The sequence below is a fragment of the Tardiphaga sp. 42S5 genome (genome assembly GCF_034044155.1).
Taxonomy (GTDB): Bacteria; Pseudomonadota; Alphaproteobacteria; order Rhizobiales; family Xanthobacteraceae; genus Tardiphaga; species Tardiphaga robiniae.
In genome coordinates this window covers 5,416,267-5,530,989 of record NZ_CP139027.1, presented here as the reverse complement: position 1 = coordinate 5,530,989, position 114,723 = coordinate 5,416,267, and the positions used below count along the sequence as shown (strand labels likewise).

Sequence of the window (114,723 nt, the reverse complement as noted above, 5' to 3'; positions counted from 1 at the left end):
GCGCCAGCACCGAGCCGGTCATGGTGTTGCGGGTGGTATCGTTACCGCCGACGATCAGCAGGATGATATTGCCCATCAGTGTGTCGGGATCCATGAAGCGCGTCGCGTCGCTATGCGCCATCATGGAAATCAGGTCATTCCGCGGGTCGGAATTCGCGCGCTCGTTCCAGAGCTTCTGGAAATAGGCGGCGCATTCGTCCATCTCGCGGCGGCGCTCTTCCTCCGACGACACGATGCCACTTTTTGGCAGCGCGGTGGACACGTCCGACCAGCGCGTCAGCTTGCGGCGCTCCTCCCATGGGAAATCGAACAGGGTCGCCAGCATCTGCGTGGTGAGTTCGACCGAGACGCGTTCGACCCAGTCAAAGGTCTCGCCGCGCGGCAATCCGTCGAGCACCTTGCAGACGCGCCCACGGATCAGCACTGCCATCTCGTCGAGATGATCAGGCGTGAACATCGGCGTCACGGTCTTGCGCTGGGCGCTGTGCTTCGGCTCATCCATGGCGATGAAGCTCGGCCAGTCATAGCCTTCCGGCACGTCGCGGATCGCGATGCCGCCATGCTTCACGTCGGACGAGAAGATGCCGTGATTGGTGTCGACATGCATGATGTCGTGATACTTGGTCACCGACCAATAGGGTTCGATCGGCGCATTGGTGCAGTAATGCACGGGCTCTTCCGCGCGCAGCCGCTCGAAGAACGGCCACAGCGTGTCGGTGGCGAACAATTTCGGCGCGCCGGGATGGAAGTCCTTCAGCGGCGTCGAATAGGCGATCTCGCGCGCGACGCGCTGGATCTCGGCTTTGTCAGGATTGATCCTGGCTTGGATATTCATGGCGTCTGCTCTCCAAAAATCGATCCTGAGCTGTTGAGGTCGCTGGTTCAGCCAGCGATCCGCACAGGCAGTGTTTCATAACCCTTCACGAAGCTCGAAAAGACGCGGCGCGGCTCGCCGACGACTTCGATCCTGTCGAAGCGCTTGATGATCTCTTCCCACACAATCTTCAATTGAAGTTCGGCAAGTCTGAGGCCGACGCAGCGGTGGATGCCGAAGCCGAATGACAGATGGCGGTTCGGGCGTACGCGATCGATGATGAATTCGTTGGGGTTTTCGATAACCTCGTCATCGCGGTTGCCCGAGACGTACCACATCACGACCTTGTCACCCTTCCTGATCTGCTTGCCGCCGAGCTCGGTGTCCTGCACCGCCGTGCGCCGCATATGTGCGAGCGGCGTCTGCCAGCGGATGATCTCCGGCACCATGCTCTCGATCAGCGCGGGATTGGCGCGCAGCTTGTCATATTCACCAGGGAATTGATTGAGTGCGTAGACGCCGCCGGACATCGAATTGCGCGTTGTGTCGTTGCCGCCGACGATCAGCAGAATGATGTTGCCGAGAAAACTCTCCGGATCGAGATGCCGCGTGGCCTCGCTATGCGCCATCATCGATATCAGATCGCTCTTTGGTGGCGCGTTGAGCCGTTCCTGAAACAGTCGGCCGAAATACTCGCCGCATTCGCCGAGTTCCTTCTGGCGCTGCGCTTCGGCTTCCTCTGTCGGCGGCAGCATGGTGGCGACGTCGGACCAATGGGTGAGCTTGCGGCGATCCTCCCAAGGAAAGTCGAACAGGGTCGCCAGCATCTGTGTGGTGAGTTCAATCGAGACGCGGTCGACCCAATCGAAGGTTTCGTTGCGGGGCAGGGAGTCCAGCACCTGCGCGGTGCGCTCGCGGATCAGCCCCGAAAGTTCGTCCATATGGTTCGGTGCGAACATCGGCGCCACCGTCTTGCGCTGGGCGCTGTGATGCGGCGGATCGGTGGCAATGAACATTGGCCGGCGAAACTTTACGCCGGCGTCGCGGATGGTGATGCCGCCGAATGCCGCGGCAGAGGAGTAGGTGGCGTGATTGGTCTCGACCTGCATGATGTCGTTGTACTTGGTCACCGACCAGTACGGTCCGAACATGCTGTCCTTGCAGTAATGGACGGGATCCTCGCGGCGCAACCGTTCGAAATAGGGCCAGAACGTATCGGTGCGGAACAGTTCGGGGTTGCCAGGATCGAACTCATCCAGCGGCATCCTGTAAGCTTGGGCGTGAGCGGCCGCTTGGGCGGATTCGTTGCTGTCGGAATCCTGGACGCGATCGAGCATCGGTTCTCTCCCTGGCATGCCTTCCGTGGTTGGTTCCGGATGGCTTATTTGGGTGAATTACAACCCGTTGCGCGGCCAAGAGCAAGGACCACTTTATGCCTCTTCTCAGCCCGTTCGGCCCGTGACATGGTGATTTCAATCAACAAAGCCGGCGCGCTTGCGCTCCGTTCTGACCGGAGGCGACCCTGTGATTTCGAACGCTCAACGGATGTTCAATTTTGATCTCGGCGAGACCGCGGATGCGATTCGCGAGACCGTGCGTGACTTCTCCCAGAACGAGATCGCGCCGCGCGCCGAAGCCATCGACAAGACCAACCAGTTTCCGCTCGATCTCTGGCCCAAGATTGGCGCGCTAGGCCTGCACGGTATCACGGTGGAGGAAGAGTTCGGCGGCGCCGGGCTCGGCTATCTCGAACACGTCATCGCGGTGGAAGAGATTTCGCGCGCCTCGGCGTCGGTGGGCCTGTCCTATGGCGCGCATTCGAACCTCTGCGTCAATCAGTTGCGTCGCAATGGCAACGAGGCGCAGAAGCGCAAATATCTGCCGAAGCTGATCTCGGGCGAACATGTGGGATCCCTCGCGATGTCCGAGCCGGGTTCCGGCTCGGACGTGGTGTCGATGAAGACCCGCGCCGACAAGAAGGGCGACCGCTACGTTCTCAACGGCAACAAGATGTGGATCACCAATGGCCCGGTGGCGCAGACGCTGGTGGTCTATGCCAAGACCGATCCGGCTGCCGGCCCGCGCGGTATCACCGCCTTCATCATCGAAAAGGGCATGAAGGGTTTTTCGACGGCGCAGAAGCTCGACAAGCTGGGCATGCGCGGCTCGGATACGTGCGAACTCGTCTTCGAGGATTGCGAAGTGCCCGAAGAGAACGTGCTCGCCGAGGTCGGTCGCGGCGTCAATGTGCTGATGTCCGGCCTCGATTACGAGCGCGCGGTGCTCGCGGCAGGCCCGCTCGGCATCATGCAGGCCTGTCTCGATGTCGCGCAGCCTTATGTGCACGAGCGCAAACAGTTCGGCGAGCCGATCGGCAATTTCCAGTTGGTGCAGGGCAAGATCGCCGACATGTATGTCGCGCTGAGTTCGGCGCGCGCTTATGTCTATGCGGTGGCGAAAGCCTGCGATCGCGGCGAGACCACCCGCGAGGATGCCGCCGGCGCCATCCTCTATGCGTCGGAACGCGCCACGCAATGCGCACTCGACGCGATCCAGCTGCTCGGCGGCAATGGCTACATCAACGACTATCCAACCGGCCGCCTGCTGCGCGACGCGAAGCTCTACGAAATCGGCGCCGGCACCAGCGAAATCCGCCGCATGCTGATCGGCCGGGAGTTGTTTGCAAAGAACGGGTGAGGGGCGATCCCTTGTATCCGAAGCGCTGACCTCTCCACTGTCATTCCGGGGCGTCCGCCTGGGTTCGTCATTCCGGGGCGCGCGTCGCCGGCGAAGCCGGCAGAGCGCGAACCCGGAATCCCGACGTGTTTCGCGCTGTCTGGAGATTCACATGCTGAGATTCCGGGTTCGCGTCCGGCAAGTGCCGGCCGCGCCGGAATGACAGTTTGGGGCGGCAAGACAGTGCCTAAACATTTTTTCCTACCCCCGTTGACAACATCCCTATATTGATTATATTCCCCTTTGTCCTGCCCCGCCGAGAGGGGCGATCGCGATCGTCACGTTCGCGGGGTGGGATGCGGTGGACGCCGGAGATGCGGCGTCACGCGGTTTGGGGGTGACGTCTGTCTTCGGGCAGGACGGATCTGCGCCAGCACTGCCACTGGCAAGGAGACGGCCGGCCTTCGGATCGACAAACCCCTGGACAGTGTGACGGACGACCAAGTCAAAACGCGTTCGGCTTACTCGCTTGAGGCACCCTGTCCCTCCGCCCTGGGACTGTAATTTTGGTGATGGGATCGTCGCCATGGCGAAGCGCAAGCAACCGAAAAAACACCGCAGGCGGAACGTCGGGCACTTGCCTGACGCCTCCGAAAGTCCTGATGCACTCTAAATTGCGGAAGACCGCATTCGCATCAGGCCCAAGGGTGCAACGGGCACCTGGCGTTCCGCACGCCCTCTCGCAGGAGGGTGGGAATGCAAAGGACGACGGCGCCCCCGCGCCGCAAATAATGGGGGCGATGACGCATGTCTGGAGAGCAGTGGCTGTTTGACAAATTGAATCAAGAGCGACGCAGCAGCGCAGCGGTTTGTCAGCCACTTCAGAGGAATTCCAAAGGCATCGCCGCTTGATCCACCTCAATCCTGTCACGGCAAAATGCGCAGATGATTGGCCTATCGCGTCGATCGACGCACCGTCGCAAGCAGGAGCAGGATCATGCCGAAAATGAAGGCTGCGATATTTGTCGAACCGGGTCGTATCGTGCTGGAGGACAAGCCGATCCCCGATGTCGGCCCGCTCGATGCGCTGATGCGCATCACGACCACCACGATCTGCGGCACCGATGTGCATATCCTCAAGGGTGAATATCCGGTCGCGAAAGGGCTGACCATCGGACACGAGCCGGTTGGTATCATCGAGAAGCTCGGCAGTGCCGTCACCGGCTATCGCGAGGGCCAGCGCGTTATCGCCGGCGCCATCACGCCAAGCGGCCACAGTTACGCCTGTCTCTGCGGCTGCTCATCGCAGGATGGCGCTGGGACGAAGCACGGCTTCAAGGCGGCCGGCGGCTGGCGGTTCGGCAATACGATCGATGGCGCGCAGGCCGAGTATGTGCTGGTCCCCGATGCCATGGTCAATCTCAGTCCGGTACCCGATGCGTTGACGGATGAGCAGGTGCTGATGTGTCCCGACATCATGTCGACGGGATTTGCCGGCGCCGAGCGCGGCGGCATCACGATCGGCGACACGGTGGTGGTGTTCGCCCTGGGACCGATCGGACTCTGCGCCATCGCCGGCGCGAAGCTGATGGGCGCGACCACGATCATCGGTGTCGATACGGTGCCCGCGCGTATCGAGGTCGCCAAACGGCTCGGCGCCGATATGGTCGTCGACTTCAAGAAGGGAGATCCGGTCAAGCAGATCATGGACCTGACCGACGGCCGCGGCGTCGATGTGGCCATCGAAGCGCTCGGTACGCAAGGCACCTTTGAGTCGGCGTTGCGCGCACTGCGGCCGGGCGGCACTCTGAGCAGCCTTGGCGTCTATTCGACGGATCTGCAGATTCCCCTGAGCGCCTTTTCGGCGGGCCTCGGCGATAACACGATCGTCACCAGCCTGTGTCCCGGTGGCAAGGAGCGGATGCGACGGCTGATGAACGTCGTCGCCTCCGGCCGCGTCGACCTGACGTCACTGGTCACCCATCATTACAGACTGGACGATATCGAAAAAGCCTACGATCTGTTCTCGCACCAACGCGATGGCGTGCTGAAGGTCGCAATCACGCCGTGAGGCGGACGGGCGCCAGCACAAAGGGCTGTGCTGGCTGCCTTTAACGCGCTCACATCGCCAGGAAGCTGCGATTCCAGGTCGGGCTGATCAGCACCTCATTGATACAGACATGCGGTGGCATGCTGGCGATGAAGGCGATGGTCTTGCCGAGATCGTCCGGCTGCAGCATCCGCGCCATCACCTCGTCACTCGGCGGCACCGGACGGTTCTTCATGATGTCAGTGGCGACCTCGCCGGGCGAGAGACAGCAGGCGCGCAAGCCGTTGACGCATTCGTCCATGTTGAAGGAATGGGTCAGCGCCAGCACGGCGTGCTTGGTGGCCGTATAGGCCGGCCCCGTCATCTTGGAGACGATGCGCCCGGCCCACGAGGCGACATTGATGATGCAGCCGTCCTTCTGCGCGCGCATCGCAGGCAGCACTGCGCGCATGCAATACATCACGCCATTGAGATTGATGTCGACGATCTGGTCCCAGCCGTCCTGCGTCACGTCTTCCCAGCTTCGCTTCGGCAGGTTGACGCCGGCGCTGTTCACCAGAAGGTCGATACGGCCATGTTTGGCGAGGATGGCCTGCGCCACCTTGTTGACGTCGTCGGCATTGCTGACGTCCAGCGCCATGGCTTCGACCGGCTTGCCGCCGGCGCCGAGTTCATCGGCGACGCCCTTCAGCACATCGGCGCGGCGGCCGGAAATGACCACCGTCCAGCCATCCGCCAGCAGCGCCTGCGCTCCCGCCTTGCCGATTCCGGTGCCGCCGCCGGTCACCCATGCGATCCTGGTCTTGCTGCTCACGATTTTCTCCCTGATCGTTTCTTGCTTCGCGATGTCCATCGTCTTGCTTCACGATGGCCAAAGTGTTCAACAATAATCGTGCCGGCGCCAGTGCCGCCAACTCATGAGCCTCATGCCGATCATGCCGACCGAGACCAAGCCGCCCATCGATCAGAACCGCCTCTGGGACGACCATATGGCGCTTGCCGCCATCACCGATCCCGACAAGCCATGGACGCGGCGATCGTTCTCGCAGCGCTTTCTCGATGGGCGCGCCTGGCTGCGCGAGCAATTCATTGCCGCTGGCATGGCGGTGCGCATGGATGCCGGCGCCAACATGATCGCCCGGCTGGAAGGCAGCGTTGCAGGTCTGCCGCCGATCATGCTCGGCTCGCATTCCGACACGGTGCCATCCGGCGGCCGCTTCGACGGCATCTCCGGTATCCTGACTGCGCTGGAGGCCGTTCGGGCACTGCAGGCCTCCGGTTACAAATCGCGGCACCCGATCGAGATCGTGGACTTCCTCGCCGAGGAGCCCAGCGAATACGGCCTGTCCTGCGTCGGCAGCCGTGCCATGGTCGGCGAGCTCGATGCCAGGATGCTGACCTACACCAATGCGGCCGGTGAAACGCTGGCCGACGCCATCAGGCGCGTCGGCGGCGATCCAGCCGCCATCGCTGCGATGCAGAAGCCGGAATTCGTCGGCTATCTCGAATTGCATATCGAGCAGGGCGTCGTGCTGGAAAGCAAGAAGCTCGATCTTGGCCTCGTCACCGGGATCGCCGGCATCACCCGCGTCGAGATCGTGCTGCAAGGTGCCGCCGATCACGCTGGCTCGACGCTGATGGAATATCGCAGGGATGCGAGCCTTCCCGCCGCCGAACTCGTGCTGCTAGTCGCTCAGCAGGCGAATGCCTTTGCTGCGCGAAAACAGGGTCACTTCGTGGCCACCACAGGGATCCTCGAGATCAGCCCGAACGCCGCGAATGTCGTGCCCGGCGGCGCGCGGATGATCCTCGACATTCGTGCCGAGAAAGCCGCGCTGGTCGATGAATTCGTGGCGTTGCTCGATCGTGAGAGCCTCGCCATCGCAGGGCGAGCCAAGGTCGAGCGTGAACGCTTCGCGTTGATTTCGCAAAATCCTCCCGCGCCTTGCGACGATCATCTGCTTGATGTTCTCGGGCGTAGCGCTGCAAAGCTCGGCTATTCCACGACGCGGCTGGCGTCGGGGGCCGGTCACGATGCCGCTTTCATGTCGCATATCGGCCGCAGCGCGATGCTGTTCATCCCGTCAAAGGACGGTAAGAGCCATTGCCCGGAGGAATGGTCGGAGCCGGAGCAACTGGCCGTCGGGGCGGCAACGCTGTTCGAGGCGGTGCGGCTGCTCGACGGACAGAACGACTAGCTGGCAGTGCGCTCGGCCAGCAGGCCGTGTTGAACAGAGGCGAGATAATCCCCGACCTGCTCAATGCTCATGGGCTTGGCGAAGAAATAGCCCTGCATGAATCGGCAATGCTCCCTGTGCAGGAAGTCGACCTGTTCGCCGCTCTCGACGCCCTCGACGATGCAGTCGTGACCAAGGCCGTTGCACAGTCCGAGCATGGTGCGCAGGATCAGGCGCGCGGCAGAATCCGTCTCGATCTTGCTGATGAAGCTGCGATCGATCTTGACCTTGTCGAGTGGCAATTCACGAATACAGCTCAGGCTCGAATAGCCCGTGCCGAAATCGTCCAGCGAGATACGGGCCCCCAGAGTCTTCAGGGCATTCAGTGCTTCCGTCGCCTGTGCGAGATTGCCCATCACGGCCGTTTCGGTGATCTCGAAATCGATGCGGCTGGCCTTCACCTTGCTTTGCTGGACAACGGCAATGATCTTGAGGATCGACAGGGGAGAGGCGACGTCAACCGCAGAGAGGTTGAACGAAATCCGGACATGCTCCGGCCATGTCGCTGCGCCTTCCAGAGCCTTGCGAAGCAGCAACGGGGTCAACTGGCCGATCATGCCGGAACGCTCGGCGGCGACAATGAAGCTCATTGGCGGAACATTGCCGAGCTCCGGACTCTTCCAGCGTGCCAGGGCTTCGAAGCTTGCGGGCTGCAGTGTTTCTGCGTCGATAATCGGCTGGTAGGCGATCCACAATTCCCGCTCGAGGTCGGCTCCGGCCAAGGCCCGGCTCACAGAGGAGGCCTCGCGGATGTCGGCTTCATGTTCTGCAGAAAACCGGACGGCCTTGCCACGCTTGTGCTGCTTGGCAAAGAACAGCGCGTAGTCGGCGCGCTCGAACAAATCCTGCGCAGTCTTGGCTGTGTCCGGAAATTCCGCATATCCGATCGAGCAGCTGATGCGAACTGTGATGTCATCAATCTCGAATGGGACGTCGAACAGGTTCTCGATGCTCTCTTCGGTTTCAACAATTGCATCCGGGTCGAGTAATTGGTCGCTGAACATGACGAATTCGTCACCGCCCAGTCTGCCCAGAAACACGTGAGGAGCGAGATGCGCGCGCAGTCTGTCTGCGACTTCGACCAGCAGGCGATCACCCATGTGGTGCCCATGGATGTCGTTGATCGGCTTGAAGCCATCGAGATCCAGGATGCCGAGCAACAGGCCGCCGCCGGTGTGTGCGGTGGTGACAATGCCGCGCTCAAGCTCGGCAAAGAAGTTCCGGCGATTGGGGAGATCGGTGAGGCTGTCGATATTCGAATTCCGAAAATTCTTGTCGCTCAGCACCTGTAGTTCAGCCTGCTTGATACGCAGCGCCTTCTCCGAGTTCACCCGCTTCTCGAAATCGGAGTAATTGCCGAGCAGCATAAAGAGAACGGCCCCGATGACCACGACGAAGTTGAAGGCGATGGAGACGAAGACCACATTGTCGCTGGAGCCGAAAAAGAACGCGAAAGGCACGACAACCAGCGCCATCACGATCAGCGCTGCCGCGCGCAGATGCATGAGGCAGAAACCGCAGCCGATCGATGTGACGGCCATAAAGAACGCAACGTGGCTTTTGCTATAGGCGTCGCCATAGGGAAACAGGCTGAGGCTCCAGGCAGTGAACGCGACGCCGAGAATGCCGGCAAAGATGATCGAGCCGGTGAGCTTCTCTACGGCCTGGTTGAGCGACAGTGTGGTGTTACGTGCTCTCAACCAGCTCAGTATCCGGATCACACAGATTGCATCAAATGCAGCAGGGAGATAGACGGTAAGCAGATGTGGCGCAGTACCATAAAAGGTGATCGCAAGTGCCGTCGTGTTGACGACCACCAGCGCATACATCATCGGCACCTGACGGGTGAAGGCAGCGAGTTTCGCTTCCACCAGTTCGGGGTTTTCGCGCGGCACCCGGAAGATCGTTCCGATTTGTGATGCCGCCAATTCGAAGTAGTTCAGCATCGTACCGTCCTGGACTCTGCACTCGTGAGTTAGATACCTATCGCAACTTCTTTAAGATTGGCCTGCCTCGGCTGCTGAAAGCTCGAGATGGTAACCGATTGTTCTGATTGGCGTATTTTCATCGGATTACGATGGTGCAAGTGCGAAAAGGTCGAGGGTGGTATTAAGAAACCGACCTTGCATCATCGACATCGCAGCGGCATGAGGTTGAAGAAGGTCCATTCGCCGTGGGTGAGAGGAAGGACATGACAGCAGCTAGCAGGGTGTTCGAATGATCTATGTGAGCTCGCTTGGAGGCCTTGCTGCCGTGGCAGAATCGCTGCCGTCCTTCGATCTGCTGACCCTTCTGTCGCCCGCCGCGAGCGAGCGCGACTGGAGCGGGTTGGCGCGTGAGCGGCATGTGGAGCTAACCTTTCACGATATCGTCGAAGCAACGCCAGACCTGATCGCGCCCGATGCCGACGTCGTGGATGCCATTCTTCAGTTCGGCCGCGGCAGCATCGCTGATCGCCCGATGCTCATTCACTGCTGGGCCGGTATCAGCCGTTCCAGCGCCGCCGCTTATGCCATCGCCTGCGATCGCAATCCCGGCTACGAGGCGGCGATTGCAGATGAACTACGCAAACGTTCGCCTTATGTGACTCCGAACAAATTGATGGTGCAATTGGCCGACGAACAGCTTGGCCGCGATGGACGTATGATCGAAGCCATTGCGCGCATCGGTCGCGGCGCGGATGCCTTTGAAGGTGAGCCTTATCGATTGCCGTTGAACTGGCCTATTTGATCAGGGCTGCGACGCCGAGCAGAAAACCGATCTCGAAGAGCTGCTCGACCGCACCGAGCACGTCGCCGGTGTAACCACCGATCAGACGACGCGACCAGAGTGCGAGCAGTGCGGCGAGCGCTGCGCCGAGCAGAAGACCCGCAAAAAGCGATGCGACCGAGACGAGCGCAAGCGGGATTGCTGCAAGCACAACCACACCAAGTGCAAACAACGATTCCTCAAATCGCACGGGCGCCTCGGCGTAAGTGACCTTCATCGCACTGGTATCGCCGCTATAGGGCAGGCGGTTCATCACGAAGGCCGGCATGGCGCGTGCGGCGGCATGGACAGCGAGGAGTGATGCCGCACCTGCCCACATCGGGAATATGGCGAGCGCCGCGATGCGCAGCGCTACGCCGAGGCCGAGTGCCAGCGCCCCGTAAGTGCCGATGCGGCTGTCCTTCATGATCGCGAGGCGCTTTTCGATCGTCCAGCCTCCGCCGAAACTGTCGGCCGTATCGGCAAGGCCGTCCTCATGTAGCGCGCTGGTGATAACGATGCTTGTTGTAATCGCCAGCAAAGCCGCGATCAGCGGTGACCAGAATTCGCTGGCAACGAGAAACACAACCGCGGAGGCGGCGCCAATGCCGACACCGACGATCGGAAAATACTTCATCGCACGCGCGAGCCAGTCAGTATCCTGCGCGTCGCCATTTGCCGGTACCGGCACCACCGTCAGGAAACGGATCGCATTCAAAAGATGCGGATCCAGTCTCATCTAGATCTTTCCGGCCAGCACGTCGTCGAGGCTGGCGACGTCGGTCAGCATGAGCGCGGCAGCACGGACCAGCGGCACCGCAAGCAGCGCGCCGGTGCCTTCACCGAGCCGCAAGCCGAGATCGAGTAGCGGCTTGGCATCGAGCGCATCGAGTACGATGTCATGGCCGCGTTCGGCCGAACGGTGTGCGAAGACGCAATAGTCGCGTGCAGCCGGGCACAGGCGAACGGCAAGCAATGCCGCGGCGCTGGAGATGAAGCCGTCGATGATCACCGGCCGCCGTTGCGACGCCGCGCCGAGGATCGCTCCGGCCATGCCTGCGATTTCCAGCCCGCCGAATTGGGCCAGCACATCCAGCGGCGCAGTTGCATCGCTGCGCGTCGCCGCCGTCGTGATCGCTGCGCGCTTGCGCGCCATGCCGGCGTCATCCTGCCCGGCGCCAACGCCGATACAGTCATCCAGTGGTGCCGGCGCGAGACGATGAACCACCAATGCCGAGGACGCCGTATTGCCGATTCCCATCTCGCCGAGCGCGATGATGTCTGCGCCGGCCTTGATCTCACCGACGGCGATCCGGTAGCCGCGCGATAGTGCATCCGCCGCTTGCTCTGCCGTCATCGCAGGTTCGCGCGCAGCGTTGGCTGTGCCCATGCGGACCTTGGCGTCGATCAGCTTCGGATGGACAGGCAGTTCCGCAGCGACCCCGATGTCGATCACGCGGACGTCGATATTGTTGGCCGCGGCGAAGGCATTGGCCGTGGCGCGGCCCGCCAGATAGGTCATCACCATCGCAACCGTGACCGCCGACGGATATTGCGACACGCCTTCGGCCACGAGTCCGTGATCCCCCGCAAATACCAGCAGAACAGCATTGTCGCCGCGGGGTTCGCCGGGATGCCGGATCATACCGAGCTGCAGCGCAAGGTCCTCGATTCTCCCCAGCGATCCCGGCGGCTTGGCCTTGCCGTCGATGACGGCACGGATGCCTGCCGCGATCTGCGGGTCAACAGGCGCAATGGCGGGCGGCTGCCACAAGGGCTGGGAATGGGCGGACATAGGGTTCCTTTCGCGGCCTAACTGACGCAAGACGACCTGCAAGGTCAACAGGTTCGGGCGACAGTCCGTCGGCGCGGTTGACCCCAGCGCACCCGGCAGATAGCGTCTTTTGTGATGGTCCTTCCGCGTGGAAGGTGAATAGGGAAGCCGGTTTGAGGCCGGCGCTGCCCCCGCAACTGTAAGCGACGAGCCCGCGCCGGTGCCACTGGGAATTCTTCAGAATTCTTGGGAAGGCGGCAACAGGCTATGACTCGCAAGCCAGGAGACCTGCCATCACGAACTGTGCTTTGGAGGCGTCGTCGGGGCGGGGTGCACCGGACGGGAGCGAACTGACGGCCATGCTGTCGGCGCGATCCAACAAAGCTCGTAGGCCCGCGAGGGCATGAACTGAGCATGTAATGGATCACGACAACGCCGATATCTCTGGCGAACAAATTTCGGTCGAACCGCCGCGCCCCGTGCCGGCTGGTCCCGTTGTCGTGAGTGTGTGCATTAGCTGCAAGGCCGCCGAAACCGGCACGATCGTCGGGCCGGACATGTTCGATGCGGTGAAGGCCGCGCTCGGCGATGGCGATGCCGCGGTGATGGTGCGTCCGGTGCAATGCCTTAGCGTCTGCAAGCGGCCAGCAACCGTCGCGGTGACGAGCCCTGATGGCTACACGTTCTTGTTCGGCGATCTGCAGACCGATAGCGGCAGCGCGGCGCTGGTGTCTTTCGTGGAGTCCTATCAGAAGGCCGACTACGGCCTGGTGCCATGGCGCGAGCGCGCCGAGGTGCTGCGCAAGGGCATGGTCGCGCGCGTGCCGCCGATGCGTTGGTCGCCTGAAGATGGGCGTGCGCCGAAATGACCGCGGTCTCCACCACGTTGGCGCTGGGCGGTGCGCGGTCCGGCAAGTCAACTTTCGCCGAGAGGCTGGTCGATGGCATCGGCCTGACCAAAGTCTATCTTGCGACTGCAACGGCCGGTGACGACGAGATGCATGCCCGCATCGCGCAGCATCGCAAGCAGCGCGGCGAAGGCTGGATCACCGTGGAAGAGCCGCTGGCGCTGGTCGATGCGCTGACGCGTGAGGCCACGGTCGGGCGCGTTGTGCTGGTGGATTGCCTGACACTGTGGCTGTCGAACCTGATGTTTGCCGAGCGCGATCCGGAAATCGAAGCCAAGCGCCTGGTGCGCTTCCTCGATGTCTCGCGCTATCCAATCGTGTTCGTGTCCAACGAGGTCGGCCTCGGTCTCGTGCCGGAGACGCCACTCGGACGCGCTTTTCGCGATGCGCAGGGCCGCCTCAACCAGATCATCGCGGCCGCCGTGCCGAATGTTGCTTTCATCGCAGCCGGACTTCCGCTCTGGCTCAAGCGTTCCCAGGAGAATTGAATGTCCCGCGTTCCCGTCACCGTCCTCACCGGATTTCTCGGCGCCGGTAAGACCACGCTGCTGCGCTCGCTGCTGACCCAGGCTGACGGTCGCCGCATCGCCGTGATCGTCAATGAGTTCGGCGATGCCGGTTTCGATGGCGGTCTGGTCGAGGAATGCGCGGCAAAGGCCTGTGCGCCCGGCGATATCGTCGAGCTTACCAATGGCTGCATCTGCTGCACCGTCGCCGACGACTTCGTGCCGACCATGGATAAGCTGCTGTCGCGCGAGCGTCCACTCGATGCCATCGTCATCGAGACCTCCGGCCTCGCGCTGCCGCAGCCGCTGTTGAAGGCCTTTGCCTGGCCAGCGGTGAAGACTCGCGCCACTGTCGATGGCGTCGTCACTGTCGTCGACGCACTGGCGCTCTCTGAAGGCCGTGTCACGCTGGACGAAGACGCTGTTGCCGAACAGCGCGCCAAGGACGGAGGCATCGAACACGACGACCCCATCGAGGAAGTGTTCGAGGACCAGCTCGCTTGCGCTGATCTGGTGGTTTTGTCGAAAAGCGATCTCGTCGCTCCAGAAAAGCTCGCCGAGATCGAAGCCAAGCTGAAAGCCGTGTTGCGCCCCGGTGTCAGCATCGTGCGCTCCAAGGGCGATCTCGCGCCATCGGTGCTGATCGGCCTCAATGCCGCAGCCGAAGATGACATGGCCGCTCGTGTCGGCCATCACGGCGAGGAAGAAGAACACGACCATGACGACTTCGACAGCATCGTCGTCAAACCCACCGCTGCTGCGAGCATCGACGCGATGCGTGCGCGCATCAGCGACGCGCTTGGCCTCGACGGCGTCCTCCGTGTGAAGGGCCATGCCCGCATCGCCGATAAATCTGCTCCGATCGTCGTGCAGGCCGTCGGTGCCCGCGTTGAACTCGCCTTCGCCCGGCCGGACGTGATGCAGGCCGAGCATCTGGTGGTCATCGGCCTCAAGGGATTCGACGGCGACGCCGTGCGAAAGGCACTCGCCGGGTAACGCAGGTTCACCCGTATGCATCTGAAGCTCGATACCTCCGGCAGCATTGACGACGGCGACGTCGCCCGCGATCTCGGGCAGGACACCGCCGATATCGTCGTGCTGTCGGCGGCTGACAGCGATCTGGCGGCGTTCAATGCGGCGCATGCGACACTGCCGGGCGATTTCCCCAGCGTGCGGTTCACCAACATGCTGGCGCTCGGCCATCCCGCGTCGGTCGATCTCTATGTCGAGCGAACGCTGGCCAGGGCGAAGATCGTGGTGCTGCGCATGCTCGGCGGTATCAGCTATTGGCCCCATGGCGTCGAGAGCCTGCGCAGCGACGCATTGAGCCGCGGCGCCAAGTTTGCTTGCCTGCCCGGCGAGATGGACTGGAATGCCGAACTGGCCGCCCGCGGCACGGTCAGCAGCGACGAAACCCATGCGTTGTGGCGCTATTGCAGCGAGGGCGGCGTCGACAACGCGCAGCTGGCACTGCGCTATGCCGCGCATCTGATCGGTCACGGAGAGGAGCCGCCTGTTGCGCGGCCGATGCCTTCGGCCGGCTTCTGGCCGGGTGAACCCGCGGGGGATAACCGGCCGAATGCGATTGTGATTTTCTACCGCGCGCTGGTGGCCGGCGGCGATACTGCGGCAATCGATGCATTGCGTCGGTCGCTCGACGCGCGCGGCCTCAACGCGGCCTGTCTCTACGTCACGAGCCTGAAGGATGAGCGCTCCGCGGCTTTCCTGCGCGCCGCGCTTGCGGCCTATCCGCCCGATATCATCATTAACGCGACGGCCTTCGCCACTGCGACCGCGCATGACGATGCCGGCGTGTTGTCGGCGTCAGGCTGTCCGATTCTGCAGGTCGCGCAGGCCGGCATCTCGCGCGCCAGCTGGGAAGCCTCTACTCGCGGCCTGACGCCGCGCGATCTGGCGATGCATGTGGTGTTGCCGGAAGTCGATGGCCGCATCTTCGCCAATGCCATCGCCTTCAAGGAACGTGGCGCCAGCGACGGCGGCTTTGCGCCGACAACATTGCAGCCGGTGCAGGATCGGATTGATGCGACCGCTGATCTGGCGCGCGCCTGGGTGCGCTTGCGCCGCGCTGGGGCGTGCGAACGACGCGTCGCGCTGATTCTGGCCAATTATCCCAATCGCGATGGACGCCTTGCCAATGGCGTCGGCCTCGATACGCCGCAGAGCCTGATCGATGTGATCGCCGCGATGCGCGAAGCCGGCTACGGCACTGGTGACGCGCCTGACACGACGGCCGCCATGATGCAGCTATTGCAACAGGGGCCAACGAATGCGCTTGCCGGTCGCGCGGAGCGAAGCGGTGGCGTGACGTGGCCGCTGGCTGACTATCACGCGGCCTTTGCGACGCTGCCGACCAATGTGCGGCTGGCTATTGAGTCACGCTGGGGCAAAGCTGAGAACGATCCGCATGTGGTCGACGGTGCATTCCGTCTCGGCCTGCATCGTTTCGGTAATATCACTGTCGGTGTGCAGCCGGCACGCGGTTACAATATCGATCCCAAGAGCACCTATCACGATCCCGATCTGGTGCCGCCGCATCACTATCTCGCCTTTTATCTCTGGCTGCGCCGCAGCTTTGACACCCATGCAGTGGTGCATCTCGGCAAACACGGCAATCTCGAATGGTTGCCGGGGAAAAGCGCAGGCCTGTCGGCCGATTGTCTGCCCGATGCCGTACTCGGTCCGCTGCCGCATCTCTATCCGTTCATCGTCAACGATCCCGGCGAGGGCATTCAGGCAAAGCGCCGTACCTCCGCCGTGATCATCGATCACCTGACACCACCGATGACGCGGGCCGAATTGCACGACGATCTGGCGCGGCTGGAGAATTTGGTCGACGAATATGCCATGGCGACCGATCTCGATCCCAAGCGCGCTGCCGTGATCGCCGAAGACATCCTGTCGCTCGCCCGCGCGCAGCAGATTGATGCCGACGTCAATGTCACCCGCGACACGCCGACGGGCGAGGCGCTGCGCGCGCTCGACGCCCATCTCTGTGATCTCAAGGAAATGCAGATCCGCGACGGACTGCACATCTTTGGCCGCGTGCCCGAGGACGCGCAGCGCAATGATCTCCTGGTGTCCATCGCGCGCCTGCCGCGTTCGGAGATCAAGCCGCAGGATGCGTCACTGCATCGCGCACTAGCTGCCGATCTCGGGCTTGGTGCGTTCGATCCGCTCACCCGCGATATGGCCAATGATTATCTCGGCCCGCGCCCCGGCGTTCTTGCCGAGGTCAGCGATGCAGTGTGGCGCACCACAGGGGACACCGTCGAACGGATCGAAGGGCTGGCGCTGCAATTGGTCTCCGGCAAGCTGCCCTGCGATCCCACCTGGACGCGCGCCACCGATGTACTTCACTGGATCAATGCGAAACTGCGACCCGCCATCGATGCTTGCGGCGGCGCGGAGACGGCCGCATTCCTCAAAGGCCTCGACGGTCAGTTCATTCGCCCCGGTCCATCTGGCGCGCCGACGCGTGGACGCCCCGATGTGCTGCCGACCGGGCGTAATTTTTTCGCCGTCGACGTTCGCGCCGTGCCAACGCCATCCGCCTGGCGCATCGGGCAACTGGCGGCCGAACGGCTGGTCGAGAGCTATTGGCAGGAGGCCGGCGAATGGCCGCGCGCAATTGCGCTGTCGGCCTGGGGCACCGCGAATATGCGCACCGGCGGCGACGATGTCGCGCAGGCGCTGGCGCTGATCGGCGCACGGCCGTTGTGGGAGGAAACCTCGGGCCGCGTCACGGGCTTTGCGATCACTCCGCTGTCGGAACTGAAACGCCCGCGTGTGGATGTGACCTTCCGTGTCTCCGGCCTGTTCCGCGATGCGTTCCCGACCCAGATGGACATCATCGGCTCTGCTGTGAGCGCGGTGGCCGAGCTCGATGAGCCCGATGAGGCCAATCCCATCGCGGCCAATGTCCGCGCCCGCACCCGCACGCTCGAAGCCGGCGGCATGACCTGCGAGATTGCGCGCCGACAGGCCACGCGCCGTGTGTTCGGCTCCAAGCCCGGCGCCTATGGCGCGGGGCTGCAGGCGCTGATGGATGAAGGTGGCTGGAGCAACCGCGCCGACATTTCCGACGTCTATCTCGATTGGGGCGGCTATGCCTATGGCAGCGGAACCGACGGCGAGGACGCGCGGGGCGAATTCGCCGAGCGGCTGAAGGGCGTCGATCTCGTCGTGCAGACGCAGGACAATCGTGAGCACGACATTCTGGATTCCGACGACTATTACCAGTTCATCGGCGGCCTCGCGGCGACGGTGCAGACGCTGCGTGGCTCGGCGCCGCGCATCGCCCATATCGATACGTCGCGCCCCGAAGCGCCGATTGCCCGGCCGCTGGCGCATGAGATCTCGCGCGTGGTGCGCGGCCGCGGCGCCAATCCGAAATGGATCGCCGGCGTGATGCGCCATGGCTACAAAGGTGCGTTCGAGATCGCGGCCACGGTTGATTATCTGTTCGGTTTCGCGGCCTCCACCAATGCGGTCGCCAATCACCATTTCGATCAGCTGTTCGCCTCCTATTTGGAAAATGACGAAGTTCGCGGCTTTATGGCATCTGCCAATCCCGCGGCACTGCGTGAGACGGCGGCGCGCTTTGCCGAAGCCATTCGCCGGGATCTGTGGACACCGCGTTCCAATCGCGCTGCCGATCTGATTGCCGAACTTCTGCCGCAGGTACACAAAGAGATCGCAAAGGAAATCGCATGACCGGGACCGCCCACGACGAAGCCGCCGAGAACGCGCGCCACAAGGAGAAGGCCGCCAAGCACAAGGCGGCGAAGGACAAGATCATGGCGACTAAGGTCGGCGAGAAGGGCCTCTTGATCGTTCACACCGGTACCGGCAAGGGCAAGACTTCTGCAGCGCTCGGCATGGTGTTCCGCCATATCGGTCACGGCTATCCGGTGGGCATCGTGCAGTTCACCAAATCGCCGGAATGGGACACGGGCGAAGCGCGTCTGCTGAAAACCTTTCCCGATCTGGTCACGCTGCACATCATGGGCGAGGGCTTCACCTGGATTACCCAGGACCGCGAGCGCGACATCGCTGCCGCGACCGCGGGCTGGGAACGCGCCAAGGAGATGATCCGCGATGATCGTCACCGCCTTGTGCTGCTCGACGAGCTCAATATCGTGCTGCGCTACGACTATCTCGATCTCAATGAAGTCCTGACCTTCCTGCGCGACGAGAAGCCGGCCGACAAACACGTGGTGATCACTGGCCGGAACGCCAAGCCCGAGCTGATCGAGATGGCCGATCTGGTTACCGAAATGACGCTGATCAAGCATCCGTTCCGGGCTGGTATCAAGGGTCAGAAGGGTATCGAGTTCTGATGAACCTGAATACGCCTGCGCTGATGATCCAGGCGACCGGCTCTAATGCCGGGAAGTCGACGATCGTCGCTGGCCTCGCGCGGGCACTGGTGCGGCGTGGCATGAAGGTGGCACCGTTCAAGCCGCAGAACATGTCGAACAATGCTGCTGTCGCGGTCGATGGCGGCGAGATCGGCCGCGCGCAGGCGGTGCAGGCACGGGCCGCCAGGCTGCCGCCGAGCGTGCACATGAACCCGGTGTTGCTGAAGCCCGAGACCGATACCGGCGCGCAGGTCATCGTGCAGGGCCAGCGCTGGGGCACGCTGCGTGCAAAGAACTATCTTGAAAAGAAGGCCGCATTGCTCCCCGCTGTGTTGGAGAGTTTCTCGCTGCTGGCCGATCAGGCGGACATCGTTCTGGTAGAAGGCGCCGGCAGCCCAGCGGAAATCAACCTGCGCGCCGGTGACATCGCCAATATGGGGTTTGCTGCTGCAGCCAACATTCCCGTTGTGCTCGCCGGCGATATCGATCGCGGCGGCGTCATTGCGAGCCTGGCCGGCACGCATCTGGTGCTTGAGGCGGAGGAGCGTGCGCGCATCCACGGCTTCATCGTCAACAAGTTTCGTGGCGATCCCAGCCTGTTCGACAATGGCCTCACCGCGATCACGCGGCTGACCGGCTGGCCATCCATCGGCGTGTTGCCATGGCTGCCGCAGGTTGCGTTCCTGCCGGCCGAAGACGCCGTCGATCTCGACCGCACTCACGCCTCGTCATCGACGCGTATCATCGCGGTGCCGGTGCTGGCGCGGATCGCCAATTTCGACGATCTCGATCCGCTTGGCATGGAGCCCGGCGTGAAGCTGGTCTTCGTGCGGCCGGGCGAGGCCATTCCCGGTAATGCCGATGTGGTCATCCTGCCGGGCAGCAAATCGACCATCGGCGATCTCGCTTTCCTGCGTGTGCAGGGCTGGGACATCGACATCAAGGCGCATGTGCGCCGCGGCGGTCACGTGCTTGGCCTGTGCGGAGGCTACCAGATGCTGGGTAAGACGATCGCCGATCCCGATGGCATCGATGGTTCGCCCGGGTCGGTCGATGGCCTCGGCCTGCTCGATATCGCGACGCTGATGAGCGCCGACAAATCCACCACGCTTATCGCCGGAACGCATTGCGCGACTGGTGCCGCAATCGAAGGCTACGAAATTCATCTCGGTCGCAGCGAGGGTGGCGACTGCGCGCGGCCGCTGCTGATGATCGATGGACGACCTGATGGTGCTGCGTCAGTCGATGGACGGGTGCAAGGCACCTATGTCCACGGGTTGTTCACCGGCGATACCTTCCGCAAGGCGTGGCTGGCCAATCTCGGCATTGCCTCGTCTCTGGCCTATGACGCGCAGATCGAAGCCGCGCTCGATGCGCTCGCCGATCATTGCGAAAAGCATCTCGATATCGATCGGCTGATCGAGATTGCCCGCAGCCGTCACAGCAGCAGCGCCAGCGCAGCATAGATTGCGGCTTGCAAGACGCAGGCTGCGACGAACACGCGAAGTGCCCGGCCGATGTCGTTAGACGCTGCGGTTCGGCCTTCGGCATTGAGATAGGGATCGTTGACGGCGCCCTCGGCATAGACGCGCGGTCCAGCGATCGCGATTCCGAGCGCGCCAGCCATGGCGCTTTCCGGCCAGCCGGCATTGGGCGAGCGATGCTTTCCGGCGTCGCGCAACATGATCTTCAATGACGATATGATTGATCCGCGTGCGACCGGCGCAGCGAGCGCGACCAATACTCCCGACAAGCGCGCCGGGATCAGATTGACGAGATCGTCGAGTCGGGCGGCCGCCCAGCCGAAATCCTGATACCGCACGCTGCGATGACCGATCATGGAGTCGGCCGTGTTGATGGCCTTGTAGGCGATCAGGCCGGGCAATCCGAGCAATGCCAGCCAGAACGCCGGCGCGACGATGCCGTCGGAAAAATTTTCTGCGGTGGATTCGATCGCCGCGCGCGCCACACCGGCTTCGTCGAGTTGTTCAGGATCGCGGCCGACGATCATCGCAACGGCCTGTCGCGCCGCCGGCAATCCAGCCTCAGTGAAAGCGCGACGCGCGCGGGCCACATGCTGATACAGGCTGCGCTGCGCAATCAGTGTCGATGCAATCAGGGCTTCGATTGCAAAGCCGATCCAGTTGTCGTTGAGAAGATCGGCGAGCAGTCCGCCGACAAGCATTGCGACACTAACCAGCGCGATGACGGTGACGACACCGGCGAGCTTGCGTTGCCGACGCGACCAGCTCTCGAGGTTGAGCCGGTGTTCCAGCCAGCCGATGCCGTTGCCGATCCAGACCACGGGATGCGGTGCGCGCCGCCACAGCCAGTCGGGATCGCCGATCACGGCATCGAGCAGCAGCGCCGCGACCACCGGCAGGAGCGCGTTGCCATGCACCAGCATCAGGGTGCCACGCGGTTGATTTCGGCGGTCAATCGGTCGAGTGCTTCCACCATGGTCGGACCGCCGCAGGCGGTGAGGCGCTCGGGCAGCACCAGTCGCTTCGACGCCGGATAGAATTTCTCCAGTGCGGGATGCAGCAGGAAGGCGCGGCCTTCGTCTTCGGCGAAGTCGGTATTGTCGGTGACCAGCAGCAGATCGGGCCTCAGCGTGACGATCGCCTCCAAGGAGGCGAAGCCGCCAGCCTTGAGTCCGAGCTCGCCGCCGGCATTGCGCAGCCCGACTGCCGATAGCAACGACGTGGTCAGATTTTCGCCGCCGGACACCCAGCCGCGCCGCGACACCGCCAGCACGCGCAATGGCTTGCGCTGTACGGCGGCATGGGCCTGCGCGATAGCAGTATCGAGCTTCACGATCTCGGCTTCAGCACGCTCCGGATGCTTGACCAACGCGCCCATCTGGCGGAGCTGTTTCTTGACATCGTCGAGCGAGCGGGCGGGATCGAATTCGGTGACCTTCAGTCCCTTGTCCTTCAGGAGTTCGCGGGTCGCGCGCTTGGTGAAGCGGCCTGCGACGACGACATCCGGCTTCAGCGCCAGCACGTCCTCGGCCTCGCCGGACAGCAGGCGGAACGCCTTTGCCTTGTCCTTGTCCCAGGAGCGGAACGGATCGCGTGCATAGGGGCTGAGGCCCAAAATCTGCTCGGGATCGGCGAGGGTGACGAGCAGTTGATCGGTGCAGAGGTTGATCGAGGCAATGCGCGGCAGATCGGCCGCACTGGCCTGCAGCGGCGCCCATGCGAGCAGCGCGAGTGTCGTAGCCGCGAGCGGCCAAAGCCTCTCGCGCTGCGCCCGATATGATGGCATGACACAGGCATGAAACATGGTGGCGATCTCACGCAGGCGATGGCCGAATTCGGCGGTGCGCCGGACCAATGGCTCGATCTCTCGACCGGGATCAATCCATGGCCGTGGCCCATTCCTGCCAATCTGCCGAGCCATCTTTGGGAACGCTTGCCGACGCGCGCCCACGAACAGTCGCTGCTGTCTGCTGCGCGCAACGCCTACCATGTGCCTGACGGCGTCGATATCGTTGCCGCTGCCGGTACGCAGGCTCTGATCCAGTGGCTGCCGCATCTCGCAGCGCCTGGCGCCGTTGCCATTGTCGGGCCGACCTATAACGAACATGTCGCGGCCTGGCGCGCGGGCGGACACGAGGTCGGTGTGATCGGCAGCCTCGGCGCGCTGCCGGATCATGCCAAGCATGTGGTGATCGTCAATCCCAACAATCCTGACGGGCGCGTCGCCACGCGCGATGAACTCGCCGATGTTGCGGAAACCCTGCAGCGACGCGGTGGCTGGCTTGTTATCGATGAGGCCTTCGCCGATGTGGATCCCGCGATCAGCGCGGCCGATCTCTGCGCGAAGTTGCCGGTGGTGATCCTGCGCTCGTTCGGGAAGTTCTATGGCCTTGCAGGTCTGCGTCTCGGCTTCGCGCTCGCGGCGCCGCTGATCGCGCAGCGTATCGCGACCGCCATCGGCCCATGGGCCTGTTCCGGACCGGCGCAAGTCATCGGCGCGGCCGCCTTGCGTGACGAGCGCTGGGCCACACAGACCCGCGTCGCGCTGGTCGCCCAGGGTATCAAGCTCGACAATGTGTTGGCCGATGCCGGTTTCGAGATTGTCGGCGGCACGTCGCTGTACAGGCTGGCGCGACATGCCGACGCGTTGAAATGGCATGCCGCATTGGCCCGACAGCAGATCTGGTGTCGCCACTTCGACTGGAGCCATGAGTTGCTGCGCTTCGGCTTGCCGCCCGATGCGGCTACTCTGAGCCGGCTTGCTGCTGCGCTGGCGAAATAGCCGCCACATCGCTCAGACTCCCGCCCAAGGCAGGATAATCGTTTCGTTCCGGTGTTCGGCGCGATAGGCGCTGATGCGAAAGACATTGGCCACGATGTCATCGGACAGCGCCTGTTGGGGCGCGCCCTGTGCTGCGAGACGTCCGTCGGACATCACCAGCACTGTATCGGCAAAGCGCGCCGCGAGGCCGAGATCGTGCGTTACCACGATCACCAACACGCCGCTGTCGGCGACATCGCGGAGGTTTTTCATGACATCGATCTGGTAGCGGGGATCAAGCGATGCGGTCGGCTCATCCGCCAGCACGATCGGCGCCTCGACAGCGAGGACGCGGGCGAGCGCGACGCGGCTACGCTCGCCGCCGGAGAGTTCGGTCACACGCCGATCGGCAAAGGCGACGATGTCGGTGGCCCGCATCGCGCGTTCGACCGCAACCTTGTCCGATGATGTCAGCCGCGCCGGATCGGTTGCGCCATGCGGATAGCGGCCAAGGGCGACGACGTCCTTCACGTCGAGGGGCCAGTGTACGACATGGCCTTGCGGCAGATAGCCGAAGCGCTTTGCGCGCTCGCGCAGCGACAAGGACGCCAGTGTATCGCCGGCGACATGGATCGCGCCGGTGGACGACTGCAATCCTGCCAGTGCGCGCAGCAGCGTCGTCTTGCCGGCGCCGTTCGGACCGACCAGAGCGACGAGATGCCGTCGGTGTAGCGAGAGCGAGACGTCGTGCAGCACCTCGCGCCCGGAGAGCGTGACGCTCAGATTGCTCGCGGTCAGCAGCGCCTGATCGTTCATGCGACGCCTCCGCCCAGAGCGCGCCGCTCGCGCATGATGAGATAGAGGAAGAATGGCACGCCGATGATCGAGGTCAACACGCCGACCTTGATGTCGGTGGTCGACGGAATAAGGCGCACGGCGATATCCGCGGCCAGCAACAGCGCCGAGCCGGTCAGTGCGCTCGGGATCAGCAGGCGCGCGGGATCATGGCCGATGATCGGGCGCATCAGATGCGGTGCGATGAGGCCGATGAAGCCGATCGTGCCGGTGACAGCAACAGCGCCGCCAACACCGAGCGCGACACCGAGGATCACCAGCAGGCGAAGGCGGCTCACATTGACGCCGAGGCTCTGTGCGGTTTCTTCGCCGAGGCTCAATGCACGGAAGGCCGAGCGCTGGCTCGTCAAAATGATCGCGCCGGCGACAATGAACGGAAGCGCCAGCGTGACGTGGCGGAAGCTGCGATCTTCCAGCGAGCCGAGCAGCCAAAAAGCTATTTCGAGTGCGGCGAAAGGATTGGGCGACAGGTTCATCACCAGAGCCGTTGCGGCACCCGCGAGACTGGAGATCGCGAGACCGGCAAGGATCAGCAACAACAGACCGGCATTGCGGCCGGCGATGCCGAGCAGCACGAAGACCGACAGGAACGCCATCGTGATGCCGGCAACAGGTAGCGCCCATGAGCGGACATCGGCCAAACCGAGCGAGATCATCAGCACCGCGCCGAAGGCTGCCGATTGCGGTGCGCCGAACAGCGACGGCGAGGCGAGGGGATTGCGTAGCAATCCCTGCAACGCCGCACCGGACAGGCCGAGAATCGCGCCGATGGCCAGTGCGAGGATCGCGCGCGGCAGGCGGATTTCGCGCACGATGATCTGCTGCACGTCGCTGCCGCCGCCGAACAATGCATCGAGCACCGTCAGCGGCGAGAGTTTGACAGGTCCGGTGCCGAGCGAGCCGAGGGCCAGCAGCGTGACAAGACCGACGAGCGCTATGGTCGCAATCGTCCGGCGTCGTGCTGCTGGCGCTATGCTCACCATGTGGCGTTGAAGCCTGCGTAAACCGCAGGTCCCGTGGTGCCGAAGTTCAGCACTTCCTGGTAATGCTCATTCAGGATGTTCTCACCGCGGGCGAAAACCTTCCAGTTCGCATCGATCTTGTACTCGGTATAGAGATCGACGCGGGTATAGGCATCCACCTGACCGACTTGATTGGCACTGCTGAAGCGCTTCGACACCGTGGTAACGCGCGGCTCGATCATCCACTTGTCAGTCGGCGTGATCGTGAGTGCAAAGCGGGCGAAGTTCTTCGGCCGCCGTGCCAGCACGGTGTCGGTGCCGAGATCTTGGGCGTGCAGATAGGTGTAGGCTACGTTGAATTTCACCCAGCCCGGAATGACATCGACATTGCCGCCGACTTCGAGACCACTGGTTTCGGCGCGCGCGACGTTGACGTAATAGCCGAGCGGACGGGACGCATCGGAGACAAAGTTGATCAGATTGCTGTAATCGGTGGAAAAGCCTGTGACCGACAGTACGACGCGGCCGTTGAATAGGCTCTGGTCGATACCGGCGTCATAGCCGAAGTTGGTTTCCGGCGTGAGGTTTCTGCTGCCATAGGTCGTGTCGTAAAGCTGAAACAGCGTCGGCGCTTTTGCGCCGGTGCCGGCGCTGGCACGGAACTTGGTGCCGGTTTCTGTAATGTTGTAGGCAGCCGTAGCGCGCCATGTCTCGAAACGGGCAACGTCGACGACGTCATCCACCCGGCCGCCGAGCGTGACGTTGAGCCGTTCGCCGATCGGCACAGACCACAAAGCGAAGATCGAGTTGGTGTCCTGCTGTTTGGCTAGCAGCGGCGTCAATGGGCCGGCAACAGGCGAGATATTCGTGCTGTAGGTCTGCGCGGTCTCGGTCTGTGTCTTGGCACCATATACGAGGGAACCGAATGCGCCGAGCTTCAGGGTTGCCTGATATTCGGCGCCGAGACTGTTGCCGACATAATCGGAGATTTTCTCGGTGGTGTTTGCTGGCAACCTGTTGGTGCGATAGCTGACGTCGTCAAACATCCGCTCGGTGTGCGTATTCGACACGGTGACATTGTGAGTCAGAATGCCGCCGAAGGAATCGATGCCGACGCGGCCATAGACGGTCTGTAGCAGGCGCGTCGCCGCCGATGGCGTATCCGGGAGCGTTCCGGTTGCCGCGTCATAGGCCGAGCGCGTGAACGAATGGACGATGCCTGACTCAAGCCGGATGCCTTCGCCTGCATCGTAGCCGATGCGCGCAGAGCCGCCGACGCGATCGAAGCTGTCGTTTTCGAGATTCGGAAAACGTGCTTCGAGGGCAGGGATGCGATAGCCGTAACGCGAGAAGCCGTTGCTGTGCTGACCGCCGCCGGTGAAGGCATAGGACCACGGGCCGTTGGAGCCGGTCAGCGATCCCTGCGTGACGACAGTGCCATAGCTGCCGGCTTCCGTGCGTACATTGACCTGCGCAGGACCGGAACCCTTCTTGGTGATGATGTTGACCACGCCACTCATGGCGTCTGAGCCATAGAGCGCGCTCTGCGGCCCCTTCAGGACTTCGATGCGCTCGATGGCCGAGGGCGTGAACATGGCGAATTCGAAGTCGCCCGATGCAGCCGTGGGATCGTTGACGCGGATGCCGTCGATCATCACCAGCGTCTGGCCGGTATTGCCGCCGCGCAGGCGCACATTCGCGGTGCCGCCGGGGCCACCGTTTTCACTGATGTCGAGACCAGGCACGGTGCGCAGCGCATCGACCAGCGAGCCGGGATTGCTGGTCGCAATGGTCTCGCCTGAGACGACGCTGATCGAACTGCCCGTGCGATTGAGTTGTTCGGGCGCTCTGTCCGCCGTCACCACGATTTCGGAGAGTTGCTCGGCACTGGACTGCGCATGCGCAGCACTGTGAGAGCAAGACAGAACAACAACGGCCGCAGTGCCTGCGGCCAAATTCCGGATAGACATTTAACCCCTTCCGTCGACCCACCGTCGAACGAGTGTGAAACTCGTTACCGGCCGGTCTCCTGGCTCGCGGTGGTCTCCCGGTCCGCCTTCCCGAATCTGCGATGCAAATTCAGTGGCTTTGTGGACCCGGAATGGCCGCTTACAGTTGCGGGGGCAGCCGCGGCATAGGGGATATTTCCCCGCACCGCATTCCCGTTTCACCTCCTTGCGGAGGCACCGATAACACCGGACAGGAAGCACAGCGCGCCGCGCGGTGCAACAGTCATCGAAGACTTCTAGACTCTATTGCTCGTGCTGTAGCGCGGCGAGCACGTCGTCGGGACGTTCGATCATCATCATGTGGCCCGTACCCGGCAGAATCACCGTGCGGGCGTTTTTCAATGCGGCGGCCAGGGTCTTGCCGGCCTTGGCGGGAGTCATCATGTCCCGCTCGCCGAGGATGAGCGTGACCGGGATGTCGAGCTGGGCCGCAGCAGTCAGCGCATTCTGGTATGTATTGCAGGCGTTGAGATCGGCGAACAGCACGCCCGGCTTTGTGGCTTCGAGCACGCGCTGCGCGCCGCTATGCATCCACAACCCCGGTGCGAGACTGCCGCCGAGTTCGGCGCGAAAGCCGAGCCCCCAGATCGACACCATGTCGATGGCGGAATGCTGATTGGCTTCGGCATCCTTCAACAGATCCGGGCCGACAGTCATCGTTCCTGCCGTGCCCATCAGATCGAGGCGCGTGATTTTTCCGGGATGCCGCGCTGCGGTTTCCAGTGCGATCAGCGAGCCCATGGAATGACCGATCAGCCGCGCCGTCCTTGCGCCCGATGCGTCGATCAGGGCGGCGGTCCAGTCGACGAGATCGGCGATGGTCGCGAGCGCGTCGCCTTGCGAGCGACCATGGCCGGGCAGATCCGGCGCCAGCACGGCGAAGCCGTGATGTGCGAACCAGCGCGTATGCAGCGCCCAGGTCGAATGATCGAAGCCAGCGCCGTGGATCATTACGACTACGGGCAGGGAGGGATCGAACGTGCGGCCGCCATTGGCGATATAGGTCTCGTGACCGTTGACGGTGAGTTGCATCGCTCAGCCCTTCTGCGAGATGCGCAGCGCCTGCGCGAGGTCATCGATGATGTCATCGGCGGCTTCGATGCCGACGGAGAGGCGGATCAGCTCCTCGCCGATGCCGGCGGCCTTGAGTTGCTCGGCGTCCATCTGCTGATGCGTGGTGCTTCCGGGATGAATGACCAGCGTCTTGGCGTCGCCCACATTGGCGAGATGGCTGGTCAGCTTCAGCGCCTCGATGAATTTGCGACCGGCAGTGCGGCCACCCTTGATACCAAAGGAGACGATGGAGCCGGCGCCGCGCGGCAGCAGGCGTTTCGCGAGTTCGTAATCCGGATGGTTCTCCAGCGACGGATGCAGCACCCAGTCGACCGCCTTGTTGGCCGTGAGCGCCGCCAGCACCGCATGCGTATTGGCCATATGGCGCTCCATGCGAATGCCCAGCGTCTCGACGCCTTGCAGCAGCTGGAACGCATTGGTCGGCGAGAGGCAGGCGCCGAAATCGCGCAGGCCTTCGGTGCGGGCGCGCATGATGAAGGCGGCAGTGCCGAACTGTTCGTCGAAGACGATGCCGTGATAGCCGGCATAGGGTTCGGTCAGCTGCGGAAATTTGCCGGAGGCGTGCCAGTCGAAGCGGCCGCCATCGACGATGACGCCGCCGATAGCGATGCCGTGGCCGCCGATCCATTTGGTGGCGGAGTTCATCACGATGTCCGCGCCGAGCTCGATCGGCCGCGACAGGAACGGCGTCGCGAAAGTATTGTCGATCAGCAGCGGAATCTTCGCGGCATGGGCGATGTCGGCAACGGCGGGAATGTCGAGCACTTCGAGGCCGGGATTGCCGATGGTCTCGCCGATCACCAGTTTCGTGTTCGGCTTGATCGCCGCCCTGAAGGCGTCGAGATCGCGCGGCTTGACGAATGTCGTGGTGATGCCGAAGCGCGGCAGCGTGTGCGCCAGCAGGTTGATGGTGCCGCCATAGAGCGAGGACGACGCCACAATATGATGGCCGGCATTGAGCAGCGTGGCAATTGCGAGATGCAGTGCGGCCATGCCGGATGCGGTGCACACCGCACCGACACCGTTTTCGAGAGCGGCGAGGCGCTCTTCCAGCACCGCCGTCGTCGGATTTGAAATGCGCGTATAGATGTGGCCGGCGCGTTCAAGGTTGAACAATGCAGCGGCGTGATCCGAGTCCTGGAACACATAGGATGTGGTCTGGTAGATCGGCACGGCCCGCGCGCCGGTGATCGCGTCCGGATGCTGGCCGGCATGCAGACTCAGCGTTTCGAAAGCAGGCGGTTTGGGTGCTGGCATGGTCGTTTTGTCCCTGGGCACGATTTTCGACATCTATGGCACGAATCGGATGCGAGTGTGAGTCGGCGATATTTCCACGCATGGAACGAAATGCGGAGTGGCGACTTGTATGACGTCAATCATGCGGGGAATTCGTCGTGAAGAAATTGCTGCTTTGCACTGCGATTGCGGGTCTCGCGTTTTCATCGGTTGCGGCCGAGGCGAAAGGCTGTATCAAAGGCGCGATCATTGGCGGAATCGCCGGCCACTATGCAGGACATGGCAAGGTCGGCGTCGTTGCGGGGTGCGTGATCGGACGCCACGAGGCCAACAAGGCCGATGCGGAACGGGCGCAGCATCCACAGCCGCCGAACGAGAATGGTCGCATCTAGATCGGCGTTGTTCTCAACGCTGGACGATGTTGCTAAAATTTGATGGACTAGACCGGTTCAGTAGAACCTCACCCTCGTCAGGTTGGGGTTCTTTTCGTCTCTGTACGATACCGGACGAGATTGGGCGTAGACGTGGTGCTGCATCGGGATGTGTTTTGGCTCGGCAAACAATGGGCCGTTACCGGTTATGGAATTCAGGCTGTCAGCCAGAAACACAACATGAAGTTCGATATCGAAGTGTCGCAGATCTGGAACGAGGATCTGGATGCGTTGATGCGCGATGAGCCGTGGTTCGATGCGCAGGATTTTGCACAGGCCGTCGATCGCGCGAGGCAGCGTGCGATGGAATCACCGCTGACGTTCAAGCCACCGCTGAGTGATGAGCGGTAGCGGCAGCGCATCATTGCAGGATTCAAATTTCAAACAGCCACTGTCCTGAAAACATGCGTTCGCATTCTCGCGGCGCTTGCGCGTCCGAGCTATGAGCATTCCTTCGACCCTCTTCGAAAAGAGGGCGTGCGGAACGCCGGGTGCCCGATGCACCCTTGGGCCTGATGCGAATGCGGTCTTCCGCATGGGGTAATGCATCAGGACTTTCGGAAGCACGAGCGATTGCCCAGCGTTCCGCATGCGGTGTTTTTTCGGTTGCTTGCACTTTGCCTCAGCGAACGATCCGATCACCGAATTAAAGTCCCAAGGCGATGGGAAGGGAGCCTCAAGCGACTGGGCCGAACGCGTTTCGATTTGGTCGTCCGTCACACTGTCCAGGGGTCTGTCCATCCCAAGGTCGGCCGTCTCCTTGCCAGTGGCAGTGCTGGCGCAGATCCGTCCTGCCCGAAGACAGACGTCATCCATAAACCGCGTAACGCCGCATCTCCGGCGTTCACCGCATCCAGCCCCGCGAACGTGACGATCGCGCTCGCCCCTCTCATCGGGGCCGGACGGAAGAGATAATAATCCTTATAGGTATTTTGTCAACTGGAGACAGGAAAAAATGTTTGACGTCCTGCCCCCACACACACTCGTCATTCCGGGGCGCGACCCCCGGAATCCCAGCATGTTCAGCAAAACACCTCAAGATTCCGGGTTCGCACTACGCGGCTGCGCCGCTTCGTGCGCCCCGGAATGACGAGCAAGGAGGCCCCGGAATGACAGTGTTGGAGAGGGAACGCAGTCTACAGGCAACGCCGCCGAAAACTGCGGCTTGCTTCTTTCGCCCTCTGCTGCAATCTGGATGGATCACTGTCAGTCACTCCAATTACGAGATTCCACGGATGAGCCAGCTCAAAGTCCATGTCGGCGACTTCACCTTCGATGCGAAATTCGAGGAGAAGGACGCCCCCAAGACCGTCGCCGCCTTCAAGAAGGCGATGCCGTTTGTCAGTCAGGCGATCCATGTGCGCTGGAGCGGCGAGGGCGTCTGGATGCCGCTTGGCGATCTCGATTTCGGCGTGCCCTATGAGAACCACACCAGCTTTCCGGCGCCGGGCCACATCATCCTGTATCCGGGCGGCATCAGCGAGACCGAGATCCTGCTGGCCTATAGCGGCGTGCATTTCGCCAGCAAGATGGGTCAGCTCGCCGGCAATCATTTCATTACGCTGACCTCGAACCTCGAAAATCTGAAAGAGATGGGCAAGACCGTGCTCTGGAAGGGTGCCCAACCCGTTCGTTTCGAGATGGTCTGATGGCCGGGAGCGACTATCCCCGCGACCTCCGCGGCTATGGCCGCAATCCGCCCGATCCGAAATGGCCGGACGGCGCGCGCGTGGCGGTGCAGTTCGTCGTCAATTTCGAAGAGGGCGGCGAGAACAACATCCTGCATGGCGATCGTGCATCGGAAGCGTTTCTCTCGGACGTGCTGGGTGCGCAGCCCTGGCCGGGCCAGCGCCATGCCAATATCGAATCCATGTTCGAATATGGCTCGCGCGCCGGCTTCTGGCGGCTGTGGCGGATGTTCACCGAGCGCAACATGCCGAGCACGGTGTTCGGCGTGGCCACGGCGCTGCAGCGCAATCCCGAAATCGTCGCCGCTATGCAGGAGGCGAAGTGGGACATCGCCAGCCACAGTCTGAAGTGGATCGAGCACAAGGATATGTCGGAGCCCGAGGAGCGCTTCGAGATTGCCGAGGCGATCCGCGTGCATACCGAGGCGACCGGCGCGCGCCCGACCGGCTGGTACACCGGCCGCAGTTCGATCAACACCATTCGCCTGCTGATGGAAGCCGGTGGTTTCAAGTATCTGTGCGATAGTTATGCCGACGATCTGCCATACTGGATCAAGGGACCTAGCGAACCGCAGCTCATCATTCCCTATACGCTCGATGCCAATGACATGCGTTTCGTCAATCCGCAGGGTTTTGGTGGCGGCGACGAGTTCTTCACCTACCTGAAGGATTCGTTCGATGTGCTGTATGCGGAAGGCGCGACGTCGCCGAAGATGATGACCGTGGGCCTGCATTGCCGCGTCGTCGGGCGGCCCGGACGTGCGGCGTCGCTGATGCGGTTCCTCGATTACATCGCGAGCCACGAGCGCGTCTGGGTGCCGACGCGTCTTGATATCGCCGAGCACTGGCACGCCAATCTGAAACATCTCGCCGCCGACGCCCGTGCCATCGGATAGACCAGGATTGGGATAAGCCCTGTCATGACAGAGAAGACGCTCGACGAACTCAACACCTGCAGCAAAGCGGATTTCGTCGCAGCGCTGGCGAATATCTTCGAATATTCGCCGTGGATCGCGGAGAAGGCCGCGGACAGCCGGCCCTTCGCGGGCGTGAAGCAGTTGTTCGCCGCGATGCGCAAGGTGGTGGAGGAGGCGGCTGCAGGCCAGCGGCTGGCGCTGATCAAAGCGCATCCGGACCTTGCCGATAAAACGCAGCGCGGCGATCTCCTGACGGCGGAATCCAATGCCGAGCAGAACAGCGCCGGGCTCGACCGGCTCTCTGAAGCCGAATATGCCGCCTTCGATCGCGTCAACAATGCCTATCGTGCCAAGTTCGGCTTCCCCTATATCGTCTGCGTTCGCCGCCACACCAAGGATTCCATCCTGGCGGATTTCGAGAAGCGGTTGCCCAACGACCCGGCCGCCGAGGTCACCGCATCGGTCGCCGAAATCTGCAAGATCGCGGCATTGCGCACCGATCTGCTGGTCGACGGGCCGGATCGCCTGCAGGTGCATGGCCGGCTCTCGACCCATGTGCTCGATACCCATAGCGGCAGACCTGCGGCCGCGATTTCGGTCGAGCTTGTCGAATTGTCGAAGCTTGGCGTCAGCCGCGTGATTGCGCGCACGCTGACCAATCACGACGGCCGCACCGATGTGCCGCTGATCGGCGGCCGGCCGGTGCCGATCGGGCGCTATGAACTGACTTTCAAGGTCGGCAGCTACTTTGCCGAACGGAATGTGCCGATGTCCGATCCGCCGTTCCTCGACGAGATCCCGCTGCGCTTTTCGGTCTATGAACCCGAAGGCCATCTCCACGTGCCGCTGCTGGTGACGCCGTGGAGTTATGGGACGTATCGCGGGAGCTGAGATTCCTTCCCCCGCTTGCGGGGAGAAGGTAGCGTCGCGAAGCGACGACGGATGAGGGGGAGCCAGCGAGTAAAACACTGGCTCCCCCTCACCCGACTTCCACGCGCTTCGCGCGGTCCAGTCGACCTCTCCCCGCAAGCGGGGAGAGAATAAGAAAAAGACGTCAAGCGGGAGAGACACCATGCGCCACATCATTCGTTCGCTGCTCGTGCTCGGCTGCGCCGTCGCCTCGACGCCCAGCGCTTTCGCCTCCGAAGTCCATGTGATGATCTCCGGCGGCTTCACGGCAGCCTACAAGGAATTGGTGCCGCAATTCGAGAAGGCAACGGGCAATACGGTCGTCACGGCCTATGGGCCGTCGATGGGCGAGACGCCGCAGGCGATCCCGATGCGGCTGGCGCGCGGCGAGCCGGCCGATGTGCTGATCATGGTGGGCTATGCGCTGGGCGATCTCGTCAGCAAGGGCAAGGTGGTCGCCGACAGCCGCGTCGATCTCGCGGATTCGCCCATTGGCGTTGCCGTGAAGGAGGGCGCGCCGAAGCCGGACCTGTCCTCGGCGGATACGCTGAAGGTTGCGCTGCTCAAGACCAGGACTGTGGCCTATTCGGATAGCGCCAGCGGTGTGTATGTCAGCAAGGAGATGTTCGAGAAGCTCGGCATTGCCGACGCCATGAAGGACAAGGCGCGCAAGATCCCGGCGACGCCGGTGGGCGAGATCGTCGCCCGGAGCGAGGCGGAGATCGGTTTTCAGCAGATCAGCGAATTGAAGCCGGTCAAGGGCATCGAGATCGTCGGCCCGCTGCCGGCGGAGCTGCAGAAGATCACGGTGTTCTCGGCGGGGCTCGCGAGCAATGCGCCGCAGCCTGATGCGGGCAAGGCGCTGATCGCGTTTCTGTCCTCGAAACAGGCCGCGCCGGTGATCGTGGCCAGCGGACTCGAGCCCAAGGTGAAGTAGACGCTCTCACTCCGTCCCTCATGGTGAGGAGCGTGCCTCTTGGCGCGCGTCTCGAACCATGAGTTGGTGGCCATCCTTCGAGACGCCGTGCAAGATGCGCGGCTCCTCAGGATGAGGGCGGAGTGTTTGGCGCTGATCTTTTCAATGCGTCGCAGCCGCAGCCACGCCCGCCGCTTCCGCCTTTGCGGTCTCCGCGCTGCTGACCCCATTGAAGAACGCGTTCAGGATCACCGCCACCAGCGCGCAAAGCAGGATGCCCGACTCCAGCAGCGGGTGCAGGTCGTGCGGCAGTGCCTTGAAGAAGTTCGGTGACACCAGCGGGATCATGCCGAAGCCGACGGAGATGGCGACCACGAACAGGTTGCGCTGGTTGGTCTTGAAATCGACTGCGGTGAGGATGCGCGCGCCGGTCGCGGCGACCATGCCGAACATCACGAGGCCGGCGCCGCCGAGCACCACCTGCGGCACGGATTCCACTAGCGCGGCCATCTTCGGCAGCAGGCCGAGCACCAGCATGATGCCGCCGCCGGCAATGGTGACCCAGCGCGAGCGCACGCCGGTGACGCCGACAAGGCCGACATTCTGCGAGAACGAGGTATAGGGGAAGGTGTTGAAGATGCCGCCGAGGAAGGTGCCGACGCCATCGGCGCGCAGGCCCTTGGTCAGCGCGTCCCTGTCGACCTTCTTGTCGGTCATCTCGCCGAGAGCCAGGAACATGCCGAGCGACTCGATCATCACCACGATCATCACGATGCACATGGTGACGATGGGCACGAGATGGAATTGCGGCATGCCGAAACGGAATGGCAGCACGATGTCGACCCAGCCGGCAGTGCCGACCTTGTCGAAATGCATTACGCCGAGCACGCTGGCAAGGATCGCGCCCGCGATGATGCCGAGCAGCACTGAGACGTTGGACAGAAAGCCGGTGCCCCATTTGATCAAAGCAAGGATCACGACCAGCACGAACAGCGCGATGCCGAGCCCCTGCAACTGGCCGTAAGCCGGATTGGGGAACGTGTGCGGAACGCCATCGATCATCTTTGTGAACATGGGTAGTCCGCCACCAGCCCAGTTGATACCAACGCGCATCAGGGAGATGCCGATCACCATGATGATGGTGCCGGTGACCACCGGTGGAAACAGCGGCAGCAGCCGGCTGATGAAAGGCGCGACAATGATGCCGAAGATTCCGGCAGCGATGACCGAGCCATAGATGCCGAGCAGGCCGATCTCCGGGGCGGTGGCCATCGACAGCATCGGGCCGACCGAGGCGAAAGTGACGCCCATCATGACAGGCAGGCGGATGCCGACGCCGGGAAAGCCGATACACTGGACCAGCGTGGCGAGGCCGCAGGCGAACAGGTCGGCGGAGATCAGGAAGGCGACGTCCTGCGGCGGCAGCTTCAGGGCGCGGCCGATAATGAGCGGCACCGCCACGGCGCCGGCATACATGACCAGAACGTGCTGCAGGCCTAGCGCGAGCAGGCGCGGCGTCGGTAGCATCTCGTCGACGGGATGGACGCTCACTGTCATTGATCTAGCCCCTTGCTTAGGTGATGAAATATCGTGGCATTATGATCGTCAGATACAAACCTCGTGCCAGACGCCGCTGAAAGCCGTTTCGCCTCGGTGGTGTGGCGACCGGTGGCACGAAGGTTGCTCGAGGCGAGCATTGCTCAATATATTGCCCGGCGACCGGGTTCCCTGGTCGCCAACACGGACTGGAGATCGCGCGTGCCGCTCATCAAGAACAGATATGGAAAAGGCCGTGTCCGCATCATGCGGATCCATCGCGACGGCGACAAGCAGGACGTCAGCCAGCTCAGCATCAAGGCGATGCTGGAAGGCGATTTCGGCCGGGCCTATACCGACGCCGACAACTCCACCTCGACCTCCACGGACACCATCAAGAACATCGTCAATGTGGTGGCGCGCGAGAATACCGCGCTGTCGACCGAGGAGTTCTGCCGGGTATTGGCGAAACGCTATCTCGACCTGTATCCGCAGGCCAGTTCCGTCAGCATCACTGCGCATGAAACCAAATGGGCGCGCCTCGCCGTCGATGGTGAGTTGCATCCGCATGCGTTCCTGCTCGACAGCAACGGCAAGCCCACTGTCGAGATTGTCGCGACGCGCGATGGCATGACCATGAGCTCGGGCCTTGACGGTTTCACCTTCATGAAGTCGACCCAGTCGGGCTGGGAGAACTACTACACGGATAAATATTCCACGATCCAGCCGACCAATGACCGCATCTGTGCGACGTCGATGGTGGCGTCGTGGACATGGTCCGGCAAGCCGGCGAGCTATCCGGCGACCAACAAGAAAATTCTCGACACGCTGTTGAAGGAATTCGCGACGACCTATAGTCCGAGCGTGCAGAACAGCCTGTATCGCATGGGTGAGAAGGTGCTGGCCGCCGTCCCGGAAATTTCCGAGATCAGCATGGCCTGTCCCAACATCCACTACATCCTGATGAATCTCGCGGCCTTTGGTCTCGATAACAACAACGATGTGTTCCTGCCGACGGACGAGCCGCATGGGCAGATCGAATGCACGGTGGGGCGGGGGTAGTTCGCGGCGAAGACAAGAGCGCCGAGCGTTCTTCACCTTGTAACTTGCCTCCCGCCGTTTCTGCTAAGCTATGCGGAGCGGTGGCAGGCGGGAGACCGAGTAACCTGAGGGACACCAAGCCCGTGGGAGAGCGCGGGTCCTTGCTTGCCGTTCCATCGAACCCGAACAGTCGCTTGGGCCGCTCAGCAAGCCCGGTTGCGCAAGGATGGGATCAGATGGACGCGATTTATGTTGGCATCGATGTGTCGAAAGATCGGTTGGACGTGGCGATGCGTCCGGGCGGTGAGAGTTTTGCGGTTGCCCGCAATGGTGCGGGGATCGATGATCTGATCGCGCGGCTGAAAGCGCGACCGCCACTGGTGGTGGCGATCGAGGCGACCGGCGGCTTCGAGACGGTGGTCGCCGCAGGATTGGCCGGCGCCGATCTGCCTGTGGTGGTGGTCAATCCGGCACAGGTGCGCGCCTTTGCCAACGCCCTCGGCAAGCGCGCCAAGACCGATCCGATCGATGCCATGGTGATCGCGCATTTTACCGAGGCGACCAAACCGCAACTGCGGCCGCTTCCCGATGCCACGACGCGGCTGCTAGCCGATCTGGTGGCGCGTCGGCGCCAGATCGTTGAGATGATGGCCGCGGAAGGCCAGCGTGCGCGGCGCGTCAGCAATCCGCGCCTGAAGAAGAGCATCGCCCGGCTCCACAAGGCACTGGAGAAGGAGTTGTCCGAACTGGACGACGACATCGGCGATCACGTGCGGGGATCGCCGGCCTGGGCCGAGAAAGAAGACTTGCTGGCGTCGGTGCCCGGCATCGGTCCGACCATCGCGCGCAGCCTGATTGCCGAACTGCCGGAGCTCGGCACACTCGATCGTCGTCAGATTGCGGCTCTCGCCGGTTTGGCGCCATGGACCCGGCAATCCGGCCAGTGGCGCGGCAAGAGCTTCATCGGCGGCGGCCGGGCCAATGTACGCCGCGTGTTGTTCATGGGAGCGATGGTGGCCGCCCGCTTCAATCCGCAGCTCAAACTGTTCCGCGACAAGCTCGTCGCCGCCGGCAAGCCCAAGCTCGTCGCTATCATCGCCGTCGCCCGCAAGCTGCTCACCATCCTCAACGCCATCCTGCGAGACAAGACCCCATGGCAGCATCAAAACGCTTGACCAAAAAGACAGTCGCTCTCCCCGCTCGCGGGGAGAGGTCGGGCGGCGAAGCTGACCGGGTGAGGGGCGGGGCACTGCCGTCTCAGGTGTCATCCCCGCGAAGGCGGGGATCCATAAACACCAGGGATCTGTTTAAAGCGATGTGGTCGTGGCTCTGCCGCTCTTACCTTGATGATCGTGGCTATGGGTCCCCGCCTTCGCGGGGACGACACCTCTACTGACGTCGGCTACTTCCCAAACTTCTTCTGCAACTCCGGAAAAATCCGATCCGGTTTGAACGGCACCTGCGTGAACCGGATGCCGGTGGCGTCGAATAGCGCGTTGCCCATGGCGGCCGCAACGGGATTGTAGGGGCTTTCGCTCATCGACTTCGCGCCCAATGGCCCGATCGCATCATAGGTGTCGGCGAAATACACGTCGGTGCGCGGCACATCCGCGAATGACGGCAGATGATAGTCGCGGAATTTCGGATTGACGACGCGGCCGCGGTCGTCGATCACCATCTCCTCATAGAGCGTCGCCCCCAGCGATTGCGCGACGCCGCCTTCGATCTGGCCGCGGAGCTGCATCGGATTGGCGACGGCGCCAGCGTCCGCAGCCTGCACGCTCTTGAGAACCTTGATCGCGCCGGTCCCCTTGTTCACCGCGACGCGAAATCCCTGGACGTTGAAGGCGACCGAACGCGGGGTGCCGCCCGAAGTGCCGGTGGCGCTGCGTACGCTGCTGTCCGCCTGCATCGCCGCCACCAGCTTCTGCGCGGCGTCATGGGTGGCTTTGCCAGCGACGAATGTGCCGGCGCTGCCATAGGCGCCGGTGTCGTGGCCGCCGTTCCTCGTATCGGACTGGCGCAGATGAATCTGCTCGACAGTGCAACCAAGTATCGTGGCCGCGATCTGCCGATGCACCGTCGCGGTGCCATTGCCGAATTCGGCGGTGCCGACCGTGAGATCGTAACCGCCGTCATCGCGTTTGGCGATGACGACTTCGGCGATGTGGCCCTGCGGCGGCACTGTGTCGATCATGGTGAGCGCGATGCCGTCGCCGATCAGCCAGTCGTCATCGAGATCGTGTTTGGTCTCTATCTCCATCGCGCGCTCGACGAGGTCGAGGCACTGGTCAAGGCCGTAGCTGCCGATGGTCACGTCGTCATAATGCGTGCCGGCGGGTGACAGCATGGGGTCGCCAGGCTTGATGACGTTGTGCCGGCGGAAATCATACGGGCTGATGCCGAGCTGTTTCGCAAGGTCGTCGATGGCGGCCTCCACCGCGAACAGCGTTTGCGGCAGGCCGTAGCCGCGAAACGCACCGGCCGGCACCGTGTTGGTATAGGCAACGACGGCATCAACCTTCTTGTTGGCGCAGTTATAGACGCCGAGCGATTCACCGCAGGCGTGAAACAACACCGGGCCTGCGTGATTGCCATAGGCGCCGGTGTTGGAGAGCACGTCGAGCTGCAGCGCGGTGAGCTTGCCGTGCTTGTCGGCGCCGGCCTTGACCGTGACGCGCATCGGATGCCGCGTCGATGTGGCGATGAATTGTTCCTCGCGGGTCAGTTCCCATTTCACCGGGCGGCCGGTCTTGAGTGCGGCCAGCGCCAGAATATCCTCGACGAACATTTCCTGCTTGCCGCCGAACCCGCCGCCGACGCGTTCGCAGAACACGCGGACCTTGTCGGAGGGAAGGTCATAGAGTTGAGCCAGCGCGCGGCGCGTCAGGAATGGCGTCTGCGTGCTGGAGCGAATATTGAGGGTGCCGTCTGCATCCAGCCAAGCCATGCCGCCATGGGTCTCGAGATGGCCGTGCTGCACGCGTTGCGTCGTGAAGGTGCCCTCATAGGTAACGGCCGATGAGGCCAGCGCCGTCGCGACATCGCCGAATTCGCCGTGCGTTTCGGCGACGATGTTTCTGATAGCATTGCTGACGCGATGGATCGGCGTCTTGTCGGGGTGAATGACCGGTGCGCCCGGCGCGATGGCGGCTGCGGGATCGAACACCGCGGGCAGGATGTCATAGACGACGTCGATGCGGCGGCAAGCTTCCTCCGCGATCGCTTCGCTGTCCGCGACCACGGCGGCGACTTTCTGGCCGATGAAGCGCACGGTGTCGTCAAGGATCCGTGTATCCTCGGGATCCATTGCATCGATCTCGTGGCGCGCGGTCGAGAACAGCGTGGCCGGCGCATCCGCATGCGTCAGGACCGCATACACGCCTGGCATCGCCCGTGCTGCTGATGAATCAATCGATATGATGCGGGCATGCGGATGCGGCGAGCGCAGCATCTTGATATGCAGCAAGCCGTCCATGGCGACGTCAAATGTGTAGCGCGCCTTGCCCGTCACCACCTGGGGACCAGCGGGCGCGGGCAGGCTGCGGCCGAAGGCGGTGCCGGGCTCGGCGTCTTCCACATTGGACTTGCCGTCGAGTGCGTCCTCGATTGTGCGATAGCCTGTGCAGCGACACAGATTTCCCTTCAGCGACGCTCCGAGATCGGCGCGCTGTGCCTGATTGAGCGAGGCGCAGGTCACGATCATGCCGGAGGTACAGAAGCCGCACTGGAATCCCTGTGCGTCCAGGAACGCCTGCTGCATCGGATGGATGCCGCCGTCGGACGCGAGACCTTCGATCGTTGTGACGGCATGGCTTTCGGCACGAAAGGCCGGAATGATGCAGCTATGCACCGGCTCGCCATCGAGCAGCACCGTGCAGGCGCCGCAGTCGCCGGCATCGCAGCCTTTCTTGACGCCGAAATGGCCGAGCTCGCGCAGGAAGGTGCGTAGGCACTGGCCGGCTTGCGGCTGCTTCGAAAAGCTGTGGCCGTTGATCTCGAAACTCATGGTCCGAAGCCCCGCAGCTCGGCGCGGATCTCTTCTGCGAGCCGCAGCGTCATCTGCTTGCGCCAGGCCGGTTTGCCGTGAACGTCGTCGTGATAGAGGTTGTCCGGAATCCGGTCGAGGATTGCTTCTTTGAGCGTATCGGCATCGGGAAGTGTTGGGAGCGCGATACGAACAGGACGCTTCGTCGATGCCGTAATCGTCAGCCGCCAGCCATCCTCATCAAGACTTCCTATCAACAGCGCAGCAGATCGCCCGACCGGCGTCAGCGAGATCTGCCTGAATGCAGAGCGTCGTTTGAAGGCTGCAAGCGGAATGGCAATGCTGCGCAGGAGATCGCCTGAGTGCAGCACATTACTTTGATCGCCGGTGACGAAGTCCACGACGTCGATCGTGTCTACGCTGCCATCCGCCTTCCAGATCGTGCAGACCCCATCGAGCGCGGCGGTGAGCGCGATCATCGGGCCCGCCGGCAGCGACATGCAGAGATTACCGCCAACCGTTGCGGTCTTCCATATCTTGAAGGAAGCGAGAAAGGCGCGGCAACATTGATTGATAAGCGGCGACGCGATCCAGTCAGGAGGGCAGGGCAGCGCGTCGAGCTGTGCGACTGTGCAGGTCGCAGCGATCTGTAATTCGTTGTCGGTGACGGTGAGGGCTGGCCATTTGAGATCGGTGAGGTCGATCAGCCGCGTCAGGTGGGTCTGTGGTTCGGAGAAAAGCCAGGTGCCCCCGGCGAGCCATGCATCCCCGGCACTCCATGTCGGTAGCTGTTCCCGCGTCGTGGGGCGGGCAACGGACGTGACCGTATTCAAATCCATAGGGCGGTTATGCTTTCACTCGGCAATGACCCCTTGAAGTATCATTGTGAACCTTGCAAGACCGACGCCAAGTCGCCGACAATTGCAAAACAAATTGAAGTATTCGTGGCTGGTCCCCGAATTGCAAGGTCGGGTCCATGACCGAAGGAGATGAGCCATGACAGAAACGCAGGCCACATGGATCAAGGATCCGCTCGGCATTTTCGCCGAGGGGGCCGAGCGCGGCATTGTCGTCAGGAATGGCCGGATTGTCGAACTGGTGCCGGCCGGCGGCCAGCCGGCAACAGCGGATATCGCGACCTATGATGCCAGCGCCCATGTGGTGCTGCCGGGGCTGATCAATACGCACCATCATTTCTATCAGACGCTCACGCGCGCCTTGCCGGCAGCGCTGGATCGCGAGCTGTTTCCCTGGCTGCAGGCGCTCTATCCGGTCTGGGCGCGGCTGACGCCCGAGAATCTCCATCTCGGCGTCAGCGTGGCGATGGCGGAATTGCTGCTGTCGGGCTGCACGACGACCACCGATCACCACTATGTGTTTCCGGCCGGCCTCGAACAGTCGGTCGATATCGAAGTGGCGGTGGCGCAGCGGCTCGGCATGCGCGTGCTGCTGACGCGGGGATCGATGAACCGCTCGCAGCGCGACGGCGGTCTGCCGCCGGACAGCGTGGTGCAGGACGAGGACACGATCCTGGCTGATAGCGAGCGCGTGGTGGCGACATTCCATCAGCGCGGCGAGGACGCGATGGTGCAGATCGCATTGGCGCCGTGTTCGCCATTCTCGGTGACGACCTCCCTGATGGCCTCGACTGCGGCGCTTGCGGACAAGCTCGATGTGCGGCTGCATACGCATCTCGGCGAGACCGAGGACGAAAACCGCTATTGCGAGGAGATCTATGGCTGCCGTCCGCTGGATTATCTGGCGCAGACCGGCTGGCTGAACAAACGCACATGGCTGGCGCATGGCATCCACTTCAACGGGGCGGAAATGCTGCGGCTCGGCAAGGCCGGGACCACCATCAGTCATTGCTCTTGCAGCAATCAGCTATTGGCCTCTGGCTGCTGCCCGGTCTGCGAGATGGAAGACGCGGGCGTCGGTATCGGCCTCGGCGTCGATGGTTCGGCGTCGAATGACGGATCGAATTTGATGCAGGAAGTACGCGCGGCGTTTCTGCTGCAGCGGGCGCGTTACGGCGTCGGGCGTGTCAGCCACAAGGATGCGCTGCGCTGGGCGACGGAGGGCTCGGCGGCGTGCGTGGGGCGGCCGGAGCTCGGTGAGATCGCGGTCGGCAAGATGGCTGATCTCGCGCTGTTCAAGCTCGACGAGCTGCGCTTCTCCGGCCATGGCGATCCCCTGGCGGCGCTGGTGCTGTGCGGCGCGCATCGTGCGGACCGCGTGATGGTGGGCGGTGCGTGGCGCGTGATCGACGGTGCGATTCCGGGGCTGGACGTCGGCGATCTGATCCGCCGGCATAGCGCGGCGGCGAAGAAGATGCAGGCGGGGTAGGGGCTTGCTTACTTCCCCTCTCCCACGCGCGAAGCGAAGCTTCGCGAGGCGGGAGAGGGTGGATCGAACATGCAAAGCATGTTCGAGACGGGAGAGGGGGCGCCACAAGCGCCGCACCTTGCGGCTCCCCCTCTCCCGCCTTCGCTTCGCTCAGGCACCCTCTCCCACCTAGCGAAGCTTCGCTTCGCCGGGGGAGAGGGGACTATAGCGCGTGCCTCACTTCCCCGGGATCTTGTCGTCGATACCCTTCACATAGAAGTTCATGCCGAGCACTTGGCCGGGGTCCAGCGCGTCGCCGCCCTTGCATTCCACTTCCTTGCCGTCCTGTCCCATGATCGGGCATTTGAACGGCTTCAGCGTGCCGGCGATGATGGCGGCCTCGGTGTCCATCGCCATCTTCTTCACGTCATCCGGCATGTTGGTATAGGGCGCCATCACGACCATCTTCTCTTTCAGGCCGGCCCAGGTGTCTTCCGACTTCCAGGTGCCATCGAGGGCCGCCTTGACACGTTCGACGTAATACGGACCCCAGTTGTTGGTGACGGCCGTAAGCTGCGTCTTCGGGCCGAACTTGATCATGTCGGAGTCCTGGCCGAAGGCGAGGGCGCCGCGCTCAGAAGCGACCTGCATCGCAGCCGGGCTGTCGGTATGCTGCATGATCACGTCGGCGCCCTGATCGAGCAGCGCCTTGGCGGCATCGGCTTCCTTGCCGGGATCGAACCAGGTGTTGACCCAGATGATCTTGATCTTGATGTCCGGATTGATCTTCTGCGCGGCGAGCATGGTCGCATTGATGCCGGAGATCACTTCCGGAATCGGGAACGAGCCGATATAGCCGAGCACGCCCTTCTTCGACATCTTGGCGGCGATCAGGCCCTGGATGTAGCGGCCTTCGAAGAAGCGGCCGGAATAGCTCGACATGTTCTTGTCGCGCTTGAAGCCGGTGGCGTGTTCGAACATCACCTTGGGATTGCGCTTAGCGACTTTCAGCGTCGGATCCATATAGCCGAACGACGTGGTGAAGATGAGCTGATTGCCGGCACGCGCGAGCTGTTCGATGGAGCGCTCGGAGTCCGGGCCTTCGCTGACGTTTTCGAGATAGGTGGTCTCGATCTTGTCGCCAAATTCCTTGACGATCATCTGGCGGCCGACTTCGTGCTGATAGGTCCAGCCGAAGTCGCCGACCGGGCCGATATAGACGAAGCCGACTTTCAGCTTGTCGGCGGCGACGGCTGCACCCAATCCGAGGCCGGTGGCCAGCAGTAGGGCGGCGGCTGCAAGTGCTTTCCTGTTCATACGCGTCTCCTGTTTGCGAGATAGTCTTGCGAGAATGTCTTTAGCGGTCGGGCACGAATACCGTGCCCAATGCGGCCGGCGCCGTGGAGCCGCCGCTGCGGGTGCGCGAGATCAGCACCAGCACGACGACCGTTGCGAGATAGGGCAGTGCGGACATCAGTTGTGAGGGCACGCCGACGCCCCAGCCTTGTGCGTGCAGTTGCAAGATCGAGACCGCGCCGAATAGATAGGCGCCGATCACGAGTCGCCCCGGCAGCCATGAGGCGAATACCACCAGCGCCAGCGCGATCCAGCCGCGGCCGGCGGTCATGCCGGGGACGAAGAAGGGCGTGTAGGCCAGCGGCAGATAGGCGCCGGCCAGACCCGCGCAGCCGCCGCCAAACATCACGGCGAACATGCGGATCTTGAGCACGGGATAACCGAGCGCATGGGCGGAGACGTGATTGTCGCCGATGGCGCGGAGGACCAGCCCCGCCCGGGTGCGATAGAGGAAGTACCAAATCGCGACGACCAGCGCGATCGAGACATAGACGAAGGCGTCTTCGCCGAACAGGATCTTGCCGACGAAGGGGAGCGTGGTCAGGCCGGGAATGTACAGCCGCGGCGCGGTGGCGATACGCTCACCGACGAAGCCGGCGCCGATCAGGCCGGAGACGCCGATGCCCAGGATTGTGAGCGCGAGACCTGTGGCGACCTGATTGACGGCGAGGCCGAGCGTCATCAGTGCAAACACCAGCGATAGCGCGACGCCGGCGAGAATGCCGCACAGCGCTCCGATGAATGTCGAGCCGGTGGCCCAGGCGCCGGCAAAGCCGCAGGCGGCACCGACGATCATCATGCCTTCGACGCCGAGATTGAGCACGCCGGCGCGCTCCACCAGTAGCTCGCCGGAGGCGGCGAGCAGCAGCGGTGTCGACGCCGCGAGTACGGCAAGGATGATGGCTTCAAGCAGCTCCATCGGCGACCTTTCGCTGCGGCATGATGAGCTTGATCCGGTACAGGATCAGGCTGTCGCAGGCGAGCACATAGAACAGCAGGATGCCCTGAAACACCTTGGTGATATCGAGTGGGATCTTCATGGCGATCTGCGCTTGCTCCCCGCCGATAAATGTCAGCGCCAGGAAAAGCCCTGCAATTAATATTCCAACCGGGTTGAGCCGTCCGAGAAATGCAACGATGATCGCCGTGAAGCCATAGCCGGGCGAGATGCCGGGCTGCAGATGACCGACGGGGCCGGCGACTTCGATGATCCCCGCGAGGCCGGCCAGCGCGCCGGATATCGCGAAAGTCAGCAGCACGAGCTGGTTGGAGGAGAAGCCGCCGAAGCGCGCCGCGCGCGGCGCTGCGCCAACCACACGAATTTCAAAACCCTTGATAGTGCGGCCGAGCAGGACGGCAGCGGCAATAACGATCACCAGTGCGATGACCGCACCGAGATGCAGCCGTCCACCCTCGAACAGCAGGGGCACGGTGGCGACCGGATCGAATTCGGCTGTCGTCGGGAAGTTGAAGCCGGCGGGATCGCGCCATGGGCCGCGGACGAGATAGTCGAGCAGCAGGTCGGCCACATAGACCAGCATCAGGCTGACTAGAATTTCGCTGGCGCCGAAGCGCACCTTGCAGAAGGCCGGGATCAACGCATAGAGCGCGCCCGCGATGGCGCCGAGCAGCATCATTGCCGGCAAGACCCAGACGCCCGCATCGGTGCCATGGGTCTTCACCGCAAGCCAACTGCCCGCCACGGCACCGACGAGGAACTGTCCCTCCGCGCCGATATTCCAGACATTAGCGAGATAGCAAAGCGACAGACCGATGGCGATCATCACCAAAGGCGCTGCTTTCACCGCGAGCTCCTGCAGCGAATAGGCGTCGGTCAGCGGCGTGATGAAATAGACGTTGAGCGCCGCGATCGGATTCTTGCCGATGATCACGAACAGGATGCTCATGGTCACGATGGTCAGCCCGATGGCGATAACAGGCGATACCAGCGCGATGATGGTCGATCGCTCCGCGCGCTTCTCAAGCACCAACTGCATCGGGCACGTCCTTTGGCGTGAGTGCGCTGCCGCCCATCAGCAGGCCCAGCGTTTCCCTGTCGGCATCCGCCGTCATTAACGGCTCGGACAGACGACCGTGGAACATCACAGCGATGCGGTCGGCGATATCAGCGAGTTCGTCAAGGTCCTGGCTGGTGACGAGGATGGCAGCGCCCGCAGCGGCAAGATCGAGCAGCGCCTGACGGATGACGGCGGCTGCACCCGCATCGACGCCCCATGTCGGCTGGCTGACCACGAGCACGATGGGATTACGCAGAATCTCGCGGCCGACGATGAATTTCTGCAGGTTGCCGCCGGAAAGGCTGGCAGCTTCCGGATCGCGCTTGGCCTTGCGCACGTCGAAACTCGCGGTGGCGCGGTCGACGGTCGCGAGCGTCGCCGCCGTATTGATGAAACCGTTGTGCACCATGCCGGATGCGGCGTGGCCGGTGAGCAGCGCGTTCTCCGACAATCTCATGCGCGGCGCGGTGCCGTGGCCGAGCCGTTCTTCGGGCACGAAGGCCGCGCCAAGCTTGCGGCGCGCGGTGATCGACAGATGTCCGGCGGCGTGGCCGTCGATGACAATGGTGCCGGGATCTTTGGCGAGACGCTCGCCGGAGAGCGCCGCGAAGAACTCGTCCTGGCCGTTGCCCGCGACGCCGGCGATCCCCAGAATCTCGCCGCCCTTCAGTTCCAGCGAGATGTTCTTCAGATGCACGCCATGTGGTTCGTCGGGCGCGAGGCTGAGATCGTTGACCACGAGCCGCGGCACAGTGGTTTGCCGATTGGTGGCGGCTTTCACCTGCTTGATCTCGGTGCCGACCATCATGCGCGCCAGTGATGCCGCAGTTTCTTCGCGCGGCAGGCAGGTCGAGATCTTCTTGCCGCCGCGCAGGATGGTGGCGGTGTCGCAGAGCCGCTTCACCTCGTCGAGCTTGTGGCTGATGTAAAGGATCGCGCGTCCTTCCGACTTCAGGCGTTCCAGCACGACGAAGAGCTGATCGGCTTCCTGCGGCGTCAGCACGGCGGTGGGCTCGTCGAGGATCAGGAATTTCGGATTCTGCATCAGCACACGCACGATCTCGATGCGCTGACGTTCGCCGACGGAGAGTTGCCAGACCTCGCGCTTTGGATCGAGCGGCAAGCCATATTGCTGTGACACCTGTTCGAGCCGCGCCGACATCGCCTTGAAGGATTCCTTGCCGTCGAGGCCAAGGGCAACGTTCTCGGCGACGGTCAGATTGTCGAACAGCGAGAAGTGTTGGAACACCATGCCGATGCCGCGCGCGCGCGCATCATGCGGGCCGGCAAGCACCATCTTTTCGCCCTGCCAGAGCATCTCGCCTTCGCTCGGCTGGATCAGGCCGTAGATGGTTTTGACGAGCGTGGATTTGCCGGCGCCGTTCTCGCCGAGCAGCGCGTGGATTTCCTGCGGACGGATCGCGATGTCGATGGCGTCATTGGCGAGGAAACTGCCATAGCGCTTGGTCAGACCAATGGTCTGCAGAAGCACCGTCCCCGAACGCGCGTGTCCCGATCCCGAATCCAGCATTCGCTACTCACGCGTGAAAAGGAGGTTTGCGGCAAGTGTGTGCCGGATTGGAATGCAGCGTAAATCTCGAATAAGCGCCAGCGTCTGCCTTATTTTTGGACTGGATCGCTTTCTTGGGCGATTCCTGTCGACGCAGTCGCGTGAGGCTCGGTCTTTTCATTGATTGAATGACGTTTATTCGACTTTCGCATTGTATACTTGGTCTGAAGTGTTGCAGTTCTGGTACATGTGCAACGAATTCGAGATCCGGATTTTCTCGTGTGTTGAGAAGTTGGGCAGTGATTTTCTTGCGGTGCAAACACGGAATCACGGTGTGAATTCACCATCTGAGCTTCGTTCGGAAACCTGCGACAGAACGTCGCAAAATACCAATCTTTACAGTCTCTAAGCGCGTGTCTTACACGCGCTCGCATGGTGTCATTTCACCATCCCGAAAACACGATGCTTCAAGCATAAAATACTGATTTCACTGGGCATCCCTGATGAAATCCGTGGCAACTATTGGAAAAAGTTGAGGCTTCTCACCCGGACTGATTGCAACAACTCTCTCGCGAGAGGCACGCAATCATTGTCAACAGGTGGGGGTAATTCCAATGGCCAATCGTTTCCGCGCAATCGCAGCCGCGACGTTGCTGTCGCTAACAGCCATGGTGCCGACAGGCTCGGCTGGCGCCGCCGACATGGCGACCATGCCGGTCAAGGCAAAGCCGATCCCGGATCTGCCGTTCTTCCTGCTGATCGATAACCGCTTCACCTATGCCTATCAGTGGGGGGCGGTCGATCCCGGCGTGACCAACAAGACCACCAAACAGGTCTTCGCCTTCACCCACTTCGACGTCTGGACCTACGGCACCAACTTCTTCAACATCGGCCTCGAGAAGGCGGGCAAGAGCAGCCCGGCTAATCCGTGCGCCGATCCGCTGCGTCCGATCACGGGCTGCGAAGGCGCAACAGAAATCTACGGCCTCATCCGCAGCACGATCGGCTTCAACGAGGTCTTCAACACCAAGGCCTTCTCGATGGGGCCGCTGCGCAACGTGTCGTTCGTCATCGGTGCGGATGGCAGCACTGAAAACCGGTTCTTCTCCGCATCCAAGCGCGACGTCGTAACCGGTCTGCAATTTGCTTTCGACCTGCCTTACAAGGGCTTTTTCAACGTCAACCCGCTATTCTACTACGAATTCGCCAACCGCAGCACCTTTACGCAGTGCGGTTACGCCGGCGCTCCCGGTCAAATCCCGGGCGTCTCGTGCAACATCGATGGCAACCGCCAGTTCAACCCGACCTGGGCCGTTGAACTCAATTACTACATGGATCTCGGCTTCCTGCCCCCGAGCATGGACTATTTCGCGATCAGCGGCCGGGCAGGCTTCTACGGGCCGAAAGGTTCGGAGAACGGCCAGATCATCGGCACGGCAACCAAGATGGAGATCAACGCCGAACCGATCCGTCTGACCTTCGACGCCAGCAAGGCGATCTGGGGACCGAAATACACTCACAATGTCGACGTGTGGGTGGCCTATCGGCTCTGGCGGAACAAGTTCGGCTTGGATGAGAATGCCAGCCTGCCGTGCACCACGTTTGCGCCGGGATCGTGCCGCGAGGACTCGCTCTATTCCGGCGTCACCGTCAAGTTCTGATCTGAGCTGACTTTCCGGACTAGTCCTCCAAGGCTGATGACCAGTCTCCAAGCAGATGGCGCCGCGATGTTCTCGCGGCGCCATCTGTATTTCGCAGGCTCCTGCGAGCGTGCCACTAGCGCAGTTGCGCCCAGAAATTATCGTGCTGCGCGGCTGCCTCGTCTTCCAGCAGTGGTCCGACGACCTCGATGCTCTTCTGCCCTGCTGCAAACACGTCGCGGCAAGGCAGATCCAGTGTGGGATTTTCCGGGTGGTCGCCGGTGATAGCCTTGAGCCTTGCTTCGCCGAGCCCATAAACAAGCCGGCCGATGCCGACCCAGTAGATCGCGCCGGCGCACATGGCGCAGGGTTCTGCCGAGGAATACAGCGTGAAGGTCTTCAGCTCGGTCTCGTCATAGGCAATCGAGGCTTCGCTGCAGAGCAGCCGTTCTGCATGGGCGGTGCCGTCATGGGACGGCATGAAGGCGTTACCGGCTTCCATCAGGACCTTGCCGTGTGCATCGACCAGGATCGCGCCGAACGGATGGTTGCCGCGCTCCACGGCTTTGCGTGCAGCGTCGAAAGAAAGCCTGAGAAGGGCCTCATCCCTACTCGATGAGTCTTGCTTGGCCATCGGGGGCTCCTGTCGTCCGGGTGTCGAAATCTGCTAGTTTCCCGCGAGGCCAGGCGCGGATTCGCTTTGGCCTGCTGGCCGCACTAGTATTTACGACCTAAATTGAACAAAGAAGCATGATTGCGATGGAAGAGAAAGTCGTCGGAGCTTCCGGCCAATCGCTCGGCGGCGAGATCGTCGAACGTATCAACGCGCTGGCTGCTATTTCGGAAGCGCCGGACAACATCACGCGAATATTCCTTACACCGGAACATCGTGCTGCCGCCGAACTGATCGTCGGCTGGATGCAGGCAGCCGGCATGCGGGCGCGTATCGATGCGATCGGCAATGTCTGCGGACGCTATGAAGGCGACCAGCCCGGTCTGCCGTGCCTGATGCTCGGCTCCCATTATGACACCGTACGCGATGCCGGCCGTTGGGACGGGCCGCTCGGGGTCATCACCGCGATTTCCTGCGTCGGCGACCTCAACCGTCGCGGCCTTCGTTTGCCCTTCGCCATCGAGATCGCTGCTTTCGCCGACGAGGAGGGCGTACGCTTCGCCTCGACGCTGCTCGGCAGCCGCGCGGTGGCCGGGACTTTTGTCGAGAGCGTGCTCGGCGGCCGCGACAAAGCGGGCATCTCGATGCGCGAGGCGATGATCACCTTCGGCCTCGATCCCGATCACGTCGGCGCCGCAGCGCGCGCGCCCGGCGAATTGCTTGCCTATCTCGAATTGCATATCGAGCAGGGACCGGTGCTCGAAGCGCAGAAGCTTCCGGTGGGTGTCGTGACCGCCATCTCGGGCGCAACGCGCCTTGCAGTCGAACTGCATGGTACGGCCGGTCATGCCGGCACGGTGCCCATGGCGATGCGGCGCGATGCACTGGTGGGTGCTGCCGAATGTATCGTTGCGATCGAGGAGTTCTGCCAGTCGGACCGCGGCGGCCTTGTTGGCACCGTCGGCTATATCAACGCGATGCCGGGGGCGACCAATGTCATTCCCGGGCTGGTATCGTTCACCATGGATATCCGATCGCCGAAGGATTCCTATCGCAAGCTCGCCATCACCGACATGGTGCGCGAGATCGAGTCGATCGCCAAAGCGCGCAAGCTCGATCTGCAGATCAATATCACCCACGAGAATCGCACGGTGCCGTGTGCGCCCTGGCTGCAGAAGCAGATCGCCGATGCAATTACTGCCGAGGGTTATCGCGCGTTCGAGCTGCCGAGCGGGGCAGGCCATGATGGCATGGCGATGACCGATATTGCCGATGTGGCGATGCTGTTCGTACGGTGTCGCGGCGGCATCAGCCACAATCCTGCCGAGCATGTCGAAGATGCGGATGTCGAGGTCGGTGCGCGCGTGCTGTTACGCGTGATCGAGAATTTCAAGCCGAAGGCCTGATGCGATGGCAGATTTCCACGGCGTGTTTCCCTATCTCGTCTCGCCTGCTGACGACGAGGGGTGTATCCGCACCGATGTGCTGGGCCGCCTGTGCGGGGATCTCATCGGCGCGGGCGTGCATGGGCTGACGCCGCTCGGCTCGACCGGTGAATTCGCCTATCTCAACCGCGAGCAGCGCAGGACGGTGGTGCAGGCCACGATCGATGCGGCAGGCGGGCGCGTGCCGGTGGTGGCGGGAGTGGCTTCGACCTCGACAGTCGATGCGGTAGCGCAGGCGAAGTCGTATCAGAAGCTCGGCGCGAACGGCATTCTGGCGATACTCGATGCGTATTTCCCGCTCAAGGATGCGCAGATCGAATCCTACTTCCGCGCCATCGCCGATGCCGTCGATATTCCCGTGGTGATCTACACCAATCCGCAATTCCAGCGTTCGGATCTGACACTCGATGTTGTGGCGCGGCTCGCCGAGCATCCGCGCATTCAGTATATCAAGGATGCCTCCACCAATACCGGCCGGCTGTTGTCGATCATCAACCGCTGCGGCGACAAACTGAAAGTGTTCGCCGCCTCGGCGCATATTCCGTCAGCCGTCATGCTGATCGGCGGCGTCGGCTGGATGGCGGGCCCGGCCTGTGTCGTGCCGAAGCAGAGCGTCGAACTCTACGATCTCTGCAAGGCGCATCGCTGGGACGAGGCCATGGTCTTGCAACGGCGGATGTGGCGGCTCAATGAGGTCTTCGCGCGCTATAATCTGGCGGCCTGCATCAAGACGGGCCTCGCGATCCAGGGCTACGAGGTCGGCGACCCCGTGGCGCCGCAGCCGGCTTTGACCGCGGACGAGCGCAAGGTGATCGAGGCCGTTTTGCAGGATGTCGGCTGATCGATTTGCCGGCAACAGGATGTGCAAACGGGCAGTCCCGGCATGCGCATTCCGTCGCTCAACCCTGTGCGGCTGGCCTGTTGGCTCACGCGGTATTTCTGGGCTAGAACGGCTCCAGCCAGTTTGCACTTGAAGGACGTCTGATGAACATTCTGCCCGGCAATATGCGCTTCGGCGCGGGTCTTTCTCCCAAGCGTCTCGAAGATCAAAGACTTCTCACCGGGCAGGGCAAATTTATCGACGACAAGCCGGAAGACGGCGCGCTGTGGCTGCATCTGCTGCGCTCGCCGCATGCCCATGCGAAGATCACCGCGATTGACGTGGCCGCCGCCAAGGCGATGCCCGGTATCGAGGCGATCTATACCGGCGCGGATTTCGTGGCCGACGATGTCGGCACGCTGCCGACGTTGCCGATCTTCAAGCGTCCCGACGGCTCGGCGGCGACCTTTCCGCCGCGCCGGCTGCTCGCGCATGAAGTCGTGCGGTTCGCTGGCGAAGCGGTGGCGGCAATCGTCGCTACGTCGCGCGCTGCTGCCCAGCTCGCGGCCGAGGCGATCGACATCAGCTATGACGTCCTGCCGGCGGTGGTCGATCCCGTCGAGGCGATGAAGCCTGGCGCGCCGGTGGTGTGGCCGGACGCACCGGATAATATCGTCGCGGCCACCAGCTATGGCGATCCTGCCAAGGTGGAGGCGGCTTTTGCCGCTGCCAAGCATACGGTGTCGCTGGATATCGTGAGTCAGCGTCTCGTGCCATCGGCCATGGAGCCGCGCTCGACCATCGCTGAAGTCGACAAGAAGTCCGGCAAGCTGACCCTGTACGTGCAGTCGCAGACCCCGGCATCGACCCGCGATATCCTTGCCGACGCCGTGCTCAAGCGTCCGAAGGAATCGATCCGCGTGGTGGTGGGCGATATCGGCGGCGGGTTCGGCCAGAAGACGAGCCTGTATCCCGAAGACGGCGTTGTCGCCTATGTGGCCGTGAAGCTGAACAAGACGATCCGCTGGCGCGGTGATCGCACCGATGAATTCGTTGGCGGGACTCATGGCCGTGATCTGACGTCGACGGCAGAACTCGCGCTCGATGCCAAGGGCCGCATTCTGGCCTATCGCGTACGTTCGATCGGCGGCACCGGTGCCTATATGTCGGCCACCGCGATCATCATTCCGCTGGTGCTCGGGCCATTCGTGCAGACCGGCGTCTATGATCTGCAGCTTGTGCATTACGATATCAAGGCGGTCATCACGCATACGGCGCCGGTCGGCGCCTATCGCGGCGCGGGACGACCGGAAGCCGTGTTCATCATCGAGCGCCTCATGGATGCCGCCGCGCGCCAGATCGGCATGGATCCGCGGGCCATCCGCAAGGTGAACTACATCAAGCCCACGCAGTTTCCCTACAAGAACGCCGTCGGCCAGACCTATGATAGCGGCGCCTTCGCGCACATGCTTGACCGCGCCACCGAACTGTCGGATTGGGACGGCTTCGCCGCGCGCAAGAAGGCGGCGAAGAAGAAGGGGCTCCTCTACGGCCGCGGGCTCACCAGCTATATCGAATGGACCGGCGGTCCGGGCACCACCGAAAAGGTTCGCCTGCGCGCCACGGCCAATGGCCGCGTCATCCTGCATTCCGGCACCATGGCAATGGGGCAGGGCCTGCAGACCGCCTATTCGCAGCTCGTCTCTGAAGCGCTCGGCATCGGCATCGACAAGATCGATGTGATCCAGGGCGATACCGACGTCATCGTCGGCATGGGTAGCGTCGGTTCGCGCTCGTTGTTCGTCGGCGGCACTGCCGCGGTGGTGTCGGCCGCCGACATGATCGCCAAGGCGCGCGAGAAGGCGGCGAACATGCTCGAAGCCTCGGTGGAGGACATCGAGTATTCCGCAGGCTTCCTCACCGTCGTCGGCACCGACAAGCGCGTTGGCCTGTTCGAAATCGCGAAAGCTGAAGACGGCGAACAGCTCAGCGTCGAGTCCACCGGCGTGGCGGACGGTCCGACCTGGCCGAACGGCACGCATATCTGTGAGGTCGAGATCGATCCGGAGACCGGCATTACCAATGTCGTTCGCTACACCACGGTCGACGATGTCGGCGTGGCGGTGAATCCGATGCTGGTGACCGGCCAGATCCATGGCGGCGTGGCGCAGGGCATCGGCCAGGCGCTGTTCGAGAACGTTCATTACGACGAGGACGGCCAGCTCATCACCGCCAGCTATCAGGACTACTGCATTCCGCGCGCCGGTGACCTGCCGCTCCTGTCAGTGACATTGGACGGCTCGGCACCCTGCGTCACCAATCCGATCGGCTCGAAGGGCTGCGGCGAATCCGGCGCGATCGGAGGTCCGCCCTGCATCGTCAATGGTGTGCTCGATGCTCTGCAGCCACTCGGCATTACGCAGCTCAATACGCCGCTATCGCCCGTCAAGGTGTGGGAAGCGATCAGGAGCGCGAGTGCAGCGCATGGCTGAGACCCTGCAGGATGGGTAGAGCGTCGTCGCGAAACCCATCATGATCGGGTTCTATGCGATGGGTTTCGCTTCGCTCTGCCTATCCTGCGGATAACAAGAAACTTCAACCGGGAGAGAAAACACAATGAAGAGCTTCAAGGTTCTCGAATTCAACGAACCGCTCGGCGAGGTCGACGAGCAGACCCCGCAGCCGACCGGCACGCAGGTGCTGATCCGCGTGAAGGCTGCTGGCGTCTGTCATAGCGACCTGCACATCTGGGAAGGTGGCTATGAACTCGGCCACGGCCGCAAGAAGCTGTCGCTGAAGGATCGCGGCATCACGCTGCCGCGCACCATGGGCCATGAGACCGTGGGCGAAGTCATCGCCTTCGGTCCGGATGCGCAGCAGGAAGCCGGCGGCGTCAAGATTGGCGATATCGCGCTGGCCTATCCGTGGATCGGCTGCGGCAAATGCGCGGTCTGTCTTGCTGGTGACGAGAATCTCTGCCTCGCGCCGCGCTGCCTCGGCGTACATTGCGACGGAGGTTACTCCGATCACCTTTTGGTGCCGCATCCGCGCTACCTGATCGACCTCAAGGGCATGGATCCGGTCATCGCCGCGCCTTATGCCTGCTCGGGCGTCACCACCTATAGCGCGCTGAAGAAGATCGAGAGCGATCTCGGCAATCCGATCGTGATCTTCGGCGCTGGTGGCCTCGGCCTGATGGCGCTTGAACTGTTGAAGGCGATGGGCGGCAAGGGCGCCATCGTTGTCGATATCGATGCGCGAAAGCGCGAAGCGGCGATCAAGGCCGGCGCTCTGGCGGCCGTGGACGGCAATGCGCCCGACGCGCTCGAGCAGCTTGCCAAGGCCGCCGGTCAACCGATCCTGTCGGTGATCGATCTGGTCGGCACTCCGTCGACGACGCAGCTCGGCTTTGACGTACTCTCCAAGGGCGGTAAACTGATCATGGTCGGCCTGTTCGGTGGCGGCGCCACCTGGGCGCTGCCGCTGATCGCCATGAAGGCGCTGACCATCCAGGGCAGCTATGTTGGCAATCTCCGCGAGACCAAGGAACTGCTGGAGCTGGTGCGCACCAAGAAGGTGCAACCGATCCCGACAAGCCCGATGCCGCTCGCAAAGGCCAATGCGGCGCTGAACGACCTGAAAGACGGCAAGCTGGTCGGCCGCGCGATCCTCACGCCGGCGTAAGCTTGAAGCATTGATATCGAGAAGCGGCCTTCGGGCCGCTTCTTTTTTGTCCCGAAGGCAATTAGCCGGCCGTTACATCCACGAGCTCTTCACCATCCAACACACGCTTCGCCTTGGCATGGTCGAGATCGCCTTCCCATGCGCCGACCACGACGGTGGCAACGCAATTGCCGATCAGGTTTCCGAGCGCGCGGGCCATGCCGATGAACCAGTCTACCGACAGCACCAGCACGAGGCCGATGGCGGGAATGCTCGGCACGGCATTCAGCGTCGCGGCAAGGATCACGATCGCTGAGCCCGGTACGCCATGGGCGCCCTTTGACGTCACCAGCGAGACGCCCAGCACCAGCATGAGATCGCCGAAGGACAGCGGTGTATTCGTGGCCTGCGCGATGAACACGACGGCCAGCGTCAGATAGATCGAGAATGCATCGAGGTTGAACGAGTATCCGGTCGGGATCACGAGGCCGACCACGTTGTCCTTGACGCCGAGCCGTTCGAGTTTGCGCATGACCTGGGGCAGCACTGCATCCGATGACGCGGTGGCGAGCACGATGGTGAGTTCCTCGCGCAGGTAGTTCAGGAATTTGATGATGTTCAGCCCGGCTAGGGCCATCACGCCACCGAGCACACCGAACACGAAGATCGCCACAGAGACATAGAATAGCACCACCAGCGAGACGAGTTGCTTCAGCGATCCGACACCGTAGCGTCCGACCGTATAGGCGACGGCGCCGAGCACGCCGATCGGGGCGAGGCGAACGATCAATCCCATGGCGCGAAACAGAACGGTCGATACGGCTTCGATGAAGCTCGAAATCCGCTCGCCCTTCTCGCCGCCGACCAGCGCCAGGCTGGTGCCGAAGAGGATGGCGAAGAACAGCACCTGCAGGACGTCGTTGCGCGCCAGAGCGTCGAACGAGGTGGTCGGAATGATGTTGAGCAGGAAGCTGCCGATGCCGCCGCCCTGCAGCTTGTGCGCGTTGTCTGCGACCGTCGTGAGTGCCTTGCCGTCGAGCGAGGCCGGATTGATGTTCATGCCGTGGCCCGGGCCGAACAGATAGGCCAGCACCAGGCCGACAACGAGCGCCAGCGTGGTCATGGCCTCGAAATAGATCAGCGCCTTGACGCCAACCCTGCCGACCTTCTTGAGGTCGCCGGCACCCGCGATCCCATGGACCACCACACAGAACACGATGGGGGCCACAATCATGGAGATGAGTTTGAGGAACGCGTCGCTGAAGACCTTCAGGCCGACGGCAAAATCCGGCACGGCGATGCCAAGGACGATGCCGAGCAGCAGGGCGACAAGCACCTGCACGAAGAGCGACTGATAGAGAGGCTTGCGGATGGGTTCGACGGCGGTAATCGTAGCTGTAGACATGGTTCGCTCCCCCTGAGGTTCACGAATATTCCAGCAACAACTGTGCCACCGCTAGGTGCAGACCTGCAAAAATCTCGCCGCGGTTACGGCGAGTTCTTTTCGTGTCGAGGGGGGATTGAAATCGAGCCGATCAGCGGCCGGGTCGCTCCGGCGGCCATGCGACGATTACTTCTCTTCGTCGGCAATCGCTTCCATCAGGACGACCATCTGGCGCTGGACCGTCTGGCTCTTGATGCGGCTGTAAGCACGGAGCAAGCGGAGGCTGAAAGCGCTATCGAGGAACAGCAAGCTTTCCACTTCGCGGCTCTTGCCATCGCCATCGTAGAAGAAGGTGACCGGCACATCGAGCGCCGTCGCAATCTGCTGAAGACGCGCAGCGCCAACGCGATTGACACCTTTCTCGTACTTCTGAACCTGCTGGAAGCTGACGCCCAGCTTTTCGCCTAAATCCGCCTGCGAAATTTTCTGCTCAACACGACGCAGACGGATCCTCTTGCCCATCTCAATGTCGGGTTTGCCGGCGCTACGTTGCTTCATTCGTCACCATTCAGTTTGTTTGAATAAGGGAGTTTGGTTTTATTTTCTTGTTAGAGCTTCTTAGCCCGAGAGCCCTTAAAGCTAACTTTCAAAGGCATCTCTGTTATACACATCGTCATGACGATTGGGATGGCTGAAATCGTCGCGATACTCGAATTGATCGACACGTAATCGCGAGGGTCATCCAATCGTACAAAAAACCTTGCGGTATTCTGTTGCTACTTCGCACTGCTTGCAAAACTTCCAACGAATACCGGAACTCAATTTCTATCGATACGGGCCTTGCAGCGGAAGCGAAAGTACAAGTTGGTCATCATGCTATACACATGTGACTTGCCTGACGCACGCAGGATAACTGAGAGTCGTTCGCATTCGTAAGCTGCAAATCTCTGGCATGCAGCATTCCATGCGATTTCCAGCTGCAATTTCGCACTTTACGATCGCCTGTGTAGCACCGACGTAATATCACAATTCCGTGGGTGGTTGTTGCTACGTCCCATGAGCACCGGAAGTTTCATTCCAAATTCTCACTGAGAGAGAATTTCATTTGATTCGTGCTGAGCGCGATCGGTGCCTGGTGGCGAGCACCGACTGAGCAATATTGATCATACCGTTCGTTACTAAACATTGCTGTCAGTAATCGCGGAGTAGATCATGGTACGCAGCTCGCGCCGAACCGGATAGGCGCTCGATGGCAACAGCTGTGTCATAAAGATGGCGATCAGCTGTTCGGCCGGGTCTATCCAGAACACCGTGCTCGCCGCGCCGCCCCATCCATACTCACCGGCGCTGCCGGGGATCATGGTCTTGACCGGATTCATCATCACCGAAAATCCAAGTCCGAAGCCGACGCCGGCATAGCTCGTTTCGCTGAACATCGACGTCGACATGTCGGCGACGTAGGCGCCGCCGGGCAGATGATTGCTGGTCATCAGCGCGATCGTCTTCGGAGCGAGCAGGCGCACGTCGCCGAGCGCACCGCTATTGAGCAGGACGCGGCAGAAGGTGAGATAGTCCGCGGCGGTGGAACATAGGCCGCCGCCGCCGGAAATCATCTTAGGCGGCGACAGGAATGAACTCGTCGCGGGATCGTCCTGAAGAACAAAGCCGCCCTTGCCGTCGGCGGCGTAGCAGGCCGCGAGACGATGCGCCTTGTCGGGCGGCACAAAGAAGCTGGTATCAGTCATGCCGAGCGGATCGAAGATACGTTCCTGCAGGAATTGTTCGAATGGCTGTCCACTGATCTTCTCGACGAGATAGCCGATCACGTCGGTCGAGACCGAATAATTCCATGCATCCCCTGGGGAGAATTCCAGGGGGATCTTCGCGAGATCCGAAATCATCGATGCCATCGTGCCGGATTTCTCGATTTCGCCGATCTTGAGTGCACGATAGGCGGCATCGACATTGGTGCGCTGCTGGAAGCCGTAAGTGAGTCCGGATGTGTGACGCAGCAGGTCGATGATCTGCATCGGACGGGCCGGTGGCTTCGTCAGGAATGGTGCCGTCACGCCAGCCTGAAATACACCGAGATTTGCCCATTCAGGAATATACTTATGAACGGGTTCATCGAGCGCGACACGTCCTTCCTCCACCAGCATCATGAAGGCAACTGTCGTGATCGGCTTGGTCATCGAATAGATGCGGAAGATCGTGTCGTCCTTGGCGGGGGCTTTGCGCTCCACATCGGCAAAGCCCTGCGCCGTGCTGTGCACGATTTCGCCGCGGCGATAGACCAGCAGGCGCGTGCCGGGAAAGCGGCCGGCATTGACATAGCGCTGCTTGAGATGCGCTTCGACGCGGGCCAGCGCTGTGGTCGACATACCGACCTGTTCGGGTGACGCAGACGAAGGGCTCAGGCTTTGGGACGGCATTGCAGCATCGCTCCGATGTGTGGACGCGGTTCATTTCTATTGATGAAAATCAGCCGCTGTCCATATGGGTTTGTAGCGCCGCGAGCTTACGCGAAGCTCTGTTTGGTGTATCCTTAAAGGTGCAGTCTTCGCGTTGCTCAGGATGGAATTATGACCCAATTCAATGACACTGAACTCACTGCGGCGGTGATCCAGAGCTTTGACAAGACGCCCGATCCGCGCACGAGATTTCTGCTGCAAGAACTCGTGAAGTCATTGCACGACTATGTACGCAGGACCGATCTCACCTTCGGTGAATGGGAAGTAGCGATCGACTTCCTGACCCGCACGGGCCAGAAATGCACGCCGATCCGGCAGGAGTTCATCTTGCTCTCTGACGTGCTGGGCGTCTCGATGCTGGTCGATGCCGTCAACCACAGGGAGCGTGAGGGGGCCACGCAGACGACGGTGCTCGGGCCGTTCTATGTCGGTGAGCATCCCGTCATGGCGCATGGCGCTGATATCTCTCCGGGCCTCACGGGTGAGCGCATGTTCGTGCAGAGCCGCGTCACCGATCTCGATGGCAAGCCGCTGGCCGGCGTGCCGGTCGATATCTGGCATGCCGATGATGACGGATTCTACGACTCGCAGAAGGCCAGCTATGCCACGCAGGGCCCGTCGTCGCGTGCGCGCTTCATCACGGACAGTGATGGCCGGCTGTTCTTCCGCACCATTCTGCCCTGCAGCTATCCGATCCCGACCGACGGACCGGTGGGCGATCTGGTGCTGAAGACGGGACGCCATCCGATGCGTCCGGCGCATGTGCACTTTCTCGTCGTGGCTCCCGGCTATGAACCGCTGATCACTCACGTCTTCATCGAGGGCGACGAATATCTCGACTCCGATGTGGTGTTCGGCGTGAAGGACGATCTGATCGCCACCGTCGAGAAGCGCAGCGATGCCTTCATGCCCGACGGTCAGCCAGCCACGGGGCCGTGGCATCTGATGACCTATAATTTCCGGATGAAGCCAGGCGAGGGCACTGTTCCGCAGCCGATGATGCCGGAAAAGGCCGAGGCGTAAGCGATCTCGGTCGTCTGCCATTTGCGATCAGGTCGCGTTCCAGTCGCGTTGCGAGAGTTCCTGCAGCGACTCCAGGAAGAACTGATCGAACAGGAACGGTGCGTCGCCGTGTGCGGCCGATGGCGCGATGATGGTGACCATGCCTAACAGCGCGCGGCCGAGTTCACCGATGCGCTCGGCAAAGGCCTCGAGCCCGCTGCGATCAGAGCTCTCGACGACTGCGTGGAGTGCGCCTTTGGTTTGTGCGATCTGTAGATCGATATCGTCGACGGCGCGATCGAGGGCATCGATATCGACATCCACAGTGACAGCGTTGTCTTTGGTCGGTATCAGCGCGTCCTCAAGGACGCTCTTTCGGAACATATGAAGTTGCCGTGAGACATCCTCGAAATGACCGAACGCTGCCGCCGCATTCGCGTCGAGGTCGCTTTTGCCCTGAGACAGGATCGCCGCCGCGGAGACCACGGTCGCCGCCTTCAGGGTGCTGATTGCCTTCCGAAGTGACGAGAGGGCAGGTTCGGTGATCACCGGAATGGTCGGCATGAAGCGGTCCGTTCGTTAGAAATTGGACCAGGTTGATAGCACCGATCCGCGGGCCGGCACGCAGACGAAGTCGGCAAAATAGTACCTCACAATTCACTGCCTATTCCGCGTGCGTCGCACAATAAATGAGCGTCCCGCAAATTTTCGATGCGCGTGGTTCTCCGCGCTGGTCTTGTTGCCTTTAGGTAAGTGACTGCAATTTATCGAAATTTCCATCAGGCGGCGGTTGGCACGAACTTTGAATAGTTCTTAGCGACGCCATTGTAGCCGTCACAATCAATCACCAGCCAGAATTGCCATCATGGGGCCTCCCCCAGACGCGCCGCTATGTCCGTACGCCTTCGACCGAGGTGCGCTGTGACGAGGGGGCCGATGACGGTGCAGGCATCCGAAGCGCGAAAGGACGACAGCAGCACATGATGAAGTCAGAGACCAACAAGCCGGGCCGCAAGATCAGCCGTCGTCAGCTTCTGAAAGCCGGTGCGGGAACCGCTGCCTTGCTCGCGGCCGCGCGACTGAACTTCCCTGGCGGCGCCTTCGCGCAGGATGCCGGTCCCGAAGTGAAGGGCGCCAAGCTCGGCTTCATCGCGCTGAGCGATGCCGGTCCGCTGTTCGTCGCCAAGGACAAGGGCATGTTCGCCAAATACGGCATGCCCGACGTTGAAGTGTCGAAGCAGGCCTCCTGGGGCACGCTGCGCGACAATATGGTGCTCGGCTCCGAAGGCAACGGCATCGATGGTGCGCATATCCTGACGCCGATGCCGTATCTGATCTCGTCCGGCAAGGTGACGCAGAACAATCAGCCGACGCCGATGTACATCCTTGTGCGTCTCAATCTCGATGCGCAGTGCATTTCGGTCGGCAATGAATATGCCGATCTGAAGGTCGGCCTCGATGTCGCGCCGCTGAAAGCCGCGTTCGAGAAGAAGAAGGCTGCGGGCAAGTCGGTGAAGGTGGCGATGACCTTCCCGGGCGGCACCCATGACCTCTGGATCCGCTACTGGCTCGCGGCCGGCGGCATCGATCCCGACAAGGATGTCGAGACCATCACCGTGCCGCCGCCGCAGATGGTGGCGAATATGAAGGTCGGCACCATGGACGCGTTCTGCGTCGGTGAGCCGTGGCCGGGCCAGCTCGTGCACCAGAAGATCGGCTACACCGCGGTGAACACCGGTGAGATCTGGAACAAGCATCCCGAGAAGTCGCTCGGCATGCGCGCGGCCTGGGTCGACAAGAACCCGAAGGCGGCGAAGGCCATCACCATGGCCATCATGGAAGCCCAGCAGTGGGCCGACAAGATGGAGAACAAGGAAGAGCTCGCCACCATCATGGGCAAGCGGCAGTGGATCAACTGCCCGGTCGAGGACATCCTCGATCGCGCCCGTGGCAAGTTCGACTACGGCACCGGCAAGGTGGTCGAGAACTCGCCGCACATCATGAAGTACTGGAAGGACTTCGCGTCCTATCCGTTCCAGAGCCACGACCTCTGGTTCATGACCGAGGACATCCGCTGGGGCAAATACGAGCCCGGCTTCGACTCGAAGGCGCTGATCGCCAAGGTCAACCGCGAGGATATCTGGCGTGACGCGGCGAAGACCATGGGCGTCGCTGCCGCCGAAATCCCGACCTCGACCTCGCGCGGCAAGGAGACCTTCTTCGACGGCAAGGTCTTCGATCCCGAAAATCCGGCAGCCTACCTCAAGTCGCTCGCCATCAAGCGCGTCGAAGCCTGAGACCCACGTTTGGGACCGATGCGGACTAGCTGAAATGACGGAGACAGTGCGATGAACATGCAAGCTATCAAGACGGAGCCGGCAACGGCACTGGCGAAGCCGCCGGTGGCGAGCGTCGCACTGTCTCCCAAGCAGCCGGTAAGTTTTGACAGATACGCCAAGATGGCGAAGGAAACAGCGGCGCGGGTGATCCCGCCGCTGATCGTCGTTCTCCTGCTTGGCGTGATGTGGGAGCTCTTGTGCCGGCGCACCGGCTCAACGCTCCCGCCGCCCTCTAAGGTCTACAAGGACACCAAGGAACTGATCTTCGATCCGTTCTTCGACAATGGCGGTCTGGACAAGGGGCTGTTCTGGCATATCTCGGCGAGTCTCCTGCGCGTGGCTTACGGCTACTCGCTCGCTGCCGTGGTCGGCATCGGCCTCGGCACACTGGTTGGCCAGTCGGTCTGGGCGATGCGTGGCCTCGATCCGATCTTCCAGGTGTTGCGCACCATTCCGCCGCTGGCCTGGCTGCCGCTGGCACTCGCGGCCTTCCGTGACGGTCAGCCGTCGGCGATCTTCGTGATCTTCATCACCTCGATCTGGCCGATAATCATCAACACGGCTGTCGGTATCCGGAATATTCCGCAGGACTATCGCAACGTCGCCGCCGTGGTGCAGCTCAATCCGGTGGAATTTTTCTGGAAGGTCATGCTGCCGGCGGCTGCGCCCTATATTTTCACCGGTCTGCGCATTGGTATCGGCCTGTCATGGCTCGCCATCATCGCGGCTGAAATGCTGATCGGTGGCGTCGGCATCGGGTTCTTCATCTGGGACGCCTGGAATTCCTCGCATATGAGCGAGATCATCCTGGCGCTGTTTTACGTCGGCATCGTCGGCTTCGTCCTCGACCGCTTGATCGCGGGTCTGGGCAAGCTCGTCACCCACGGCACTTCAGTCAGCTAAGGAGACATCGTCATGACGCCATATCTGAAGCTCGATCACGTCGACAAGGTGTTCACCCGCGGCAAGGTCTCGTCCGAAGTCCTGAAGGATATCAACCTCAACCTCGGCAAGGGCGATTACGTCTCCATCATCGGCCATTCCGGTTGCGGCAAGTCGACGATGCTCAACATCATCGCCGGGCTGACGCGCGCAACGATTGGCGGCGTTATCCTCGAGGGGCGCGAAGTCAATTCGCCGGGACCGGATCGCGCCGTCGTGTTCCAGAACCACAGTCTGCTGCCGTGGCTGACGGTTTATCAGAACGTCCGTCTTGGCGTGGACAAGGTATTTGCGAAGACCAAGTCCCGCGCCGAGCGCGACGAATGGACGATGCATAATCTCAATCTCGTGCAGATGACGCATGCCAAGGACAAGCGCCCCTCGGAAATCTCCGGCGGCATGAAGCAGCGCGTCGGCATTGCTCGTGCGCTCGCGATGGAGCCCAAGGTGCTGTTGCTGGACGAACCGTTCGGTGCGCTCGACGCGCTGACCCGCGCGCATCTGCAGGACTCCGTGATGGCGCTGCATCAGAAGCTCGGCAACACCATCGTCATGATCACCCATGACGTGGACGAAGCCGTGCTGCTGTCGGACCGCATCGTGATGATGACCAACGGGCCATCAGCGACCATCGGCGAAGTGCTCGATGTGCCGCTCGCACGACCGCGTCAGCGTCTCGAACTGGCGAGTAACCCGGTCTATCTCGACTGCCGCAAGCGTGTGCTCGAATTCCTGTATGAGCGCCACAAGTTCGTCGAAGCCGCGTAAGCATCTTGTTACCTCTTGACTTCCGAGGATAAACCGAATGAATGCGGCTCAGACTTTCCGGATAGCTGCAAATCATGAGTCGTTCGATAGGCCTGACGCGCGAAGAAATCATGCGCGTGCAATCCTCATTCGATCAGATGTGGCCGAACTCCTCGGTCATGGTGGATCTGTTTTATGCCCGGCTGTTCGAGACATTGCCGGAAACGCGCCCGCTGTTTCGCGGCGACATGGCGCAGCTCAAGCACAAGTTCATCGCAACGCTTGCAGTGATCGTCGGCAGTCTCGACAATATCACGGGCCTGCTGTCGGTGATCGGCAAGCTCGCGAAAGACCATGTGCATTATGGCGTGGAGGCCGCGCACTACAAGGCCGTCGGAGAGGCGCTGTTCTGGAGTCTGGGGCAGGGGCTTGGCGAGCGCTGGACGCCCGAGGTCGAAGCCTCGTGGCACAAGGTCTACTATTTCCTGGCGGCGCGCATGATTTCTGCGGCCTATCACTAGAACCACATCGCATTTTATCGCGCGCTGAACATTTGCTCACGCGGCGCGACACACAAGCTCACCTTCCACTGCAAGGAGAGTTAGCATGAATGCGTCCGACGTCGCTCTGGTTCAGGATAGTTTCAAGAAAGTCGCGCCGATTTCCGATGTGGCTGCGGAATTGTTCTACGGTCGCCTCTTCGAGGTTGCCCCGCAAGTGAAGCCGATGTTTCGCGGCGACATGAAAGAGCAGGGTCGCAAATTGATGGCGACGCTTGGTGTCGTCGTCACGGGCCTGACGCGACTCGAAACCGTACTGCCTGCAGCGAGCGCGCTCGCCAAGCAGCACGTGGCCTATGGCGTGAAGGCCGAACACTATCCGATCGTCGGCGGTGCGCTGCTGTGGACCCTTGAAAAGGGTCTGGGCGATGCCTGGACGCCCGAACTCGCCGCAGCCTGGACCGCAGCCTATGGCACGCTGTCCGGCTACATGATTTCTGAAGCCTACGGCACAGCACAGGCGGCCGAGTAAGGATATGGTGTGAGCGAGCCGCTGGTCATCATTGGTAACGGCATGGCAGCGGCTCGGCTCGTGGACGAGCTGGCGAAATGCGCGCTCGGTCGATATGCCATCGCCGTCATCGGAGACGAACCGCGGCTCGCCTACAATCGCGTCTTGCTGTCGTCGGTGCTGGCCGGTGAGGCAACGTCCCAGGAGATCGAGCTGAAGCCTGCTGCGTGGTGGCGCGACCGCGGCGTCACGCTGAAATACGGCGCAACGGCGACCGCCATCGATATGGCCGCGCGCGAGGTTACGACATCGACCGGCAAACATGTGCCGTTCTCAAAACTCGTCATCGCCACCGGTTCATCTGCACTGCGTCTGCCGGTGCCCGGTGGTGATCTCAAGGGCGTGCATGTGTTCCGCGACAGCCGCGACGTGGACCTGCTGCTCGAACTCGCCGCGCAGAAGAAGCGTGTCGTTGTGGTCGGTGGCGGCCTGCTTGGTCTCGAAGCTGCCTATGGTCTCGCCAAGGCGGGCGCTGACGTCACGCTGATCCATCTGATGGACCGGCTGATGGAACGCCAGCTGGATGCACCTGCAGCGAACCTCCTGAAAACGCTGGTCGAGCGCAAAGGCGTCAGGATTGTGCTCAATGCCAATACGGCGCGTATTCATGGCAACGATTGTGTCGAGAGCGTCGAACTCGCCGATGGCCGCACGCTTGACGCCGATGCGGTGATCTTTGCGGCCGGCATCCGGCCCAACACGTCGCTCGCCAAGGAAGCGGAAATCCCGGTCAATCGCGGCATTGTCGTCAACGATCAGATGGCAACCGGCACCGACAACGTCTTCGCGCTCGGCGAATGCGCCGAGCATCGCGGCACCTGCTATGGCCTCGTCGAGCCCGCCTACGAACAGGCCAGGGTGTTGGCGCGCCATCTCGCCGGCAAGGCCGCTGCCTATACGGGCAGCGTGCTCTCTACCAATCTCAAGGTCTCCGGCGTCAGCGTTTTCTCCGCCGGAGATTTCATGGCGGGCGAAGGCAGCGAGACGCTGCTGCTCAATGATGTCCGCCGCGGCACCTATAAGAAGCTGGTGATCGCTGATGGTGCGCTCACTGGCGCCGTGCTGGTCGGCGATACGCAGGATGCGCTGTGGTATCTCGAATTGATCCGCAGCGGCGCTGATATTTCCGATATCCGCGCCGAGATGATGTTCGGCCGCGCACTCGCCGTCCGCGCGGAGGCAGCGTAATGAACGCGGTCGATCCGCATCTGCACGCCACGCGCACCACATGCCCTTATTGCGGTGTCGGTTGCGGTGTGCTGGCGACGCCGGACGGCAACGGCGGCGCAGCGATTGCAGGCGATCCCGCGCATCCCGCCAATCTCGGTCGGCTCTGCTCGAAAGGATCGGCGCTCGGCGAAACGCTGAGCCTCGACGAGCGCCTGCTGCATCCCATGATGCGCAGCGAAAATGGCGAGATGGTGCAGGTCGCCTGGGGCGATGCACTCGATCATGTCGCCGAGGGATTTCAGAAGGTCGTCGCCGAACATGGTCCCGGTGCCGTGGCATTTTATCTCTCCGGCCAGTTGCTGACCGAGGATTACTACGTCGCCAACAAGCTGATGAAGGGCTTTCTCGGCAGCGCCAATGTCGATACCAATTCGCGGCTCTGCATGGCCTCGTCCGTGGCTGGCCACAAGCGCGCGTTTGGCGCCGATACGGTGCCGGGGTGCTACGAGGATCTCGACCAAGCCGATCTGTTGGTGCTGGTCGGCTCCAATGCCGCCTGGTGCCATCCGGTGCTGTATCAGCGCATGCTGGCCAACAAGCAGACGCGGGGCGCACGGGTCGTCGTGATCGATCCACGCCGCACCGATACGGTCGGCGATGATGATTTGTTTCTCGGGCTGAAGCCCGGCACTGATACCGCGTTGTTCAGCGGGCTCCTTGCCTATCTCGCCGACAACGGCGCGCTGGATCAGAGTTATATCGGCGAGCACACCGCAGGCTTTGACGACGCGCTGGCGCGGGCTAGAACCATCGCCGGCAGTGTGGCGGCGACAGCAAAGGCGACCGGACTCGACGAGATCGATGTCGCGACCTTCTTTCAGATGTTCAAGGCGACGCCGCGTGTGGTCACGCTGTATTCGCAGGGTGTCAACCAGTCGGCGCAGGGCACCGACAAGGTCAATGCGATCCTCAACTGCCATCTGGCCACCGGCCGCATCGGCAAGCCTGGCGCGTCGCCGTTCTCGCTGACAGGCCAGCCCAATGCCATGGGCGGCCGCGAGGTCGGCGGCCTTGCCAACCAACTCGCGGCCCATATGGGCTTCTCGCCGCTGGAGATTGATCGCGTTCGTCGCTTCTGGAAGGCGCCGCATATCGCCACCCATGAAGGCCTCAAGGCCGTGCAGATGTTCGAAGCCATCGGCCGCGGCGAAATCAAGGCGTTGTGGGTGATGGGCACCAATCCCGCGGTGTCGCTCCCGGATGCCGATGCGGTGCGCGCCGCGCTCAGCAAGCTCGATCTGTTCGTGGTGTCGGAAAATGTGCGTTCCAATGACACTGTGAATGCCGGCGCGCATGTGCTGCTGCCGGCGCTGGCCTGGGGCGAGAAGTCCGGCACCGTCACCAATTCCGAGCGCCGCGTGTCGCGGCAGCGCTCGTTCCTGCCTGCGCCCGGCGAGGCGCGACCGGACTGGTGGGCGCTGAGCGAAGTCGCCAAGCGCCTGGGCTATGGCGCGTCATTTGCCTACACATCGGCCGCCGAGATTTTTCGCGAGCACGCTGCCCTTTCGACCTTCGAGAACAATGGTAACCGCGATTTCGATATCGGCGGATTGATGAAGGTCTCCGATGAGGCTTTCGACACCATGGCCCCGGTGCAATGGCCGGTGCGCGAGGGGACCACGAAGCCGCAGGCGCGTTTCTTTGCCGATGGCCAATTCTACGCCAATGACCGGCGTGCGCGTTTCATCGCGCCGGAGGCGCCGGAGTTACGCACGCAGGTGTCGGTCGAGCGCCCGCTGCGCCTCAACACCGGCCGCGTGCGCGACCAGTGGCACACGATGACGCGCACCGGCCTCAGCCCGCGGCTCGGCCAGCATATTCCGGAGCCTTTCGTCGAGATTCATCCGGACGATGCCATAGCGTTCGCGATTGTGGATGGCGGCCATGCGCGGCTGACCACCGACTATGGCGAATGCGTGCTGAAAGTCATTGTCAGCGAACGCCAGCAGCGCGGCATGTTGTTCGCGCCCATCCACTGGAACGACGAGACCGCGGGTTTCGCGCGTGTCGGTGGACTTGTCGCGCCGATCACCGACCCGTTCTCCGGTCAGCCCGAGAACAAGGCGACGCCGGTGGCGATCGCACCCGCGGTGTTTGCACAGCGTGGCTTCGTGCTGTCGCGCATACCGCTGGAGATGCCGTTCGGCGTGCAATGGGCGCGCGTCGCGGTCACGGGCGGCGTCGGTTATCTGCTCTCGGACAATACCGATGTCGAGACCTGGCAGAACTGGCTGAAGCCGATGCTGGGCGATGATGCCGCGGAATACGAAGATATCGGTCGCGGTGTCTATCGTGCTGTGTCGTTCAAGGATGACGGGATCGAGATCTGTCTGTTCATCGGCCCGACGGAGGGGGCGCTCTCCTGGGACGCCGTGAAGGAATTGTTCGCCGCCGAGACCGTGAGCGACGACCAGCGCCGTACGCTGCTCTCTGGAAAGTCCGCCGATGGTGCTGCGAGTGCAGGGCCCATCGTCTGCGCCTGCTTCGGCGTCGGCCGCAACACGATCTGTGATGCCATCGCTGCAGGCGCGGGTACGGCAGCGGAAATCGGCACCAGGCTCAAGGCCGGCACCAATTGCGGCTCGTGCATTCCGGAGCTCAAGCGCCTGATTGCCGCGAGCGAAACGGCGCCGGATGAGCAGAGGAAGGTTGCTGCGAGTTAACTCGTCACTTCACCGCGCCCGCGGTCAGTCCCGCCACAATCTGCCTTTGTGCAAACATCGTCAGCAGTAGCACCGGCAGTGTCACGATCAGGGCGGCCGCCGCCAGCGGCCCCCAGCTCAACTGATCGAATGAGATCATGTTGTAGACCGCGACCGGCAGTGTCCGCGTTTCCCGTCCCGCCAGCACGATGCCGAACACGAAATTGTTCCAGGAGAAGATCACCGAGAGGATGAAGGCAACGGCGATGCCGGAGCGCGCGATCGGTAGCGCGACGTGGCGGAACACCTGCCAGCGGGTGGCACCGTCGATGATGGCGGATTCCTCGAGCTCCATCGGCGTCGTCTCGAAATAGCCGATCATGATCCAGATCACGATCGGCACGGTGACCACGAGGTGGATGATGATCTGCGGCCACAGCGTGCCGAGCAGGCCAAGCCATTGGAACAGCAGGAATAGCGGGATCAGATAGGACAGGCCAGGCGTGATGCGCGCGATCAGGATCACGATGGCGGATTTGCGCGCGCGCATGCGCGCGATGCCGTAACCGGCAGGCACGCCGATGACGAGAGCAAACAAGGTCGCGGAGCCGGTGACGATCAGCGTGTTGAAGAAATAGGTCATGAATCGCTTGGATTCGATGACGGCGGCGTAATTGCCCCAATTGATGCGGTCGGGGATGAAGACCGGCGGATAGGAGGCGTTGTCGATCTCGAATTTCAGCGATAGCGACAGCATCCAGAGGAAGAACAGCACTGCTGGCGAGACGATGACGATGAAGGCGAAGGTCAGGCCGAGTTTGTTGAGAAAGTCCCGCATGATCAGGCACGGCCTCCGGCTTCGTTCCAGTGGGTGCGCTGGCGCAGATGCAAGAGCGCACCGGCGAGGGCGACGATGAGCGCGAAGAATACGACCACGATCGCGGAGGCATAGCCAACGTCGTAATAGACGAAAGCGACGCTGTAGAGATAGAGGTTGATGGTTTCCGAGGCGCTGCCGGGACCGCCTTGCGTGATGGCGAAGATGATGTCGAAGCTCTTCACGGCGTCGATCATGCGGATCATCGCCGCGATGAACAGGAACGGCGTGATCATCGGCAGCGAGATGTAGCGGAAGGTCTGCCACGGGGTCGCGCCGTCGATCTGGGCGCTTTCATAGGGCTCGGTCGGAATGGCGCTGAGGCCGCCGAGCACGATCAGCATGACCAGCGGCGTCCATTGCCACGTCTCTACCAGCACGAGCGACGGGATTGCGGTGGCCGGATGGAACACCCAGAGCGATGGCGGCAGGCCGAACAGCGACAGCAGATAGTTCAAAACACCGAGCTGGGGGTGGAACATCATCGTCCACACCAGGGCGATAGCGACCGGCGTCGCCATCATCGGCAGGATGAAGAGCCCGCGGAAGAAGCCGCGCAGCGGAAACTTGTTGTTGAAGATCACTGCCGCCAATGTGCCGAGGATCAGCGGCAGCGCGACTGACAGCGCCGTATAGACCAGGGTATGTCCCACGGATTCCACGAAACGCGCATCGCTTGGCAGCCTGAGATAATTGGCGAAGCCGACGAAGGTCGGCGCTTGGCCGACCTTCCATTCGTGCAGGCTCATCCATATCGTATAGACCCACGGGAAGATGATGACCGCCATGACGACGATCATCGCTGGGATCACGAACGGCCAATAGGAAATTGGCCGCCACTCGTTCTTTTGCGCAGTCGCTGTTTCGGCCGTGACCGCCGCGGTCGTTTTGGCGACTGCCTTTCCCGCTGTCAGTTCGCTCACGATTTTTCGCTGCGCTCCAGAATCGGCCGGAACTGTTCGTGGGCCTTCTTCAGTTCGGTAGCCGGATCTGCGCCTGCCAGGGTCGCGGTGACGGCGGCACCGACAAGATCGCGGAATTCGGCGACAGGCACGATGACCGGCAGGCCGAGCTTGCTGATTTTGGCCGAGGCGATCACCGAATCCAGCCACTCCTGGTTCTTTACGCCCTTGCGCACCGTCTCGTCATTGAGGATCGAGTTGCGGAACGGCACGCCGCCGCCGCTCTGCAACAGCCGGGCGCCCATGGTCTTAGACACCGCCCACTGGCAATAGAGATAGGCGGCTTCCTTCTTGGTCGAGGTCTTGGCGATGCCGATGCCGTCGCCATAGGCGGCGGAGAATTGCCCCTTCGGTCCGGCGGGCACGACGGTGTAGCCGATCTTGCCGACGACGCGCGACGCATTGGGATCCTCGATCGGAGGTGCCCAGCCGACGCCGTCGATCCACATGGCTGCACGGCCTTGTGTCAGCGAGGCCATCGACTCCATCCAGTTGAAGCCGGCGACGCCGGGAGGCGCCGTCTTGGTGAGAAGGCGCTGATACATCTTGGTCGCTTCGATCGCCTCGGGCCCATCGGTCTGGATATTGCCCTTGGCATCGAGGAACTCGCCGCCATAGTTCAGGAAGAAGTTGGTCCACAGCGTCATGTTGGCGTTGCGGAGCCCCCGGCCGGTGAAGCCGTAGATGCCGTTGGCGGGATCGTTGAGCTTCTCGGCGGCGGCTGCCATTTCATCCATGGTCTTCGGAACCGCGACGCCCTTCTTCGCGAACATTTCCTTGTTGTAGTACAGGATGAAATAGTCAACCGACCACGGCAGCGAGTGCATCTCGCCCTTGTCGTTCTGCGCGAATTGCAGGCCGCCAGCGGAGAAGTCTTCCACTTTCAGGTCCGGCGCGGTGAGGTTCGGATCCTTCATGAAGCCGGTGAGATCGGCGAGCCAGCCGGCCTTTTCGAACTGGCGCTTCTGGACGTGGTAGCTGACATGCACGATGTCGAAGCTGGGCTTGCCGGAGGTGAGCTCGATCACGGCCTTCTGGCGCTGCTGCTGCTCCGGGATCACTTCGGATTCGACCTTGATGCCGGTCAATTCCGTGAATTCGGAGGCGTATTTCTGCAGCAGTTCGCCGCGCGGGCCCTTGATCAGATTGGCTTCAATCGTGGTGCCTGCATGTTTCTTCCAGGCGGGATCGGCGAAAGCTGGAATGCCGGTGAGGCCAAGCGCGCTGGTGGCGAGCGCCCCCTGCACAAAGGCACGACGTGTCGGGCCGTAAAGAGCCATGTGTCATCCTCCCTCGAGCCGCCTTGACCGGCGGTGATTTTATGGTCGCTCCCCGTGGACCGGAGATGCGCCTGAGGGATCGTAACACGATGGACTGGCGCGACAAGGCCACGCGTCGGTTGTCAGACAACTTTGCACCCGTTGTCCTCGCCGGCTTGACCTGCGTTCCCGGTCGGCACCGACGCGCTGGCTCAAGGCAGGGTAGTGACGGCGAGGCCGGACGTGATACCTCTCGTTAGACGAATGCCTGCGGTCCAACGCCAAAACGCTCGGATAGGAGCCTGATCTGACGCACATTCAGGTCACGTTTCCCATTGAGGATTTCTGACACAACGCCCTGGCTTCCAACTTCGGGCAAGTCGCCCTGGCTGAGGCCGTGCTGATCCATCAGAAAACGCAGCATGTCGGCTGGCGATATTGTTTTGGGCGAAGAATGCGCGTCTTCATAATCGGCAATCAGTTCGCCGAGGAGGCTAACGAGTGCCGACAGCGGATTGCCCTCGTCGGCGCCGCCTGCATCGAGGAGTGCATTCATCGCAGCCGTCGCTGTCTTGTAGGCACGCTTTGATCTGATGGTTTGAAGCGGAATGCGCGCTGAAATGGCGCTCAGATGCTCGGCGAGATCATCGACGTCCGCACGGGTCAGCGTCATGGTTTCCATGCGTCGTACTCCTTATGTGTGAACACGTGCCTGACATACAGGCGTTGTTTATCGAAATGGATGGCGGCAACGATACGGAATTTATTGCCCCCGATATCGAAAACGTAATACGGGCCGACACGATCGATGGCGTTGAAAGTCGCCTTCATCTCAGCGAAATTCTTGAATAAGCGCGATTCCACGATCTTGCGCCACGCCTGCAGCGGTATCGATGCCGCGGAATGCGTGGCGGAGAAGCTCACCAATGCGCTGTTTGAGGTAACCCGCATGCAGCTCCTCAATATCTCAAATTGAGATATTTTGCAAGGCCGTCTGCTGCGCTGCTCAGTCCTTGACGTCGCGGCCGAGGCGGCGGGAGATTGCATTGGTGCAATCGAGCAGAGCCTTGGCGATCGGGCTATTCCAGTTGACGTCGAAGGTGCCCACCGCGCCCATGGCGGTCACGGCCAGGACTACTGCGCCACTATGGTCGAACACTGGCGCCGAGAATGCGTTGACGCCGCGCAGGGGTTCGCCGACGGCGCGAGCCAGCCCGCGCGTGCGGATGTCAGCGAGGATCTTGTCGATGGCGGGGCCTTTTATCTCGCGGTTCGGGTCGTAGCCGATCGAGAGCCGATCGAGATCTTCCGTGAGGGCGGCATTGATGGTCGCAGGTGGCATGAACGCCGCGAAGACGCGCCCGGTCGCCGTTTCGAGCAAGGATACCGTGGAGCCCACGCGCATCGCGATGTGCACGGGATGGCTGGGTTCTTCCAGCCGTACCACGGTCGGTCCGTGGGTCCCCCAGATCGCCAGCGAGACGGAGTGGTCGATCGTACCCGCGAGAGCGGTAATGGCCGGCGTTGCGACACGGACGGCCGACAGGCGACGCAGCGTCACGATGCCGAGTTCGAGGGCGAGTGCACCGAATTCATAACGGCCGGTGGACGGGTCCTGCTCGATCAGGCCGATGCGGGAGAAACTGGCGAGATAGGGATGCGCCTTGGCCGGCGACATGCCGGCCTCGCGCGCCAGATCCCGCAGCATCATCGGTTCACCGTTGCGCACCAGCGCTTGCAGCAATTCACCCCCGACCTCGATCGACTGAATACCGCGACTCTCTTTAGCCATGCTTGCCCCAAACCAGTGCCGCGGACACTACACGGCCAGGAAGCCTCCATCCACTGGCAAGGTCGCACCCGTGACATAGGAGGCCATGGAAGAGGCGAGGAAGACCACGGGGCCGATCAGCTCATCGGGCTGGCCGACGCGCCCCAGTGGCGTGCGGCCGAGGAAACCGGCCAGCCGCGCGGGATCGTTGCGTGTCGCTTCGGTCATGGCCGTCTCGATCACGCCCGGCGCGATGGCATTGACGCGCACGCCGTCTTTGGCAACTTCGCGCGCCAGCGCCTGCGTCAGAAGCTTTGCGCCGCCCTTGGAGGGCGAATAGCCGAGCGTATCGGCGACCCCGACGAAAGAGGCGATGGAGCCAAGATTGATCACGCTGCCGCGTCGCGCACGCAAGGCCGGCAGAAACGCATGGGTCACATTGAATACGCCATTGAGATTGACGTCGAGCACGCGCCGCCAGTTCTCCACCGCGCGTTCGGAATCGATGCCTTCACGAATGATGATGCCGGCATTGTTGATCAGGATCGAGATGTCGCCGGCACTCGCTTTGACAGTCTGTGCGAGCCGTCGGCAGGCATCGACATCCGTAACATCGAGATGATGATGCCACGACGGCCGTCCGGTTGCTGCGATCTCGCCCGCCGTGCGCAAGGCGCCATCGCGGTCGATATCGGTCACGATGATATCGGCGCCATGTGCAGCCAGACCCAGCGCAATCGCACGACCGTTGCCAGCGGCAGCACCCGTTATGAGCGCCAATTGACCCTTCAGCAGATCGGGGGCGAAGCTGGCCATCATGCGGCCTTGACCGGCGTGCCGGCGAGGTGGCGGCCGGCGATATAGCCGAAGGTGAGCGCGGGGCCGAGCGTGATACCCGCGCCGGGATAATTGCCGCCCATGATGCTCGCCATATCGTTGCCGGCCGCATAGAGGCCATTGATGACCTGACCGCCGGCATCAAGTGCGCGTGCCTGCGCATCGGTCTTGATGCCAGCATAAGTGCCGAGATCTCCGATCACCATCTTGATGGCATAGAATGGCCCCTGTTCGATAGGCGCGACGCAGGGGTTGGGCCCGTGGTTGGCGTCGCCCTGATAGCGATTATAGGCGCGGGAGCCCTTGCCATAGGCGGGATCGCGGCCTTCGGCGGCGGTGTTGTTGAATTGCGCGACGGTGGTGACAAAGCCGCCGGCATCGATGCCGGCCTTGGCCGCGAGCTCTTCGAGCGTGTTGCCCTTGATGAGATAGCCCGAGTTCAGATACTGGCCGATCGGCATCGGAAACGGCGGCACGGCGCCAAGCCCGTATTGGCGCAATGCGCGGTGGTCGCAAACGAGCCAGGCCGCGATTTCCCCGCCGGGCTTCGCTGCCTTCATCATCTGCTGAACGAAGGCGTGGTAGGAATTGCCTTCATTGGCGAAGCGGGCACCGTCGCGCATCACGGCGATCACGCCTGGTTTGGCGCGGTCGATGAAGTGCGGCATCACACCCTTGCTGCCGTCCTTGCGATGGGTGACCGAGACCGGCACCCAGGCAGCGGCATTCGGCAATGAATTCTCGACACGGCCGCCCACGGACTCGGCCAGGCGAAGACCGTCGCCGGTATTGCCGGTTGGACCGGGCGAATAGTGCTCCCGGCCAGTCGGCGCATGCGGGAACATCGCCTTGCGCCGTTCGATGTCATGCGGGAAGCCGCCGCATGCGAGCACTACGCCGCGGCGTGCGAAGATGCGGATGCGCTTGCCGTTGCGCTCGATGATCGCGCCGCGGACCGCGCCGTTCTCGATGATCAGTTCACGCACCGGGGACGACAGCCACAGTGGAATCTTGAGGTCGAAGGCCGATTTGGCGAGCCGGCCGGCGAGGGCGTTGCCGTTGGTCAATGTCATGCCGCGGCCATAGCGCAGCACGTTCAGGAAATGCTTCGAGAGCCGCTTGGCCACGTAGACCGCCGAGGTCAGCGACTTTGTCGCGCGCATGAAGTGGATGATGTCCTTGCCGGAGCCAAGCATGATGCCGAACACCGTCAGTTCGGGCAGCGGCGCACCGATATCCTTGATGTGGTCGCCGAGTTCGCGTCCGTCGAACGGTCGGGCCACCATGGAGCGGCCACCCTGCTTGCCGCCGGGCGCCTCCGCGTCGTAATCGGGAAAGGTCAGCGGCATGTCGAAGCGCACCGCCGTCTCGCTGGTGAAGAAGTCTATCGCTTCGGGCCCTGCGGCCAGAAACGCATCGACACGCGCGGCGTCATAGCTGTTGCCAGCCTCATGACGCAGATAGGTGCGCGCCTCGTCAGGGCCTTCATTGATGCCCCAGGCGCGCGCCAGCGAGGTGCCGGGAATCCACAGCCAGCCGCCGGAGCGTGCGGTCGTGCCACCGAACCGCGGCTCCTTTTCGACGATCAGGACATCGAGCCCGCTATGTTTGGCGGTGATCGCCGCCGACATGCCGGAGCAGCCGGAGCCGGCGACCAGCACGTCGCATTCGTAGAGCTCGATATTCGCTTTGGGATCAACAGCCATGATGATTTACTTCTTCAGCAATGGGCATTTCGATTCAGAGACGGGCCGGAACGCGTCATCGCCCTTCACCGTCTTGACGATGTCGAGATAGTCCCAGGGCTCCTTGGATTCTGACGGCTTCTTGACGCGGGCCAGATACATGTCGCGGATGACGCGGCCGTCCTCGCGCAGCTTGCCGCCATGCACGAAAGTGTCCTCGATGGGCAGTTCGCGCATCTTGGCCATCACCTTGGCCGGATCGTCGGTGCCGGCAGCCTTGATGGCCTGGAGATAGTGTAGCACCGAGCCATAGACGCCGGTCTGGATCATGGTCGGCATCACCTTGGTGCGGTCGAAAAACTTCTTCGACCAGGCGCGTGTCTTGTCGTCCATGTTCCAGTAGGACGCGGTGGTGAGGTAAGTGCCTTGTGCGGCGTCGAGTCCGATCGCATGGACGTCGGTGTCGAACATCAGCAGGCCGACCAGCTTCTGGCCGCCTTTGACCAGACCGAACTCGCCGGACTGCTTGATCGAATTGTCAGTGTCCTGGCCGGCATTGGCGAAGGCGACGACTTCAGCCTTCGAGTTCTGCGCCTGCAGCGCAAAGGATGAGAAGTCGGCGGTGTTGGTCGGATGGCGAACGCCGCCCAGCACGGTGCCACCGCTCGCCTTGATGAAGCGCGTCGCGTCCTGTTCAAGCTGATTGCCGAAGGCGTAGTCGGCCGTGATGAAGAACCATGACTTTCCACCGCCGGCGACCACAGCAGAGGCCGTTACCTTCGCAAGCGCGTAGGTATCGTAGGTGAAGTGGACCGTGTTGGGGCTGCACAGCTCATCCGTGAGCGTGCTTGCGCCAGGGCCGGACAGCAGTGCGATCTTGTTGCGGTCCTTCGCCAGATTATGAACCGCGATGGCGATGGCGGAGTTCGGGATATCGACAACGGCATCGACCTTGCCGGCGTCGAACCAGTTGCGCGCGATCTGGATGCCGACGTCAGACTTCATCTGATGATCGGCGCTGATGATCTCGATCGGTTTCCCGAGAACGGTCGGGCCGAATTCCTCGAGCGCCATCTTCGCGGCTTCGACCGATCCAGGGCCGCTGTTGTCGCGCCCCCAGCTTGAGAGATCGGTAAGGACGCCGATGCGAACGACGTCGTCGGAGACCTGAGCGGAAGCGGTGGATGTCCAAAGCGTGAGCGCGGCTGCGCACACCAGGAACTGGCGTGTCATCTGTTTCTCTCCCCAATGCGGCCTCGTGTCGGGCCAGTCATTCTCTGTTTTTCGATAAATTAGATATTGGCGAAAAGGTTTGTCAATGGCGAATATGTGAATACGCCCGCATCGGCATGCGCGGCGATGCCGCTCGTGCAGCGCAGCATCAAATCAATTGAAGAGGGAGCCGAACTATCCGAATGACGGGTTGAAGCTATTGCCGTCTGTGGCTCGCATTCACCGCAATTGCCGCAGCCGCGGTACGGTTCTCGACGCCAAGTTTGGCGTAGATCTGCTCGAGATGCTTGTCGACGGTGCGCGGTGAGAGGCCGAGTATCTGCGCGATATCGCGGTTGCTCTTGCCCTTGCTGAGCCAGGACAGCACTTCGCCCTCGCGGCCGGTGAGGCCAAGCTCCTTGCTGAATTCAGCGGGAGCGGTTGGCGCGTTTTCCTTGGCGAGCCGGAGTAGGAATTCGTCGGAGCCGACTTTCCCCATATATTGCAGACGTAGCAGCTCGTTGCTCGGAAAGCCCGATGACGGTGCCGGCTTGGCGCCCGGCCGCTGCATCTGCTCGAGCCACTGCATCATGACTGGTGGCAGCAGCAATTCATCATTGGGGGCGGCGATCAGGTGATCGCTGAGCAATTTCTGCGCCTGCGGCGTGGCCCACAGGATATTGCCCTTGTTGCTCACGGCAAGGAGGAAGCGCCCGGAGACATCGAGCGCGGTGCGCGCACTCTGCGTCAGCCGCGCATTGGCGAGATGCACGCGGATCCGCGCTAGCATTTCCTCGATGATGATCGGCTTGGTGACGTAATCGACGCCGCCCGCCTCAAGGCCGCGCACGATGTGTTCGGTCTCGGACAGCCCGGTCATGAAAATCACGGGCACGTCGCCGAGGCCCGCGTCGCGCTTTAGCCGGCGACAGGTTTCGAAGCCGTCGATCCCCGGCATGACGGCATCCAGCAGGATGATGTCCGGCGTGATCTGCTCGACAATGCGCATGGCGGCGGCGCCATCCATGGCCACCATCACGGTCATGCCGGCGCCGTCCAAGGCATCAGTTAGCAGCCGCAATGTTTCCGGCGAGTCGTCGACCACCAGCGCGACGTCGCGTTTTTTCGATTCAGTGGTCATAGGTGTATAGCGTCTTCAAAGTGGCCATGTATTGATCGAGGTCGAAGCGATCGATCAGCGAGCGCATCTGCGCGACGAAGTCGGCATGTTCGGGGTGTTCATTGCCGATTTCGTCGAGCTTCAGCTGGATGGCGCGGATGTGCCCCATCTGCCCAAGGCTAATGAGTTCCTCTACATGATGCACGGGCGGCCGGGCGCCGCTATTGGGCGTCCATTGCGGCAGCGGTGCCACTTCGTCGCGTTCGTATTGCCATTCGATCTTCAGGAGTTGTCCAATCTGTTCGAGCAGCCGCGGCAGTTCGATCGGCTTCATCAGGTAGCCGTCATGGAATGGCTGGGCGAGCGGCGTGCCATGGGCTTCCAGCGCGCTGGCCGAGACCATCAGGATACGCGCCTGATGGTGGCCCGACGACCGTAGCTTCTCGGCGACGGTCCAGCCGTCCATGCTGGCCATGGAAATATCCAGCAGGAACAGATCGGGGCGGCAATGCTGGGCGAGGCTGAGGCAGGCTTGGCCATCGGGCGCGCTCAGAAGAATGAAGCCCAGCGGCGTCAGCACCTGACGCAGCAGATCGCGCTGCGTTGGATCGTCGTCGGTGACCAGAATGGTCTTTCTGATACCGTGATAGCCATAGATCGGCGCGTCCACCGGCGCGATACGGGTGGGATTGGTCACTTCGGACAACAGCATCTTGACGCGGAACGTGCTGCCGGTGCCGACCTCGCTGCTAACGCGGATATCGCCGCCCATCACACCCGCAAGCAGTTTCGAGATCGTGAGACCCAGACCGGTGCCCGTATGCGGCTGCGCCGCGCCGAGCGCGCCACGCTCAAACGGCGCGAAGATCAGCTCGAGATCATCCGGCCGGATGCCTGGTCCGGTGTCGATGATTTCGAATTCGGCGACGGGGCTGCGGTAATGGATCACGAACTGCACGCTGCCGTGTTGGGTGAACTTGATGGCATTGGAGAGCAGGTTGATCAGAATCTGGCGCAACCGCTTCTCATCGGCATAGACGACGGTGGGCAGGATGTTCGGCCGTCGGAATACGAAGTCGATGCCCTTGGCTGCGGCCTGCAGGCGGAACATGCCGACGAGCTGATCGAGGAAGTCGGTGAGGCGCACTTCGTCACGCGACAGATAGAGGCGCCCCGCCTCGATCTTTGAAATATCCAGAATGCCGTCGATCAGGCCGGAGAGATGGTCGGCGCTGCGCTTGACCACGCGAACCTGATCGCGTGGGCGCGTCTGCAGGCTCTCGTCCTGCTCCAGGAGCTGCGCATAGCCACTGATGGCATTGAGCGGCGAGCGCAATTCATGACTGAGGCCGACCACGTAGCGGCTCTTGGCGAGGTTGGCGGATTCGGCGACTTCCTTGGCGCGCTGCAATTCGGCGTCGGTGCGCTTGTGGGCGTCGATTTCCTGCATCAGCAGGGTGGTCTGCCGCTTGGTCTCAGCTTCAGCCGCGCGGCGGCTTTGCTTGGCCAGCACGAATAGCCATGCCACCACGCCGATGATGATCGCCAGCGCGAAGAACACTTTCCACAGCACTTCCGAGACCTGCGCACTGTCTCCCGGCGATGCGGCGGAGGTCTGCAGATAGATCAGTCCCAGCGTCAGGCCGACGAGACCGGCAGCGATCATGAACACGCCAAGATAATGGCCGAGCTGCGAATTGAGCCGGGCCAGGATCGGCTCCGGCAGCAATTTGCCGAACGTCGCCGACATCTGTGCGTCGATCCGCGCATGCGGCTTGCAGAGATCGTGGCAGCGCGCATCGAGCGAGCAGCACAGTGAGCAGATCGGGCCGGCATAGGCCGGGCAGTGGGCCATGTCCTCGGGCTCGAACGAATGTTCGCAGATACAGCACTGGATCGCTGCCATGTTCTGCCAGGCGCGCTTCGGCTTGCGGGCAATGTAGTATTTCCCGCCTGTCGCGAAGGCGATGATGGGGGCGGTGGCGAGCGCGGTGATCAGCGCCACGAAAGGCGATAGCGCCTTGGCCGTGGGCCCGAACAGGCCATAGAAGGCGCTGACCGACATCACGGTTGCTGCCAGCATCGCGCCGACGCCAACCGGGTTGATGTCGTAGAGATGCGCGCGTTTGAATTCCATCTGCTGCGGGCGCAGCCCGAGCGGCTTGTTGATGACGAGATCGGCCACCAGCGCGCCGACCCATGCAATCGCAACGTTCGAATACAGCGCCAGCGTCTGCTCCAGCGCCTTGTAGACGCCGATTTCCATCAGCAGCAGCGCGACCAGCACATTGAACACCAGCCAGACCACGCGGCCGGGATGGCTGTGGGTGAGGCGCGAGAAGAAGTTCGACCAGGCGATCGAGCCCGCATAGGCGTTGGTGACGTTGATCTTGAGCTGCGACAGGATCACGAAGGTTCCTGTCAAGGCGAGCGCCAGATCAGGCTGCGACAGCACATAGCGAAACGCTTCGAGATACATATGCGCGGGCTCGGCGGCGTGCTCGGCCGAAACGCCGTGGGTCAGTGCGAAATAGGCGAGGAACGAACCGGCCAGCAGCTTGATTGCGCCGACAATGATCCAGCCCGGGCCCGCGCACAGCAGCGCCACCCACCAGCTCGCACGCGAGCTGCGGCGATCGCGCGGCAGGAAGCGCAGGAAGTCGACCTGTTCGCCGATCTGCGCGACCAGCGAGAATACGACCGAAGCGGCCGTGCCAAACAGGAGGAGATCGAGATGACCGGCGGCGCTGCCGTGGTCGCCCGGAAATTTGGTCCAGGCCACGAAGGAGTCGCGGCTGGCATAGGCGATGGCTGCGAAAGGCAGCAGGTTGAGCACCAGCCAGATCGGCTGGGTCCAGAGCTGGAAGCGGCTGATCAGTGTGATGCCATGGGTCACCAGCGGGATGATGACCACAGCCGATATCAGGTAGCCGATGGGGCGCGGAATATCGAAACACATCTCCAGTGCCGAGGCGAGGATGACCGCCTCGATGGCGAAGAAGATGAAGGTGAAAGACGCATAAATCAGCGAGGTAACAGTCGAGCCGATATAACCGAAACCGGCACCGCGGGTGAGGAGATCGATATCAATGCCGCATTTTGCGGCATAATACGCGATCGGCAATCCGCAGCAGAAGATGATGACGCTGACCACCAGGATCGCTGCCGTGGCGTTGGTCATGCCGTAATTGATGGTGATGGTGCCGCCGATGGCCTCGAGGGCGAGAAACGAAATGGCGCCTAATGCCGTGTTGGCGACCCGCGCGGCGGACCAGCGCCTGGCGCTCTTCGCCGTAAAGCGGAGTGCGTAATCCTCGAGGGTCTGGTTGGCGACCCATTGATTGTACTGGCGTCTCACGCGGTCGATACGCTGCCGCCCTGCCACTACTCCGCTCCTGACCCTGTCAAACTACGCATGTTTGCGTGATGCAAAAACCTACGTCGGCATTTTGCGGTGCAGTATACGCGATCTCGCGTATCCGTGCACCGCACAAGTTCAGCAATGCTTGCCTCACCAATAGGCGTACTCGAACCAGTGGGGTTGAAATGTCAGACGAGAAGAAACCGGGCTTGCACTCGCCATTGCGGCGTAAACTGCTGATGGGCATGGCGGCTTTGCCGGCAATGTCGCTGCTTCCGCGCACATCTTTTGCGCAGGCGCCGGCCACCTCGGCCATTAATACCACCGGCCTTGCGGTTACCGATACGGAAGTCACCGTCGGCATCTTGCACTCGGTCACCGGTACGATGGCGATCTCGGAAACCGGCTCGGTGCAGGCTGAAAAGCTCGCCATCGACCAGATCAACGCCATGGGCGGCGTGCTCGGCCGCAAGATCAAGTTCATCCAGGAAGACGGTGCCTCGGACTGGCCGACCTTCGCTGAAAAGGCCAAGAAGCTGCTGGTCAATGACAAGGTCGCCGCCATCATGGGCTGCTGGACCTCGGCCTCCCGCAAGGCGGTGCTGCCGGTCATGGAACAGTACAATGGCATGCTCTACTACCCGACCTTTTATGAAGGTCTCGAGCAGTCCAAGAACGTGATCTATACCGGTCAGGAAGCCACCCAGCAGATCCTCGCCGGCCTCGACTGGGTCTCCAAGACCAAGAACGGCAAGAGCTTCTATCTGATCGGCTCGGACTATATCTGGCCGCGCACGTCGATGAAGATCGCCCGCAAGCACATCGAGGGCAAGCTCGGCGGCAAGGTGTCGGGCGAAGAATACTTCCCGCTCGGCCACACCCAGTTCAACTCGGTGATCAACAAGATCAAGCTGACCAAGCCGGACGTGATCTATGCCGCGGTCGTCGGCGGCTCCAACGTCGCCTTCTACAAGCAGCTCAAGGCGGCCGGCATCGACCTGTCGAAGCAGACCATGCTGACCATCTCGGTCACCGAGGACGAGATCGACGGCATCGGCGGCGAGAACATCGCGGGCGCCTATGCCTGTATGAAGTACTTCCAGTCGCTCGATAATCCGAACAACAAGGAATTCGTCGCCGCCTTCAAGAAGATGTGGGGCGAGAAGACCGTGATCGGCGACGTGACGCAGGCCGCCTATCTCGGCCCGTGGCTCTGGAAAATGACGGTCGAGAAGGCCGGCAGCTTCGATATCGACAAGATCGCACCTGCGTCTGCCGGTATCGAATTCACCAAGGCGCCGGAAGGCTACGTCAAGGTCCATCCGAACCACCATTTGTGGTCCAAGGCCCGCGTCGGCCAGGCCCAGCTCGATGGCCAGTTCAAGGTCGTCTACGAGACGCCCGAACTGATCGAGCCGGATCCGTTCCCGAAGGGCTACCAGTAAGCCTTCCTCCTCAAGCGCGGAGCGTGCCTCCGCGCAGCTTCTCCCTGGTGCGGACGACCTATCCGCGCACGACAACCCCGCGTCGCGTCTCATCGCGCGGCGCGGGACCCTTTCCCTGACGGAGGACGGATCGATGTTCGGCGACTATTCGATTGGCGACCTTGGCGCTATCTTTGCAATGCAGGGCTTTGCCGGCCTGATCCTGTTCTCGGTCTATGTGCTGATGGCACTCGGCCTCGCAATCATCTTCGGGCAGATGGGCGTCATCAACATGGCGCATGGCGAATTCATGATCCTCGGCGCCTACGTTACCTGGCTGACGTCGAGCTTCTTCCAGTCGCACCTGCCGTTACTGTTCTCCGGCTATTTCTTCGTCGCCATGGTCCTGGCCTTCATCGCCTCAGGTGCGCTGGGGATGCTGGTCGAATGGGGGCTGATACGGCATCTCTACAAGCGTCCGCTCGATACGCTGCTGGCGACATGGGGCCTCAGCCTGATCCTGCAGCAGGCCTATCGTTCGGTGTTCGGTGCGCGCGAAGTCGGTGTCGAACTGCCGCAATGGATGATGGGCTCCAAGCAGGTCACCGATACGATCGAAGTGCCGATCAACGGCATCTTCGTGATGGTGCTGACGCTGGGGATCACCATGGTCGTGGCCTACATCATGTACAAGTCGCGTTGGGGTCGTCAGGTTCGCGCCGTGGTGCAGAACCGCGTGATGGCCGGCGCCGTCGGCATCAATACCGAGAAGGTCGACCGCTACACCTTCGGCCTCGGCTGCGGCATCGCGGGGATCGCGGGCTCCGCCTTCACCATGATCGGTTCGACCGGCCCGACCTCCGGCCAGCTCTACATCGTCGACACGTTCCTCGTCGTGGTATTCGGCGGCGCGGCCAGCCTGTTCGGCACCATTGCCTCGGCCTTCACCATCTCCCAGGCGCAGTCGACCATGGAGTTCTTCATGTCCGGCTCGATGGCCAAAGTGCTGACGCTGCTCACCATCGTCGCGATCCTGATGATCCGGCCGCAGGGCCTGTTCGCCCTCAAGGTCCGCAAGTAAGCGCGTGCAGTACAGACAGAGCAGGGCAATCATCACATGATCAATTCACGCTTCTTCAACCGCTCGGAGCTTCTCGGTTTCCTGTCGCTGCTGCTGCTGCTCGCGGTGATCCTGCCGCTGTTTCTCGATGTGTTTCGTCTCAACCTCGTCGCCAAATATCTGACCTATGCCTTCGTCGCCTTGGGCCTTGTGATGTGCTGGGGTTATGGCGGCATCCTAAGCCTCGGGCAGGGCGTGTTCTTCGGCCTTGGCGGCTACTGCATGGCGATGTTCCTGAAGCTGGAAGCCTCCAGCGTCGCCAATACTAAGATCCAGTCGACCCCCGGCATTCCGGATTTCATGGACTGGAACCAGATCACGGCGCTGCCGATGTTCTGGAAGCCGTTTCACTCGCTGACGCTGACCATCATCGCCATTCTCGTGGTGCCCACGCTGCTGGCCTTCATCATTGGCGCGGCGATGTTCAAGCGGCGTGTCGGCGGCGTCTATTTCGCCATCATCACCCAGGCCATCGCGGCGATTGCAACGATCTTGATCATCGGCCAGCAGGGTTACACTGGCGGCATCAATGGCATGACCGACCTGCGCACGTTGAACGGCTGGGACATCCGCACCGATCACGCCAAGGTCATCCTCTACTTCTTCGAAGTTTTCGTGCTGTTCGCCTGCATCATCACCGCTCAGTTCATCCGGCTGACCAAGCTCGGTCGCATCCTGGTGGCGATGCGCGAACAGGAGGACCGCGTCCGTTTCTCCGGTTACAGCGTCGCCAACTTCAAGATCTTCGCCTTCTGTGCCGCGGCAATGTTTGCGGCGATCGGTGGTGCCATGTTCACGCTGCAGATCGGCTTCATGTCGCCGTCCTTCGTCGGCATCGTGCCGTCGATCGAAATGGTGATCTACACGGCCGTGGGCGGCCGCATGTCCATCTTCGGCGCGGTCTACGGCACGCTGCTGGTGAACTACGCCAAGACGATGCTGTCGGAATCCTTCCCGGAACTCTGGCTGTTCGGTCTCGGCGGTCTGTTCATTGCCGTGGTGCTGTTCTTCCCGAACGGCCTGTCCGGCATCTGGCGCGATCACGTGTCGCGCCACATCGACCGCTTGATCGCCATGCGCTCGTCGAAATCCAAGAAGGCCTGGGCCATCAAATCCGCCGCCGACGGCGCGCCGGCCGAGTAAGGGGACATCATGCTCATCGGACATCAGCCCAAGGAATTTTTGCTCGCGGTCGAAGGGCTCACCGTTTCCTTCGACGGCTTCAAGGCGGTCAACGATCTCTCCTTCTACGTCGAGGAGAACGAGATCCGCGTCATTATCGGCCCCAACGGCGCGGGCAAGACCACGGTGCTCGATCTGATCTGCGGCAAGACCAAAGCCACGTCGGGCTCGGTCCAGTTTCGCGGCACCGAACTCACCAAATTGAAAGAGAACCAGATCGTGCAGGCCGGCGTCGGCCGCAAATTCCAGACGCCGTCGGTTTATGACGATCTCACTGTTTTCGAGAACCTGGAGATTTCCTATCCGCGTGGTCGCTCGGTGTTCGGCTCGCTGATGTTCAAGCGGGACGCCGCAGTGCGCGAGCGCGTCGAGGAAGTTGCCGAGATGATCTTCCTCAAGGATCGTCTCAACATGTATGCCGATGTGCTCTCGCATGGCCAGAAGCAGTGGCTCGAGATCGGCATGCTACTGATCCAGGATCCTGACCTGCTGATGCTCGACGAGCCCGTCGCCGGCATGAGCGTGAGCGAGCGCGTCAAGACGGCGGAGCTGCTCAATACGATCATCAAGAACCGATCGGTGCTGGTGATCGAGCACGACATGAAATTCGTCGAGGACATCGCCCACAAGGTGACCGTGCTGCATCAGGGACAGATCCTGTCCGAAGGCACCATGGAGAAGGTTCAGAACGATCCCAAGGTCATCGAAGTCTATCTGGGTCATTGAGGAGATCATCATGCTCGCGATCAACGATCTCCACGTCGCTTACGGCCAGAGCGAAGTCCTGCATGGCCTGAATGTCTCGGTGCAACCCAACGAAATCGTGGCCATCATGGGCCGCAACGGCATGGGCAAGACCACGCTGATGAAATCCCTCATGGGAATCGTGCCGACCAAGTCGGGCTCGGTGACCATGGAAGGCAAGGAGCTCGGTGCGCTGAAGAGCTATGAGCGCGTCGCGCGCGGCCTCGCCTACGTGCCGCAGGGCCGCATGATCTTCTCGCACATGACGGTGAAGGAGAATATCGAGACCGGCCTTGTCGCCTCCGGCGAGAAGGAAGTGCCCGGCGATCTCTATGAGCTGTTCCCGGTGCTGCTGGAAATGAAGGGGCGCCGCGGCGGCAATCTCTCCGGGGGCCAACAGCAGCAGCTCGCCATCGCCCGCGCACTCGCCACCAAGCCGAAGGTGCTGCTGCTCGATGAGCCGACCGAAGGTATCCAGCCGTCGATCATCAAGGACATGGCGCGGACCCTGAAGCACATCCGCGACACCAAGGGTCTGTCGATCATCGTCTCCGAACAGGTGCTGAGCTTCGCGCTCGATGTTGCCGACCGCGTGCTGGTGATCGAGAACGGCGAGATTGTTCGTGACGAAGCCCGCGAGGGCATCGATGCGGCACAGATCGCGAAGTACCTGTCCGTCTGACCAGTCTTACGTCCAACCACCAAGACCAGTAACCGAAGGGGAGCATTGAATGCCAGATACACTGATCAAGGTCGACCTTACGCAATCGGCCTACGACAACGACATGATTCACAACCGCTGGCATTCGGACATTCCCATGGTGGCATGGGTCAATCCCGGCGATGACTTCATCGTCGAGACCTATGACTGGACCGGTGGCTTTATCAAGAACAACGATAGCGCCGATGACGTGCGCGACATTGATTTGTCGATCGTGCACTTCCTGTCCGGCCCGATCGGTGTCAAGGGCGCGGAGCCCGGCGATCTCCTCGTCGTCGACCTGCTCGATGTCGGCCCGATGAAGGATAGTCTCTGGGGCTTCAACGGCTTCTTCTCCAAGCAGAATGGCGGCGGCTTTCTCACCGATCACTTCCCGGAAGCGCAGAAGTCGATCTGGGACTTCAAGGGCATGTACACCTCGTCGCGTCACATCCCGGGCGTGAACTTCGCCGGCCTGATCCATCCCGGCCTGATCGGCTGTCTGCCCGACCCGAAACTGCTCGCCACCTGGAACGAGCGCGAGACCGCGCTGATCGCGACGAACCCGACCCGCGTGCCCGGCCTTGCCAATCCGCCGTTCGGCCCGACTGCCCATATGGGCCGGCTGAAGGGCGAGGCGAAGGAGAAGGCTGCGGCCGAAGGCGCGCGCACCGTGCCGCCGCGCGAGCATGGCGGCAATTGCGACATCAAGGATCTGTCGCGTGGCTCCAAGGTCTATTTCCCGGTCTATGTGCCCGGCGGCGGTCTCTCCATGGGCGACCTGCACTTCTCGCAGGGTGACGGTGAAATCACCTTCTGCGGCGCCATCGAAATGGCCGGCTGGCTGCATATCAAGGTCGATGTCATCAAGGACGGCGTGTCGAAATACGGTATCAAGAACCCCGTGTTCAAGCCGTCACCGATGACGCCGAACTACAACGACTTCCTGATCTTCGAAGGCATCTCTGTCGATGAGCAGGGCAAGCAGCATTATCTCGACGTGCATATCGCCTATCGTCAGGCCTGTCTGAATGCCATCGAATATCTGAAGAAGTTCGGCTATTCCGGCGCGCAGGCCTATTCGATCCTCGGCACCGCGCCGGTGCAGGGCCACATCTCCGGCGTCGTCGACGTGCCCAATGCCTGCGCCACACTGTGGCTGCCGACGCAGATCTTCGACTTCGACATCAATCCGTCGTCGGCGGGCCCGATCAAGCACATCAAGGGCGACATCCAGATGCCGCTCTCGCCGGACAAGTAACGCGGTCAATTCGGCTGCGGGGTTGGCGTCACGACCCCGCGGCCACTTTTTCTTTCGTCATTGCGAGCGGAGCGAAGCAATCCAGTTCTTCCTTCGTTTGTGGTTTTCTGGATTGCCGCGTCGCTTCGCTCCTCGCAATGACGTGGAGAGGCCAGCGGTTCAACGACGGATATCCGCCATGCCGGTCTATGAATATCTTTGCGACGATTGCGGTCCGTTCACCGACATGCGGCCGATGGCCGAATGCGATGACCCGCAGAACTGTCCGCATTGCGCGACGCAGGCGCCACGCGTAATCCTGACCGCACCGGCGTTCTTCTGCATGCCCTCCGACAAGCGCAAGGCGCACGCCACCAACGAGCGCAGCCGCAATGCGCCGAAGACATCGGCGGAATACAAGGCCGCGCATGGGGCCGGTTGCGGCTGCTGTTCCGGCAAGAAGCCGTCGCGACTGGTGAAGCAGACCCGCTCGGGCGCCAAGAGCTTCCCGACGGCGCGGCCGTGGATGATCAGCCACTGACTCCTCTGAATTGATGCGCTAAAGTCCACTCCCGTGTGCCTCATTGCCGCGGGAGGCGGAGGCGCACCATGCGACACAATCCATTCGGCCAAACCAAGCGCGACGTCTCAGTCATCGGGCAGGGCACCTGGTATATCGACCACAGTGACCGCGCTGCGGCGGTCAGGGCGCTGCAGGCCGGCCTCGATGCCGGCATGAGCCATATCGACACGGCCGAAATGTATGGTGACGCGGAACTCGTGATTGCAGAGGCCATCGCTCGCCGTCGCGACGAGGTGTTCCTGGTCTCCAAGGTGCTGCCGAGCAACGCGTCGCGGAAGGGCACCATTGCCGCCTGCGAGCGCTCGCTGAAGCGGCTGGGTACCGACCGGCTCGATTGCTACCTGCTGCACTGGCGCGGTCAGGTTCCGCTTGCCGAGACCGTCGCTGCCTTCGGAGAGTTGAAGGCCGCCGGCAAGATTGCCTCCTGGGGGGTCAGCAATTTCGATGTCGACGATCTCAACGAACTGTCGAAACTCGCAGGCAAGGGCGCCATCGCCTGCAATCAGGTGCTCTATCATTTGCAGGAGCGCGCCATCGAACACCGCGTGATCCCGTGGTGCGAGAGCCATGGCGTCGCTGTCGTGGCCTATTCGCCGTTCGGTCATAATGATTTCCCGTCGACGCGCTCGCCGGGCGGCAAAATCCTGCAGCAGATCGCCGATGCCCATCTGGCCACGCCGCGGCAGGTGGCGCTGGCCTTCCTGATCCGTCAGCCAACGGTCTTCGCAATTCCGAAGGCGTCTTCGGCCGCCCATGCGGCGGACAACGCGGCGGCGAGTGCATTGACGCTCAGCGCGGCCGAACTGGCTGATATTGGAAAGGTATTCCCGCTCGGCCGGGAACCTTCCAGTCTGCCGATGCTGTAGGGTATGCGGTAAAATCGATGCTGCGCTGCACGCAGGCGGGCTGATGTTAGCCTGCATAGGCTTTTTTGCCTGCCTGCATATCCGTGTCCTGATATCGGCAGTTGTCCCGGCCTCGTGATCGTCGTTTTGTGAACCCTATTCGATTCGGCTCGCATGCACCGACGAGCCCGCATATGGTCCCCGCTCGTGACAAGCCATGTTCCGCCGCCGAAGACTGCTGCCCCTGTATCGGCGCATCGCCATACCGACCGGCCGCTGCGCGGCATTCTGATGATCATTTGCTCGACGGCGTTTCTCGCGTCATCGGACGCGATGGCGAAGTATCTGTCGCGCACGGGCATGCCATCGGTGGAGATCGCCTGGATCCGCTTTCTGGTGTTCGTCGTGATCCTGCTGCCGATCGTGTTGGCGCCGGCCTCGGGCAATCCGATGCGCTCGACGCGGCCGCTGCTGCAGGTATTTCGCGGGCTGGGCCTGTTGTGTTCGTCGATCTTCTTCATCATGGCGCTCGGTTATCTGCCGATCGCGGAAGCGACTGCGACCGGCTTCATCTCGCCGCTATTCGTCACCGGGCTATCGGTTCTCTTCCTCGGCGAAAAGGTCGGTCTGCGCCGCTGGACCGCCACCATCGCAGGGCTTCTGGGCGTATTGATCATCGTGCGGCCGGGTACCGCGGCGTTTCAGCCCGGTACGATCTTTCCGATCATTTCGGCGCTGGGCTGGGCGACCGCATTGGTGCTGACGCGCAAAATCAGCGGGGCCGACCGCGCCATCACCACGATGGCGTTCTCGGCGATCACCGGCTTTCTCGTGCTCAGTGTCATCGTGCCGTTCTACTGGATCGTGCCGAGCTGGACGCAGATCGCGCTCGGTGTTGGTATTGGCGTTGCCGCTACTGTCGGCCACTGGATTGTCGTATTGGCCTTCCGCTATGCGGATGCATCGGTACTGGCGCCGTTCTCCTATGTGCAGCTGGTGTGGGTGACGCTGATCGGCTTCTTCCTGTTTAGCGAAGTGCCCGATGCTGTCACTTTCGCCGGTGCTGCAATCATCATCGCCAGCGGTGTCTACACCGCACATCGCGAACGCGTGCGCCGCGCGCAGGTCACCGCGCCGGCGGAACCTTATCCGAGCGCGTAATGATGAGCTGTTGATCGAGACAGGTCGTCCCCATAGCTCGATTTCCCCTGAGCCATGGCGCTTGCGGTGGGTACATCCGAATGTGTTGCATATTTTTCCGCAAACATGGACGATGATACCCGGCATATTTCGGGCTTTATCGCGGCTTAAGAATAACAGCTCTTCTGTGCAATTTTTCCGTGAGTTTTAAACATTCCGAACGTTGCACGCGCTATGCTTCGATATCTCGTCATATGTTGGTATCTTTATGCTACGAGTCTGGAATTGCATCGAGTTGCAGCATGACTGGCGGCAGATTCTGCTGGCGGCAGCGGTGTGTTTTCTCTCCAGCCTTGCTGCCGTCAACCTGTTCACGCGTGCGCGCACCGCATTGCCCGACACGCGCCTTGCGTGGTTGATTACCGCAGGCGCGGTCACCGGCTTCGGCACATGGGCGACGCATTTCATCGCGATGCTCGCATACACGCCTGGTTTCGAACTCCACTACGACCTCATCATCACCGCCTGTTCGCTCGTCGCCTCTGCAGTGATGACCACGGCCGGCTTCGCCATCGCGCTGTTCAATCGTACCAAACGGAACGCGCTGGCCGGCGGCGCGGTGATCGGCCTCGGCATCGCCTGCATGCACTATATGGGCATGGCGTCGCTGCGCATCCCCGCCATCATCCAGTGGATGCCGGACCTCGTGACGGCGTCGGTCGTTGGCGGCATGGTGATTGCCGCCTTGGCGATCCTCGTCGCCCAGACCGCCGACCGGCCCGGCAAGCTGCTCGTTGCCGCACTGCTTCTGACGCTCGCGATCTGCGTACATCACTTCGTTGCCATGGGGGCGATCGATCTGACCTACAATGCCGCAGCTGCTGAGAACCAAAGTCTGCTGTCGCCGATCGAACTGTCGCTGGCCATTGCGGCCTTTACCGCCGCCGTGGTGATCGCGGGCCTCGTCGTTGCCGTAACAGATCAGCGCACCCGCCGCAGCATGAGCAAGCGCAATCTGCAGCTCGATGCGGCGCTCAACAATATGGAGCAGGGCCTATGCATGTATAGCGCTGATGGCCTGCTCGAATTGTGGAACGAAAGCTACATGCGCATGTACAATATCCCGCCGGCGAAAATGTTCGCCGGCGCGACCGAGGATCAGGTGCTGGCAATTCGCGCGGCGGCTGGCACGCTGTTCGTCGATATGGATAGTTATGAGATGAAGATGCGGACGGCGCTCGCGGATCGCGTGCCGAGCAGCCAGACCGCCGAGCTGCCGGATGGACGCGCCATCAATGTGCGCTACCGGCCGATGAAGAATGGCGGCTGGGTCGCGACCCACGCCGACATCACCGACCGCAAACTTAGCGAAGCGCGGATCGTGCATCTCGCGCGGCACGATCCGATCACCGATCTGCCCAATCGTGTTGCCTTCAACGAACATCTGGCCCGCGTCTTCAAAGAGGCCTCGGCGGGACACGGCTCGTTTGCGATCGCGCGGATCGACATCGATCGCTTCAGAGAGACAAATGATGTATACGGCCAGGCCACCGGAGACGCCGTACTGGCCGAGCTGGCGAAGCGGCTGGCGCAAGCCTGCAACGGTGCATTTCTGGCACGGCCGAGTGGCGATATCTTCTCGATCGTGTCTCATCTCGGCGCGGAGCCGCAAACAGCGGAAGATCTCTGTGCGCGGTTGTCGGACATTCTCGATAATACGTTTCAGATCGACGGCCAGCACGTCAATGTTCGCTGTAGTATCGGCATCTCGGTCTATCCGCAGGACGGCCGGGATATCGAAGCTCTCATTGCGCATGCGGATCTGGCGCTCGATCGGGCCAAGGCCGAGGAACGCGGCACCATCCGCTTCTTCGAGGCTGCGATGGATCAGCACATCCGCGAGAAACGACTGCTGCAACGTGATCTCGTGGTGGCGGTCGAGAACAAGCAATTTCAACTCTATTTTCAGCCGCAGGCGACCACCGAGGGCGCTGTCGTCGCCTTCGAGGTTCTGCTGCGCTGGCGGCATCCCGAGCGCGGCATCATCTCGCCGACGGTGTTCATTCCGCTGGCGGAGGAGAGCGGTCTGATAGGCGCCATCGACGAGTGGGTGGTGCGCGAGGCCTGTCGCGAGGCGGCGACCTGGGTCAATCCGCTGTCGATCGCCATCAACCTGTCGCCGGTCAATTTTCAGCGCGGCGATGTACCCGGGACGCTCGCCGCCGTTCTGGCGGAAACCGGTCTCTGCCCAAAGCGTGTCGAGATCGAGATCACCGAAGGCGTGCTGATCGACGACTTTGCTGGTGCCATCGCGATCCTGCACGCCGTCAAGGAACTGGGCGTTCGCGTCGCCATGGATGATTTCGGTACGGGTTATTCGAGCTTGAGCTATTTGCAGGCTTTCCCCTTCGACAAGATCAAGATCGACCAGACCTTCGTGGCCAAGCTTGAGGACAATCCGCAGTCCGCGGCTATTGTTCACGCTATCATCGGGCTCGGCCGCTCGTTGAAGCTCCCGGTGATCGCCGAGGGCGTCGAGACCGTCGCCCAAATGTCGTTTCTTGCCGCCGAGGGCTGTGCGGAGATCCAAGGCTTCCTGATCGGCCGCCCGCAGCCGATTGCGCATTATCAAAGCGTCGTCAGCGCCCCGGGTGGCACCGCCGCCGCGGTGAAGCGAGCCAGCTAGCTCTGGGCCCTCACACCGGCAGTGCGATCGAATACTTCACCTGGCTGAGGGCGAAGCTGGATTCGATCGAGGCGATGCCGTCGAGCCGGGTCAGCTTGTTCTTCAGGAATGCCTCATAGGATGATAGATCCGCCGCGACGACGCGTAAGAGATAGTCGCGGTTGCCGGTCATCAGGTAGCATTCCAGCACTTCCTCCCATTTCGAGATCGCCTTGGCAAAACGATTGAGGTCTTCCTCCTTCTGCCTGACAAGCTTGATGGAGATGAAGACACTTACTGGGAGCCCGATCGATTTTTGATCGACCAGCGCCATGTAGCGGGTGATGACGCCGCGCTCTTCCAGCAATTTCACCCTGCGATGGCACGGCGAGATCGAGAGCCCGACCTTCTCGGCGAGCTCCTGCATGGTGATGCGGCTGTCGATCTGCAGCGCGGCGAGAATCTTGCGGTCGATTGCGTCGAGGGCTGACATTGGGAAAATTCCATGAAATTGGAGCCAGAACAATTCGTTTATCCCAATATGGCCGTGGTTGTCGCGATGAATTGAGAAAATCCCGCAAGGGCGCCTGCTAGAATGGCGACCTCATCACGAACCAGCGCAGCTGGCCGACGCGGGAGCCCACCATGCCGATCGATCATCATCGCCTGCAGACCCTGACCGCCTTGGCGCGCAAGGTGCTCTGGCTCTCGTCATGGACGATCCACAACGCCAACCACATCCGTCCCAATACCGACGGCCTCAAGGTCGGCGGCCATCAGGCCTCGTCGGCGTCGCTGGCGACGATCATGTCGGCGCTGTATTTCGCCGTGCTGAAGCCGGAAGACCGCGTTGCGGTGAAGCCGCATGCGAGCCCGGTGTTCCACGCCATTCAGTATCTGTTCGGCAACCAGACGCGCGAGAAGCTCGAGAACTTCCGCGGCTTCAAGGGCGCGCAAAGCTATCCGTCGCGCACCAAGGATATCGACGATGTCGATTTCTCCACCGGCTCGGTCGGCCTCGGCGTCGCGCAGACGCTGTTCTCATCGCTGGTGCAGGACTACGTCTCGGCTCACGGCTGGATGAAGGACCGCCGCGAAGGCCGCATGATCGCGCTGGTCGGCGATGCCGAGATGGACGAGGGCAATATCTTCGAAGCTTTGCTTGAAGGCTGGAAGCACGGGCTGCGCAACACCTGGTGGATCGTCGACTACAACCGCCAGAGCCTCGACGCCGTGGTGCGCGAGGGTCTGTGGGAGAAGTTCGAATCCATGTTCAGCAACTTTGGCTGGGACGTGGTGATCGTGAAGTATGGCCGGCTGATGCAGACGGCTTTTGCCGAGCCCGGCGGCGCCGCGCTGAAGACCTGGATCGACAACTGTCCGAACCAGATCTATTCGGCTTTGTGTTTCCAGGGTGGCGCAGCGTTCCGCAAGCGGCTCAACGACGAGATCGGCGATCAGGGTCCGGTGTCGCGCCTGATCGAGGCGCGCAGCGACGAGGAACTGCTGGCACTGATGTCCAATTTGGGCGGCCACGACATGGCCAGCATGGTCGAGGCTTTCGAAGCCATCGATCACGATCGTCCGGTCTGCTTCATCGCCTATACGATCAAGGGCGTCGGTCTGCCGTTCCAGGGCCACAAGGACAACCATGCCGGCCTGATGACGCCGACGCAAATGGAGACCTGGCGCGCGGCGCAGAACATTCGGCCCGGCCATGAGTGGGACAGATATGAAGGCCTGACGCAGGAGGCTTTGATGCTCGATGCGTTCCTCAAGGATGTGCCCTTCGTGCAGCAGGGCACGCGGCGCCTGGGCGCTGATGTGATCGAGGTTCCCGGGCATCTGTCGTTCAAGCCGTCGCCGGAAATGTCGACGCAGCAGGGCTTTGGCCTGGTGCTCCATGAGCTGGCGCGGGGCGATACCGAACTGGCGTCCCGCATCGTCACCGCGTCGCCCGATGTCACCGTGTCCACTAATCTCGGCGCCTGGGTCAATCGCCGCGGGCTGTTCGCGCGCGCCGAGAAGGCCGATCACTTCCGCAGCGAGAAGATCCCCTCCACCTTCAACTGGGACTTTTCGCCGAAGGGCCAGCATCTCGAACTCGGCATCGCCGAGGCGAACCTGTTCATCCTGATGTCGGCCTTGGGCCTGTCGAGCAGCATCAACGGCGTCCGCCTGCTGCCGGTCGCGACGCTGTACGATCCCTTCATCGAGCGTGGTCTCGATCAGCTCAACTATGCCTGCTATCAGGATGCCCGTTTCATGGTGGCGGCGACGCCGTCGGGCATCACGCTTGCGCCGGAAGGCGGTGCTCATCAGTCGATCGCGACGCCGCTGATTGGCATGGCGCAAGACGGGCTCGCATCGTTCGAGCCGGCTTTCGTCGATGAGCTCGCCGTCATCATGGGTTGGGGCTTCCAGCACATGCAGCGCGACGCAGGCACTGATGACAGCGGCCAGCGTGCCGGCGGCTCGGTCTATCTGCGGCTCTCCACGCGCACCATCGAGCAGCCGCAGCGCATGATGACGCCGGAGCTGCAGCAGGGCATCACCGATGGCGCCTATTGGCTGCGCAAGCCCGGCGCCAATTGCGATCTGGTAATCGCCTATACCGGCACGCTGGCGCCGGAGGCGATCGAGGCAACGGGATTGCTCGGCGACAGCCATCGCGACATCGGCCTGCTGGCGATCACGTCAGCCGACCGTCTCCATGCCGGCTGGACATCGGCGCGAAAGATCCGCCGCGACAGTCGCAACCCGCAGCATCTGAGTCACATCGAGAAGCTGCTGCAGCCGCTGCCGCGCGATTGCGACATCGTCACCGTGCTCGATGGCCATCCGGCGACTTTGGGCTGGATCGGCAGCGTGTGCGGTCATCGCATGGAGGCGCTGGGTGTCGAGCAATTCGGCCAGACCGGCACGATCGGCGATCTCTATCGCCACCACGGCATCGACGCGAATGCGATCGTCGACGCGGCGGAGAAGCTCAGCGGCGTTCCGGTGCTGCATCGGAAGATGGCGGTGTGAATGCTGGAGAGGCGACGGCCTCTCAGATGTCATCCCCGCCTTCGCGGGGACGACTCGAGAGTTTGGGGCAGTCTTGCCTCAAAACGCCTTGAACGTGATGATCGTGTGCGTGTCCTGGATGCCCGGGATGGTCTGCACCTTCTCGTTCACGAAATGGCCGATGTCGGTGGCGTTATCGACATAGAACTTCACCAGCAGGTCGTAGTGGCCGGCGGTGGAATAGATCTCCGAGGCGATTTCGGCTTCGGCCAGCGCGTTGGCGACGGCGTAGGACTGGCCAAGCTTGCACTTGAACTGGACAAAGAAGGGGACCATCGGGATTCTCCGGAAACGGGCGATTTTAGAGATCATCAAGCCCAAAACAGGGTGCGGCGCAAGCCGCCAGCATGTCGCCGCCTTGCTGGTTCACGACTGGCGGGGTAGGACTGGTATGGCTGCTTATCCCTTGATCTCGTGCGAGTTTTTCCGATGCCCACACCCGTTGCGCTGACCATTGCCGGTTCGGATTCCTCGGGCGGCGCCGGCATCCAGGCCGACCTCAAGACCTTCGCGGCGCTGGGCGTCTATGGCGCGTCGGTGATCGCAGCGCTGACCGCGCAGAACACCAAGGGCGTCACCGGCATCCATCAGGTGCCTGCGGAGTTCGTGAGCGAGCAGATCAATGCCGTGTTCGTCGATCTCACGGTCGGCGCGGTGAAGATCGGCATGGTCGCGCAGCGCGATGTGATCGAGGCTATCGCCGCCGGCCTCGCGACATGGCAGCCGAAACATGTGGTGCTCGATCCCGTGATGGTCGCAACATCAGGCGATCGCCTGCTGGCGCCGGAGGCCATCGAAGCACTGCGCAGCACGTTGATACCATTGGCCCAGATCATCACGCCAAATCTGCCGGAGGCAGCCGCGCTGCTTGATGAACCAATGGCGGAGGGCGATGCGGCCATCGAGGCGCAGGGCAAGCGTCTGCTCGCGCTCGGCTGCAAGGCCGTGCTGATCAAGGGCGGCCACGGGACCGGCCCGGAGAGCACCGACTATTTTATCACCGCCGATCGCGCCATCGCATTGCCGGCAGAGCGCGTGTCCACGAAGAATACGCACGGTACCGGCTGCACGCTGTCATCAGCGATCGCGGCGGGCCTCGCCAAGGGGCAGGACATGGAAGCCGCGGTGCGTGCGGCGAAAGCCTATGTCACGGCTGCGATCGCTGCGGCGGATCGTTTTACGGTCGGTCACGGCCACGGCCCGGTGCATCACTTCCACGCATTCTATTAGGCGTATCAAGGTTGGCTCAAACCAACCTCGGCGCGCTCCAATCGCCTGAGTATCGGTCCGCGCACGAGCCCGTTGCATCTCGTGGTATATGACGAAGGAATGTCGCGTGCCGCTTACGAACCGTCGCGGCAGACGCTCACCATGTAGATGGTGAGCTCATTCGTGCCGATGAGGCTGTAGGGATCCTCGACCCCCTGTTCGCGGAGCCATGTCATCTGAAGATCATAGGCCTGGCGTTCGTGGGCTGCCACACACGGAGCTTCGACGTTGTTGGCCCGTTGCACGTGATGCACGAGTTCGTGCAGGAGCGCGCTCTTCTGCCGCAAATTGACCGGTTGCCATTCGTGGGGCAGGTAGATCGCGCCTTGTTCGCGGCTGTAGAGCGCTTGAAATTCGAGCCCGCTATTTTCCGGCGCACCGCTTAGCACAGCCATTTCTGCTGACGTCGCGAAATGGATTGGCGGGTGAGCCGGAGGGGCGAAGCCGGTTTGGGCGATGATCCATGCGATATAGGTGGCGATCAGAGCGTTCACGTAGTGACCTCATGCGGATATGACCTGCGGGGAATTGGACGCTTCAGTTGCATAATCGTGACGAGGATCAGAAAAGACCCGAGCTCAAATCCAGGCCGTAAGTGAGCGAGAGCACGAACACCAGAATTCCGGCTCCGCAGAAAAACAGAAAATGCTTGAGCACATCGAATCCAGTGATCGAACGAATCGCGCGGGACATCGCGCTCGCGATTGCAGTCATGTCAGCCTCACGATCGTTGGCGCCGATTGATGATTGATGCCGTCTTCGCCTGCCGCAGTCAGTCGCCCCAGGCTGCTATATTCACAGGGCGACTGTGCTCGGGCGCTGCCCGTGCCAGCAGGACGCCGCCAATCACGTGCACAATGCCGAAGCCGATAAGGATCAGGATGATCAGGTGTGTTTCGCTCAGTCGCCTCACGTTTCTTTTCCTTTCACTGTTCTGTATCTGACGAACGCGCGTGTCCGGCGATGGAATGGGCTTGCCAGGATTGGTTTCGACGCGGTCGGAGATGAGATGCTGGTAGCGATGAATGATGTTGATTGCCTGCCGGCGACGGGATTCATGAAGTGCGCTGACGATCATCGAGGCCCCCACAGGTGCTGGAGATGGCGCCGGAAAGTCGATCTTCATCGCTCTTTTTCCTGAACTTCGCGGGATGACGTAGGTGAACTTGCCGACCGCTCAGTCGCCTCCGAAAAGGAGGGGAGAGACGGGAGGCGTGGCGTGCGAAGCTGCCCTGGCTTTCGGAGCAGCGAGGGAAGTCAGCGCCACATCAACTCCGGCGAGGGTCACGGTCAGGGTAGCGACGACCGCAATGATGTGACGCGTGCGCATGACGGCTTCTCGGGTGAAGTTGCTCTGCGCCGAATGCCGCTCGCATCTCGTCGCATTTTGATTTGAACCCGCCGCCGTCTCACCAAGCGTTAGTCGGCCGTCATCGCCGCGTTAATATTGCTCGCAAAGTTGCCAATCCGCGTAGAATGTATATTCAGAGGGGGTGTGCCTGTTCAAAATTTGGAAGTAATTGGCATTGTGCCCAAAATTTAATCTTTCGCTTTTGGGACGCTTCGTGCTCACCGGGCCGAACGGCGCCGTCGGCTTGCCAAACAAGAAGCTCTCGGGATTGCTTGCTTATCTGGCTTGCACGGCACCGGAGCCTCAGCCGCGCGAAAAACTGTCGACTCTGTTCTGGGGGTCTTATTTCGACGCGCAAGCAAGGCAGAACCTCCGTCAGTCACTGTTCAAGCTACGTCAAATTCTGGGTCGGGATGCTCTCAAGAGCGATGGCGAGTTCGTATCGCTGAATACGACGGTGATCCTGTGCGATATCAGCCGGTTCGAGGCCCTGGTGCGGGAGGGCAGCCGTGATGCACTGGGTGAGGCAGCGGATCTCTATCGAGGGCGCTTCGTCGATGACATCGGTGTTACCGAAGAAGGCTGGAGCGATTGGCTGGCTGGCGAACGCCAGCGATTTCAGGAGCTGGCTCTGACTGCGATGGTCGGGCTCGGCGAAAAAGAACTGGTCGCCGGTCGCGCCGATCACGCATTGAAGGCCGGGCACCGTGCGAGCGCACTGAACAACATGCGTGAGGATGCGCACCGGCTGATCATGCAGGCTCTGTCTGCAACCGGGCGTAAAGCTGAAGCGCTCAAATACTATCAAGAGGTCGTTGGGCTTCTGAAGCGAGAGCTCAATACAGAGCCGGACGAGGCAACCAGAGCGCTCGTTGCTGAACTACGCAGAGCCCAGACACTGATCGAATCGGTGGCTGTCAGCGAGATCGAGATATCGACTCCACTTACGCCTGCTCTGATGATGGTCATGGATCAACCATCCATTGTGGTTCTGCCGTTTCGGAACATGAGCGATGACCCGGAGCAGGAATACTTCGCTGACGGCGTCACCGAGGACATCATCACCGCTTTGTCGCGCTTTCGCGAATTTGTGGTCATCGCACGTGGATCGAGTTTCGCCTTCAAGGATAGAAGGCTGACCAGCCGGCAAATCGCGCAACAACTCGGTGTTCAATACGTCCTGAGCGGCAACATTCGCAAAGCGAGCAACCGCATTCGTGTATCGGCCGAACTGACCCATGCTCGCGACGAGGTTCAGGTCTGGTCGGATCGCTACGATCGCGCCATCGTCGATGTTTTCGATCTGCAGGATGACATCAGCGCGAGCGTCGCTGCGGTGATTGATCCGGCCGTGCGGAGCGCCGAGGTCGAACGCGCACGGCGTAAGCCGCCTTCTGATCTTTCAGCTTACGACATCTACCTGCGTGCGCTTCCCCATCTATGGAACGGAACCCGTGACGGGATCACGAGGGCGATCGTACTGTTGCGACAGTCTCTCGACCTCGATCAGCTGCGCCCAGCCACGCTGGCGTCCCTTGCCTGGGCACTTGTCATGGCGTCGCCTCTGGGGGCGACGGCGTTGCCGGGAACGTTGGTCGAAGCCCTCGTCCTGGCGCGCCGCGCTGTCGAGCAAGATGGCACAGATGCTTTTGCCCATGCGGTGTATGGCTTCACATTGTTTGGTCCGGTCGGCAGCAACGATCAGGGGCGCATCCACTGCAAGGAAGCTGTGCGCCTCAATCCAAGCTCCGCCTTTGCCTGGGGCATTCTTGGAATGATCGACAGCATGGGTGGTGACTATGAGCATGCTGTCACATGCCTTCACCGGTCGATCGCCCTCAGCCCCTACGACAATATGCTCCATTTTTGGATGACGGGCCTGGCTGCATCATGCTTTGCGCTCGGGCGCCCTGAGGATGGTGTCTTGTGGGCGCGCAACTCGATCCAGCAGAATCCGGCCAACGGTACGGGCCATCGCATGCTGGTAGCCAATCTTGTAGCCGCCAGGCGATTGGAAGAGGCCCGCGACGTGACGCGCCAGCGCGATGCCGTGCAAAAGACAACTATCGCAGAGCTTCGTGCCATGCGCTTTTTCAAGCAGGACGACGCTCTTGAACGTTACCTATCGGCTCAGCGCGAAGCCGGCGTTACGGCTTGAACTTCACGCGCCGACTGCAGATATCAACGTCCGGACGGTCATGAAGATCAGGATGAGCGAGCCCACAGTCCAAAAGGTCGCGCGTATCTCATGAATCTGTCCGGTGAGATAGGTGATGAAGTGAAGCAGACGTGAGGCGACGTAACCGTATAGCAGCCATTGGGCGAGCAGCAGGGATGGTTGCGTGAGAATGTAGAGCAAACCCGCAACCAGGAAGTAGGGCACGCTCTCGAGGTCGTTCATCTGGATCCGGCGAATCCGCTCGACGCGCTCGTTGGGCAAGAGTTGCGCCGGGTCGGGCACGGGGTTCATGGGCGTCTTCTTGATATCCTCAGGCGAACGGTAGCCGCCTTTGACGCCGACCATACGAACTACGGTCAGCCACGACATCGCCACAGCCTTGAGGATCGTCAGGCTCGCAGCGATGACGTAGGTAGCGAATAGCGGATCGTTCAGAGTGAGCTTGTCCAATGCGCCGTCCCCCATGGGTCATAGATCGTATCTATGACCCAGCGCGTTTCCCAGTGAAATACAATATCTGTTTGCACGATCGTCCGATTAACCGCCATTGAAAAAGACGAATGTCGTGTCATGGAAATGCTCCACCCGAAGATTCTTGATCTCATGGTGTATCTCGGACACATCGATACTCACGCTCTTGGCCGAGCCCACGTCCGGCGGCAATCGGATTGCGAGGGATTATCGGCGCTTCAGTAGCCAAGGCTCCCAGAAAAACCGTGACGCTTCGGCATGCGCTTCGTACAGGCCGATGCCGATATCGCGGAGAAAATCGGGCCTGTCTCTGATATCCGCGCGCAACTCTGCCCTGAAACGGGCTCGCTGACGCCACGTGGCAGGCAGGCTGAAGATCGTACCAAGACGCAGATGATCGTCGCCTGATACAAACTGTGCGTAGGCGCGCATGGTGGTGCTCCGATTTTTGCGACGGATATCCCGGCACATCGCTGCGTGATAAGCATTGAAGCCTGTCGACGTCGTCTCCGACGTCAGTCAGGCGTCAGAGCAGCGTTATTTTCGCTCAAGGCGTCGCGAAAAGGCCGCCAGGCGTGTCGAACCCGTTCAGGAAGGGCTTCGTCCCGCAAATTCCGCGCGTCAGCACCGGATTCGCGATCCACGCGCTGTAGAGGCTCTGCGATCTAGCGACCCGTCTTGAAGCTCGATGCCGAAGCCGGAGAGACGCTCGTCCGCGAAGCGCTCGCGCTCGGCTGCAAGGCTGTGCTGATCAAGGGCGGCCACGAGACCGGCCCGGTGCATCATTTCTACGCGTTCTATTAGGTCACACCGTTACGCGGCTGCTTAATAGGCCGCGCTCGCTTGCCTTGCGTTGAATTCGGGCAAAGCGCTTTTGTCGCCAGCGATCGATCGGCTGATCGACAAGATGATAGATCAGTATCGACGTCGTCACGGTGAGGAATAGCGCGCCATAGGACGCTAGAAGCGTCTCCGGCAGCAACATCCATCCAAACAGAAAGTGGCAGATATAGATCGGATAGGATAATTCGCCGAGATATCTGTCCCAGGTCACGTTCTTGCTCAGCTCGAACAGTCTGGGAACTGCGACGATCACAATGGCGAGGAACAGGATCGACGGCAGCGTCTCGAATCCTTTCGACTTGTTGATCGTGAGGCAAACGAATATCAGCGCCGAAGCCAGTACGAGCAATCCATTCAGGCGCGCTCGCCTGCTGTCATCTCCGGATGCGTATACTTGGTAGCCTAGCGCTCCCGCGCAGAACAACGCCATCTCGGAAGGAAATACGCGATAGGACCACGGGTCTCCACTGAAGCCGAATAGCCATTGAACTCCCATCCGGAAAACAAGGCTTGCGGCGATAACTGAGGCGATCACGATCGGCCCTCGTCTCACCAGCAACGGCGCGAGTAGATAGAAGTAGATCTCCAACGCCAGAGTCCATGCCTGCGGAATCGGGGCGAATGTGTAGAGCAGGTCGGGCACACCCGCCGGCTGCAAGGCGAGCGCCAGCCCACCATCTCGAACGACCAGAAAAAAATACGTCTCCTGACCAATGATCACTAATTGGGAGATGACGAAATATGCGGCGCCAAACGGGTCCAGAGACATCAGTTGCTTCCAGTGCCCGGTCACGACGAGGGACAGAGCCAGCACGAGCAGGTATGCCGGAAACAGGCGCAGCAGGCGGTTGGAGATGAACAGCCGATAGGAACCGGGCGCGTATTTCTCGTTCAGCACCAGGGTCATATAGAACCCAGAAATAACAAAGAAGCTCTGTACGGCGATATCGCTGGTGAGAATGCCGAAAGGCAGCCCGAAATGCGCGAATGCAACGGAAATCGCGAGGATGATTCTGAGCGTGCCCATCGTCGAATCCTGCGTGGAAAACCTTTAGTGGCTGTTAATAGATACGAATGGTTCTGCGGGTGGCATGGTTCTTAACCATCGCCATCAACGTCTTAGGGCCCTGGATGCGCCGAGGCACCCGTAGCCTCATCCTTCGAGCCTCCCAGGAGCGAGCTCCTCAGGATGGCGACGACACAGGGTGTGCCCTTAGCACTCAGATACTTGTTCCTGCGACACTCTGTCGTCGATCTGTCATCCCGGCTTGATATCAGCCGAACAGCAAATGGGTTGTCCGATTCTTCCGGACACGCTGGGCGGAACCTTCGATGACGACGCTGGATCTCGAAAAGTCCATTGTTGAAACGGCCTATGCGCGCTGGGCTCCGATCTATGATGCGGTGTGCGGTCCGGTGATGCTGAAGGGGCGCCGTGCGGCTGCGGAAGCAGCGCGCGCTGTGGGCGGCAAGGTGCTTGAAGTCGGCGTCGGCACCGGCCTGTCATTCGATGACTATGATGCGACAACCGAGATCACCGGTATCGATCTGAGCGCGCCCATGCTCGCCAAGGCGCGCGCCAAGATGGCGACTGGCCGCTATCCATGGGTCAAGGAGGTCCAGGAGATGGACGCCCATGCGATGACCTTTGCCGATGCCAGTTTCGACTGCGTCGTAGCCCAGTTCGTGATCACCCTCGTCGAGAATCCCGAGCAGGTGCTGTCGGAATGCCACCGCGTGGTAAAGCCGGGCGGCCGCATCATTCTCGTCAATCATCTGTATTCGGAGACTGGTCTGGCAGCCGCCGTCGAGCGCTGGGCCGCCGTGAAGATCCGTTCCCTCGGTCTGCGCCCGGAATTCCCGTTCGCGCGGCTGCAGGCGTGGTCGCAAGCGAATGCTGAATCGATCCTCGTCGAACGCCGCAAGGTGGCGCCGTTCGGCATCTATACATTAGTAACTTTCGAACGAACCGCGGCGGCGCTGGCGGCGTAAATCGTCATCGCCGTGTCATGCAAATCAGTTAGCTGCTCGACATGGAAAGAGACGTGATGAGTGAAGGCAACGAAAAGCGCTTTCGCACCTTGTTTATCTCCGACGTCCACCTTGGCGCCCGCGGATCGCAGGCTGACCGGCTGCTGGACTTCCTCCGCACCCATGATGCCGATACCATCTATCTCGTCGGCGACATCGTCGATGGTTGGGCGCTGAAATCCGGCTGGCACTGGCCGCAGTCCCATAACGACTTCGTCCAGAAGATGCTGCGCAAGGTGCGCAAGGGCGCCAAGGTCGTTTACATTCCCGGCAATCACGACGAGTTCCTGCGGAGCTATTACGGTACGCATTTCGGCGGCATCGAGGTCGTCGAGACCGCGACGCATGAAGGCGCGGACGGCAAGAAATATCTCGTCATCCATGGCGACATTTTCGACCTCGTGGTGCAGAACGCGCGCTGGCTCGCCCATCTCGGCGACAAGGCCTATGATTTCGCGATCCAGATGAATCGTCTGGTCAATGCGCTGCGTAAATTGTTCGGATTCCCTTACTGGTCGCTGTCGAAATGGGCCAAGATGAAGGTGAAGAACGCGGTCAACTATATCGGCGCGTTCGAAGAGACGCTGGCCGGTGAAGCGCGGCGGCACGGCGCTGATGGCGTGATCTGCGGCCATATTCACTATGCGACGATCCGCGACGAGCATGGCATCCGCTACATGAATTGCGGCGACTGGGTCGAAAGCTGCACTGCGCTGGTGGAGCATGAGGATGGCCGCTTCGAGATCATTACCTGGACCGATCCGGTCCGCCGCGGCATGCCGGTGCAGGCGCTCGCACCGGCCAAGGCGGCGTGAAGGATGGCGGATTGATGCGCATTCTCGTCGCTACCGATGCCTGGCATCCCCAAGTCAACGGTGTCGTGCGGACGCTGACGATGATGGCGGAGGCGGCGAAGGGCTTTGGCGTCGATGTGAGTTTTCTCACGCCGGAATCGTTTCGCACGGTCGGGCTGCCGAGTTACGCTGATTTACGCGTCGCGATCCCGAGCCGCCGCAAGATCGCGCGACTGATTGATGAGGCGAAGCCCGACAACATCCACATCGCCACTGAAGGACCGATCGGTTTTTCCGCGCGCGCTTATTGCCGCCGTCGCAACATTCCCTTCACCACCAGTTTTCACACGCGCTTTCCCGAATATATCTCGGCGCGTTTTCCGATACCGGAATCCTGGGTCTGGGCCGGCCTACGCCGCTTCCATGGCGCCAGCTCTGCCGTGATGGCGGCTACGCCAGCGCTCGCGACCGAGCTACGTGACCGCGGCTTCCGTAATGTCGTGCTGTGGCCGCGCGGCGTCGATGCCAGTCTGTTTCATCCGCGCCAGGTCGATCTCGGCAAGCCGAAACCGATTTTCCTCTCGGTCGGCCGCGTCGCCGTCGAGAAGAATCTCGAAGCCTTTCTCGATCTCGACCTGCCCGGCACCAAGGTCGTGGTCGGCGACGGTCCGGCGCGTGCCGCGCTCGAAGCGAAATATCCCGAGGCGCTGTTCACGGGCGCGTTGCAGGGAGAAGCTCTGGCCGTTGCCTACGCCTCAGCCGATGTCTTCGTGTTTCCGAGCAAGACCGACACCTATGGTCTCGTGCTGCTCGAGGCGCTGGCGAGCGGCGTGCCGGTGGCAGCGTTCCCGGTAACGGGTCCGAAGGACGTGATCGGCGCGTCGCCGGTCGGTGTGTTGTCGGATGACTTGCGGCAAGCCTGTCTCAAGGCGCTCGAGATTTCGCCGCAAGATTGTCTCAAGTTTGCTGCCGGTCACACCTGGGAAGCGTCGGCACGCGCTTTCGTCAACAATATCAGCCATGTGCGGGCCGAAATCGCTGCCCGTGCACCGTCCGCAGCGAAGCATCCGCGTTTTGCTGCCTGATCTGCGATTGGTATAGCTTGCCCGCTGGTTGTGCCGCGCGATAAAATGCGCGCATGACAAACACTCCATTGCCGATCACATCCGCCGATATCGATGCTGCCGCGCGCGTCATCGCCCCTTATGCAACGCGTACGCCGTTGCTCCGGTCGCCTGCGCTCGATGCGCTGACCGGCGCGAAAGTGTTTCTGAAGCCCGAAGTGCTGCAGCGGACCGGGTCGTTCAAGTTTCGCGGCGCCTTCAACAAGATCTCCTCGATCCCCGAGGGTGAGCGCGGCAGGGGCGTCGTCGCATTCTCCTCCGGCAATCATGCGCAGGGCGTTGCTGCCGCGGCGCAGATTCTCGGTATGAAGGCGACCATCGTGATGCCGTCGGATGCGCCGGTGTCGAAGGTCGAGCGCACCAGAGGCTATGGCGCCGAAGTCGTGCTCTATGATCGCGACAAGGAAGATCGCGAAGCCATCGCCCGCGACATCGCCGGCAAGAGCGGCGCCACGGTCGTGCCGCCCTATGACGATGTGTTCGTGATGGCCGGGCAGGGCACTGTCGGCCGCGAGATCGCCGAAGACATGGCCGCCTTGGGCATCGTGCCGGACATCGTGTCTGCACAGGCCTCCGGCGGCGGTCTGATCGGCGGCATTGCCACGGCGGTGAAGGCGCGTTTCCCCGAGACGGCAATCGTCGTCGCCGAGCCTGCGGGGTTTGACGATCACGGCCTCTCATTGCGCGCCGGCAAGCGCGTCGCGCACAGCAATGCGGGCCGCACGATCTGCGATGCGCTGATGGCTCTGACGCCCGGCGAAATCACCTTCGCCGTCAATCAGCACCTGCTGGCGGCCGCCGTCACCGCCACCGACGACGAAGTTGGCAAGGCAATGGCCTTTGCGTTCCGCGACTTGAAGCTGGTGGTCGAGCCCGGTGGCGCCGTGGCGCTGGCTGCGCTGATGCACGGACGTTTCGACGCGCGCGGCAAGACGGTGGTGATCGTTTTGTCCGGCGGCAATGTCGATGCGGATCTCTACGCCAGGATCATCAACGCCTGATCTGGCGAGAGGCGCTTACGAGAAGAACGCGATCTTCTCGGCCTGCGTCATCTTGCGGATCGGCGCCAGCGGGTCCGATGCCGGCGCGTTCGGATCCGCGATCACGCCGCCAGCGATCAGCGCTGCGCCAAGGGACGGCGCGGCAGCTTCCACCTGGGGTACCAGATCTGGCTGCGGCGGCTCGGGTGCCAGTGCAACCTCGGCGATCTGCGCGAGCGTCATCAGATCGGGATTGAGGACTTCGGGCTCGGCTGGCTGAACAGCGACAGCTTCAACCTGCATCACCTCAGGCTCAACGTATTGGGGCTCGGCAAGCTGAGGTTCAATAACGTCCGCCTCGCTCAGATCGAGCGCGCCCATCTCTGCGGCGACCATATCGAGCACGGCGAGGTCATGTTCGTCCTCCGCAATGTCCTCCGTTTCAGACGCCTGCGGGACATCGTCCGCAGCGATAGCTAGGGAGGTTTCAGCCATCGTGGCGGCAAGCTCCGCGGTGGCTTCTGCGACAGGCGCGGCCGTTTCAGCGACGGTCTCTACGACCACCGTCTCTGCAACGGGCGGCTGTACGGAGGCGCGCGGCGGTTCGACGCTTGAGATCGTGACCGTCTCGGCGAGCACTTCACTCGCCTGCGACTTGAACAACGGTGTCACGGATGCTTCGCGCGCCTCTGCGACAACAGGCTCAGCCTTTTCGGTAACCGGAGCCGGCTCGGCCTGCGCAACCGTCGCCGCGCTGCCATCGACCATCTGCTCGACCCGCTGCATCAGCAAGTCGTAGCTCGCCAACACGTCTTCGCGGCCACTGCCGTTGAGCGCCTGCTGGCCGGCCTCGATGGCCTTCACCTGTGTGTCGAGCAGATCGCAGATGCGCGTGTCGGCGCCGCATTCGCGCAGCGTCCACGCGATCTCGCGGATGATGCGGGTGCCGTTGCGGGCACCAGTCAAAACCTCGTCGGCGTCGACGCGCGGCATCGCCTCTATGGCGCTGGCCTTGGCCTGACGGACGGCAGAACGGATCGCGCCGAGCGCGGCGATCAGGCTGAGCGCCGGCGCCTGCTTCTGGGCGGCGAGATTGGCTTCCAGCCGCGTGACGGCTTCGAGCACCAGGCTGGTATCGGCCGTGCGGTTGCGCTTGGCATATTCGGCGAGAAACCAGCGGCCGCGCGCGGTCTCCATGAAGGCTTCGCGGATCGCGTCATAGTCTGCCTCGCCCGGCAGGGTGGGCCGGGCGGAGATCGGCGACAGGGCAAATGCTTCTTCGGCCATCATGATAACTCGTGGCGCGCACAGGGATGCGCGGTATGTAACCATCTCCACGATCCCGTGGCGAATCGCAGTTCACCTCATGATAGCCGAATCTGCCCCCCATAGCGCCCCGCAAATCCGCCGCAAATTCGCGCAGCGGCTGGCGATGTTCTACGGCACCGTGTTCGGCTCCAGCGGCTTCTATCTGCCGTTCTTCCCCGTCTGGCTGAAGGCGATCGGCATCGATCCGACCTGGATCGGCGCCATCCTTGCTGTGCCGTCGATGACGCGCTTCACCACGCTGCCCTTCATCACGGCGTTTGCCGAGCGCCGTCATGCCCTGCGCCAGACGATGATTGTCTGTGCCTTTCTCACCATGATCGGCTTTGCGACGGTGGGCACGCTACGCGAACCGCTCGCCGTGCTCCTGGTGTTCGCGCTGACGGCGGTGGTCTGGACGCCGCTCACGGCGTTGACCGATGGCTATGCGCTGAAAGGCGTGGTGCGCTTCGGCTTCAGTTACGGTCCGCTACGGCTGTGGGGCTCGGCGGCTTTCGTGGTTGGTGCGCTTGCCTGCGGTCTGGTGGTCAACTGGCTCGACGGTGAGCATCTGATCTGGGTGATTGTTGCAGCGATGGTGCTGTCGGCTGTCGTCAGCCTTGGTCTGCAGCCATTGGGCGCGCCGACAGGCGACGGCACGGTGCTCTCGAAGGCAAGCGCGTTGCTACGCGATCCTGGTTTTCTCGCCATCGCGATCTCCGCCGCACTGATCCAGGGCAGCCATGCCGGCTACTACACCTTCGCGTCGATCACCTGGCAGGCGGCTGGACTCGACGGCCTCACCATCGCGGGTCTATGGACGCTCGGCGTGCTCGCCGAAATCATCCTGTTCGCAGTGTCGCCACGCCTGACTTTGTCACCTGCAACCATGGTCATCCTTGGTGGCCTTGGCGCATTGCTGCGCTGGACGCTGACTGCGCAAACGCTTCCGCTCCCGATTCTCGTGGTCGTGCAATTGCTGCACGGCGCGACCTACGGTCTGACGCAACTCGGCACAATGGGCCTGTTGCTACATCACGTGCCGCCGCACGTCATGGCGCGCGCGCAGGGATATGTCACCGCCTGCACCGGCCTTGTGATGAGCAGCATGGCGGTTCTGTCAGGCGCGATCTATGCGCGTTACGGCGAGGGCGTTTACTACGTGATGGCCGTGCTTGGCTTTGCCGGCGCGACCGTCATATGGTTCGGCCGGCATCGCGCCGGGCAGCCGCCGGGCGTTGTGGGCGATCAGCCCCAGAGCGCCGCGTCGGGCGGATAGACCGTGCTTTCGTCATAGCGCAGACCGCCGTCGCGATCTCCGGCGAGCAATAGCGGGCCATCAAGATCGACGAAGCGTGCATATTGCGCAATCAACATCGCGGGTGCCATCGCCAGCGACGTCGCCACCATGCAACCGACCATGATGTCGAGATTCATGGCGCGCGCGGCATCGGCCATCGCCAGCGCTTCGGTCAGGCCGCCGGCCTTGTCGAGCTTGATGTTGATCGCATCGTAACGCCCGCGCAGCGCCTCGAGCGAAGCGAGGCCATGCACGCTCTCGTCGGCGCAAACCATGATCGGCCGATGCACATGCATCAGCGCATCATCCTTGCCTGCGGGCAGCGGCTGCTCGATCAGCGTGACGCCGGCGTTATGGCAGGCATCGAGATTGGCTTTCAGGTTGTCCGGCGTCCACGCCTCATTGGCATCGACGATCAACTCGGATTCCGGTGCGGCCTGGCGCACGGCCGTGATGCGGCTGATGTCGTCGTCACTGCCGAGCTTGATCTTCAGCAGCGGCCGGTAGGCGGCCTTTGCGGTGGCGGAGGCCATTGCCTCCGGCGTGCCGAGCGAAATCGTATAGGCGGTGGTACAGGGGCGCGGTGCCGGCCGCTGCAGCATGTCCCAGACGCGCTGGCCCCGGCTCTTGGCTTCGAGATCGAGCAGAGCGCAATCCACCGCGTTGCGGGCGGCACCGGCGGGCATGGCCGATTGCAAGGCGTCACGGCCGAGGCCTGCGGCAAATCGGTCCTGCATCGCCAGAATGGCCGCCAGCGTAGCCTCCGGAGTCTCGCCATAGCGCGCATAGGGCACGCATTCGCCGCGGCCAGTTACGCCGCCGCGGCTGATCTCGGCGACCACGACGACGGCCTCGGTCTTGGCGCCGCGGCTGATGGTGAAGGCGCCAGCGATCGGCCATTGCTCGATCCGGGCGGTCATTAGGGCGGGGGCAGCGTCGGATGCGGACAATGCGGCGTCTTTCGGGCTGTGCCGGCAACGGCGGGTAATGACGTGTCTATAAGTTTACGTGATCGCCGTGAACTTGTTTGCGACGCAATGCCAGTGTCTGACAGGGCGGATTAAGGCTATATTAACCATAGCAACGTGTTGGCTTCACTTGGCTTCTCAGAAACGTATTTGGGCGTGTTAATACTTTGTTCATGCACAGACTGAACGCCCGCGGGAGCCTGTTTTGAGCGGCCCGACCTTGGAACAGATCGCGAAAGGCGACGGCTTGGCGCTGTGCGCGGCTGGGTCGTGGACGGCGCGTTTTGCCCCCGCGCTCGAAAAACTCGTCGGCGAGGCCGAAAAGCTGACCGGTAGTCGCCCCAACATCTTCATCGACGTGTCGCAGGTCTCCAGGCTGGACACATTCGGTGCCTGGCTGATCGAGCGGTTGCGTCGGGCGCTGACCAATGGCGGCCACGAGGCCCAGATCGCGGGCCTTTCGGCGAATTACGCGACCCTGGTCGACGAGGTCCGTCGCGTGAAGCCTGCGGTCCCGTTACCGGCAAGCGGTAGCGCCCTGACTGCCGTGCTCGATGGCATCGGCCGCAATATCTATGGCATCGGGGAAACCCTCGTCGCGCTGGTCGATATGATTGGTGCCGTGATCGCGGCCTGGTTCCGCGTCTGGCGGCATCCGTCGAAATTCCGGCTCACCTCGGTGGTGCATCACCTGGAGCAGGTGTGCTGGAACGCAGTACCGATCGTGGTCCTGATCACCTTCTTGATCGGCTGTATCGTTGCCCAGCAGGGCCTGTTCCATTTTCGCCGCTTTGGCGCCGACGTCTTCGTAGTCGACATGCTCGGCGTGCTGGTGCTGCGGGAGCTCGGCGTGCTCTTGGTGGCGATCATGGTCGCTGGGCGCTCCGGCAGCGCCTATACTGCCGAACTCGGTTCCATGAAGATGCGCGAGGAGATCGATGCGCTTCGCACCATGGGCTTCGATGCCATCGAAGTTCTGATCCTGCCGCGCATGGTGGCGCTGGTGCTGGCGCTGCCCATTCTCGCATTTCTCGGCGCGATGGCTGCCCTCTATGGCGGCGGTCTGGTCGCCTGGCTCTATGGCGGCGTCGATCCGTCGTCGTTCCTGTCGCGCCTGCGCGAGGCGATTTCGATCAACCACTTCATCGTTGGCATGGTGAAGGCGCCCGTGATGGCCATGGTGATCGGCATCGTGGCCTGCGTCGAAGGCCTGGCCGTGCAGGGCAGCGCGGAGTCGCTGGGGCAGCACACCACATCATCGGTGGTGAAGGGAATCTTCTTCGTGATCGTGATGGATGGCGTATTCGCGATCTTCTTCGCATCGATCGGGATCTGACGACCATGACCTCGACGACTGCGACGCCCATTACTGAGACGCCGACGGTTGCCGCCTCCACCTCTGCCGATGCGATCATCAGCGTGCGCGATCTTACCGTGGCATTCGGCAGCCGTCGGGTGCTCGACGGCCTCAACCTGAATGTGGCGCGCGGCGAAATCCTCGGTTTCGTCGGCGCGTCCGGCGCCGGCAAGTCGGTGCTGATGCGCACGATCATTGGCCTCGTGCCGAAAGTCTCCGGCACGATCGAAGTGTTTGGCACCGATCTCGACAAAGGTGACAAGGAACGTCGCGATGTCGAGCGGCGCTGGGGCATCCTGTTCCAGCACGGGGCGCTGTTCTCGTCGCTCAACGTGCGACAGAACATCCAGTTTCCGGTGCGCGAATATCTCAAGGTCTCGGAACGTCTGCTCGACGAGATCACCATGGCCAAGCTCACCATGGTCGGTCTCAAGCCGGAGGTGGCGGATCGCTATCCGTCGGAACTTTCGGGCGGCATGATCAAGCGCGTCGCGCTGGCGCGGGCGCTCGCGCTCGATCCGGAGATTGTGTTCCTGGACGAGCCAACATCGGGTCTCGATCCGATCGGCGCTGGCGATTTCGACGAATTGGTGCGCACGCTGCAGCGAACTTTGGGGCTGACCGTTTTCATGGTAACTCATGATCTCGACAGCCTGCATACAGCCTGCGACCGGATCGCCGTTCTCGGTAATGGCAAGATCATCGCGCAGGGAACGATGGCCGACATGCTGGCCTCGCAGCATCCCTGGCTTCGGGAATATTTCCACGGCAAGCGCGCACGCGCTGTTATCGGCTAGTTGTACTGGAGTTGGTTTGATGGAAACGCGGGCGAACTT

Annotated in this window: 101 protein-coding genes and 2 riboswitches (2 of these 103 cut by a window edge); of the genes, 56 read left to right on the top strand and 45 right to left on the bottom strand. The window is 62.0% G+C overall.

Going from position 1 to position 114,723, the window contains the following annotated elements:
* Together SFY93_RS25775 and SFY93_RS25770 are read right to left on the bottom strand one after the other, a co-directional pair.
* A protein-coding gene (locus tag SFY93_RS25775) for a cytochrome P450 (RefSeq protein WP_320445098.1) crosses the window boundary here: on the bottom strand, positions 1–835 show its 5' portion. It extends 437 nt beyond the left edge of the window; 835 of the gene's 1,272 nt are visible here — the first part of the coding sequence; the start codon lies at positions 833–835; the stop codon falls past the left edge of the window.
* A 47-nt stretch (positions 836–882) separates the two neighbouring features.
* Positions 883–2,079, bottom strand: a complete 1,197-nt coding sequence (locus tag SFY93_RS25770; protein WP_320447856.1) for a cytochrome P450 — start codon at positions 2,077–2,079, stop codon at positions 883–885.
* A 259-nt stretch (positions 2,080–2,338) separates the two neighbouring features.
* Here SFY93_RS25770 and SFY93_RS25765 point away from each other — a divergent pair, with 259 nt between their 5' ends.
* Together SFY93_RS25765 and SFY93_RS25760 are read left to right on the top strand one after the other, a co-directional pair.
* Positions 2,339–3,511, top strand: a complete 1,173-nt coding sequence (locus SFY93_RS25765; RefSeq protein ID WP_068734239.1) for an isovaleryl-CoA dehydrogenase — start codon at positions 2,339–2,341, stop codon at positions 3,509–3,511.
* 976 nt (positions 3,512–4,487) lie between these two features.
* Positions 4,488–5,561, top strand: coding sequence for an NAD(P)-dependent alcohol dehydrogenase (locus SFY93_RS25760; RefSeq protein ID WP_320445097.1), 1,074 nt, complete (start codon positions 4,488–4,490; stop codon positions 5,559–5,561).
* A gap of 49 nt (positions 5,562–5,610) precedes the next feature.
* On the opposite strand, the gene SFY93_RS25755 is transcribed toward SFY93_RS25760, so the two are convergent.
* Positions 5,611–6,354, bottom strand: coding sequence for an SDR family oxidoreductase (locus SFY93_RS25755; RefSeq protein WP_414716982.1), 744 nt, complete (start codon positions 6,352–6,354; stop codon positions 5,611–5,613).
* A 103-nt stretch (positions 6,355–6,457) separates the two neighbouring features.
* Between SFY93_RS25755 and SFY93_RS25750 the strand changes: the two genes are divergently transcribed.
* Positions 6,458–7,738, top strand: coding sequence for an N-carbamyl-l-glutamate amidohydrolase ErtE (locus SFY93_RS25750; protein WP_320445095.1), 1,281 nt, complete (start codon positions 6,458–6,460; stop codon positions 7,736–7,738).
* Here the strand turns inward: SFY93_RS25750 and SFY93_RS25745 are convergent.
* Positions 7,735–9,723 (bottom strand): putative bifunctional diguanylate cyclase/phosphodiesterase, encoded by a 1,989-nt coding sequence (locus tag SFY93_RS25745; RefSeq protein ID WP_320445094.1) that lies wholly within the window; start codon positions 9,721–9,723, stop codon positions 7,735–7,737. The two genes, SFY93_RS25750 and SFY93_RS25745, sit on opposite strands and share 4 nt — an antisense overlap.
* A gap of 271 nt (positions 9,724–9,994) precedes the next feature.
* Here SFY93_RS25745 and SFY93_RS25740 point away from each other — a divergent pair, with 271 nt between their 5' ends.
* A complete protein-coding gene (locus SFY93_RS25740) occupies positions 9,995–10,507 on the top strand; it encodes a tyrosine phosphatase family protein (protein WP_320445093.1) in 513 nt (170 codons plus the stop codon).
* Here SFY93_RS25740 and cobS read toward each other — a convergent pair.
* Positions 10,500–11,264, bottom strand: coding sequence for an adenosylcobinamide-GDP ribazoletransferase (cobS, locus tag SFY93_RS25735; RefSeq protein WP_320445092.1), 765 nt, complete (start codon positions 11,262–11,264; stop codon positions 10,500–10,502). The genes SFY93_RS25740 and cobS overlap by 8 nt on opposite strands.
* Complete coding sequence (cobT, locus tag SFY93_RS25730) at positions 11,265–12,320, bottom strand: nicotinate-nucleotide--dimethylbenzimidazole phosphoribosyltransferase (protein WP_320445091.1); 1,056 nt, start codon at positions 12,318–12,320, stop codon at positions 11,265–11,267. It lies immediately after the preceding gene.
* A gap of 98 nt (positions 12,321–12,418) precedes the next feature.
* Positions 12,419–12,609: riboswitch (cobalamin riboswitch) on the top strand.
* Positions 12,610–12,718: 109 nt separating this feature from the next.
* On the opposite strand from cobT, the gene SFY93_RS25725 reads away from it, so the two are divergent.
* The 6 genes from SFY93_RS25725 to SFY93_RS25700 are packed head-to-tail and all read left to right on the top strand — an operon-like array spanning position 12,719 to position 20,560.
* The gene (locus SFY93_RS25725) at positions 12,719–13,168 is read left to right on the top strand and encodes a DUF1636 family protein (RefSeq protein WP_320445090.1); all 450 of its coding nucleotides are present in this window, start codon (positions 12,719–12,721) and stop codon (positions 13,166–13,168) included.
* Positions 13,165–13,695: a bifunctional adenosylcobinamide kinase/adenosylcobinamide-phosphate guanylyltransferase gene (gene cobU, locus SFY93_RS25720; RefSeq protein ID WP_320445089.1), complete on the top strand. Its 531-nt coding sequence runs from the start codon at positions 13,165–13,167 to the stop codon at positions 13,693–13,695. The genes SFY93_RS25725 and cobU overlap by 4 nt, the downstream gene beginning before the upstream one ends.
* Positions 13,696–14,709, top strand: coding sequence for a cobalamin biosynthesis protein CobW (gene cobW, locus SFY93_RS25715; RefSeq protein ID WP_320445088.1), 1,014 nt, complete (start codon positions 13,696–13,698; stop codon positions 14,707–14,709).
* A gap of 15 nt (positions 14,710–14,724) precedes the next feature.
* Positions 14,725–18,447, top strand: a complete 3,723-nt coding sequence (gene cobN / locus SFY93_RS25710; RefSeq protein ID WP_320445087.1) for a cobaltochelatase subunit CobN — start codon at positions 14,725–14,727, stop codon at positions 18,445–18,447.
* Positions 18,444–19,073: a cob(I)yrinic acid a,c-diamide adenosyltransferase gene (gene cobO / locus SFY93_RS25705; RefSeq protein ID WP_320445086.1), complete on the top strand. Its 630-nt coding sequence runs from the start codon at positions 18,444–18,446 to the stop codon at positions 19,071–19,073. Before cobN ends, cobO begins: the two co-directional genes overlap by 4 nt.
* Positions 19,073–20,560 (top strand): cobyric acid synthase, encoded by a 1,488-nt coding sequence (locus tag SFY93_RS25700; RefSeq protein WP_320445085.1) that lies wholly within the window; start codon positions 19,073–19,075, stop codon positions 20,558–20,560. The genes cobO and SFY93_RS25700 overlap by 1 nt, the downstream gene beginning before the upstream one ends.
* Here SFY93_RS25700 and cbiB read toward each other — a convergent pair.
* Together cbiB and SFY93_RS25690 are read right to left on the bottom strand one after the other, a co-directional pair.
* A complete protein-coding gene (gene cbiB, locus SFY93_RS25695) occupies positions 20,533–21,501 on the bottom strand; it encodes an adenosylcobinamide-phosphate synthase CbiB (protein ID WP_320445084.1) in 969 nt (322 codons plus the stop codon). The genes SFY93_RS25700 and cbiB overlap by 28 nt on opposite strands.
* Entirely contained in the window at positions 21,501–22,364 is an 864-nt protein-coding gene (locus tag SFY93_RS25690; protein WP_320445083.1) for an ABC transporter substrate-binding protein, read from the bottom strand. Before SFY93_RS25690 ends, cbiB begins: the two co-directional genes overlap by 1 nt.
* Before the next feature lie 9 nt (positions 22,365–22,373).
* On the opposite strand from SFY93_RS25690, the gene cobD reads away from it, so the two are divergent.
* Positions 22,374–23,360 carry a threonine-phosphate decarboxylase CobD gene (gene cobD / locus SFY93_RS25685; RefSeq protein WP_320445082.1) on the top strand — a complete coding sequence of 329 codons (987 nt, stop codon included), beginning with the start codon at positions 22,374–22,376 and terminating at the stop codon, positions 23,358–23,360.
* A 12-nt stretch (positions 23,361–23,372) separates the two neighbouring features.
* On the opposite strand, the gene SFY93_RS25680 is transcribed toward cobD, so the two are convergent.
* The 5 genes from SFY93_RS25680 to SFY93_RS25660 form a co-directional block, all read right to left on the bottom strand.
* Complete coding sequence (locus SFY93_RS25680) at positions 23,373–24,155, bottom strand: ABC transporter ATP-binding protein (RefSeq protein WP_320445081.1); 783 nt, start codon at positions 24,153–24,155, stop codon at positions 23,373–23,375.
* Entirely contained in the window at positions 24,152–25,177 is a 1,026-nt protein-coding gene (locus tag SFY93_RS25675) for a FecCD family ABC transporter permease (protein ID WP_320445080.1), read from the bottom strand. Before SFY93_RS25675 ends, SFY93_RS25680 begins: the two co-directional genes overlap by 4 nt.
* Entirely contained in the window at positions 25,171–27,126 is a 1,956-nt protein-coding gene (locus SFY93_RS25670; protein ID WP_320445079.1) for a TonB-dependent receptor plug domain-containing protein, read from the bottom strand. The genes SFY93_RS25675 and SFY93_RS25670 overlap by 7 nt, the downstream gene beginning before the upstream one ends.
* Before the next feature lie 32 nt (positions 27,127–27,158).
* A riboswitch (cobalamin riboswitch) is annotated at positions 27,159–27,362 on the bottom strand.
* A gap of 46 nt (positions 27,363–27,408) precedes the next feature.
* Entirely contained in the window at positions 27,409–28,197 is a 789-nt protein-coding gene (locus tag SFY93_RS25665) for an alpha/beta fold hydrolase (protein ID WP_320445078.1), read from the bottom strand.
* Between the two features lie 3 nt (positions 28,198–28,200).
* Complete coding sequence (locus tag SFY93_RS25660) at positions 28,201–29,496, bottom strand: O-acetylhomoserine aminocarboxypropyltransferase (RefSeq protein WP_320445077.1); 1,296 nt, start codon at positions 29,494–29,496, stop codon at positions 28,201–28,203.
* A gap of 137 nt (positions 29,497–29,633) precedes the next feature.
* Between SFY93_RS25660 and SFY93_RS25655 the strand changes: the two genes are divergently transcribed.
* The 6 genes from SFY93_RS25655 (at position 29,634) to SFY93_RS25630 (ending at position 34,357) form a co-directional block, all read left to right on the top strand.
* The gene (locus SFY93_RS25655; protein ID WP_320445076.1) at positions 29,634–29,867 is read left to right on the top strand and encodes a hypothetical protein; all 234 of its coding nucleotides are present in this window, start codon (positions 29,634–29,636) and stop codon (positions 29,865–29,867) included.
* 219 nt (positions 29,868–30,086) lie between these two features.
* On the top strand, positions 30,087–30,257 hold the full coding sequence (locus SFY93_RS25650) for a hypothetical protein (RefSeq protein WP_170849552.1): 171 nt from the start codon (positions 30,087–30,089) through the stop codon (positions 30,255–30,257).
* An 884-nt stretch (positions 30,258–31,141) separates the two neighbouring features.
* Positions 31,142–31,555 carry a DUF3830 family protein gene (locus SFY93_RS25645; RefSeq protein ID WP_068735441.1) on the top strand — a complete coding sequence of 138 codons (414 nt, stop codon included), beginning with the start codon at positions 31,142–31,144 and terminating at the stop codon, positions 31,553–31,555.
* Positions 31,555–32,490, top strand: a complete 936-nt coding sequence (gene puuE / locus SFY93_RS25640; RefSeq protein ID WP_320445075.1) for an allantoinase PuuE — start codon at positions 31,555–31,557, stop codon at positions 32,488–32,490. The genes SFY93_RS25645 and puuE overlap by 1 nt, the downstream gene beginning before the upstream one ends.
* A 24-nt stretch (positions 32,491–32,514) precedes the next feature.
* On the top strand, positions 32,515–33,402 hold the full coding sequence (gene uraD, locus SFY93_RS25635) for a 2-oxo-4-hydroxy-4-carboxy-5-ureidoimidazoline decarboxylase (protein ID WP_320445074.1): 888 nt from the start codon (positions 32,515–32,517) through the stop codon (positions 33,400–33,402).
* 181 nt (positions 33,403–33,583) lie between these two features.
* The gene (locus SFY93_RS25630; RefSeq protein WP_320445073.1) at positions 33,584–34,357 is read left to right on the top strand and encodes a substrate-binding domain-containing protein; all 774 of its coding nucleotides are present in this window, start codon (positions 33,584–33,586) and stop codon (positions 34,355–34,357) included.
* Positions 34,358–34,498: 141 nt separating this feature from the next.
* Here the strand turns inward: SFY93_RS25630 and SFY93_RS25625 are convergent, their stop codons facing one another.
* Complete coding sequence (locus SFY93_RS25625; RefSeq protein ID WP_320445072.1) at positions 34,499–35,893, bottom strand: nucleobase:cation symporter-2 family protein; 1,395 nt, start codon at positions 35,891–35,893, stop codon at positions 34,499–34,501.
* Between the two features lie 201 nt (positions 35,894–36,094).
* On the opposite strand from SFY93_RS25625, the gene pucL reads away from it, so the two are divergent.
* Together pucL and SFY93_RS25615 are read left to right on the top strand one after the other, a co-directional pair.
* Complete coding sequence (gene pucL, locus SFY93_RS25620; protein ID WP_320445071.1) at positions 36,095–36,934, top strand: factor-independent urate hydroxylase; 840 nt, start codon at positions 36,095–36,097, stop codon at positions 36,932–36,934.
* Between the two features lie 215 nt (positions 36,935–37,149).
* Positions 37,150–38,088 (top strand): IS110 family RNA-guided transposase, encoded by a 939-nt coding sequence (locus tag SFY93_RS25615; protein ID WP_320444434.1) that lies wholly within the window; start codon positions 37,150–37,152, stop codon positions 38,086–38,088.
* 227 nt (positions 38,089–38,315) lie between these two features.
* Here SFY93_RS25615 and SFY93_RS25610 read toward each other — a convergent pair whose 3' ends face one another.
* Together SFY93_RS25610 and SFY93_RS25605 are read right to left on the bottom strand one after the other, a co-directional pair.
* Positions 38,316–40,922, bottom strand: a complete 2,607-nt coding sequence (locus SFY93_RS25610) for a molybdopterin-dependent oxidoreductase (protein WP_320445070.1) — start codon at positions 40,920–40,922, stop codon at positions 38,316–38,318.
* Positions 40,919–41,740, bottom strand: coding sequence for an FAD binding domain-containing protein (locus SFY93_RS25605; RefSeq protein ID WP_320445069.1), 822 nt, complete (start codon positions 41,738–41,740; stop codon positions 40,919–40,921). The genes SFY93_RS25610 and SFY93_RS25605 overlap by 4 nt, the downstream gene beginning before the upstream one ends.
* A 157-nt stretch (positions 41,741–41,897) precedes the next feature.
* On the opposite strand from SFY93_RS25605, the gene SFY93_RS25600 reads away from it, so the two are divergent.
* Entirely contained in the window at positions 41,898–43,247 is a 1,350-nt protein-coding gene (locus SFY93_RS25600) for an 8-oxoguanine deaminase (protein WP_320445068.1), read from the top strand.
* Positions 43,248–43,463: 216 nt separating this feature from the next.
* Here SFY93_RS25600 and SFY93_RS25595 read toward each other — a convergent pair whose 3' ends face one another.
* Genes SFY93_RS25595 through SFY93_RS25580 form a run of 4 tightly spaced genes read right to left on the bottom strand, consistent with a single transcriptional unit; the run spans position 43,464 to position 48,131 of the window.
* Positions 43,464–44,543 carry a BMP family ABC transporter substrate-binding protein gene (locus tag SFY93_RS25595; protein ID WP_120291483.1) on the bottom strand — a complete coding sequence of 360 codons (1,080 nt, stop codon included), beginning with the start codon at positions 44,541–44,543 and terminating at the stop codon, positions 43,464–43,466.
* A gap of 40 nt (positions 44,544–44,583) precedes the next feature.
* Positions 44,584–45,501: an ABC transporter permease gene (locus SFY93_RS25590; protein ID WP_093756680.1), complete on the bottom strand. Its 918-nt coding sequence runs from the start codon at positions 45,499–45,501 to the stop codon at positions 44,584–44,586.
* Positions 45,488–46,579, bottom strand: a complete 1,092-nt coding sequence (locus SFY93_RS25585; RefSeq protein WP_320445067.1) for an ABC transporter permease — start codon at positions 46,577–46,579, stop codon at positions 45,488–45,490. The genes SFY93_RS25590 and SFY93_RS25585 overlap by 14 nt, the downstream gene beginning before the upstream one ends.
* Positions 46,563–48,131, bottom strand: a complete 1,569-nt coding sequence (locus tag SFY93_RS25580) for an ABC transporter ATP-binding protein (RefSeq protein WP_320445066.1) — start codon at positions 48,129–48,131, stop codon at positions 46,563–46,565. Before SFY93_RS25580 ends, SFY93_RS25585 begins: the two co-directional genes overlap by 17 nt.
* Before the next feature lie 593 nt (positions 48,132–48,724).
* Between SFY93_RS25580 and SFY93_RS25575 the strand changes: the two genes are divergently transcribed.
* Positions 48,725–49,771, top strand: coding sequence for a hypothetical protein (locus SFY93_RS25575; protein WP_320445065.1), 1,047 nt, complete (start codon positions 48,725–48,727; stop codon positions 49,769–49,771).
* A 115-nt stretch (positions 49,772–49,886) separates the two neighbouring features.
* Here the strand turns inward: SFY93_RS25575 and SFY93_RS25570 are convergent, their stop codons facing one another.
* Entirely contained in the window at positions 49,887–50,384 is a 498-nt protein-coding gene (locus SFY93_RS25570; RefSeq protein WP_320445064.1) for a nucleoside deaminase, read from the bottom strand.
* A 116-nt stretch (positions 50,385–50,500) separates the two neighbouring features.
* Between SFY93_RS25570 and SFY93_RS25565 the strand changes: the two genes are divergently transcribed.
* From SFY93_RS25565 to SFY93_RS25550, 4 genes are all read left to right on the top strand, one after another.
* On the top strand, positions 50,501–51,769 hold the full coding sequence (locus SFY93_RS25565) for an allantoate amidohydrolase (RefSeq protein WP_320445063.1): 1,269 nt from the start codon (positions 50,501–50,503) through the stop codon (positions 51,767–51,769).
* 4 nt (positions 51,770–51,773) lie between these two features.
* Positions 51,774–52,649: a dihydrodipicolinate synthase family protein gene (locus SFY93_RS25560; RefSeq protein ID WP_320445062.1), complete on the top strand. Its 876-nt coding sequence runs from the start codon at positions 51,774–51,776 to the stop codon at positions 52,647–52,649.
* Positions 52,650–52,792: 143 nt separating this feature from the next.
* A complete protein-coding gene (locus tag SFY93_RS25555) occupies positions 52,793–55,120 on the top strand; it encodes a xanthine dehydrogenase family protein molybdopterin-binding subunit (RefSeq protein ID WP_320445061.1) in 2,328 nt (775 codons plus the stop codon).
* A 124-nt stretch (positions 55,121–55,244) separates the two neighbouring features.
* A complete protein-coding gene (locus SFY93_RS25550; RefSeq protein ID WP_093756673.1) occupies positions 55,245–56,312 on the top strand; it encodes an alcohol dehydrogenase in 1,068 nt (355 codons plus the stop codon).
* Between the two features lie 61 nt (positions 56,313–56,373).
* On the opposite strand, the gene SFY93_RS25545 is transcribed toward SFY93_RS25550, so the two are convergent.
* The 3 genes from SFY93_RS25545 to SFY93_RS25535 all read right to left on the bottom strand — a co-directional run bounded on the left by SFY93_RS25545 (position 56,374) and on the right by SFY93_RS25535 (position 60,107).
* Complete coding sequence (locus SFY93_RS25545; RefSeq protein ID WP_089265252.1) at positions 56,374–57,696, bottom strand: dicarboxylate/amino acid:cation symporter; 1,323 nt, start codon at positions 57,694–57,696, stop codon at positions 56,374–56,376.
* A 165-nt stretch (positions 57,697–57,861) separates the two neighbouring features.
* The gene (locus SFY93_RS25540) at positions 57,862–58,233 is read right to left on the bottom strand and encodes a helix-turn-helix domain-containing protein (RefSeq protein WP_089265251.1); all 372 of its coding nucleotides are present in this window, start codon (positions 58,231–58,233) and stop codon (positions 57,862–57,864) included.
* Positions 58,234–58,853: 620 nt separating this feature from the next.
* Positions 58,854–60,107: a serine hydrolase domain-containing protein gene (locus SFY93_RS25535; RefSeq protein WP_320445060.1), complete on the bottom strand. Its 1,254-nt coding sequence runs from the start codon at positions 60,105–60,107 to the stop codon at positions 58,854–58,856.
* Positions 60,108–60,257: 150 nt separating this feature from the next.
* On the opposite strand from SFY93_RS25535, the gene SFY93_RS25530 reads away from it, so the two are divergent.
* On the top strand, positions 60,258–61,169 hold the full coding sequence (locus SFY93_RS25530) for an intradiol ring-cleavage dioxygenase (RefSeq protein WP_320445059.1): 912 nt from the start codon (positions 60,258–60,260) through the stop codon (positions 61,167–61,169).
* A gap of 27 nt (positions 61,170–61,196) precedes the next feature.
* Here SFY93_RS25530 and SFY93_RS25525 read toward each other — a convergent pair whose 3' ends face one another.
* Positions 61,197–61,712, bottom strand: coding sequence for a hypothetical protein (locus SFY93_RS25525; protein ID WP_320445058.1), 516 nt, complete (start codon positions 61,710–61,712; stop codon positions 61,197–61,199).
* 419 nt (positions 61,713–62,131) lie between these two features.
* On the opposite strand from SFY93_RS25525, the gene SFY93_RS25520 reads away from it, so the two are divergent.
* The 7 genes from SFY93_RS25520 (at position 62,132) to SFY93_RS25490 (ending at position 70,140) form a co-directional block, all read left to right on the top strand.
* Positions 62,132–63,445: a CmpA/NrtA family ABC transporter substrate-binding protein gene (locus SFY93_RS25520; protein ID WP_320447855.1), complete on the top strand. Its 1,314-nt coding sequence runs from the start codon at positions 62,132–62,134 to the stop codon at positions 63,443–63,445.
* A 51-nt stretch (positions 63,446–63,496) separates the two neighbouring features.
* The gene (gene ntrB, locus SFY93_RS25515) at positions 63,497–64,390 is read left to right on the top strand and encodes a nitrate ABC transporter permease (protein ID WP_320445057.1); all 894 of its coding nucleotides are present in this window, start codon (positions 63,497–63,499) and stop codon (positions 64,388–64,390) included.
* 12 nt (positions 64,391–64,402) lie between these two features.
* Complete coding sequence (locus SFY93_RS25510; RefSeq protein ID WP_068735490.1) at positions 64,403–65,197, top strand: ABC transporter ATP-binding protein; 795 nt, start codon at positions 64,403–64,405, stop codon at positions 65,195–65,197.
* A gap of 74 nt (positions 65,198–65,271) precedes the next feature.
* Positions 65,272–65,697: a globin family protein gene (locus SFY93_RS25505; RefSeq protein ID WP_320445056.1), complete on the top strand. Its 426-nt coding sequence runs from the start codon at positions 65,272–65,274 to the stop codon at positions 65,695–65,697.
* 85 nt (positions 65,698–65,782) lie between these two features.
* Complete coding sequence (locus tag SFY93_RS25500; protein ID WP_120291455.1) at positions 65,783–66,208, top strand: globin family protein; 426 nt, start codon at positions 65,783–65,785, stop codon at positions 66,206–66,208.
* A 9-nt stretch (positions 66,209–66,217) separates the two neighbouring features.
* The gene (locus SFY93_RS25495) at positions 66,218–67,435 is read left to right on the top strand and encodes an NAD(P)/FAD-dependent oxidoreductase (protein WP_320445055.1); all 1,218 of its coding nucleotides are present in this window, start codon (positions 66,218–66,220) and stop codon (positions 67,433–67,435) included.
* Entirely contained in the window at positions 67,435–70,140 is a 2,706-nt protein-coding gene (locus SFY93_RS25490; protein ID WP_320445054.1) for a molybdopterin-dependent oxidoreductase, read from the top strand. Before SFY93_RS25495 ends, SFY93_RS25490 begins: the two co-directional genes overlap by 1 nt.
* Before the next feature lie 4 nt (positions 70,141–70,144).
* Here the strand turns inward: SFY93_RS25490 and SFY93_RS25485 are convergent, their stop codons facing one another.
* The 11 genes from SFY93_RS25485 to SFY93_RS25435 all read right to left on the bottom strand — a co-directional run bounded on the left by SFY93_RS25485 (position 70,145) and on the right by SFY93_RS25435 (position 83,227).
* A complete protein-coding gene (locus SFY93_RS25485; protein ID WP_184518883.1) occupies positions 70,145–70,957 on the bottom strand; it encodes a carbohydrate ABC transporter permease in 813 nt (270 codons plus the stop codon).
* Positions 70,958–70,959: 2 nt separating this feature from the next.
* Positions 70,960–71,919 carry a carbohydrate ABC transporter permease gene (locus tag SFY93_RS25480; protein ID WP_320445053.1) on the bottom strand — a complete coding sequence of 320 codons (960 nt, stop codon included), beginning with the start codon at positions 71,917–71,919 and terminating at the stop codon, positions 70,960–70,962.
* On the bottom strand, positions 71,916–73,238 hold the full coding sequence (locus tag SFY93_RS25475; protein ID WP_320445052.1) for an ABC transporter substrate-binding protein: 1,323 nt from the start codon (positions 73,236–73,238) through the stop codon (positions 71,916–71,918). Before SFY93_RS25475 ends, SFY93_RS25480 begins: the two co-directional genes overlap by 4 nt.
* Before the next feature lie 235 nt (positions 73,239–73,473).
* Positions 73,474–73,899, bottom strand: a complete 426-nt coding sequence (locus SFY93_RS25470) for a helix-turn-helix domain-containing protein (protein WP_320445051.1) — start codon at positions 73,897–73,899, stop codon at positions 73,474–73,476.
* Positions 73,887–74,168, bottom strand: a complete 282-nt coding sequence (locus tag SFY93_RS25465) for a type II toxin-antitoxin system HigB family toxin (RefSeq protein ID WP_320445050.1) — start codon at positions 74,166–74,168, stop codon at positions 73,887–73,889. Before SFY93_RS25465 ends, SFY93_RS25470 begins: the two co-directional genes overlap by 13 nt.
* Positions 74,169–74,223: 55 nt before the next feature.
* Positions 74,224–75,009, bottom strand: coding sequence for an IclR family transcriptional regulator (locus SFY93_RS25460; RefSeq protein WP_092146302.1), 786 nt, complete (start codon positions 75,007–75,009; stop codon positions 74,224–74,226).
* A gap of 27 nt (positions 75,010–75,036) precedes the next feature.
* Positions 75,037–75,807: an SDR family NAD(P)-dependent oxidoreductase gene (locus tag SFY93_RS25455; protein ID WP_320445049.1), complete on the bottom strand. Its 771-nt coding sequence runs from the start codon at positions 75,805–75,807 to the stop codon at positions 75,037–75,039.
* Positions 75,804–77,531 (bottom strand): FAD-dependent oxidoreductase, encoded by a 1,728-nt coding sequence (locus tag SFY93_RS25450; protein ID WP_320445048.1) that lies wholly within the window; start codon positions 77,529–77,531, stop codon positions 75,804–75,806. The genes SFY93_RS25455 and SFY93_RS25450 overlap by 4 nt, the downstream gene beginning before the upstream one ends.
* A gap of 6 nt (positions 77,532–77,537) precedes the next feature.
* Positions 77,538–78,743: an ABC transporter substrate-binding protein gene (locus SFY93_RS25445; protein WP_320445047.1), complete on the bottom strand. Its 1,206-nt coding sequence runs from the start codon at positions 78,741–78,743 to the stop codon at positions 77,538–77,540.
* A gap of 196 nt (positions 78,744–78,939) precedes the next feature.
* On the bottom strand, positions 78,940–79,863 hold the full coding sequence (locus SFY93_RS25440) for a response regulator (RefSeq protein ID WP_089265236.1): 924 nt from the start codon (positions 79,861–79,863) through the stop codon (positions 78,940–78,942).
* Positions 79,853–83,227 (bottom strand): hybrid sensor histidine kinase/response regulator, encoded by a 3,375-nt coding sequence (locus SFY93_RS25435; RefSeq protein WP_320445046.1) that lies wholly within the window; start codon positions 83,225–83,227, stop codon positions 79,853–79,855. The genes SFY93_RS25440 and SFY93_RS25435 overlap by 11 nt, the downstream gene beginning before the upstream one ends.
* A gap of 161 nt (positions 83,228–83,388) precedes the next feature.
* Here SFY93_RS25435 and urtA point away from each other — a divergent pair, with 161 nt between their 5' ends.
* The 10 genes from urtA to SFY93_RS25385 all read left to right on the top strand — a co-directional run bounded on the left by urtA (position 83,389) and on the right by SFY93_RS25385 (position 94,867).
* Positions 83,389–84,648, top strand: a complete 1,260-nt coding sequence (gene urtA / locus SFY93_RS25430; RefSeq protein WP_089265234.1) for an urea ABC transporter substrate-binding protein — start codon at positions 83,389–83,391, stop codon at positions 84,646–84,648.
* Positions 84,649–84,781: 133 nt separating this feature from the next.
* A complete protein-coding gene (gene urtB, locus SFY93_RS25425) occupies positions 84,782–85,708 on the top strand; it encodes an urea ABC transporter permease subunit UrtB (RefSeq protein ID WP_320445045.1) in 927 nt (308 codons plus the stop codon).
* Positions 85,709–85,744: 36 nt separating this feature from the next.
* The gene (gene urtC, locus SFY93_RS25420) at positions 85,745–86,890 is read left to right on the top strand and encodes an urea ABC transporter permease subunit UrtC (RefSeq protein ID WP_320445044.1); all 1,146 of its coding nucleotides are present in this window, start codon (positions 85,745–85,747) and stop codon (positions 86,888–86,890) included.
* A gap of 9 nt (positions 86,891–86,899) precedes the next feature.
* Complete coding sequence (urtD, locus tag SFY93_RS25415) at positions 86,900–87,655, top strand: urea ABC transporter ATP-binding protein UrtD (protein ID WP_068735525.1); 756 nt, start codon at positions 86,900–86,902, stop codon at positions 87,653–87,655.
* 10 nt (positions 87,656–87,665) lie between these two features.
* Positions 87,666–88,355 carry an urea ABC transporter ATP-binding subunit UrtE gene (gene urtE, locus SFY93_RS25410; RefSeq protein ID WP_068735526.1) on the top strand — a complete coding sequence of 230 codons (690 nt, stop codon included), beginning with the start codon at positions 87,666–87,668 and terminating at the stop codon, positions 88,353–88,355.
* A 49-nt stretch (positions 88,356–88,404) separates the two neighbouring features.
* Positions 88,405–89,634: a formamidase gene (gene fmdA / locus SFY93_RS25405; protein WP_093756657.1), complete on the top strand. Its 1,230-nt coding sequence runs from the start codon at positions 88,405–88,407 to the stop codon at positions 89,632–89,634.
* A 178-nt stretch (positions 89,635–89,812) separates the two neighbouring features.
* Positions 89,813–90,154, top strand: coding sequence for an FmdB family zinc ribbon protein (locus SFY93_RS25400; RefSeq protein ID WP_184518863.1), 342 nt, complete (start codon positions 89,813–89,815; stop codon positions 90,152–90,154).
* Between the two features lie 68 nt (positions 90,155–90,222).
* A complete protein-coding gene (locus tag SFY93_RS25395; protein WP_184518860.1) occupies positions 90,223–91,062 on the top strand; it encodes an aldo/keto reductase in 840 nt (279 codons plus the stop codon).
* 186 nt (positions 91,063–91,248) lie between these two features.
* Complete coding sequence (locus SFY93_RS25390; protein WP_414716979.1) at positions 91,249–92,202, top strand: DMT family transporter; 954 nt, start codon at positions 91,249–91,251, stop codon at positions 92,200–92,202.
* Between the two features lie 247 nt (positions 92,203–92,449).
* On the top strand, positions 92,450–94,867 hold the full coding sequence (locus SFY93_RS25385) for a bifunctional diguanylate cyclase/phosphodiesterase (protein ID WP_320445043.1): 2,418 nt from the start codon (positions 92,450–92,452) through the stop codon (positions 94,865–94,867).
* Positions 94,868–94,877: 10 nt separating this feature from the next.
* Here SFY93_RS25385 and SFY93_RS25380 read toward each other — a convergent pair whose 3' ends face one another.
* The gene (locus SFY93_RS25380; protein ID WP_175366591.1) at positions 94,878–95,339 is read right to left on the bottom strand and encodes an Lrp/AsnC family transcriptional regulator; all 462 of its coding nucleotides are present in this window, start codon (positions 95,337–95,339) and stop codon (positions 94,878–94,880) included.
* Positions 95,340–95,491: 152 nt separating this feature from the next.
* On the opposite strand from SFY93_RS25380, the gene SFY93_RS25375 reads away from it, so the two are divergent.
* Positions 95,492–97,876, top strand: coding sequence for a thiamine pyrophosphate-binding protein (locus tag SFY93_RS25375; RefSeq protein WP_320445042.1), 2,385 nt, complete (start codon positions 95,492–95,494; stop codon positions 97,874–97,876).
* A 78-nt stretch (positions 97,877–97,954) separates the two neighbouring features.
* On the opposite strand, the gene SFY93_RS25370 is transcribed toward SFY93_RS25375, so the two are convergent.
* Positions 97,955–98,191, bottom strand: coding sequence for an Lrp/AsnC ligand binding domain-containing protein (locus SFY93_RS25370; RefSeq protein ID WP_068735543.1), 237 nt, complete (start codon positions 98,189–98,191; stop codon positions 97,955–97,957).
* Positions 98,192–98,344: 153 nt separating this feature from the next.
* On the opposite strand from SFY93_RS25370, the gene thiD reads away from it, so the two are divergent.
* On the top strand, positions 98,345–99,145 hold the full coding sequence (gene thiD, locus SFY93_RS25365; protein WP_320445041.1) for a bifunctional hydroxymethylpyrimidine kinase/phosphomethylpyrimidine kinase: 801 nt from the start codon (positions 98,345–98,347) through the stop codon (positions 99,143–99,145).
* A 113-nt stretch (positions 99,146–99,258) separates the two neighbouring features.
* On the opposite strand, the gene SFY93_RS25360 is transcribed toward thiD, so the two are convergent.
* The 3 genes from SFY93_RS25360 to SFY93_RS25350 all read right to left on the bottom strand — a co-directional run bounded on the left by SFY93_RS25360 (position 99,259) and on the right by SFY93_RS25350 (position 100,310).
* Complete coding sequence (locus SFY93_RS25360; protein ID WP_175366588.1) at positions 99,259–99,678, bottom strand: DUF6647 family protein; 420 nt, start codon at positions 99,676–99,678, stop codon at positions 99,259–99,261.
* A gap of 67 nt (positions 99,679–99,745) precedes the next feature.
* Positions 99,746–99,898 carry a hypothetical protein gene (locus SFY93_RS25355; RefSeq protein ID WP_320445040.1) on the bottom strand — a complete coding sequence of 51 codons (153 nt, stop codon included), beginning with the start codon at positions 99,896–99,898 and terminating at the stop codon, positions 99,746–99,748.
* Between the two features lie 58 nt (positions 99,899–99,956).
* Positions 99,957–100,310, bottom strand: coding sequence for a hypothetical protein (locus SFY93_RS25350; protein WP_320445039.1), 354 nt, complete (start codon positions 100,308–100,310; stop codon positions 99,957–99,959).
* A 439-nt stretch (positions 100,311–100,749) separates the two neighbouring features.
* On the opposite strand from SFY93_RS25350, the gene SFY93_RS25345 reads away from it, so the two are divergent.
* The gene (locus SFY93_RS25345) at positions 100,750–102,693 is read left to right on the top strand and encodes a BTAD domain-containing putative transcriptional regulator (protein WP_320445038.1); all 1,944 of its coding nucleotides are present in this window, start codon (positions 100,750–100,752) and stop codon (positions 102,691–102,693) included.
* 3 nt (positions 102,694–102,696) lie between these two features.
* Here the strand turns inward: SFY93_RS25345 and SFY93_RS25340 are convergent, their stop codons facing one another.
* On the bottom strand, positions 102,697–103,164 hold the full coding sequence (locus tag SFY93_RS25340) for an MAPEG family protein (RefSeq protein WP_320445037.1): 468 nt from the start codon (positions 103,162–103,164) through the stop codon (positions 102,697–102,699).
* 279 nt (positions 103,165–103,443) lie between these two features.
* On the opposite strand from SFY93_RS25340, the gene SFY93_RS25335 reads away from it, so the two are divergent.
* Together SFY93_RS25335 and SFY93_RS25330 are read left to right on the top strand one after the other, a co-directional pair.
* The gene (locus SFY93_RS25335) at positions 103,444–103,593 is read left to right on the top strand and encodes a hypothetical protein (protein ID WP_320445036.1); all 150 of its coding nucleotides are present in this window, start codon (positions 103,444–103,446) and stop codon (positions 103,591–103,593) included.
* A 270-nt stretch (positions 103,594–103,863) separates the two neighbouring features.
* Positions 103,864–103,989 (top strand): hypothetical protein, encoded by a 126-nt coding sequence (locus tag SFY93_RS25330; RefSeq protein WP_320445035.1) that lies wholly within the window; start codon positions 103,864–103,866, stop codon positions 103,987–103,989.
* A 1-nt stretch (position 103,990) separates the two neighbouring features.
* Here SFY93_RS25330 and SFY93_RS25325 read toward each other — a convergent pair whose 3' ends face one another.
* Entirely contained in the window at positions 103,991–105,055 is a 1,065-nt protein-coding gene (locus tag SFY93_RS25325) for an acyltransferase family protein (RefSeq protein ID WP_320445034.1), read from the bottom strand.
* A gap of 305 nt (positions 105,056–105,360) precedes the next feature.
* Between SFY93_RS25325 and SFY93_RS25320 the strand changes: the two genes are divergently transcribed.
* The 4 genes from SFY93_RS25320 to SFY93_RS25305 are packed head-to-tail and all read left to right on the top strand — an operon-like array spanning position 105,361 to position 108,978.
* Positions 105,361–106,020, top strand: a complete 660-nt coding sequence (locus SFY93_RS25320) for a class I SAM-dependent methyltransferase (protein WP_320445033.1) — start codon at positions 105,361–105,363, stop codon at positions 106,018–106,020.
* Positions 106,021–106,076: 56 nt separating this feature from the next.
* Positions 106,077–106,874: a UDP-2,3-diacylglucosamine diphosphatase gene (locus SFY93_RS25315; RefSeq protein WP_374725715.1), complete on the top strand. Its 798-nt coding sequence runs from the start codon at positions 106,077–106,079 to the stop codon at positions 106,872–106,874.
* A 14-nt stretch (positions 106,875–106,888) separates the two neighbouring features.
* Positions 106,889–107,938 (top strand): glycosyltransferase family 4 protein, encoded by a 1,050-nt coding sequence (locus SFY93_RS25310; protein ID WP_309948217.1) that lies wholly within the window; start codon positions 106,889–106,891, stop codon positions 107,936–107,938.
* A 53-nt stretch (positions 107,939–107,991) separates the two neighbouring features.
* Positions 107,992–108,978, top strand: a complete 987-nt coding sequence (locus SFY93_RS25305; protein ID WP_320445032.1) for a threonine ammonia-lyase — start codon at positions 107,992–107,994, stop codon at positions 108,976–108,978.
* Between the two features lie 15 nt (positions 108,979–108,993).
* Here the strand turns inward: SFY93_RS25305 and SFY93_RS25300 are convergent, their stop codons facing one another.
* A complete protein-coding gene (locus tag SFY93_RS25300) occupies positions 108,994–110,247 on the bottom strand; it encodes a hypothetical protein (RefSeq protein WP_320445031.1) in 1,254 nt (417 codons plus the stop codon).
* Positions 110,248–110,323: 76 nt separating this feature from the next.
* Here SFY93_RS25300 and SFY93_RS25295 point away from each other — a divergent pair, with 76 nt between their 5' ends.
* Positions 110,324–111,541 carry an MFS transporter gene (locus tag SFY93_RS25295; protein WP_320445030.1) on the top strand — a complete coding sequence of 406 codons (1,218 nt, stop codon included), beginning with the start codon at positions 110,324–110,326 and terminating at the stop codon, positions 111,539–111,541.
* Here SFY93_RS25295 and dgcA read toward each other — a convergent pair.
* Complete coding sequence (gene dgcA / locus SFY93_RS25290; RefSeq protein ID WP_320447853.1) at positions 111,511–112,482, bottom strand: N-acetyl-D-Glu racemase DgcA; 972 nt, start codon at positions 112,480–112,482, stop codon at positions 111,511–111,513. The genes SFY93_RS25295 and dgcA overlap by 31 nt on opposite strands.
* Before the next feature lie 253 nt (positions 112,483–112,735).
* Here dgcA and SFY93_RS25285 point away from each other — a divergent pair, with 253 nt between their 5' ends.
* The 3 genes in view from SFY93_RS25285 to SFY93_RS25275 are tightly spaced (at most 19 nt apart) and all read left to right on the top strand, a layout consistent with a single transcriptional unit that may run on beyond the window.
* Positions 112,736–113,866 carry an ABC transporter permease gene (locus SFY93_RS25285; RefSeq protein ID WP_320445029.1) on the top strand — a complete coding sequence of 377 codons (1,131 nt, stop codon included), beginning with the start codon at positions 112,736–112,738 and terminating at the stop codon, positions 113,864–113,866.
* Positions 113,867–113,871: 5 nt separating this feature from the next.
* Entirely contained in the window at positions 113,872–114,684 is an 813-nt protein-coding gene (locus tag SFY93_RS25280) for an ABC transporter ATP-binding protein (protein ID WP_320445028.1), read from the top strand.
* Positions 114,685–114,703: 19 nt separating this feature from the next.
* Positions 114,704–114,723, top strand: the 5' end (the start) of a protein-coding gene (locus SFY93_RS25275; RefSeq protein ID WP_089265211.1) for an MlaD family protein. 910 nt of this gene lie beyond the right edge of the window; only the first 20 of its 930 coding nucleotides appear in the window; it begins with the start codon at positions 114,704–114,706; the stop codon falls past the right edge of the window.

What these genes read in the sequence shown, in the direction of transcription:
- SFY93_RS25770 (WP_320447856.1), bottom strand. Translation starts at nt 2,079, where the DNA reads ATGCCGCTGGATGAGTTCGATCCTGGCAACCCCGAACTGTTCCGCACC.
- SFY93_RS25760 (WP_320445097.1), top strand. Translation starts at nt 4,488, where the DNA reads ATGCCGAAAATGAAGGCTGCGATATTTGTCGAACCGGGTCGTATCGTG.
- SFY93_RS25750 (WP_320445095.1), top strand. Translation starts at nt 6,458, where the DNA reads ATGAGCCTCATGCCGATCATGCCGACCGAGACCAAGCCGCCCATCGAT.
- SFY93_RS25745 (WP_320445094.1), bottom strand. Translation starts at nt 9,723, where the DNA reads ATGCTGAACTACTTCGAATTGGCGGCATCACAAATCGGAACGATCTTC.
- SFY93_RS25740 (WP_320445093.1), top strand. Translation starts at nt 9,995, where the DNA reads ATGATCTATGTGAGCTCGCTTGGAGGCCTTGCTGCCGTGGCAGAATCG.
- cobS (WP_320445092.1), bottom strand. Translation starts at nt 11,264, where the DNA reads ATGAGACTGGATCCGCATCTTTTGAATGCGATCCGTTTCCTGACGGTG.
- cobT (WP_320445091.1), bottom strand. Translation starts at nt 12,320, where the DNA reads ATGTCCGCCCATTCCCAGCCCTTGTGGCAGCCGCCCGCCATTGCGCCT.
- SFY93_RS25725 (WP_320445090.1), top strand. Translation starts at nt 12,719, where the DNA reads ATGGATCACGACAACGCCGATATCTCTGGCGAACAAATTTCGGTCGAA.
- cobU (WP_320445089.1), top strand. Translation starts at nt 13,165, where the DNA reads ATGACCGCGGTCTCCACCACGTTGGCGCTGGGCGGTGCGCGGTCCGGC.
- cobW (WP_320445088.1), top strand. Translation starts at nt 13,696, where the DNA reads ATGTCCCGCGTTCCCGTCACCGTCCTCACCGGATTTCTCGGCGCCGGT.
- cobN (WP_320445087.1), top strand. Translation starts at nt 14,725, where the DNA reads ATGCATCTGAAGCTCGATACCTCCGGCAGCATTGACGACGGCGACGTC.
- cobO (WP_320445086.1), top strand. Translation starts at nt 18,444, where the DNA reads ATGACCGGGACCGCCCACGACGAAGCCGCCGAGAACGCGCGCCACAAG.
- SFY93_RS25700 (WP_320445085.1), top strand. Translation starts at nt 19,073, where the DNA reads ATGAACCTGAATACGCCTGCGCTGATGATCCAGGCGACCGGCTCTAAT.
- cbiB (WP_320445084.1), bottom strand. Translation starts at nt 21,501, where the DNA reads ATGCTGGTGCATGGCAACGCGCTCCTGCCGGTGGTCGCGGCGCTGCTG.
- SFY93_RS25690 (WP_320445083.1), bottom strand. Translation starts at nt 22,364, where the DNA reads ATGCCATCATATCGGGCGCAGCGCGAGAGGCTTTGGCCGCTCGCGGCT.
- cobD (WP_320445082.1), top strand. Translation starts at nt 22,374, where the DNA reads ATGAAACATGGTGGCGATCTCACGCAGGCGATGGCCGAATTCGGCGGT.
- SFY93_RS25680 (WP_320445081.1), bottom strand. Translation starts at nt 24,155, where the DNA reads ATGAACGATCAGGCGCTGCTGACCGCGAGCAATCTGAGCGTCACGCTC.
- SFY93_RS25675 (WP_320445080.1), bottom strand. Translation starts at nt 25,177, where the DNA reads ATGGTGAGCATAGCGCCAGCAGCACGACGCCGGACGATTGCGACCATA.
- SFY93_RS25670 (WP_320445079.1), bottom strand. Translation starts at nt 27,126, where the DNA reads ATGTCTATCCGGAATTTGGCCGCAGGCACTGCGGCCGTTGTTGTTCTG.
- SFY93_RS25665 (WP_320445078.1), bottom strand. Translation starts at nt 28,197, where the DNA reads ATGCAACTCACCGTCAACGGTCACGAGACCTATATCGCCAATGGCGGC.
- SFY93_RS25660 (WP_320445077.1), bottom strand. Translation starts at nt 29,496, where the DNA reads ATGCCAGCACCCAAACCGCCTGCTTTCGAAACGCTGAGTCTGCATGCC.
- SFY93_RS25650 (WP_170849552.1), top strand. Translation starts at nt 30,087, where the DNA reads ATGAAGTTCGATATCGAAGTGTCGCAGATCTGGAACGAGGATCTGGAT.
- SFY93_RS25645 (WP_068735441.1), top strand. Translation starts at nt 31,142, where the DNA reads ATGAGCCAGCTCAAAGTCCATGTCGGCGACTTCACCTTCGATGCGAAA.
- puuE (WP_320445075.1), top strand. Translation starts at nt 31,555, where the DNA reads ATGGCCGGGAGCGACTATCCCCGCGACCTCCGCGGCTATGGCCGCAAT.
- uraD (WP_320445074.1), top strand. Translation starts at nt 32,515, where the DNA reads ATGACAGAGAAGACGCTCGACGAACTCAACACCTGCAGCAAAGCGGAT.
- SFY93_RS25630 (WP_320445073.1), top strand. Translation starts at nt 33,584, where the DNA reads ATGCGCCACATCATTCGTTCGCTGCTCGTGCTCGGCTGCGCCGTCGCC.
- SFY93_RS25625 (WP_320445072.1), bottom strand. Translation starts at nt 35,893, where the DNA reads ATGACAGTGAGCGTCCATCCCGTCGACGAGATGCTACCGACGCCGCGC.
- SFY93_RS25615 (WP_320444434.1), top strand. Translation starts at nt 37,150, where the DNA reads ATGGACGCGATTTATGTTGGCATCGATGTGTCGAAAGATCGGTTGGAC.
- SFY93_RS25610 (WP_320445070.1), bottom strand. Translation starts at nt 40,922, where the DNA reads ATGAGTTTCGAGATCAACGGCCACAGCTTTTCGAAGCAGCCGCAAGCC.
- SFY93_RS25605 (WP_320445069.1), bottom strand. Translation starts at nt 41,740, where the DNA reads ATGGATTTGAATACGGTCACGTCCGTTGCCCGCCCCACGACGCGGGAA.
- SFY93_RS25600 (WP_320445068.1), top strand. Translation starts at nt 41,898, where the DNA reads ATGACAGAAACGCAGGCCACATGGATCAAGGATCCGCTCGGCATTTTC.
- SFY93_RS25595 (WP_120291483.1), bottom strand. Translation starts at nt 44,543, where the DNA reads ATGAACAGGAAAGCACTTGCAGCCGCCGCCCTACTGCTGGCCACCGGC.
- SFY93_RS25590 (WP_093756680.1), bottom strand. Translation starts at nt 45,501, where the DNA reads ATGGAGCTGCTTGAAGCCATCATCCTTGCCGTACTCGCGGCGTCGACA.
- SFY93_RS25585 (WP_320445067.1), bottom strand. Translation starts at nt 46,579, where the DNA reads ATGCAGTTGGTGCTTGAGAAGCGCGCGGAGCGATCGACCATCATCGCG.
- SFY93_RS25580 (WP_320445066.1), bottom strand. Translation starts at nt 48,131, where the DNA reads ATGCTGGATTCGGGATCGGGACACGCGCGTTCGGGGACGGTGCTTCTG.
- SFY93_RS25575 (WP_320445065.1), top strand. Translation starts at nt 48,725, where the DNA reads ATGGCCAATCGTTTCCGCGCAATCGCAGCCGCGACGTTGCTGTCGCTA.
- SFY93_RS25570 (WP_320445064.1), bottom strand. Translation starts at nt 50,384, where the DNA reads ATGGCCAAGCAAGACTCATCGAGTAGGGATGAGGCCCTTCTCAGGCTT.
- SFY93_RS25565 (WP_320445063.1), top strand. Translation starts at nt 50,501, where the DNA reads ATGATTGCGATGGAAGAGAAAGTCGTCGGAGCTTCCGGCCAATCGCTC.
- SFY93_RS25560 (WP_320445062.1), top strand. Translation starts at nt 51,774, where the DNA reads ATGGCAGATTTCCACGGCGTGTTTCCCTATCTCGTCTCGCCTGCTGAC.
- SFY93_RS25555 (WP_320445061.1), top strand. Translation starts at nt 52,793, where the DNA reads ATGAACATTCTGCCCGGCAATATGCGCTTCGGCGCGGGTCTTTCTCCC.
- SFY93_RS25550 (WP_093756673.1), top strand. Translation starts at nt 55,245, where the DNA reads ATGAAGAGCTTCAAGGTTCTCGAATTCAACGAACCGCTCGGCGAGGTC.
- SFY93_RS25545 (WP_089265252.1), bottom strand. Translation starts at nt 57,696, where the DNA reads ATGTCTACAGCTACGATTACCGCCGTCGAACCCATCCGCAAGCCTCTC.
- SFY93_RS25540 (WP_089265251.1), bottom strand. Translation starts at nt 58,233, where the DNA reads ATGAAGCAACGTAGCGCCGGCAAACCCGACATTGAGATGGGCAAGAGG.
- SFY93_RS25535 (WP_320445060.1), bottom strand. Translation starts at nt 60,107, where the DNA reads ATGCCGTCCCAAAGCCTGAGCCCTTCGTCTGCGTCACCCGAACAGGTC.
- SFY93_RS25530 (WP_320445059.1), top strand. Translation starts at nt 60,258, where the DNA reads ATGACCCAATTCAATGACACTGAACTCACTGCGGCGGTGATCCAGAGC.
- SFY93_RS25525 (WP_320445058.1), bottom strand. Translation starts at nt 61,712, where the DNA reads ATGCCGACCATTCCGGTGATCACCGAACCTGCCCTCTCGTCACTTCGG.
- SFY93_RS25520 (WP_320447855.1), top strand. Translation starts at nt 62,132, where the DNA reads ATGAAGTCAGAGACCAACAAGCCGGGCCGCAAGATCAGCCGTCGTCAG.
- ntrB (WP_320445057.1), top strand. Translation starts at nt 63,497, where the DNA reads ATGAACATGCAAGCTATCAAGACGGAGCCGGCAACGGCACTGGCGAAG.
- SFY93_RS25510 (WP_068735490.1), top strand. Translation starts at nt 64,403, where the DNA reads ATGACGCCATATCTGAAGCTCGATCACGTCGACAAGGTGTTCACCCGC.
- SFY93_RS25505 (WP_320445056.1), top strand. Translation starts at nt 65,272, where the DNA reads ATGAGTCGTTCGATAGGCCTGACGCGCGAAGAAATCATGCGCGTGCAA.
- SFY93_RS25500 (WP_120291455.1), top strand. Translation starts at nt 65,783, where the DNA reads ATGAATGCGTCCGACGTCGCTCTGGTTCAGGATAGTTTCAAGAAAGTC.
- SFY93_RS25490 (WP_320445054.1), top strand. Translation starts at nt 67,435, where the DNA reads ATGAACGCGGTCGATCCGCATCTGCACGCCACGCGCACCACATGCCCT.
- SFY93_RS25485 (WP_184518883.1), bottom strand. Translation starts at nt 70,957, where the DNA reads ATGCGGGACTTTCTCAACAAACTCGGCCTGACCTTCGCCTTCATCGTC.
- SFY93_RS25475 (WP_320445052.1), bottom strand. Translation starts at nt 73,238, where the DNA reads ATGGCTCTTTACGGCCCGACACGTCGTGCCTTTGTGCAGGGGGCGCTC.
- SFY93_RS25470 (WP_320445051.1), bottom strand. Translation starts at nt 73,899, where the DNA reads ATGGAAACCATGACGCTGACCCGTGCGGACGTCGATGATCTCGCCGAG.
- SFY93_RS25465 (WP_320445050.1), bottom strand. Translation starts at nt 74,168, where the DNA reads ATGCGGGTTACCTCAAACAGCGCATTGGTGAGCTTCTCCGCCACGCAT.
- SFY93_RS25460 (WP_092146302.1), bottom strand. Translation starts at nt 75,009, where the DNA reads ATGGCTAAAGAGAGTCGCGGTATTCAGTCGATCGAGGTCGGGGGTGAA.
- SFY93_RS25455 (WP_320445049.1), bottom strand. Translation starts at nt 75,807, where the DNA reads ATGATGGCCAGCTTCGCCCCCGATCTGCTGAAGGGTCAATTGGCGCTC.
- SFY93_RS25450 (WP_320445048.1), bottom strand. Translation starts at nt 77,531, where the DNA reads ATGGCTGTTGATCCCAAAGCGAATATCGAGCTCTACGAATGCGACGTG.
- SFY93_RS25445 (WP_320445047.1), bottom strand. Translation starts at nt 78,743, where the DNA reads ATGACACGCCAGTTCCTGGTGTGCGCAGCCGCGCTCACGCTTTGGACA.
- SFY93_RS25440 (WP_089265236.1), bottom strand. Translation starts at nt 79,863, where the DNA reads ATGACCACTGAATCGAAAAAACGCGACGTCGCGCTGGTGGTCGACGAC.
- urtA (WP_089265234.1), top strand. Translation starts at nt 83,389, where the DNA reads ATGTCAGACGAGAAGAAACCGGGCTTGCACTCGCCATTGCGGCGTAAA.
- urtB (WP_320445045.1), top strand. Translation starts at nt 84,782, where the DNA reads ATGTTCGGCGACTATTCGATTGGCGACCTTGGCGCTATCTTTGCAATG.
- urtC (WP_320445044.1), top strand. Translation starts at nt 85,745, where the DNA reads ATGATCAATTCACGCTTCTTCAACCGCTCGGAGCTTCTCGGTTTCCTG.
- urtD (WP_068735525.1), top strand. Translation starts at nt 86,900, where the DNA reads ATGCTCATCGGACATCAGCCCAAGGAATTTTTGCTCGCGGTCGAAGGG.
- urtE (WP_068735526.1), top strand. Translation starts at nt 87,666, where the DNA reads ATGCTCGCGATCAACGATCTCCACGTCGCTTACGGCCAGAGCGAAGTC.
- fmdA (WP_093756657.1), top strand. Translation starts at nt 88,405, where the DNA reads ATGCCAGATACACTGATCAAGGTCGACCTTACGCAATCGGCCTACGAC.
- SFY93_RS25400 (WP_184518863.1), top strand. Translation starts at nt 89,813, where the DNA reads ATGCCGGTCTATGAATATCTTTGCGACGATTGCGGTCCGTTCACCGAC.
- SFY93_RS25395 (WP_184518860.1), top strand. Translation starts at nt 90,223, where the DNA reads ATGCGACACAATCCATTCGGCCAAACCAAGCGCGACGTCTCAGTCATC.
- SFY93_RS25385 (WP_320445043.1), top strand. Translation starts at nt 92,450, where the DNA reads ATGCTACGAGTCTGGAATTGCATCGAGTTGCAGCATGACTGGCGGCAG.
- SFY93_RS25380 (WP_175366591.1), bottom strand. Translation starts at nt 95,339, where the DNA reads ATGTCAGCCCTCGACGCAATCGACCGCAAGATTCTCGCCGCGCTGCAG.
- SFY93_RS25375 (WP_320445042.1), top strand. Translation starts at nt 95,492, where the DNA reads ATGCCGATCGATCATCATCGCCTGCAGACCCTGACCGCCTTGGCGCGC.
- SFY93_RS25370 (WP_068735543.1), bottom strand. Translation starts at nt 98,191, where the DNA reads ATGGTCCCCTTCTTTGTCCAGTTCAAGTGCAAGCTTGGCCAGTCCTAC.
- thiD (WP_320445041.1), top strand. Translation starts at nt 98,345, where the DNA reads ATGCCCACACCCGTTGCGCTGACCATTGCCGGTTCGGATTCCTCGGGC.
- SFY93_RS25355 (WP_320445040.1), bottom strand. Translation starts at nt 99,898, where the DNA reads ATGACTGCAATCGCGAGCGCGATGTCCCGCGCGATTCGTTCGATCACT.
- SFY93_RS25350 (WP_320445039.1), bottom strand. Translation starts at nt 100,310, where the DNA reads ATGAAGATCGACTTTCCGGCGCCATCTCCAGCACCTGTGGGGGCCTCG.
- SFY93_RS25335 (WP_320445036.1), top strand. Translation starts at nt 103,444, where the DNA reads ATGCGCTTCGTACAGGCCGATGCCGATATCGCGGAGAAAATCGGGCCT.
- SFY93_RS25325 (WP_320445034.1), bottom strand. Translation starts at nt 105,055, where the DNA reads ATGGGCACGCTCAGAATCATCCTCGCGATTTCCGTTGCATTCGCGCAT.
- SFY93_RS25320 (WP_320445033.1), top strand. Translation starts at nt 105,361, where the DNA reads ATGACGACGCTGGATCTCGAAAAGTCCATTGTTGAAACGGCCTATGCG.
- SFY93_RS25315 (WP_374725715.1), top strand. Translation starts at nt 106,077, where the DNA reads ATGAGTGAAGGCAACGAAAAGCGCTTTCGCACCTTGTTTATCTCCGAC.
- SFY93_RS25310 (WP_309948217.1), top strand. Translation starts at nt 106,889, where the DNA reads ATGCGCATTCTCGTCGCTACCGATGCCTGGCATCCCCAAGTCAACGGT.
- SFY93_RS25305 (WP_320445032.1), top strand. Translation starts at nt 107,992, where the DNA reads ATGACAAACACTCCATTGCCGATCACATCCGCCGATATCGATGCTGCC.
- SFY93_RS25300 (WP_320445031.1), bottom strand. Translation starts at nt 110,247, where the DNA reads ATGATGGCCGAAGAAGCATTTGCCCTGTCGCCGATCTCCGCCCGGCCC.
- SFY93_RS25295 (WP_320445030.1), top strand. Translation starts at nt 110,324, where the DNA reads ATGATAGCCGAATCTGCCCCCCATAGCGCCCCGCAAATCCGCCGCAAA.
- dgcA (WP_320447853.1), bottom strand. Translation starts at nt 112,482, where the DNA reads ATGACCGCCCGGATCGAGCAATGGCCGATCGCTGGCGCCTTCACCATC.
- SFY93_RS25280 (WP_320445028.1), top strand. Translation starts at nt 113,872, where the DNA reads ATGACCTCGACGACTGCGACGCCCATTACTGAGACGCCGACGGTTGCC.